This is a genomic window from Streptomyces sp. SA15, from assembly GCF_002291145.1.
Taxonomy (GTDB): domain Bacteria; phylum Actinomycetota; class Actinomycetes; order Streptomycetales; family Streptomycetaceae; genus Streptomyces.
On sequence record NZ_NTGE01000084.1, the window covers coordinates 39,224 to 131,442 of the forward strand.

The window sequence follows — 92,219 nt, forward strand, 5'->3', positions numbered from 1 at the left end:
CGCCGGGCTCGGACGGCGAGCCGGCCCGCCCCGCGGCCGCCGGCCCCCAGGCGCGCCGCCCGCAGAAGCCCTCCGCCTACCGCCTCCAGCCCTTGACCGGATACGGCCCGCCCCGGACCACGCCCGGCCGGACCCTCGTCCGGCGCGAGCCGTTCCTGCGCGTGTCCGGACGCGGCCGCACCATGGTGCTGACCTTCGACGACGGACCGGACCCCCGCTACACCCCGGACATCCTGGACACCCTCGCGCAGTACGACGTCCGCGCGATGTTCTTCGTGTGCGGGGAGATGGTGGTCGACAACAAGGAACTGCTGGCCCGGATGGCCGACGAGGGACATGTCGTCGGCAACCACACCTGGTCCCACCCGATGCTGCCCCGCCTGAAGCGCCGGCAGATCCGCTCGCAGATGGAACGTACCTGCGACGTCATCGAGGAGGCGTACGGCGAGCGGCCCCTGTGGTTCCGAGCGCCCTACGGCGCCTGGAACCGAGCCGTATTCCAACTGGGCGCCGAGCTCGGCATGGAACCGCTGGCCTGGACGGTCGACACCCTCGACTGGACCACTCCCGGCATCCGGACCATCGTCGGCCGGGTGGAGAACGGCGCCGCCCCCGGCGTCGTGGTGCTCTCGCACGACGCCGGGGGCGACCGCACCCAGAGTGTCCGGGCGCTGCGCGCCTATCTGCCGCACCTGCTGGATTCCGGCTACCACATCACCGTCCCGCGACGGCAGTTCACCTGACCGGTCTTCGCCCGCCCGGGGGAGGGAAACGCTCAGTGGACCTCGACCAGGCGGGCGAAAACGACGACGTTCCCGTCGTAGCCGTTCTGCTTGGAGAAACCGCCCCCGCAGGTGATGATCCGCAATTCGGGGGATCCCTTGGAACCGTAGACACGGTTACCGGGGAAGTTGTTCTTCGCGAAGACCTCGATTCCGTAGATCTCGAAAACGGCCGTCTTTCCGTCCCTCCGCGCGACCTCGGCGCGATTTCCCTTCTTCAGGGCTCCGAGTCCGTAGAACACGGCGGGGCCCTGAGTGTTGTCGACGTGACCCACCACGACGGCGGTGCCCTTCTCGCCGGGGGAGACCGCGCCGGTGAACCAGCCGGCCAGGTTCGGGTCCTCCGGCGGCGGCGCGCCGACCCAGCCGTCCGCGTCCAGACCGACCGGCGTGATCGGCGCGTCGACCTGGATCGACGGGATCCTGACCCGGTCGGGCTCGGAGTACGGCAGCGGATCGGGGACCCCGAGGAAGGTGCCGCCGGACGAGGTGCGGCTGTCGGCGGCAGCCGCCGACGCGGGCTGCGGGGGCCCCACGTCGAATTCCCCCGAACCATTCCGAATGAGCGCGAGGCCGGTCAGCAGAACAAGCGCTATCACGCCCCAAGGGGCGCGCTTCTTGCGCCGCTCCTCCTCTTCGGCCAGATCGGCCAGCTCGGACGCAGACATTCGACTTCCCCTCTCGACACGGCCGTCGCCGTGTCATTCGCGCATACGAGAACGCTAAGTCCCGCGCGCGAAACCGGCGACGGGGCAGACGCGAACGGGTGGCCCGCGCGCCCGGTGGTGCGCCATCCGAGTTGCCGCGCACGGGAATTTTCTGACGGTCCGTGACCTGCGGTGATATCCGATTGTGCGCTTTTCGGGCGGCGTGTCCTCTCACCAGGACGGACCATCGCCGAAATGCGGGCCGGTGCAGGGCGTCTGAGGGTTTTTCCGGGAGGCGCTTTCTCGCCGATCGACCGGGGACGGTTCCCGGGGCGTCTTCCGCGGAGGATCACATGCGTAACTCTCGTGCCCTGGTGGCCGCCGGTGCCGCGGTCGCCGCCCTCGGGCTCGCCGCGCCCGCGGCCGTCGCTCTGGACGGCATGCCCGCCAACCCGAGCAACATCGTCGCCCTGCCCAGCGTCATCGCCCGCGGCGACCAGCTGACCATCACGGTCGACGGCTGCCCGCGAGGCGGCACCGCGACCTCCAACGCGTTCTCACCGACGAGGCTCACGCCCATCCACGGCGCCACGGGCACCGCGAAGGGCACCGCGACGATCAACAGCAACGCCAACCCCGGCTCCTACGACATCACCGTCACCTGCGACAGCAGGACCCTGACCCGTCCGGCCGCCTTCACCGTCATCGGTGGCGTCCGCGGCGGCATCGGCGGCGGCAGCTCCAGCGGGGCGACTCCCACCGACATCGCCATCGGCAGCGGGCTCGTGGCCGCGGCCGTCATCGGCGGCGGCGTGTTCTGGATGCGCCGCCGGTCCGAGAAGCGGATCTGACGGTCCGAACAGTGGTTCCGGCCGCCCCCTTCGGAGACTGAACGCACGTGGCACAGGCTTCGCCCCGGATCCCTTCAGGGATCCGGGGCGAAGCCTGTGGGCGGTGCGCTCAGGCGCCGTCCTGGTCGGGGTGGCGGCGGGAGATGCGGTACGCCGCCCCGAGCGACCCGGCGACGAGCGCGGCCCCGAGGCCGATCTCCTGCAGGTCGAACCCGGCGACGCTGCCGCCCCCGCCTGCCTGCACGCCCCGCTGCGGCGTCACCGGCTTGTGTGCGGGGTGGTCCCGGCCGCCGCCGGCGATGGTGAGCTCGGCGTTCTGCCAGAAGGTGCCGCAGTGGAACGTCACCTGGTAGACGGCGCCCGGCTTCGCGTCCCAGTAGACCGTGGCCGTGGCCGTGGTCCGTCCCCTGGGGATGGCGACGTCGTCGAAGACGCCCGAGGTGACGAACACGCCCTGCTCGCAGCCGGTCGCGCGCAGGGTCACCTGTCCGCCGGCCGCGATGGTCGTGGGCAGGACACTGACCCGGAAGCCCGAGCTGACGCTGCTCGCGTGGGCGGCTGGGGCGGTGAGGGTGAGGGCACTGACGCCCAGCAGTGCGGCCGAAGCGACGCCTATCACGCGCATGGTGGTTCCTCCGGGTCCCCGAGGAGCAGCTGCGGACCTCTTCCGCTCGCGTCGGAAATGCACCTCGATGACCAAAACGCTAGGAACGTGCGTGCGTCCGCGCGATCGCAGTCGCGCGAATGGGGCAAGGGTGTGGGCCGCTCAGGGGGGGGTGCGTTCCGGCGGCCGGGGGACGGCGACGCGGCGACGAGCGTCCCCCGGCGGTCTCTCTGAGGACCTGGCAGCGGCCTGGCGGCCCCATGGCCTGCCCCGGTGGATCGCCGTCAGTCCTTGATCCCCGGGAAGAGGCTCAGGAACGGGTCCGCCGACGCGGTGACCCCGCGGCTGTAGGGCGCGTCGAAGTCCCAGATCAGGAAGAGCAGGAAGGCGATCAGCGCGGAGAACAGGCCCGCGAGGACCAGTTCGCGCGTCGTACGCCGGATCTGCAGCGCGAAGATCATCCCGATGGTGACCGCGCCGCCGACGAGCAGCCCGAACCACACCACACCCGGCATGGTGGGTTCGGCCGAGTCCGCCCGGGCATTGCGTGCCTGGTCCGCGGCGGCCATCTGGTCGAGGACCGGCTGGTAGGCCTGGGCCTCGAAGTCCGACTTCGGCTGGTAGTCGGTGACGTCCGCGCGGACCTGGGCGAGGAGCTCGGTGCCCCGCTCGGTGACATGGCCGTCGTCCGCCATCGCCTGCCACTCGGTGCTGACGACGTGTCCGACATAGGCGTTGACATCGTCCCGAATGCGGTCGCGTACGTCGTCCGGGTAGACCCGCACCCGCTCCGAGATCTCGTGCAACGCCTGCGCCTCCGCCTGGACGTGGTCCTGGGCGACGCTGCGCGCCTCCCAGACGCCCGCGATGGCCAGACCGAGGACGATGGCGTACACCACGCCGATCCACATCGTCATGTACTCGATGACGTCCGGCGTCTCGCTGGGATCCTCGTCCTCGGGCGCCGTGCGGTGCCGTACGAGGGTGATGACGACCACCACGGCACAGGCGGCCAGCATCGCGAGGGTGAGAACAAGCCATTCCGGCAAGGGATGCCTCCAGGATCAAGCGCTGATCGAGTGCTAGCGCGGCCGCAGCGCGGCTACGGCGGCCACCGCGGGTGCGGTGATGAGCAGGACATAGGTGACGGGCGAGGTGGCGCCGTGTGACGGCCGCTTGCGGCGGCTCGGCGCCTGGTACCGCGGATAACTCACCGGAGTGACGGAAGGGCGCGGGGTGGGCTCGGCCGACGGCGTCGGTGTGGGGGTCGGAGTGGGGGCCGGGCTCGGCGTGGGGGTCGCAGGCGGGGTCGGTCGCGGGCGGGGTGGCGCCGGTTGCGGTGCCGGTGGTGGCGGTGGGGGAGGCGGCGGTGGCTTGGGCGTCGGCGTCGGCGTGGGCGTCGGTTTCGGCTTCGGCGGCGGATCCGGAGCCGGGTCCGGTGTGGGCGTGGGCGTCGGTGGCGTGGGGGTCGGTGTCGGCGTGGGCTTCGGGCACGCCGGGGGAGTCGGCCAGGTGAGGCTTCCGGCGACCGCCACCGCATCGGTGCCGCCCGGACCGGTCGAGGCGTAGGCGCAGGCGTCGGCCACGGCGACGCCGGCCGGGGCGCCGACGAGCATCCACGTCAGCGTCAGCAGGGCCAACATCCTTACGGCCGGGGCGGATTGGGTCGGTTCGGGTCGATGCACGACGAAGATCATGGGGCCTGGCGTACGGCCGCACGTGCGAGCTGGAGGAGATTGCCCCGAAGGAGGGACAGCCGGCGGTCGACGGTTTGATCACGGGGCGCTCGCACGTCCAAAGACACGCACGGGTGTGCGAAGCGGGGCGGGAGCCACAGGTTCCGGAAAGAAATGTGCGCGGTGGTTGAACACAACCGCGGCTCCCATGCGTACCCATGGTCGTGCGGCGGCGCAGAAGGGCGCTGCAACACCCTTTGGATTATGGGGAGTTGACGATGAAGACCTCCTGGCGGAGCGCCTCACTCGTGGCAAGCGCTGCGGCGGTTCTGGCGCTGACGACGGCGTGCGGTCAGGAAAGCGCCCCGTCCACGGGCAGCCAGAACGTGGGCGCGACGGCCGCGGCCGGCGACTATGGAAGCGCTGGTGCGGGCCTCGGCAGCACCGGTTCCGGTGCCAGCCCGCAGGCGGGGCAGAGCAGCCCCGCGACCCAGACCTCCACGGCGGGCGAGCTGTCCGTGTCCACCAACGCGGAACTGGGCGAGGTGCTGACGGACAGCGCCGGTCTGACCCTCTACCGCTTCGACGAGGACACCGCGGAGCCGCCGAAGTCGAACTGCGACGGCGACTGTGCCACGGCCTGGCCTCCGGTCCCCGCGGACGACGCCTCGGCCGGCGAGGGCGTCGACGAGGCGCTGCTCGGCGAGGTCACCCGCGCGGACGGCACCAAGCAGTTGACCATCGGCGGTTGGCCGGCCTACCGCTACGCGAAGGACACCAAGGCCGGCGACGTCACCGGCCAAGGCGTGGGCGGCAAGTGGTACGCGCTGGCCGCCGACGGCAAGAAGGCCAAGCAGGGCGGCGGCGCCGCCGCCGAGGACCTGCCCGGGCTGTCCACCCGTAACGACCCCAAGCTCGGCGAGATCGTGATCGACAAGAACGGTCACACGGTCTACCGGTTCATGAAGGACACGCAGTGGCCGATGTCCACCGCGTGCACCGGCGACTGCCTGGAGAAGTGGCCCGTCGTCGCGCCGGTCGACGAGAAGGACACCAAGGGCATCGATCTGCAGGGATCCACCCCCAACCAGGGCTACGTCGTCTTCGACCGCCCCGACGGCATCAAGCAGCAGTCCATCGACTGCATCCCGATCTACACCTTCGCCGGTGACAAGAAGCCCGGCGACACCAACGGCCAGGGCGTCGCCGGCACATGGTTCGCGATCCGGCCCGACGGAAAGCCGGTCGGAGCGTCCGAGTAAGCCCGGCGCGTCCGATCCACCGGTCCGCCCCCTCCGCGCCGCACGGAGGGGGCGGACCGGTTTGCCGTCATTCACCGCGACTCCCCGCGAACCGACTCCCGTTCCGGAACGCTCCGCAGTGCCGCGCCTACGTTTCGTAGAGGCCGCGGAGGAACATCGATGCGGCACGTGCCGCAGGCAGTGACCGGGAACGGATGGTCAATTTCCGTTTCTGCTCGCTCCTTTGCCGGGCGATCAGTAGCCTCTGCTCGAACACCGGATCGCCTACGCCTTGGAGAGATAGATGGAGCGTCCCGCCTGGGCCCCCCGAAGCATCGACATCTCGGTGCCTAGCGTTTCGCGCATCTACGACTACTACCTGGGCGGTTCGCACAACTTCGAGGTCGACCGGGAAGCGGCCCGCAGGGCCATGGAGTTCATGCCGGGACTCCCCAAGGTCATGCAGGCCAACCGGGCGTTCCTGCACCGCGCGGTGCGCTTCGCCGCAGGTGAGGGCATCACGCAGTTCCTGGACATCGGTTCCGGCATCCCGACCTTCGGCAACGTCCACGAGGTGGCTCAGACGGCCCGCCCCGGCGCGCACGTGGTGTACGTCGACCACGACCCGGTGGCCGTGGCCCACAGCCAGGCGGTTCTCGCGGGCAACGAGGACGCGGACGTCGTGGCCGCCGACCTCCGCAAGCCCCAGGAGATCCTCGCCAGCCCCGAAGTACAGCGCCTGATCGACCTGAACCGGCCAGTCGCCCTGCTTCTCGTTGCCATACTGCACTTCGTGGAAGACGCGGACGACCCGTACGGAGCGGTGGCCGACTTGCGCGACGCGCTCGCGCCCGGAAGCCTGCTCGTCCTCACGCATGCCTCGTACGAGGGAATCCCACTGCCACCGGAGCGGGCCGAGGGCGCGGTGGACGTATACAAGGACATTCGCAACCCGCTGATCATGCGCTCGCGCGACGAGATCGCGCGGTTCTTCGAGGGGTACGACATGGTGGAACCGGGACTGGTGCCGATGCCGCGCTGGCGGCCGGACACGGCGCCGGAGGACGAGGATCCGTATGCCTTCTCCGGTTTCGCGGGCGTGGGGCGTACGGCGTGAGCGCGGAACCGGACGGGCCCAAGGACAGACTGCGGCGGTTCGCGACGATCTGGAGCCGGGCGGTCTTCCCGGTCACCTCGACGTCCGCGACCCGGCCCGAATTCGAGAAACAACTGCTGCCGCTGGCCCACCGGTTGAGTGAGGCGCTGAGGGCCAGGGCCTTCGACGCGAACGAGGCCAGGGCGGTGGGCGCCGCCCTCGTCGCCGCGCACTGCACCGACCCGGAGGCGCTCAGCCGGACGCTGGACTGCGTGGACGCCTATCTCGTGCTCTACTGCGGCGAGGACAGCTCGGACGCAGCGCAGGAGGACCTGCGGGCGCGTGCCGCGCGGTTGCAGCACTCCATGGCCGCCGGGTTCGCCCAGGCGCTGCGCGAGCGGACGCTGGCCGAGCAGGAGGCCATCGCGCAGGCGGCGTTGCGGGCGCAGGGCCTGGTCGCGCAGGCGCTGCACGCGAGCGAGGCCCGCTTCCGCGCGGTCTTCGAGGGCGCGGCCATAGGCATTGGCATGGCCGACCTGGAAGGCAACATCCTCCAGGTCAACGGCGCGCTGCTGCGCATGTTCGGTGTCTCCGAGCAGACGATGCGCAGCCGCAACGTCAGGGAGTGGAGGCACCCCGAGGACGCCTCCCACACCTGGAAGCTCTACGAGGAGCTCGTGCGCGGCGAGCGCGAGCACTACCACATGGAGAAGGCGTTCTACCGCCCTGACGGAACGGTCCTGTGGACCAATCTGACGGTCTCCCTGCTGCGTGACGCCGACGGCAACCCGCAGTACCAGCTCGCCCTCATGGAGGACACCACCGAGCGCCGGCTGCTCAACCTCCGGCTGCGCTACGAGGCCACGCACGACGCGCTCACCGGCCTGCCCAACCGGACCTTCTTCTTCGAACGCCTGGAGAAGGCGCTGGGCGCCGGAGAAGGCCAGCGCTTCGGCCTGTGCTATCTGGACCTCGACGGCTTCAAGACCATCAACGACAGCCTCGGCCACGCGGCCGGGGACCGGCTGCTCGTGGAGGTCGCCGACCGGCTGCAGTCCTGCGCGACCGCGCCCGGCGAGATGGTCGCCCGGCTCGGCGGCGACGAGTTCGTGGCGCTGACCACCGGCCCCGAGACCGAGCGCCAGGTCGACGAGCTCGCCGCCCGCATCATGAACGTGCTGCTCGCCCCCGTCAGCATCGACGGCCGTGAGCTGACCGTGCGCGGCAGCATCGGCATCGTCGAGGGCCCGGCGGGGGAGCGCAGCCCGGCGGAGGTGCTGCGCAGCGCCGACATCACCATGTACCGGGCCAAGTCGGCGGGCGGCAACCGCTTCGAGCTGGCCGACCCGGAGGCCGACGCCCGCGCCATCACCCGGCATGGGCTGACCACCGCCCTGCCGACCGCCCTGGACCGGGGCGAGTTCTTCATCGAGTACCAGCCGCTGGTCCACCTCGGCGACGGCAGCGTGCGCGGTGCCGAGGCCCTGGTGCGCTGGCTGCACCCGCAGCACGGTGTGCTCGGCCCCGACCAGTTCATCCCGCTCGCCGAACACACCGGTCTGATCGTTCCGCTGGGCCGCTGGGTCCTGGAGCAGTCGGTGCGCCAGGCACGCGACTGGCGGGAACAGCATGCCGACGCCGGCCCGCTGCGCATCAACGTGAACCTCTCGCCCTGCCAGCTCACCCATCCCGGCCTGGTCCAGGACACCGTCGACATCCTGGAGCGCACGGGCGTCGCCCCCGACGCGCTGTGCCTGGAGGTCACCGAGTCGGCGCTGATCGGCGCCGACGACGACCTGCTCAAGCCGCTGCGCCGCCTCGCCGAGATGGGCGTCGACATCGCCCTGGACGACTTCGGCACGGGCTACTCCAACCTCGCCAACCTGCGCCGGCTGCCGGTGAGCATCCTCAAGCTGGACCGCTCCTTCACCCAGAGCATGCAGCAGTTCCCGGCCGACCCCGTCGACCTCAAGATCGTCGAAGGGATCGTTTCTCTCGCCCACAGCCTGAACCTCGCGGTGACGGTGGAGGGCGTGGAGACCGGGGCTCAGGCCGAGCAACTGCGCATACTGGGCTGCGACACGGCCCAGGGCTGGTACTACGCCCGCCCGGGCCCACCGGACCGGCTGCATGAGCTGGCGCTGGTGGACGCGACGGGCTGAACGGGCGCTTTTCGTACGGGAGTTCAGCCCGCCTGCCGCTCCCGTACGGCGTCAGGGCTTCTACGGCGCGGACCAGCGGAGCCCACCCGAGTCGGCGCCCACCGGCTTCCGCCGGTGGTGCGCGGAGGTGCTCAGGCCGGCCTTCCTGGGCTGAGCTCAGCGCTCCAGCAACATCCGCTGGAGTTCCCGGGCCGCCCTGGGCGGTGCCACATCGCTGCGGTGAGCCAGCGCGATCGTGCGGTGCAGTCCGGGCCGGGCCAGCGGGGTCACCCGTAGCCCGCGCCCGGACCGGGCCGCCACCATCCGCGGGACGACGGCCACGCCCAGCCCCGCCCGCACGAACCCCAGCACCGCGTCCATCTCCCCGCCCTCCACCGCGAAGTCCGGCTCGAAGCCCTCGGCGCGGCACGCGGCCACGGTCAGTTCCCGCAGGTCGTAGCCGTGCCGGAACATCACCAGGCGTTCGCCCTCGAGATCGGCGACCCGCACCGTACGCTGCCCGTGCCCCGGCCTGGTGGCGTCCGGCGAGGAGACCACGACGAGGTCCTCGCGCAGCAGCTCCACCGTGGTGAGCGCGGGGGAGGGCGTAGGCAGCGGGAGGACGACCAGCGCCAGGTCGAGGGCGCCGCGGGCGAGTTCCCGTACGAGATCGTGGGAGCCGCCCTCCTCGATCAGCAGCCGGATGCCCGGATAGCGGTCGTGGAAGGCGCGCAGCACGTCCGGCAGCAGACCCGTGCACAGACTCGGCGTCGCGCCCAGCCGGACCCGGCCGCTGCGCAGCTGCACCAGCTCCTGCACCTCGTGCCGGGCGGTGTCCGCGTCGGCGAGGATGCGCCGGGCCAGCGGCAGCAGCGCCTCACCCGCGTCGGTGAGCGTGATGTTGCCCCGGGCCCGCTGGAACAGGTCCGCCCCGAGCTCCCGCTCCAGCGCCTTGATCTGCTGCGACAGCGAGGGCTGGGCGACATGGACCAGCTCGGCGGCCCGGGTGAAGTGCCGGGTCTCGGCGACGGCCACGAAGTACTGGAGCTGCTGGAACTGCATGGCTCCTACGATAGCCGTAGCCTATGGAATCAAGCCGTACCATGTCTTGGACCGATCGGGCTGCCCGGGCCTAGCGTCAGTGACATGGCACTGGCAACGCGGACGGACCGAGGACCGTCCATGGCACGCACCGTGTGGGACTCGTCCGTCGGCAAGAAGACCGTGATGGCGGTCAGCGGTCTGATCATGCTGCTGTACCTGGTCGCCCACATGATCGGAAACCTGAAGATCTTCTTCGGGTCGGGCGAGTTCAACCACTACGCGCACTGGCTGCGCACCGTCGGCGAGCCGTTCATGCACTACGAGTGGACGCTGTGGCTCGTCCGGATCGTGCTGGTGGTCGCCGTGGTCGCCCACGCCGTCTCCGCGTACCAGCTCAGCCGCCGCGACATCAAGGCACGCCCCAGCAAGTACGTCCACAAGAAGCCGCGGGCGAGCTACGCGACGCGCACCATGCGCTGGGGCGGGATCATCCTCGGCCTGTTCATCGTCTGGCACATCCTGGACCTGACCACCGGCACGGTGCACCCCGGCTTCCAGCCCGGCCACCCGTACCAGAACGTCGTGGACACCTTCTCCACCTGGTACGGAAACGTGATCTACATCGTGGCGATGCTCGCCCTCGGCCTGCACATCCGGCACGGCTTCTGGAGCGCCGCCCAGACCCTCGGCGTCGGCAGCCGCACCCGCGACCGCGCCCTGAAGACCGTCGCCAACGTACTCGCGCTGCTGCTCACGGCCGGCTTCATCGCCGTCCCCGTGGGCGTCATGACCGGAGTGGTGAGCTGAAGATGACCTCCTCCACCGCATACACGGATTACGCGACCGGCGAGCCGGTCGTCGACACCAAAGCGCCGACCGGCCCGATCAACGAGCGCTGGGACAAGCGCCGGTTCGAGGCCAAGCTGGTCAACCCGGCCAACCGGCGCAAGCACACGGTGATCGTGGTGGGGACCGGCCTCGCCGGCGGCTCCGCCGGCGCCACCCTCGCCGAACAGGGCTACCACGTCGTCCAGTTCTGCTACCAGGACTCCCCGCGCCGCGCCCACTCGATCGCCGCGCAGGGCGGCATCAACGCGGCCAAGAACTACCGCAACGACGGGGACTCGATCCACCGGCTGTTCTACGACACCGTCAAGGGCGGGGACTTCAGGGCGCGGGAGTCGAACGTCCACCGGCTGGCGCAGATCTCGGTGGAGATCATCGACCAGTGCGTGGCGCAGGGCGTGCCCTTCGCCCGCGAGTACGGCGGCCTGCTCGACACCCGCTCCTTCGGCGGCGTCCAGGTGTCGCGGACCTTCTACGCTCGTGGCCAGACGGGCCAGCAACTACTCCTTGGCGCCTACCAGGCGCTGTCCCGGCAGATCGCGGCCGGGAACGTGGAGATGCACCCGCGGACCGAGATGCTGGACCTGATCGTTGTGGACGGACGGGCGCGGGGGATCGTGGCGCGGGATCTCATCACAGGGCGCATCGACACCTACTTCGCGGACGCCGTCGTACTGGCGAGCGGCGGCTACGGCAACGTCTTCTACCTGTCGACGAACGCCATGAACTCCAACGCCACCGCCATCTGGCGGGCGCACCGGCGCGGCGCCTACTTTGCCAACCCCTGCTTCACCCAGATCCACCCCACCTGCATCCCGCGCACCGGCGAGCACCAGTCCAAGCTCACCCTGATGAGCGAGTCGCTGCGCAACGACGGCCGGATCTGGGTGCCCAAGGCCAAGGGCGACGACCGCCCGCCGAACAAGATCCCCGAGGACGAGCGCGACTACTACCTGGAGCGCATCTATCCCTCCTTCGGCAACCTCGTCCCCCGTGACATCGCCTCCCGCGCCGCGAAGAACGTCTGCGACGAGGGCAGGGGCGTCGGCCCCGGCGGCCAGGGCGTCTACCTCGACTTCGCGGACGCCATCAAGCGCATGGGCCGTAAGGCGGTCAAGGCCAAGTACGGCAACCTCTTCGACATGTACCAGCGGATCACCGACGAGGATCCGTACGAGGTGCCGATGCGGATCTACCCGGCGGTGCACTACACGATGGGCGGCCTCTGGGTCGACTACGACCTGCAGACCACCGTCCCTGGCCTGTTCGCGATCGGCGAGGCCAACTTCTCCGACCACGGCGCGAACCGGCTCGGCGCCTCCGCCCTGATGCAGGGCCTGGCCGACGGCTACTTCGTGCTGCCGGCCACCATCAACGACTACCTCGCCCGCAACCCCCACCACGACGCGATCGACGCCGAACACCCCGTCGTACAGGAGGTGCTGGCCGAGACCGAGGACCGGCTGAACCTGCTGCTGGCCGTCGACGGCGACCGCACGCCCGACTCCTTCCACCGTGAAGTCGGCGAACTCATGTGGGAGTTCTGCGGCATGGCCCGCACCGACAGCGGACTGCGCAAGGCGCTGGAGCGCATCCCGCAGATCCGCGAGGAGTTCTGGCGGCGGATCAAGGTCCCGGGCACCGGCGAGGAGTTCAACCAGTCATTGGAGAAGGCCAACCGCGTCGTCGACTATCTGGAGCTCGCCGAGCTGATGTGCCTCGACGCGCTGCACCGCAGCGAGTCCTGCGGCGGCCACTTCCGCGAGGAGTCCCAGACTCCCGACGGCGAGGCCGCCCGCAGGGACGAGGAGTTCGCGTACGCGGCCGCCTGGGAGTTCACGGGCACCGGTGACGCTCCGGTCCTGCACAAGGAAGACCTCGTCTTCGAGTACGTCCACCCCACTCAGCGGAGCTACGCATGAAGCTCACCCTGCGCGTCTGGCGGCAGAAGAACGCCGACGCCGACGGCGCCATGTCCACGTACGAGGTGGACGGGATCTCCTCCGACATGTCCTTCCTGGAGATGCTGGACACCCTCAACGAGGAGCTCATCCTCAAGGGCGAGGACCCGGTCGCCTTCGACCACGACTGCCGCGAGGGCATCTGCGGCGCGTGTTCGCTCGTCATCAACGGCGACCCGCACGGGCCCGAGCGGACCACGACCTGCCAGCTGCACATGCGGTCCTTCAAGGACGGCGACACGATCGACATCGAGCCGTGGCGGGCGTCGGCGTTCCCGGTGATCAAGGACCTGGTGGTGGACCGGTCGGCGTTCGACCGGATCATCCAGGCCGGCGGTTACATCACCGCGCCCACCGGTTCCGCGCCGGAGGCGCATGCGACGCCGGTGCCGAAACCGGACGCCGACTTCGCGTTCGAGCACGCGGAGTGCATCGGGTGCGGGGCGTGTGTGGCCGCCTGTCCCAACGGGGCGGCGATGCTGTTCACCTCCGCCAAGATCAACCATCTGAACGTGCTTCCGCAGGGCGCGCCCGAGCGCGAGACCCGCGTGCTGGACATGGTCGCGCAGATGGACGAGGAGGGGTTCGGCGGCTGCACCCTCACCGGGGAGTGCGCCACGGCATGCCCCAAGGGCATCCCACTGGTGTCCATCACGGGCATGAACAAGGAATGGCTGCGGGCGACCCGCAAGGTGGCCGGGCGCTAGACGCCCCAGCTCACAGAACGTTCGCCGACAAGGTGCGGACGGGCGGGGCCGGAAGTGGTGCTCACCCCCGGCCCCGCCAGGCACCCCTGGCATTCAACAACCCCACACCGTGTCTCTCTTCGTGGGTCACGCGCCGGTCAGCCGGCATCGGAAGAACTGAGGCGGCGGCACCGCTCGCCGCCCTCGGCCCGTGACCTGGAGAGAGCCATGACCGGCGTTTCCACGCTCGACCGTCCCCCGCAGTCGACGGCACCCACCCGCTACACCGTCACCCTCGCCCGCACCGAAGCCGACGTGCGTGCCGCGCAGCGGCTGCGGCACGAGGTCTTCGCCGGGGAGATGGGCGCCCTGCTGTCCACCCCGCAGCCCGGGCTCGACGTCGACGCCTTCGACGCGTACTGCGACCACCTGCTCGTGCGCGACACCGTGACCGGCCAGGTCGTCGGGACCTACCGGCTGCTGCCGCCCGAGCGGGCCGCCGTCGCCGGACGCCTGTACTCGGAGGGCGAGTTCGACCTCGCCCCGCTCGACCCGATCCGCCCGGGGCTCGTCGAGGTCGGCCGCTCCTGCGTCCACCCCGACCACCGGGACGGCGCGGTCATCGGACTGATCTGGGCCGGCATCGCCCGCTACATGGTGGACGGCGGTCACGAGTGGCTCGCCGGCTGCTGCTCGATCCCCCTGGCCGACGGCGGCGCCGTCGCGACGGCCACCTGGGACCGGGTGCGGGACAAGTACCTGGCCCCCGAGGAGTACCGCGTACGGCCGCTGCTGCCGTGGGTGCCGAACGACGACACGCCCGCTGCCCGCACCGAACTCCCGGCCCTGTTGCGCGGCTACCTCCGCCTCGGCGCCTGGGTCTGCGCGGAGCCCGCCCACGACCCGGACTTCGGGGTCGCCGACCTGTACGTGCTGCTGTCGATGCGCCGGGTCAACCCGCGCTATCTGCGGCACTTCCTCTCCCTCGTCCCGGCCTGATGAGCGTCTGGCTGCCCGGCGCGCCCTGCACCCCGAGGGCGTGCGTGGAGGCGAGGGCATCCGCCACGGCCGTACCGCGTGCCGTGCTGCGGCTGGCGGCGGTCGCGGCCCTGGTGCTCGCCGGGGTCGTGCTGACGCCGCTCGGCGGGAGGATCCCCGCCGGGCCGGTGAAGCGGTGGTGCCGGTGGATCGTACGGGCCGCAGGGGTCCAGGTCCGTATCACCGGCGCCACCGCGCCCGCCGGAGGGCTGCTGCTGGTCGCCAACCACATCTCCTGGATGGACATCCCGCTGCTCGCCGCCGTCCGCCCGGCCCGGATGCTCGCCAAGTCCGAGATCCGGCGGTGGCCCGTGGCGGGACCGCTGGCCGCGCGGGGCGGGGTCCTGTTCATCGACCGTGACCGGCTGCGCGCGCTGCCCGGCACGGTCGCCCGGATCGCGGACGTCCTGCGCTCCGGGCAGGCGGTCGCGGTCTTCCCGGAGGGCAGCACCTGGTGCGGCCGCGCCCAGGGGCACTTCCGCCGGGCCGTCTTCCAGGCCGCGCTCGACGCCCAAGTCCCCGTGCAGCCGGTGCACATCCGCTACCGGCTCGCCGGGGGAGCGGCCAGCACCGCGCCCGCCTTCGTCGGCGAGGACTCCCTGCTCGCCTCGATGTGGCGGGTGGTCTCGGCGCGCGGACTGGTGGCCGAGGTCGAGGTCCGGGACGTCATCCCGCCGGGCCGCCACCTCGACCGCCGCGCACTCGCCCGGGCCGCGCAGCCGGGGACGACGGCCGAGCTGGACTGGACCCACGCCGCGCTGGTCGCTTAGAAGGCCTGTCCGGCGGAGCGTGGGGGAGGAGTGCAAGGCCCCGTCTGCTCCATGATCCGTCGGCAGGCCTTAGGAAGCGAAGATCCCGGCGAGCCGCCGGTAGGAGTCCAGCAGGGCCCTGCGGTCGTAGGTGCTGGTGGTGACGAGGAGTTCCTGCGCCCCCGTCTCCTTCAGCAGCGTCTCCAGCTCGTGCGTGACCTGGTCCTCGGTGCCGGCGATGTGTCCGGCGAGTCCGGACTCGTAGAAGCCGCGTTCCTTGCCGGTCATCGGCAGGGTCTCGACGCGCTCGGCGGGCGGCAGGGGCGGGAAGGTGCCGTGCGTGCGCGAGTACGCCATGGACCAGGCCTCCGGGACCAGCAGCCGCCGGGCCTCGTCGGGCGTGGCGGCCACCGCGACGGTGCCGGAGATGACGACGTACGGCTCGCGCGCCCAGGGGGAGGGGCGGAAGTGCGCGCGGTAGTGGTCGATGCCGCGCTGCATCTTCTCCCGGCTCCTGAGGTCCCCGATCACCATCGGCAGGCCCGCCCGGGCCGCGATGGCGGCGCCCTCACCCATGGCCAGCACGAACGGCGGCACGGTCAGGCCCTCGGCGGGGCGCGCGTGCACGCCGGTCGGGGACGTTCCCCGGAACCAGCCGAGCAGTTCGTCGAGCTGCGCCGCGAAGTCCTCGGCGTCGCCCTTGTCGCGCCCCAGGGCCTTGCGCACCCCGTCCGTGAAGCCCACCGACCGGCCCAGCCCCATGTCGATCCGTCCGGGGAAGAGGGACTCCAGCACTCCGAACTGCTCGGCCACGATCAGAGGTTGGTGGTTGGGCAGCATCACGCCGCCGGTGCCGACCCGGATCGTCCGTGTCGCCGCGGCCACGGCGGCCGCCAGCACGGTCGGCGCGGAACCGGCGACCCCGGGCACACCGTGGTGCTCCGACACCCACAACCGGTGGTACCCGAGCCCCTCCAACTCCTGTGCCAGCCGCACGGTGTCGCGCAGCGCCTCGGCGTTCGTACGGCCCTCGCGGGTGCGGGAACGGTCGAGGACGGAGAAGCGGGTGGTGGCGATCACGGAACTCACATGAGGTTCAACGCCTGGCGGGCGGTGACATTCCCCGCCGACCGCCGACCGCCGACCGCCGACCGCCGACCGCCGACCGCCGACCGCCGACCGCCGACCGCCGCCGGAAAACCGCGTGACCGCGATCCCGCACGTCACCAACAATGGAGCCCGCTGCACGGCGGCCGCCGAGCGTCCCCCACCGGAAAGATCATCCCGCACCGGAAAGGCGGCCGACTGTGACCATCCCGACCGTCCCGAACCTCCTGCTGTCCGGCATCGTCGGCTCGACCGCGTACGGGCTCGCCCACGCGGGCTCCGACGTCGACCGCCTCGGTCTGTTCGCCGCGCCCACCACCGACCTGCACGGACTGCGCGGCCCGAAGGAGTCCCACGTGACCAGGGCGCCGGACCGCACCCTGCACGAGGCCGCGAAGTGGTGCCGGCTCGCCCTCGGCGGCAATCCGACCGCCATGGAGCTGGTGTGGCTGCCGGCCGACCTGTACGAGGTGCGCACACCGCTGGGCGAGGAGCTGATCGGCATCCGTACGGCGTTCCTGTCCGCCCAGCGCGTGCGGGACGCCTACCTCGGCTACGCCACCCAGCAGTTCCGGCGCCTGGAAGCCCGCGGCGACGGCTCGTTCTCCGCGGACACCCGTAAGCGGACCGCGAAGCACGCCCGGCACCTGAAGCGGCTGTGCCACCAGGGCCTTCAGCTGTACGCCACCGGGCAACTGGAGATCCGGGTCGAGAACCCCGAGGAGTACCACGCCTTCGGCGAGCGCGTCGCCGCCGACCCCTCGGCCGCGCTGCCCCTGCTCAGGCACTACGAGGCAGCCTTCGACGAGACCCGTACGGTGCTGCCGGACCAGCCCGACGAGGCGGCGGTGGAGGCGTGGCTGCACAGGGTCCGCGGCCACTTCTACACCCCGGAGACCTCCGCGGTGTGCTCGTGCTCGCAGGTCTCGTCGATGCCGTAGGTGTCCCAGGCGGGGAACGGGTCGGCCGCGGGGGCGGTTTCGTCCGGACGCATGAGGCAGTCGCCGAGCGCCGACCGGAGGGCCTCCGCGTCCAACTGCGTACCGATGGAGACCAGTTCCTGCGCGTACGGGGCGTCGGGGTCACGGGCGGCGGACGGCTCGAAGCGGGCCACCGCACCGGCCTGCGACCACAGTCCCGTCACGTTCGGACGGCTGGCCAGGGTGAAGAACCCCTTGGAGCGCAGGATTCGCCCGTACCCGCCGCCGTCCAGCTCCTCGGTGACGAACGCCCACAACCGGCCGGGGTGGAAGGGGAGTTCGGAGCGGAAGACGGTGGAGGAGACTCCGTACTCCTCCGTCTCCGGGACATGGTCGCCGTTGAGCTCCCGCACCCAGCCCGGGGCCTGCTGGGCACGCTCCAGGTCGAACAGCCCGGTGCCCAGCACCTCCCGGAGATCCACCGTTCCGTGGACGGCCGGGACGATCCGGGCGACGGGGTTGAGACGGCCGAGCGTCGCGCGCAGGCGGGCGGCCGCATCCTCGTCGACCAGGTCCAGCTTGTTGAGCACCAGGACGTCGGCGAACTCGATCTGGTCGACGAGCAGATCGCTGACCGTGCGCTCGTCGTCCTCGTACTGGTCCAGGCCGCGCTCGGTCAGCTCGTCGCCGCTGTCCAGCTCCGTGAGGAAGTTGGCGGCGTCCACGACCGTGACCATCGTGTCCAGGCGGGCGACGTCGTCGAGGGTGGCGCCGTCGTCGCGGGCGAAGGCGAAGGTGGCGGCCACCGGCATGGGCTCGGAGATGCCGGACGACTCGATGAGCAGGTGGTCGAAGCGGCCCTCGCGGGCCAGCCGGCCGACCTCCTCCAGCAGATCGTCGCGCAGGGTGCAGCAGATGCACCCGTTGGTCATCTCGACCAGGCGTTCCTCGGTCCGGGACAGGGCCGCCTCACCGCCGCGGACCAGCGCCGCGTCGATGTTGACCTCGCTCATGTCGTTGACGATGACGGCGACGCGCAGCCCCTCGCGATTGGCGAGCACATGATTGAGCAGCGTCGTCTTGCCCGCCCCCAGGAACCCGGAGAGCACGGTGACGGGCAGTCGGTCGTACGTCATCCGCTCAGCCCTCGGGCCGCAGCAGCCCGCGCTCGTACGCCTTGACCAGGTTCTGCGGTACGAGGTGACGCACGCCGTCGATCGTGACGGGTACGAGCGTGGGCGTGGCGGCTTTCCACTGCGCGCGGCGGTGACGGGTGTTGCTGCGGGACATCTTCCGCTTGGGGACGGCCATGGCGTTCCTCCTCGGTGGGCGAGCACCGAGGACGCTACCTGAAAATGGATCCCATTAACAATTCCGGCCCATCAACACTTCCGGGGAGTCGGCTCCGTGGAGTCGGCGGGCGCCCGCCGACTCCACGGGGGTCCCTCACTCCTCCGAGGCGGCGCCCACGAGCATCCGTTCCTCGAACTCCGCGAAGGTGGTGCTCTCCTGCGCGGCGTTCTCCTGGCGGGAGCTCAGCACGGTGCCGAGCCAGCCGAGGAGGAAGCCGGCCGGGATGGAGACGATCCCGGGGTTCTGCAGGGGGAACCAGGCGAAGTCGGACTCCGGGTAGATCGAGGCCGGGGCGGACGAGACGACCGGGGAGAACACGACGAGCAGGACGGAGCAGATCAGGCCGCCGTAGAGGCTGAGCAGCGCGCCCTGGGCCGTGAACCGCCGCCAGAACAGGGTGTACACGATCGTCGGCAGGATCGCCGACGCCGCGATGGCGAACGCGAGGAAGGCCAGCGTCGCGGTGTTGGCCCCCCAGGCGACGAGGGCGAGGAGCATGCCGAGGATGCCGATGACGGCGCCGGACAGCCGGGCGACGGTCAGCTCCTCCGTCTCGCTCGCCCGGCCCTTGCGGATCACCTCGGCGTACAGGTCGTGGGCGAGGGAGGAGGCGGCGGCCAGGGTGAGGCCGACCGCCACGGCGAGCAGGGTCACGTACGCCAGACAGGTCAGCAGCGCGGTGAGGACGCTGCCGCCGAGCTCGTGGGCGAGAAGCAGGACGGAGGCGTTGCCGGTGCGGTCCGTGCTCTCGATGGTGTCCCGGCCGACGATGGCGGTCGCGCCGAGGCCGACGATGCCGGCCGCGAAGCAGACCGCGCCGACCAGGCCTATGGCCCACAGGACGGAGGAGCGCAGCACACTGACCTCGCGCGGGGCGAGCAGCCGCATCAGTACGTGGGGGAGTGCGGCGAGCCCGAGCACGATGGCCAGTTCCAGGCTGAAGAAGTCCAGCTTGTTGGTGGCGCTGCCGCCGTAGCGCAACCCGGGTTCGAGGAACTGCAGCCCGGATCCGCTGCGTGCGGCGGCGGCGCTGAGCAGGGCGTTGGGGTTCCAGTCGTAGTGGTGGAGCACCCAGCCCGCGGTGAACAGGACCCCCGCTATCAGCATCACGGCCTTGATGATCTGGATGACCGTGGCGCCGGGCATACCGCCGAGGGAGGCGTACAGGATGACGAAGGTGCCGATCACGACCACGCACAACGTGCGTGTGGTGGCGCTCGGTTCGCCGGTGAACTGCGTCAACAGGGCGATGCCACCGATGAGTTGGGCGACCAGGTAGAGCGTCGTGATGGTCAGGATGCACACGGCCAGCGCGACCCGCACCGGACGCTGCTGGCGGGGCAGGCGCAGCGCGACCGTGTCGCCCAGCGTGAACTTGCCCGTGCGGTGCAGGGGTTCGGCGATCAGCAGCATCACCATCATCCAGGCGACGGTGGTGCCGCCGAGGTACATCAGCCCGTCGTACCCGGTCAGGGCCACCAGTCCGGTACTGCCCAGCAGGGTGGCGGCGGAGAGGTAGTCGCCGCACATGGCGAGGCCGTTGCGCAGCGGCGACATGGTGCGGTTGCCGAGGTAGAACTCGCTGATCTCGTCACGCTGAGGGGCTGTCAGCAGTGCCGTGAACAGCGTGATCACGACCACGGACAGGAACAGCACGAACGTCAGCTGCAGACTGCGGTCGTCGATGGCGGCGGCCGCGGTCGAACCCATGGTCACCACGTGCGGAACCCCCTCGGGCTGGTGTTGTAGGGGGTCTGCGCGGCCGTGTCGGGACGGGCGGTCTCGTTGCGGTGACGCTGCGCCCGGAGGCGGTGGGCGAGCGGGTCGACCTTGGTGCGCATGTGCCGGACGTAGTACCACGCGGTCACGCCCATCACGGCGAACTGCCCGAGGCCGAGGGCGAGCCCGAGCGTGAGGTGGCCGAGCAGGGGCTGGTTCATCACTCCGGGCGCGAAACTCGACAGCAGCACGTACAGCAGGAATCCGCCAACGGACAGGACCGTGGCCCGGATCCCGAACCGACGGTGTGTGCGCCGAAGTGAGTGGAATTCGGGATCGTCCGATATGCGACGTGAATTCACAGGTTCGGCGTGCGGCGTCTGATAGGTGAATGAGTTGTCGGGCCACGGCGAGTAATCGGGCACAGATGCACCTTCATTTCTGTTGCATGTCCCCCACTCGACCGCTGCTGGGCCGTCGGTCGTCCAGCTCCTGGGGATGGTGAAGGCGCGCCGGACGGGGCGGTGGGGTGCGGGTTGTGTGGGGGATTCGTGAATCCGAAATCCCTGCTTTTCGGATTCGCCTTGATCTTTGCGGGCTCCGTGTGGTGAACCCTGAAACCTCGTCAATGGTGATGGCGGGGCCGAAAGCGGAGTATGTCAGCGGGATGCTTGAGCTATCAACAGCGAAGGCGAATTGGGGTGTGCCCATGGCGCATTCGCGCCCCCTCGATATGCCAGAGGCATCGCGCAACCTGCGGAAGAGAGGCGGAGGGAACAAGGGCGCAGGCCATGCGTTCGGCCGGGCTGTCTCATTCGCGCCGGGTCCGGGACCCGCCGGTCAGCCGGTGACGTCCTAGGGTGGCGGTGTGACCGACAGCAGCAGGCGACCGCTCGCCGTGTTCGACCTGGACAACACCCTGGCCGATACGGCCCACCGGCAGCGGTTCCTGGAGCGCAAGCCGCGGGACTGGGACGCCTTCTTCGCCGCCGCGCCGCAGGATCCGCCGATCGCCGAGGGCATCGCGCTGGCGCGTCGGAGCGCTGAGGAGTGCGAGGTCGTCTACCTCACCGGGCGGCCCGAGCGCTGCCGTCGCGACACGCTCGACTGGCTCGCCGCACAGGGGCTGCCCGAGGGGCGCGTGTACATGCGGCGCGACAACGACCGCAGGCCCGCCCGGCGCACCAAGCTGGAGACCCTCCGCGTGCTCGCCCGCACCCGCGATATCCGCGTCCTGGTGGACGACGACGAGCTGGTGTGCGAGGACGCCGAACGGGCGGGATTCACCGTCGTACGGGCGCGCTGGACGGCCCAGTCCGCCGCGCTGAAGGTGGCACAGGAGCGCGAGGGGCGGACCTGAGACCCCGGCGGGGTGCCGGGGCCTCAGGACGCGGGCCTCAGGAACAGGATGACGCGGCCGTCAGTCCGCCTCCTCCAGGCGGAAGCCGACCTTCAGGCCGACCTGCCAGTGCGCGATCTCGCCGTTCTCGATCTGGCCCCGCACCTGGGTCACCTCAAACCAGTCCAGGTGCCGCAGGGTCTGCGAGGCGCGGCTGATGCCGTTGCGGACGGCCTGGTCGACGCCCTCGGGCGAGGTGCCGACGATCTCCGTGACCCGGTAGGTGTGGTTCGACATGCGGGGCTCCTCTCCGCGGTGACGGCGGCGTCGCCTGTGTCGGGCGCGTCACTCCACGGTGCCCCAAGCGGCGGCCGCGCGCGAGACGGACCACCGCCGGCCGTCACCGCGCCACGCTCAGCGACAGCGCGAAACGGCCCTCGCCGTCCGTCCACCAGTGGGCCAGTTCGAGACCCGCCGCGGACAGTTCGGCGCGCACACCCTCCTTCCGGAACTTCGCCGACACCTCGGTGCGCATCTCCTCGCCCGCCGCGAAGTCGACCGCAAGGTCGAGCGCGGGAATCTTCACGGTCTGCGCGGTACGGGAGCGCAGCCGCATCTCGATCCACTCGTGCTCCGCGTCCCAGAGGGCCACGTGGTCGAAGGCGTCGAGGTCGAAGTCGGAGCCCAGCTCGCGGTTGACGACCGACAGGACGTTCTTGTTGAACGCGGCCGTCACCCCGGCCGCGTCGTCGTACGCCCTGACCAGCACGCTCTCGTCCTTGACCAGATCCGTGCCCAGCAGCAGGGCGTCGCCGGGGGAGAGCAGGGCGCGCAGGGAGGCGAGGAACGCGGCGCGTTCGACGGGCAGCAGGTTGCCGATCGTGCCGCCGAGGAACGCCAGCAGCCGGGGCCCGGGCGTCTGAGGCAGCGTGAGCCGCGCGGTGAAGTCGGCGATGAGGGCGTGCACCTCGAGCCCCGGTCGCTCGGCGGCCAGCGCCTGCCCGGCCTGGGTGAGCGCGCTCTCGCTGACGTCGACCGGGACGTACGTGTGCAGGTCGGCGAGGGCGTCGATGAGGTGGCGCGTCTTCTCCGAGGAACCCGAGCCCAGCTCGACGAGGGTTCGGGCACGGGTCGCCGCGGCGATCTCGTCGTTGCGGGCGACGAGGATCTCCCGTTCGGCGCGGGTCGGGTAGTACTCGGGCAGCTCGGTGATCTGTTCGAACAGCTCGCTGCCGTGGGCGTCGTAGAACCACTTCGGCGGCAGCGTCTTGGGGTTGTGGGTCAGGCCCTGGAGGACGTCGGCGCGCAGGGCGGCCTCCGTGGCGTCCTCGGGCAGGGTGCGGGTGAGAAGGAACGGGCTCACGTACGGGGCTCCTTCGGTGGTGCGGTGGCCGAGGCGGTGCTCGGTTCCTTGAGCGGGGTGAGCAGCACGTCCGTACGGCTCGCCGCGAACAGCGTGCGGTCGGGAACTTCCTGCCAGTGCGGGTCGTCGTCGTAGGGCTCGGAGGCCACGACCGTGCGGCGGCCGGGCTCCGAGAGGTACCAGAGGGTGTCGCCCCAGGCGGTCGCGGTGATCGTCTCGCCGTTGGTCAGCAGCAGGTTGAGCCGGGAACCCGGGGCCGCCGCGGCGACCTCCAGGACCGAATCGGCCAGCGCCTGCCCCTCCTCGTCCCCGCCGCGCAGCCGGGCGAGCACCAGGGCCCATACGAGGGCCGAGTCGTTGCGTGCCTCCAGCGACAGCAGGTCGGCGGCGGGCAGCGTCCGGGTGAGGGGCGCGAGGGAGTCCGGCCAGCCCGCGACCGCGCCGTTGTGGCTGAACAGCCAGGTGTCCGCCGCGTACGGCGCCGCCGCGGCCTCCGCGTCGGCGCCCGCCAGGGTCGCGTCCCGTACGGCGGCCAGCACGGCCCCCGAGCGGACGACCCGGGCCAGATCGGCGAGCGACTGGTCCGCCCAGATGGGCCCGGCCCGACGGTACCGCGCCGGAACGGGATCCGCCTCGGCATACCAACCCACCCCGAAACCATCGGCGTTGACCGTCCCGTACCGCTGGCGCCGGGGCGCCCACGACTGGCGGTACAGACTGTGCGGCGGCTCGATCAGGATCCGGCCGAGCGCCTCCGCCGGGCCCAGGTAGGCCAGATGACGGCACATCAGACCGCTCCGGAGCGGGCCGTGCGGAACCCGGAGAAGATCTGCCGCCGGATCGGATAGTCCCAGTTGCGGAACGTGCCCCGGCAGGCCACCGCGTCCACGGCGAACGAACCGCCGCGCAGCACCTTGTGATCGGGACCGAAGAACACCTCCGAGTACTCCTTGTACGGGAACGCCTGGAACCCCGGATACGGCAGGAAGTCGCTCGCCGTCCACTCCCACACGTCGCCGATCAACTGCCGTACCCCGAGCGGGGATTCACCCTCCGGATAGCTCCCTGCCGGAGCAGGACGCAGGTGGCGCTGACCCAGGTTGGCGTGTTCGGGCGCCGGGTCGGCGTCGCCCCACGGGTAGCGCGTCGAGCGGTCGCCGGCCGGGTCGTACCGTGCCGCCTTCTCCCACTCGGCCTCCGTGGGCAGCCGGCGCCCGGCCCAGCGGGCGTAGGCGTCGGCCTCGTACCAGCACACGTGCAGCACCGGCTCGTCCGGCGGCACCACCTCGGTGACGCCGAAGCGGCGCCGCAGCCACTGCTTGCCGTCGCGGCGCCAGTACAGCGGGGCGTGGATGGAGTGCCCGCGGATGTGGGCCCAGCCGGCCGGCGTCCACCAGCGCTCGTCGTCGTAGCCGCCGTCCTCGATGAACGCCTGGTAGGCGCCGTTCGTCACCGGTGTCGTGTCGATGTAGAACGGCGGCACCTCGCGCCGGTGCGCCGGGCGTTCGTTGTCCAGCGCCCACGGCTCGGTCGAGGTCCCCATCGTGAACGGGCCGCCGGGGACGAGGACTTCGGCCGGGCCGGTGAACAGTGGCGCCGGTTCCGGGTCGGGGGCGGTCAGGGCCTGAGGGCCCTTACGGAGCTGGTGGGTGATCAGCATGGTCTCGTCGTGCTGCTGTTCGTGCTGCGCGATCATCCCGAAGGCGAAACCGGCCTCCGTGAGCCGCGTCCCGTGGAACGCGGTGCGTTCCAGCACGTCCATCACCCGGCCGCGTACGTCCGCCGCGTACAGGCGGGCCTCCGCGGGCGGCAGCAGAGGCAGGGTGGGGCGCTCGGAGCGGGGGTGCTCGAAGGCGTCGTACAGGCTGTCGATCTCGGGCCGTATCGCCTCCTGGCCGGCGACGGCCCGCAGCAGCCACTGCTCCTCCTGGTTGCCGATGTGCGCGAGGTCCCACACCAGCGGCGACATCAGCGGGGAGTGCTGGGCGGTCAGGTCGGGCTCCTCCACGCAGCTGGTCAGCAGCGTGGTGCGCTCCCGGGCGGTGATCAGGGTGGTCAGGGCCCGGTCGCGGAACGCTTCGGCGTCCAGGCCGGTGTCCGTGTCGCGGGCGGGATCGGTGTCGAGGGCGGGATCGGTCATGTGCGGATGTCCTTCCCGTGGGCGCGACGGTGCGTGCCGCGCAGGCGGTCGAGCAGGTCGTCGGCGGGGCAGCGGCCGGGTATGACGTAGCGGTCGCGGTACGCCCTTACGGCGTCCGTGACCTCGGTGGTGGCGCCGAGCCGGGGCAGGGCCTCCAGGGCCGCCGCGAAACAGGCGACGGCCGCCTCGTGCAGCTCGGGGTCGGCCAGGCCGTTGCGGGCCGCGTCGAGCCACAGGGGGTTGTGCGGGGCGGGCAGAGACAGGGCCCGCTCGGCGAGGGGCTTCACGACCCGGTAGGCGGTCTCGGCCGCCTCGGGGTCGTCGAAGAGGGCCGACGTGACCGCGAGCGGCACGATCCACCCGTCCTCGCCGGGCTGGGCGTCGATCATGCGCAGTTCGAGATGGCCGCGCGGTCTCACCGGCGGGAAGAGCGTCGTGACGTGGTAGTCGAGATCCTCCCTGGTGGGAGGCCTGGGGGCGCGCGATCTGGTCCACTCCCGGAAGGTCAGGCCTTCGGGCACGTCCCACGGGCCGCCGTCCCGCCGTACGCACATCACCGGGGCGTCCAGGACGTGCCGGGCCCAGGCCTCGCGCGGGTCCGTGTCCGGTGGCGGAGCGCCCGCGCGGCCGGCGCCGATCTGCATCCACAGCAGCTGCCGGGTGGAGAGCCAGCCGGTGGGCTCGGATCCGGCGAGGGGAGAGTTGGCGAACGCGGCCACCAGGACCGCGCCCAGCTGGTGCGCCAGCCGCCAGCGCCGTCCGAGCCCGAGCGGGCCCGGCTCCTCGTGGCCGGCGTCCAGACACACCTGCACCGAGGCCGAGGCGCACATCATGGCGCGGCCGGCCGGGCCGGTGCGGTCGAGACAGGTCTCCATGGCGTCGTAGCGCGGTTCGCGCAGGAACCGGCGGGGCGGGTGCCAGGGTTCGTGGCCGATGCCGACGAGACCGAGATCGTCCTGGGCCAGAGCCTTACGGACGGCGTCCAGATCGGCTGAGACGGTACCGATGCACTCCATCAGGGAGGCGGCGGGCGGCGAGCTGAGCTCCAGCTGGCCGCCGGGTTCGACGGTGAGCGCCGACCTCAGGGGCACGGTCCGCAGCGCGGCGTAGGCCGCTTCGAGTCGTTCGGGTGTCACGGGGAGCTGCGGCGCCCGCAGCTCGTGGATGAGCCATTCCACCTCGACCCCGAGCCTGCGGGGCGGGCCGGTCTTGAAGCAGATGCCCCGTACCAGGGCCTCCACCTCGGCTTCACTGATGGCCGTACGGGGCGCCGTACAGCCACTTGTCGAATCGGACATGTAGGGATCCTCCTGAGATTCCACCATGTCGCCGGTCCGGGGTCCGGTGGGCCGGACCGGCACAACTCGTCCCACCCAAGACCCTTCTGCTCATCCGCACAAGGGGGCACATCGTCGCAATCGGGACCGGGAAACTCTGTTGCGTCGCATGACCAGAATCGCTCACGATGCGTTCATGAGCACGACGGGGGAGGCCGCGCGCCGCGCGGTCGTGGCGTCCACGGGGGTGGCGCCATGAGCGCGCGCCTGCGTGGCGTCGCACAGCGGACGGAGCAGATCGTGGAGGCGGGGGCCTATCGCGCGCCGGACGGCCGCGAGGTGTCCGTGTCCGTGGCGGTCGAGGCGGCCCGGGACGGCACACGGATGTACGGGCCGGGTCCGGTGGAGGTCCCGCCGTTCGCTCCCGTGGACACGTCGGTCGAGGTCACGGGCGAGAGCAGCCTGGAAGCCGCCCGTCGGATCGCCCGACCGGTGGCCGTCCTGAACTTCGCCTCGGCCCGCAACCCGGGTGGCGGATACCTGGGCGGCGCCCAGGCCCAGGAGGAGGCCCTGTGCCGGGCCTCCGCGTGGAGCGTCAGCTCCAGCGGTGACGGGCTTGGGCGCGTCCAGCCGTGACTGCGCTTGGGCCGCGTCAGCTCCAGCCGTGACGGCACTTCGGTCGCGTCAGTTCCAGCCGTGACGGCGCTTGGGCCGCGTCAGCTCCAGCCGTAGCGTTCCCGAAGCCGGTGCCGGACCAGGTTGAACCGCATCCGGTCCAGGGCGCACGCCTCCCGGCGCATGCCGGCCTCGTGCAGCCGCAGTACCCGGTCCACGTCGACCCACGAGTCCCGCCCCGACCGGTCCCAGGGCCCGTTCCCGATCGGCACCCACTCCCGGTCGCCGTCGTGGCGCTTGCTCGACAGCTGCACGGCGAGGAAGGTGCCGCCGGCCTCGCGGGCGACGACGAGCACGGGGCGGTCCTTGCCCCGGCCGTCGTTCTCCTCGAAGGGGACCCAGGTCCAGACGATCTCGCCGGGATCCGGGTCCCCGTCGTGCGCGGGCGAGTACTCCGTGCGCACCCGGCCCACCTCACGGGGGTCGGCCTCGGTGGTGGCGGAGGGGCCGGACCGGCCGGGCACGTTCTCATCGGCTTCTTCGGTAAACACAGTCACGGACGCAACGTTAGAGCCCGTGGCTCGGCCCCCGCTCGGCTCACCCCCCGTCCTTCTCCACCGGCACTTTCTGCGCGGGAGGCGTCACGACCCCGCCGAGGGGCGAATTCCCGTTCGTGGCCTGCCCGTTCTGGTTCATCGACGCGAGCAGCTGACGGGCCAGGCCCAGCCCCGTCCCGCCCATGGTGAGCGCCTTGGCGAGCATGTCCGCCATGCCGTCGGCGCCGTTGAGCACCACCATGTTGTCGACGCTGCCGAACGCGGAAGCGCCGGCCTTCACGATCTCCGGCCAGTTCTCGGCGAGTTGCTGGGCGACGACGGCCTCCTGGTTCTCGGCGAGGGCGGCGGCCCGCGCCTTGATGGTCTCCGCCTCCGCGAGACCCTGGGCCTTGGTCGCCTCGGCCTCCGCGAGACCCCTGGCCTGGGCCGCGGCGGCCTCGGCCTCACCGGTGGCCCGGGTCGCCGCGGCCATGGCCGTACCCCGGGTCTTGGTCGCCTCGGCCTCGGCGCCCGCGGCCGTCTTGACCCGGGTCGCCTCGGCCGCGGCCGCCAGCTCCGTCTCCTTCGCCTTGGCCTCGGCCGCCGAGATCCGCGCGTCGCGCTCGGCCTCGGCCAGCGTGCGCTTCTCGTAGGCCTGCGCGTCCGCGGGCTTGCGGACGTCTGCCTGGAGTTGCTGCTCACGCCGGTGGGCTTCCAGCTCGGCGACCCGCGTCTCCTGGACGACGACCTCCTGCCGGGCCGCGGCGTCGGCGAGCGGACCGGCCTGCCGGGCCTTCGCACCCGCCTTGTCGCGCTCGGCCTGATAGCCGGCCTGGAGGATCTCGCTGTCCCGGGTCGCCTCCGCCATCCGCGCGAACGACTGCTGCTCGGCCTCGGTGGCCAGCCGGTTCGCCTCCGCCTGCGCGATCCGCGCGTCCCGCTGGACCGCCGCCGCGTGCGGCATCGCCAGGTTCTGGATGTACCCGGTCGGGTCCTCGATCTCGTGGATCTGCAACGAGTCCACGATCAGGCCCAGCTTCTCCATCTCCGTACCGCAGGCCGCCCGGGTCTGCCCGGTGAGCTTCTCCCGGTCGCGGATCATGTCCTCGACCGTCAACCCGCCCACGATGGACCGCAGATGACCGGCGAAGACGTTGTGCACCCGCTCCGCCATCAGCTTCTGCTGGTCGAGGAAACGGCGAGCCGCGTTGGCGATCGACACGAAGTCGTCGCCCACCTTGAAGATGACCACGCCCCGCACCTTGAGCGGAATGCCCTGGTGGGTCACGCAGTCCACATGCAGTTCGGTCTCGTTCAGATCGAGCGACAGCTTGCGCACCGCCTGCACACCGGGCAGCACCAGCGTGCCGCGCCCGGTGACGATGCGGAACCCCATCCCTTCCTCGAGGCCCTCCGTCCGGTGCTTGGAACCGGAGATGATGAGTGCCTCGTTGGGTTCGGCGACCCGCCACATCAACTTGAACAGACCGATCACGACGAGAACGGCGAGAAGGGCCGCTCCCGCAACGACGCCGACAACCATCGGCATACGCCCCCTTTGCATGGTGCCCTTTCGGCACCGAACGAAGGGAGTGTGCGCCCGGGCGACGCCCGGGTACAGACGCGGGCCGATCCTTGTCGAAACCTTGACACAAACAGCTCTCACCTGCGGCGCAGCGGGCTCAACTGTCGTACGCCGCCTGGACGTAGACCGTTCTCGGCGGCAGGTACTCCACGACCATCACCACCGTGCCCCGCTCGATGCGGTCAGTGCCGGAGGCGGGGTAGGCGAGGAAGTGCTCGGCGCCACCACGCACACGGACGATCACCTCGCCGACCAGTCCGGGCCCGATCGTCCCGGTGACCCGTCCCATGAGCCCGACCATCGACGCGTCGTCCATGGGCACAGGGTAAGGGGTCCTTGCACTATGAGCGCGCGACCCGGGCTGGCATAGTGCAAGGACCCCTAAGGGCCGAACGCCTTGTCCGAACGCCCTTATGCAGCGGGGGAATCCGAGGCGACCGGCTGCGGCCATGCCTCGTGCCAGCGCAGCTCCGCCTCCAACTGGGCGGCCAGACAGACGAGCAGCGGCTCGCTGTTCGCCGGCCCGAGGAGCTGGGCGCCGACCGGCAGCCCGCCGGCGACGAAACCGGCGGGGACATTGACGCCCGGCCAGCCCAGCACGTTCCACGGCCAGGCGTAGGGGCAGGCGGCGATCATCGCGCGGTCCGTGGCGAAGCCGTTGAGATGCAGCAGCGCGCCGATGCGCGGCGGGGGAGCGGCCGTCGTCGGCGCGAGGATCGCGTCGTACGTCTCGAAGAACACGCCGATACGGCGTTGCAGGGCCGCCTCGGCGCGCCGGGCCGCCCGCAGCGGGGCGCCGCCGAGCAGTTCGCCCAGCCGGGCGGCCTCGCGGGTGCGGCGGTCGAGGAGCGCGGGGAAGGGCGTCTCGCGGACCCGCTCGGCGATCCCGGCGGTGGCGCGCGGCACGAAGGTCAGCCCGATCTGGCCGTACGGTGGATCGGCCTCGACGACCGTATGCCCCAAGTCGCTGAGTTTCTCGGCGAGTTGGACGACCTGGGCTCGTACCTCCGGCTGGAGTCGGGCGGGCACGGCGGTGAACGGCGGCTTAAGGGCGAGCGCGATGCGCAGTCGGCCGGGGTCACGGCCCACCGCCTCCGAGGCGTTCACGGCCGGCGGCCGGTGCGGGTCGAGCTCGTGGTTGCCGCTCGCCGCGTCCAGGAGCAGGGCCGCGTCGGCGACCGTGCGGGCGAGGGTGCCGTTGACCGTGATGCCCTGGAAGGACTCGCCGCGCGGCCAGGTCGAGATCCGGCCGCGCTGTGGCTTGATGCCGATGAGATGGGTCCAGGAGGCCGGGATCCGCACCGACCCGGCTCCGTCCGAGCCGAGCGCGGCGGGCACGAGACCGGCGGCGACCGCGGCGGCCGAGCCGCCGGACGAGCCGCCCGGGGTGTGCTCGGGGCTCCACGGATTGCGGGTCGCGCCGAAGGCCGGCCCCTCGGTGAAGGGCCACTGCCCGAACTCGCAGGTGTTGGTCTTGCCGATGATCACGGCTCCGGCCGCGCGCAGCCGCCGTACCGCCTCGCCGTCCTCGGCGACCGGCGGGAACTCACCCTGACAGCCGAACGCGGTCGGCTCGCCCGCCACGTCCATGTCGTCCTTGACGGCCACCGGCACTCCGAGGAGCGGCTTTCGCATCCCGGCGGCCAGTTCCTCGTCCGCCGCCTCCGCCTCGGCGAGCGCCGCCTCGGCCCGTACGATCCGGAAGGCGTTCAGGGAGCCTTGCGTGGCCTCGATCCGCGCCAGGGCCCGCTCCACGAGCGCCTGGGAGGTCAGCTCCCCGTCGGCCAGGGCACGGGCGGACTCAGCGAGGCCTGCGGAACGGTCTGGCGTCATGCGGTCCACCTCCGGAAAACGCGTTGTCTACCGAACGGTAACGTCCGGGAGGGCCCGGTGGAACGACCCTGGCGGGACTGGAACTCCGGCAGCGGACTCGGCCGGCCGCCACAGCCTTTCCACAGGGCCTGCAAGGTCCTGCTCAAACCATTGACGCACTGTTGCCCCAGCTCTACCTTCTGACCGACTTTCCGAACCTAGTTCGGAATTTCGAACACGCTGCGCATGTGAGCCGCATGAGATCGCGCCGCAAGAAGCCGTAAGAGTCCGAGGGAGAGCCGCCCGTGACCACCAGACCCCCCACGCCGCCACCGTCCCGCCGCACCCTGCTGCGCGGGCTGGCCGCCCTGCCGGCCTCGGCCGTCCTGCTGGGCGAGATGCCCGGCCTGCTCGGCACGGCCCTGGCCGCCGCCCCGCCGAGCGGCTCCGCCACCCGCTACACCATCGTGCCGTTCCTCAACAGCAACGACGGCACCGTGAACGTCTACCAGTCCGACGACGCCACCGACTTCCGGCTCGCCAAGTCGTCGGCCTACACCCCGCCCAGCAACCGCATCCGCGACGCGAGCATCCTCAAGCACACGAACGGCTACTACTACATCACCTACACCACGCACACCTGGCAGGACCCGAGCACCACGATCGGCTTCGCCCGCAGCACCGACCGGGTCAACTGGACCTTCCTGTACGACTACACGGTTCCGATCGCCAACCTGTCCCGGGCGTGGGCGCCGGAGTGGTTCGTCGACAGCGACGGCAGCGTGAACGTCATCGTGTCCTGCTCGACGACGAACGACGAGTGGATCTTCACGCCGTACCTGCTGAGAGCCACCAACTCGGCGCTCACGGCGTGGAGTTCACCGGTGGCCCTCTCCGGCATCGGCGCGAACCACATCGACACGTACATCGTGAAGATCGGCTCCACCTACCACGCCTTCACGAAGAACGAGACGACCAAGTACATCGAGTACGCGACGGCCTCCCGGCTCACCGGCCCCTACACCATCAGCAGGACGGGCAACTGGGCGGGCTGGGGCAGCTACCGCGAGGGCCCGGCGCTGGTGCAGCTCGACAACGGCGGCTGGCGGATCTTCTTCGACGGCTACGGCGACGGCACCTACTACTACAGCGACAGCTACGACACCTTCGCCACCTGGTCGGCCCCGGCCGCCCTGCCCGTCGTCTCCGGCACGGCACGCCACTTCACGGTGATCAAGGAGACGGTCTCCGGCGGCCCGAGCCTGGCGAAGAACGTCACCCGCTCCTTCCGTTCGGCCAACTTCTCCACCCGCTACTGGCAGTCGCAGTCCTCCCTGCTCAACCTCCCCGTGGTGAGCGGCTCCAGCACGACCGCCGAGAAGCAGGCCTCCACCTTCACGGTCGTGGCCGGCCTCGCGGACTCGGGCGGCTACTCCTTCCGGGACACCGCCGGCAACTACCTGCGCCACTGGGACTTCCGCGCCCGCTTCGACGCGAACGACGGCACGACGACGTTCGCCAGGGACGCGACGTTCATCGCCCGCACGGGCACGACGAGCGGTTCGCTCCGCTTCGAGTCGTACAACTATCCCGGGTACTACCTGCGCCACTACAACTACCAGTTGAGGGTGGAGCGGACGAACGGGACGGATCTGTTCCGGCAGGACAGTTCGTTCGTGCCGGTGGCAGCCTGGGCCTGAGCTGGGCCCTTGCTGATCTGGGCAGTGTGCACTGGTTGTGCACTGGGTGGGGCGGCCAAGCCCGGCTGCGGCCCGGGCGTTGAGCATCGGATCGAGCCGTCCTCCACGGGAGGAGTGCACTCCCTGGCGTGAAGGCGGGGGCGGGATGAGCGGCCCGAAGAGGCCGACGGACTCCTCGTGGCGCATACCCCCCAACTCCTGCCAGGATCAGTCGCCGAGATTCTGATGGACGCGGCCGACAACTTCCCCGCCAGAAACTGGGGTGTGCGGGAGTTCGTACGGCGGGTGGCGGATGCCACCGGGGATGACGAGGAGACCGCAGGACCAGCCGTTCCGGGCTGGGCCGGAGGGCAGGACCCGACCTCGTGATCGAGGCGACCCGTTGGGCCGGGAACGCGGCGGTCGTCACCGGCGACCCCGAAAGTCGTCGGTGACTGTGACGGTCGAGACCGGAGCGCTGACCGTCCGGGAGGGAACCGGAGGGCTCAAACCCCTCACCGACGCCGCATGCCCAGGTTGTCGGCTCGGCCCGGTCCATGTCCCAAGGCATCAGCCGACCGGCCCCGGACGTAGTTGCCCTCACCGGTGACGGCGGCGATCTGTGTCCCGCCCGTTCTCTCGAGCCCGATGTGCTCCCGGGCCTGCGTGCCCGCCGCCCAAGGAACCGCTGATGCAGGCACAGGGGTCGCAGCGGTCGTCGTAGTGTCGTGGCGCCGCCCGCGCCCATGTGAGCCGGCCATGGTGGCGCGGACTCCCCATCGCCCGGAACCGGTCCGCCATCACCTGGGAGGCGGAGGTGCCGTAGCCGACCAGCAGGACGTGCGCCGGCTTGCCGCTCCAGGGCGGAGCGCGCAGCCTGGGCGTTGTGACGCTCTCCCACGGCACGCTGGCGCACCGGCTGATCGCCGACCATCTCGTCGACGGGCGGATGGAACCCGGCCAGGAGATCGGCCTGCGGATCGATCAGACGCTCACCCAGGACGCCACCGGCACGCTGGTCATGCAGGAGCTGGAGGCGCTCGGGCTGGACCGGGTCCGTACCGAGGTCAGCGTGCAGTACGTCGACCACAACCTGCTCCAGGCGGACGAGCGCAACGCCGAGGACCACGCCTTCCTGCGCTCCGCCTGCCGCCGCTTCGGGATCTGGTACTCCAAGCCCGGCAACGGCGTCTCCCACCCCACCCACATGCACCGCTTCGGCATCCCCGGCAAGACGCTCGCCGGATCCGACTCCCACACCTGCGCCGCCGGGTCGCTCGGCATGCTCGCGCTCGGCACCGGCGGCCTGGAGGTCGCGCTCGCCATGGCCGGACGGCCCCTGCACGTGACCATGCCGGAGATCTGGGGCATCCGCCTGACCGGCCGACTGCCGGACTGGGTGAGCGCCAAAGACGTGGTGCTGGAGCTGCTGCGGCGCCACGGCGTCAAGGGGGCGGTGAACCGGATCCTGGAGTACCACGGCCCGGGCCTTGAGCAGCTGACCGCCATGGACCGGCACGTCATCGCCAACATGGGCGCCGAACTGGGAGCCACGACGTCCGTCTTCCCTGCCGACGCCGCGGTGCGTGACTTCCTGCGCGCCGAGGACCGCGAGGCCGACTTCCGCGAGCTGGCCGTCGGGCCGGACGCCGTCTACGACCTGACCGACGAGATCGACCTCGCCTCGCTCGAACCGCTCATCGCCCGCCCCACCTCGCCCGGCAACGTCGTGCCGGTGCGCGAGGTGGCGGGCGAGTCCATCGGGCAAGCCGTCATCGGTTCTTCCGCCAACCCCGGGCTGCGTGACTTCGCCGTCGCCGCGGCGATCGTCGCCGGCCGTCAGACCCACCCGGCCGTCAGCTTCGACGTCAACCCGACCTCCCGCGAGATCCTCGCCGACCTGACCAAGATGGGCTCCACCTTCGATCTGATCGCCTCCGGGGCCCGCATCCACCAGGCCGGATGCCTCGGCTGCATCGGCATGGGCCAGGCCCCCGCCCCCGGCCGCAACAGCCTGCGCACCTTCCCGCGCAACTTCCCCGGCCGCTCCGGCACCGAACAGGACGCGGTGTGGCTGTGCTCCCCGGAGACGGCCGCCGTCTGCGCCCTCACAGGCGAGATCACCGACCCCCGCGAGTGGGCGGCCAAGGAGGGCGTGCCCTACCCGCGGCCGCGCCTTCCCGAGCGCGCGTCGGTCAACCGCGCGATGCTCGAGCCGCCGCTGCCGCCCGAGGAGGCCGCCCGGATCGAACTGGAGCGCGGCCCCAACATTTCCGGCCTGCCCGACTTCGACCCGCTGCCCGACCTGCTGGAGGGCCCGGTCCTGCTCAAGTGCGGCGACAACGTCTCCACCGACGAGATCTCACCGGCCGGAGCGAAAGCACTGCCGTACCGATCGAACGTCCCGAAGCTCGCCGAGTTCACCTTCACCCGCATCGACCCGGACTACCCCCGACGCGCCGCCGAACTCGCCACCGACGGCAGGCCCGGCGCGCATGTCGTCATCGGAGGGGAGAACTACGGCCAGGGCTCCTCCCGCGAGCACGCCGCCATCACCCCACGCCACCTGGGGCTGCGTGCCGTCGTCGCCAAGTCCTACGCCCGCATCCACTGGCAGAACCTGAGCAACTTCGGCATCCTGCCCCTGGAGTTCGACGATCCGGGCGACTACGACCGCATCGACATCGGCGACCGGCTACGGCTGGACAACCTCCACACCGCCCTGGCCCCCGGGGCCGAGCCCCACCTGCGGCTGCACAACACCACCAAGGACGAGACCTACCCGGTCCGCCACCACCTCTCCGACGGCCGCCGCCGCACCGTACTCGCCGGAGGAACGATCGCTGCCCTCGCCCGCGAGGAGCAGCACCCGGGAAGTGCGGGCCCAGAGATTCCGGCCACCCCGGCGGACCCAGGGAACCTCAGTCACCACAGCGGCTGACCCGGCCACCGCCCGTGCGTCTGCTCACCCCTCGGGGGCTGCACCGCGTGCGTAGAGCTCGATCAGGCAGCCGGCTGAAGGAGCAGTGCGCGGATGTCGTGCGGAAGTTGCTCCAGCGCCGCCTCCAGTTGACCGGGAGAGACGTGGTCGCGTACGACGGCGGTGACCACGGGAACGATCCGGGGCACGTCTTCGGCAGCGACCTTGGCCTCCTTGACGAACCGGTTCACGTAGCCTTCGCGGCCGTACTTGACGGGTACGGCGCTGGGGTCCCAGCCGTCGTAGTAGGCGCCCCGCAGCAGGTCGGGAAGCTGCGCGGCGAAGTGGGCGGCCACGTCGACGGTGACCCGGTCGCGGAGCGTATGCAGCCAGGCGCGCAACACCCGGTGGGCGAGGTGGCGGTCCTCCGTCCCCAGGGCTTCGCACACCGCTTTCAACCAGATGTTGGCGGTGTGGATGGCGTGCTCGAAGTCGGTTGGATGTGTGGGAGGCATCGGGGTTGCCCTTCCGGTCTTCCGTGGCGCCCATGCGCTTCAGGGATTGCCGTGCCTGGCGGGCGGGCGGTGTTCGGCACTGGGAATGGCCGGCTCGATCGGATGTGGCGAGGGCGCGGGTCGTGGTTACCTGCCCGGTGTCGGTACCCCATGCCCTGCATGAGGGCACGCGGTGGCTTCCCCTTCCTCCCCTGGGTTTCCATGCTGGGACGGACATAACTGGTTGCCAGCATCGTCGGGCTCGCAGGAGGGCGCCGCTTGCTGGTGTCGGCCCTCTCCGCGCGCTTCCGTCCGTGATGCTTCAGTCGCTTCGGTCCATGACACGCGGAAACCCGCAAGGCAGGACATGCGATACCCGCAAGGGGGGCCGAGGAGGTGACGCTGATGTCCGATGCGACGATCACCGATCTTTACGAAGTGACGATGGCCATGTCCTACCTGCGGGAGGGGATGACCAGCCCGGCGACCTTCAGCCTCTTCGTCCGAGACCTGCCTCCTGACCGCGGCTTCCTGGTCGCCGCCGGGCTGGAGTCGGCCCTGGACTATCTGGCGGATCTCCGCATTGGCCCGGAGGACGTCGACGCCTTCGCATCCGCGCTGCACCGGCCGCGGCGGGATCTTCAGCCCCTGCTCGGCCTGGAGTTCACCGGCGACGTGCGCGCGGTGCCGGAGGGGCGGATCGTGCTCGCGGGAGAACCCCTGCTGGAAGTGACCGCGCAGCTTCCGCAGGCGCAACTGGCCGAAACCTACGTGCTCAATCAGCTCAGCCATCAGACGGCGATCGCCTCGAAGGCCGCGCGATGCCACCTCGCGGCGGCGGGACATCCGGTGGTCGACTTCTCCCTGCGGCGGACCCAAGGCCCGCAGGCCGGGTTCCAGGCGGCCCGGCTGGGCGCACTGGCCGGCTTCGCCGGGACCAGCAACGTGGCTGCGGCCACGGCATTGGGCATACCTGCCGTCGGCACGATGGCCCACTCCTTCGTGGAGGCCTTCGCCACCGAGGAAGAGGCGTTCCGCGCCTTCGCACGATCCCACCCCGGCCCGGTGACCTTGCTGGTGGACACCTACGACACCGAGGCGGGCGTGCGCGTCGCGGCGCGCGTCCTCAAGGACCTCGACCGCGGGCCGGGATCCGCCGTACGACTCGACAGCGGCGACCTCGGAGCACTGGCGGCAAAGGCACGCGCCATCCTCGACGGCGTCGGCCTGCCGGACGCACGGATCATCGCCAGTGGCAGTCTCGACGAGTACGCCGTGGACGACCTGGTCCGTTCCGGAGCACCGATCGACACCTACGCGGTCGGCACTCGCTTCGGAGTCTCGGCCGACGCGCCGTACGTGGACTCCGCCTACAAACTGGTGGAGTACGACGGCCGGCCGGTGATGAAGCTCTCCTCGGCGAAGGTGACGGCGCCCGGCCCGAAGCAAGTGTTCCGCCGCCCAGGCTGCGCCGACGTGATCGGTCTCGCCGACGAGCAGCCACCCGAGGACGGCAGGCCGTTGCTGGAGACGGTGATACGGAACGGGCGGCGCACCGGCATCAGGACCACGCTCGACGAGTGCCGGGAGAGACTGGCCGCGGACCTGGCTGAGCTGCCGTCGGCGGCCCGCCGGATCCGAGCCCCCGTAGCCCCCCTCGCGACGACCTCCGAGCGGCTGAACGCACTCGCCTCCCGGGTTCGGCGCCGCATCGGGGAGGAGACGGCAGCCTCCACAACGCGGCCCCCGGACCCAGATCAAAACTCATCCGGATCACATCGGTCCCTACCGAAGTGAGGAGCCGACGATGCCGCATACGGCGGAGTGGAAGGTCCGCCTCCGCCTCGTCGAGGACGACGGAACGATGAAGGCGCACTTGGTGCTCGACACCGGGGGCGCAGCACTCACCGGCCGCGGGGTCGCGCACTGCCGTCCGGCGGACACGAACGGGCCGGAGATCGGCGACGAACTGGCGGCGGGCATGGCCATGCGCGACCTCGCACAACAGCTGGGGAACGCCGCCGAGCGCGACATCGAGCGCTTGGGCGAGGCGGCGACCACCCGCGAGGCCCTCTGATGGCCCGTGTGACCGCCCGCGGCACACCGACTTGCTTGATGTCCTGCGCCGACGGGCGAATCGCGCCCGGTGAGCGGTGCGAACTTGCAGGGACACCTTCCAGTGGCGGGCAGATTGGGCGGGCCGCAAGCACGACGGCCATCGACCTGGCACGCGTGTCAGCCCGACGGCTGAACCCGATTGCCGTCCATGGACGAGGCCGAGGTGAGCCAGTTGATGACCCGGCTGATGTCGCACTGCGTGACGATGCCGACGAGCCGGTCCTCGGACAGCACGAGAGCGCGGCGGGCCGCGCTGGTGTCGACGGAGGGCAGCAGGTCGATCAGCCTGTCGTCTGGGTGGGCGGTCGGGAGGTCGTCCAGGGACACCATCACGGCGGCGACCGTCGTGCGGTCGCGCTCGGACACCGGGACCTGTCCGGCCCGGTTGACACTGATCAGCCCTGTCGGCCGTCCTGCGGCATCGACGACCGGGAAGGCCGAGTGCCGGTAGACCCAGGGCGGGCCGCTGAGGAACTCCCGGATCGTGGTGGCGGCCGGCACCGTCGTGGGATCCGGGGTCATCGCCCGGCGGACCGGCACCGAGCCGAGCAGTTCCCGCATCTTGGCCTGGCCGCCCTCGGCGGTCGCCATGGCGATCATGAACCAGCCGATCAGCATCAGCCACAGGCCGTCGACCGCGGCCCCGGCGAAGGCCAGGTACACCCCGGCGGCGATGAGCAGCCAGCCGAGGACACGGCCGGCAGTGGTGGCGACTTCCGTGGCCCGCAGCCGGCTGCCCGTGCGCCACCACACGAGGGCGCGCAGCAGCCGTCCGCCGTCCAGCGGCGCGGCCGGCAGCGCGTTGAACACCGCCAGCAGGACGTTGATCGCCGCCAGCCAGGCCAGTGCCTCGACCCACAGCCCCGATCCGTACACCTGGCCGAACAGGACGGTCAGCAGCGCGAAGACCACGCCCAGCGCAAGGCTGACCAACGGCCCGATCCCGGCGATGCGCAACTCCGCCGCCGGGCTCGGTGCCTCGCTCTTGAGGCGGGCGGCTCCGCCCAGCAGCCAGAGCGTGATGTCGTCACTGCCCACGCCGTTGCGGCGGGCAACGATGGCGTGGCTCAGCTCATGGACCAGGAGCGACAGCAGGAAGACCACCGCGGTGGCCACTCCCACCACCGCGTACAGCCAGGCAGGACGGTCCGGGTGGGTGTCCGGCAGGCGGCCGGCGGCCAGTCCGACGGCGATCAGGACGAAGATGACCAGGACGCTCCAGTGCACCCCGATGCGGATGCCCGCAAGGCGTCCCAGCGAGAACGTCGCCCCCATGTCAGACACCTCCTGTGCCGACGTACGTGCGCACCCGGAAGGGGCCCGTGCACCCAGCTGGGAGCGGACAGCCGGGGCCGGTCCGCCGCGGTCCGCGGGCACCGGCGGACGACTTCGACACGCGGGTCAACGCCCACGAGCGGGTGCAACAGGCGTGAACAACCCCTATACGTTCGCCTGGACTTGCTGGGCCATGGCCTCCTCCACGTCCCTTCCGGGACAGGCCCCGGCTGGACCTGTGGGCACCAGCGAGTACCCGGGACGGGACCGCCCAAGCGCCCCGGACAGCCCAGTGGCCTCACCCCAAGCACACCGGGCGTCATACGCCCACCGGCCATGTCTGCTCCTCCGGGATCCCCGCGGGCAGGGGGTGCAACGGCGTGAGGGCATGGGTGCGGTCGAGGTAGCAGAAGGCGTCGTAGCGTTGGGCGAGGACGGTGGGGACGTAGTTGCCGACGCGTTCGAACCGCGGCCGGTAGACGACGCCTATCGCGCGGTGACCGCGTTCCTGGTGGAACCACTCGCCCAGGCCGGTGGACGGCGGTCGCTGCAACTGCACATGGGGGAAGACGAACAGGGCCCGCTCGCCGGGCAGCGCACGGTGCAGCAGGTCCTCCAGGCTTCCGGCGTGCGCGGGCGGGACCCCCATGATCCGAGGCGGGTCGCCCCACTCCTCGGCAGCGATCACGGTGCCGGAGTGCGAGCCGAAGCCGACCAGGACCACGCCGTCGCCGATGTGGCGTTCGCGGACCAGCTGGCCGATGTTGACCTCACCGATGTCGGCCATGTCCGTGGCACGCGCGTCCCCGATGTGGGTGTTGTGTGCCCACACCACGGCCTTGGCGTCCAGGCCGTGGTGTTCCATCAGCCGGTCCAGCGTGTCGGCCATGTGGCGGTCGCGGATGTTCCAGGATTCGGGCCCGCTGCCGAGCATGGCCCTGTAGTAGCGTTCGGCGCCGGCCAGCACTTCCGCGTTCTGTCGTGCCGCGAACTCGGCGAGTGAGCCGTCGGACACCGCCGTACGCGCGGCCCGTTGCCGCAGTTCGGTGAGCAGGGAGATCACCTGTGGCTCACAGTCCTGGGGGGTGAGGTGGGTGGCCAGCGCGTAGGACTGCGGATCCTGGGCGTACGGTTCGAAGCAGCGGTACGCCTCCAGGGCGTGGTCCACCCGGTCGGGGTCGTGCTCCCGCAGATGGTCGAGCACCGCGTGCAGTGACTCCCACAGGCTGTAGACGTCCAGCCCGAAGAAGCCGACGCGCCGCTCGTGCGGCAGTTGCTCGTTGTGGCGGCGCAGCCATCGGGTGAAGGCGGCCATGTCGGTGTTGCCCCACATCCACGTCGGCCAGCGCCGGAAGCCGGCCAGCACCTCGGCGGGATCCTCGGGCGCACCGGGCGCGGCGACCACCGCGCAGTGCACGGCCTGGCAGTCCGGCCAGTCGCCCTCGACGGCCACGAAGGAGAAGCCCTTCTCCTCGATGAGCCGGCGCGTCAGCACATCACGGACCCGGTAGTAGTCGGCGGTGCCGTGGGAGGCCTCGCCCAGCAGCACATAGCGGGCGTCGCCGATGCGGTCCAGCAGCGGGTCCAGCGACGTCTGACCGGTCAGGGGCAGCGCCTCGTCCCGGATGCGGAGCAGGTCGGTGTAGGGCACGGCGTGCTTTCCTCCCACAGCGTCCAACATCGGGTCCCCGCCGTGCCGTACATGAAACGTCCGTACCAGGATGAATGCCGCGTCGAGGCCAAAGCGGCGCTAGTACCCGTGGGAGCCGGGACGGGACTCGCCGGTGACGTGCTGGGGCGTATCGGTTCGCGGTCCGAGGAGAAAGCCGCGGCAGCACGCGGTGGCGAGAGCCGGAGGGGGACAGGGAGGAGCTGGGACCTGGAGAACGGGAGGACCGCACAGCTGCGTGACTCAGCGCGCTGGTCGGCCACGCTGAGGTTGGTGATACCCACTGACCTGCCCGTTTGCCCCCGACGGGTGGTTGAGGACGCGGCCCGGTCGGCTGCCGGGGATAGCGCAATCGAAGAACCACTTGCCACCATGTCTGGCCCACGAGGCAACGGGGAACAGGCGAGTTGTGAGTGATCAGCGGCAGTTCACTGCGCTTCCTGCCATCGGCAGCGGAAGCCCACGGCAGCGATCGTGGGCCACTGACATCCGGGACCGATATGTCCAAGCGCGATGGGGCAGCTCGTGGTGGACAACAATGGATGAGTCCCACTGGGTGCCTCTGAGCCGCCTGACCGGCGCCAAGTGGTGGATCGACAACAGGGACAGGCTCAACACCGCACTCGCCGAGCTGACCCCCCTGCCCCCGATGACCGGCGGCACCGAACGGGCCCGGCGCAAGGCGACCAAGATCAGAGCCGAGCTGGTGGGCAAACGGTGGGGCAACCGGATCCCACCCGGTGTGAGGGAGGCTCTGAACAGTCTCACCGACGCCGAATGGTGGATCAGGAACCAGGTGGGCGACGGCCGCCCCATGGCGATCGACCGGGCCCTCGGTGCCGAAGTGCCCGAGTACGACCGGAGGATGATGGGGCTGCCGAAGTACGGTCCTCCCCGACCGAGCCACACGGGCCCGTGCGGGGAACAGCCCGGGTATGCCGCGGCCCGCAAAGCCGCTCGGGACGTGGCGTCGCAGTACGGTGACCTTCGTGCGGGCAAGGAAGGCAGTCTCGGCGGGCTGGGCGGGACCTGCTGCGGCCGGGCGGGCTTTCGTGACGGCGAGAGGGATGGGAAGCGGGAGTGGATCGAAAGGAGAGCCGCCGAGATCCGCGGCGCGTCTCGCTGGATCACCCCCGAGCAGGCGGTATCCGAGGCCAGGTCGGACCTCTCCAGGCTTGAACGAAACCTGTCCGGGTGGGGCTGAGGGGTCCTTGCAGCCACGCCGTCGACCCCGGGTGGGTCCCCACCCGCATGGGCGGTCCCGGCGCATCGGATGACCTGACCGCCGGGCACCGGACCCAGGTGCGGCTGGCCACCCACCACGACGTGACCCCGAGCAGCGGCGGCTACTGGTACCACCGGCAGACCCAGACACCACACCCCGCAGCGCAAGACGAAGAGTTCCAGGCCCACTTGATCCAAGTCCTGGAGAGCCACACAGGCGTCCCGCTCGACTGACCGTGACCCGCGTTCCCACCTCGAGCACGGCAGGGCTGGGGCGGCTCTCCTCGCCGCGCTCCAGGCGGTCGTAGTAGTCGATGCGGCGGCGCCGAGCCGGGTAGGTTCCTGCGTGCGCGCCGCACCCGGACCAGCCCCGGCCAGGTAGGCCTCAAGGTGGGCACCGGCCTGAGGCGATCTGTGCCGGGACCCCTCCCGGAGGCAGGGCCGGACGATGGGGGTCGCGGGGGTGGTGACGTGAGGGGGACGGACTGATGCTCCACAAGCGACGGTATGCATGCACTCGACCCGCAGGAGTGCCCGACTCCGTCGGCCAGGATGCCAGGCGGGCCGGGCGCGTAGACCCGCTCCGCCGCAACGAATGCGGGGACAACTCATGACCGTGCACCGACGGTATGCCGTCGCCGTGTCCGCCGTGATGACAGCAGCCGTGGCGCTGTCTGCCTGCGGGGGCGGAAACGACGACGAAGGCCGCAAGCCGCCCCGCGAGTCCTCCTCGGCCTCCTCGACGGCGACGCCGACAGACTCGGCGCCGTCGTCCGGAGCCGACGCCGCTCGCGATCCCGCCACCCCCTCGGACATGTTCTGGACCTACAGGGCCGTCTACGGTCCGGCCGGCTCACCGGCGTGCGACGGCGTCCCCTGGGACGACGCCGTGTGCGGCGAGGACCTCACTGCGGCCGGAAAAACGGCCGACGCCATTGCCCGGCACATCGACAAGGAGTTTCCCGGCGGCCAGTACGCCGACACAAGGGACTCCGCGGACCAGGTCGTGCGGACGGTCAACTCCATCCGGAAACTGGGCTGCTACAAGATGGGCGCAAAGCAGCCCAGGAGCGACCCGGCCAAACTGCGGGAGTTGTGCCCCACGCTCAGCACCGTCGCCTCCCTGTCATGGCTCGGCTTCACGAGCAGCGTGGACACCTTCTGACACGCCGTCCGTGACCGCGCAGCTCACTCCTCGCGTGCGGTGCTGCCGAGCCGTGAGGCGTGGGAGGCGCTGTGGCCGGGCTGGCGTCCCGGTGGCGACGAACCTCGCGTCGGGGAAGGCGTCGGCGATGACTTCGGCGCCGAGTCGGTAGAGGGCCGCCAGGGCGCCGACCTCTCTCGCCGGTGACGAGGGTGGCGGTCTTGTTCTTGCTGCCGGCGGGGAAGTCGAGGTCGAGGACCTTGAACGAGAGGGCGCTCATGGGGGCTCCTGGGAGGCGGGGCGTCGGCTGCCCGACCTGCTCACAGTCCACGGCGAGCAGGCACGAAAAGCCGGTGTGGGACGTCCACGCCACGCAACGATATCTGACTCGTCAGATAATTCGGTCCGAGTCGGGCCGGTGTCGCCCCGACAGGCCGCTCAGGGCAGAAGTGGCAGCGAGTCACGGGCCGAGTGGCTGAGGATCCGCAGGTCCTCCGCGACCGCTTCCGGTGGGAGGCAGGCAGGGGCTCCAGGACGTACCGCTTGATGTTCTCGACGTGGAGCCGGGAGACGCGCACGGCGGTCTCCTCACCGAGTGGTGTCAGCCGCACCAGTCGGCCTCGCCGGTCGTCCGGATCCGTGACACGCTCGAACCTCCGTACGTTCGTCACGCCGGAACCTACCGTGTCCGAGCAATGTTCAGGAGGTGTGGGGGAGGCGTTGGGCGGGAATGACGCCGAGGCGGCCCGCCTGGTAGTCCTCGAACGCCTGTTGGACCTCTTCGGGGGTGTTCATCACGAACGGGCCGTACTGGACGACGGGTTCGCGGATGGGGCGGCCGCCCAGTACGAAGAGCTCCAGCTTGGGAGAGCGGGACTCCTGCACGCGGTCGGCGGCCAGGCGCAGTGCGTCGCCCGCGCCGAGGACGGCGAGCCGGCCCTCCAGGATGGGGTGGGCTTCGCTGCCGACCGTTCCGTGGCCCGCCAGGGCGTAGACCAGGGCGTTGTCAGCGGGGTCCCACGGCAGGTCGACCCGGGCGCCGGGCTCGATGGTGAGGTGGGCGACGGTGATCGGGGTGTGGGTGATGCCCGGGCCGGTGTGTCCGGCGATGTCGCCGGCTATCACGCGGATCAGCGCGCCGCCGTCGGGGGTGGTGACCAGTCCGGCGTGCTTGCCGCGGATGTCCTGATAGCGGGGCGGGCTCATCTTCTTGGCGCGGGGCAGGTTGACCCACAACTGCACGCCGTGGAAGACCCCGCCGCTCCTGACGAGCCGCTCCGGCGGCTTCTCGATGTGCAGGATTCCGGCCCCCGCGGTCATCCACTGGGTGTCGCCGTCGGTGATCTCTCCACCACCGCCGTTGGAGTCCTGGTGTTCCACGGCGCCGTCGATGATGTAGGTGACGGTCTCGAAGCCGCGGTGCGGATGCCACGGGGTGCCCGTGGCCTCTCCCGGCGCCTGCTCGACCTCGCCCATGTGGTCCATGTGCACGAACGGATCGAGCTCCGGCAACGGGACCCCGGCGAAGGCACGGCGCACCGGGAATCCCTCACCCTCGAAGCCGTGCTGCGCTGTTGTCAGGCGGCGGACGGGCCGGTAGACCGTGCCGGCCGGGTCCAGCTCCGGCAGGCGCGGCAGGACCAGTACGTCGTCCACGGTGATGGCAGGCATGTGTTTCTCTCCTCTGTTCCGGTAGCCGGCGGAAGGCGTGCGACTTGCCGTCAGAAGGCGTGCGGCCCGAACCGCCCCCAGGCCACGAAGACGGACAGGGCGAGCAGGACCACGTTCACGACGACCGACTGGGCTTCCCCACGCCGGCTGTGTGTGATCGCGGCGCCGAACATCGTCAGTGCCAGGCCGGACGCGGCCAGCGGAACCAGATCGGGGACGACATCCACCGCCGCGGGCAGAATCAGCCCGATCGCGGCGAGAACCTCCAGGAGGCCGATCGTCTTGATCAGCCCGGGCGAGAAGTCCTCGGCCCAGCCCATGGACGGTGAGGCGAGAAGCTTCTCCTTCGGCTGGGCGAGCTTTGCAGCGCCGGCAGCGAGGAAGACCAGAGCGAGCAGGGCCGCGACAGCCCACAAGGCGACGTTCACAGATACCTCTTGTGATCGGGTTGTGCGGGCCTGCCTCGCGGTGTCCCACAGCGATGATTGATGCGTCACCTAAATTAGAAGAAGGTGGATGACGTGTCAACTGGTCAGGTGATCAAGGCTGTGCGTGACGGCGCCTCCGCCGCGACCGGCACAGGACGGTGCCCAGTAACGGCAGGGGATGGATTCGGCGCCCGCGGTCACCCTCGGGAGGGTGACGTGCGCGAGGACGGTCACCGCACTCACTGTTCCACTCATCGATGGCTGGACACGGAACTGGGAGAGGCGCGTTCGTGATCACCGCCTCGGCGGCGCGGTGGGTGATCGGCTCGGACGGGCTCGGCGCGACGGAATAGAGACGTTCGGCAGCGTGTTGCGGGGCTGTAGTTGATGTGTCAATAAATGGAAGGCTGAGGACGATGCAGTTCGGGATCTTCACCGTCGGTGATGTGACCACCGATCCGACCACGGGGCGCACGCCCAGCGAGTCCGAGCGGATCAAGGCGATGGTCGCCATTGCGCAGAAGGCCGAGGAGGTGGGGCTGGACGTGTTCGCGACCGGCGAGCACCACAACCCGCCGTTCGTGCCGTCCTCGCCGACGACGATGCTGGGCTGGATCGCCGCGCGGACCGAGAAGCTGATCCTCTCCACAGCGACCACACTGATCACGACGAACGACCCGGTGAAGATCGCCGAGGACTACGCGATGCTGCAACACCTGGCCGACGGTCGCGTGGACCTGGTGATGGGCCGCGGCAACACCGGCCCGGTCTATCCGTGGTTCGGCAAGGACATCCGCGAGGGCATCAACCTCGCCATCGAGAACTACGCGCTGCTGCGAAAGGTGTGGCGGGAGGACGTGGTCGACTGGGAGGGGAAGTTCCGTACGCCGTTGCAGGGCTTCACCTCCACGCCGCGGCCGCTGGACGGCGTACCGCCGTTCGTCTGGCACGGCTCCATCCGCTCGCCGGAGATCGCCGAGCAGGCGGCGTACTACGGCGACGGCTTCTTCGCCAACAACATCTTCTGGCCCAAGGAGCACTTCCAGCGTCTGATCAAGCTGTACCGGGAGCGGTACGCGCACTACGGCCACGGCAGCCCCGAGCAGGCGATCGTCGGCCTCGGCGGGCACGTCTACATGCGCCGCAGGTCCCAGGACGCCATCCGGGAGTTCCGCCCGTTCTTCGACCACTCACCGGTGATGGGCGGCGGGATCTCCATGGAGGAGTACATGGAGCAGACCCCGCTGACCGTCGGGACCCCCGAGCAGGTCATCGAGAAGACGCTCACCTTCCGCGAGCACTTCGGCGACTACCAGCGCCAGCTGTTCGTCGTGGACGGCGGCGGGGTCCCGCAGAAGGCCGTGCTGGAGCAGATCGACATGCTCGGCGAGGAGGTCGTGCCCGTCCTGCGGAAGGAGTTCGCCAAGGGGCGGCCGGCGAACGTGCCCGACGCCCCCACCCACGCGTCCCTGCTCGCCGCCCGCGACACCGAGCGTGCACCGGCCGCGGATCCGGTGGCCTGACGGCGGCCGGCCCCATGCCGGTCAGTGTGACGGCACGTACCGAGCGCAAGGCAACCGGGAAGGACGTACTGATGAGCGACAACTTCAACGACTACCGGGCGAACGGCCAGGTCGCGCCCGACCGTTGGGCAAGCGCCCTGCACCTGTTCGACGACGGCGCCGGGGTTCCGCACGAGGAGACCACCGTCGAACGCTGGGAGCGGGCCCAGCTGCTCTTCGAGGCCAAGGACTACATCGGCGCAGCCCGGCTGCTCGCCGCCGTCGTCGAGGAGGCCCCGGAGCAGACCGGCCCCCGGCTGCTGCTGGCCCGCGCCTACTACCATTCCGCACAACTGCGGCGTGCCGAGGAGCAGTTGCGCAAGGTCATCGACCGCGACCCGGTGGAGCACTACGCCCACCTGATGCTGGGCCGCACCCTGGAACGTCAGGGGCGGCACGAGGAGGCGGGGCCCTGGCTACGCATGGCCGCCGCGTTCGCGGGCGAGTTTCCGGACGACGATCGATTTTGACCCGTCAACGGTGACGTCGAACAGCCGCTGACGCGGGTCGAGGAGACCCGCGTCGGCGTCACCCCGCATCAGGCCGGATCATGGGCCGGGGCGGGTGAGGTGGTCGACTGGTCTGCCTGTGCGTCCGGCTCATGGCGAGCAAGGTGGTGGAAGAGGCTGCCCGGCCACCAGAACCAGCGGCCCAGGTCCAGACGAGGGCCGGGACCAGGACCGTACGGACGAGGAAGGTGTCCAGCAGGACGCCGATGCCGACGAGGACGCCCATCCGCGCCATGGTGACCAGGGGCAGTCCGGCGAAGACGGCGAAGTCCGTGGCGAGGACGATGCCCGCGGAGGTGATGACGCCTCCGGTGCTGGTCAGTCGGTCGGAGAGATCAGGAAAGGACGGATGGGGGACGTCTCAGGGGCGGGTCAGCGGCGGAAGGCGAGCAGCAGCAGGAGGATGACCGCGGACGTGGCCGTCCAGACGCCCAGCAGGGTGAGGGCGGCCCACCACCAGGCGGTGCTCGTCAGGCCGATGAGGAGGCCGAAGGCCAAGGCCCCGTTCACCCATCCGCCCAGGGAGACGGCGTAGTTGACCGGCTCGGGAAAGTCCAGATGATCCACGGCCTCGGAGATGCCGTGGCCGGTGGCGAGAACGGCGTAGAAGGACGCGAAGACGGCCGGCACCGCGAGCAGTTCGTTCCACTCGGCCCACGCCACAGGCAGGCCCTTGGTGAAAAACCCGGCGCAGCCGAACACCGACGCGCTGACCACGCAGCCGAAGCCGTTGCGGGCCCGGTCGCCCTTGCCGCCCATCGCCATGACGGAGGCCGGGGCCACTGCGGCGAGCAGGGGCAGTGCCAGGAGCCAGCCGGTCCCCAGCGGTGTCAGCGAGCGGAGCAGCAGCCAGCTCACGCCGGCCGTCACCAGAAGGAGCGCCGACCAGGTCACGCCGGGCCGCGCGGAACGGCCCAGCGGCGCGGGCGGGCAGCCGGGTGCGGTCGGCAGGGCGGCCAGACGCCGGCGCACGACCTTGGCGTCCCTCGGTCGGCGCTCCGGCTGCCAGGCGAGGAGGGCGAGGACCAGTTCGTCCCACCCCTCCGGCAGGTCGGGGCGGAGCGCGCTCGGCGGTGCCGGCGGGTCTGTCGCGCTCCAGGGGTCGGGGCCGTCGGGAAACGGCTGCCGCCCCGTCAGCAACTCGTACAGCATGCACCCCAGTGCGTACAGATCGCTTCGATCGCCGGAGACGTGCGAGTCCCCGGACACAGCCACGACCTGCTCCAGGGCCTGCTCCGGAGCCACGTACGCAAGCGCATCGGCGGGCTCGCTCGTGCGCAGGCCGGGCATCAGGCGGGTGGACCAGGCGATCTTGAAGTCCAGCACGACGGAATGGCCGTCCTCGTCGATCATCACGTTGGACGGCTTCAGATGTTCGTGCATCAGGCCCCGCTCCAGCGCCCGGCAGATCTCCTGCCCCCACCGGGCGATCTCCTCCAGCCCCGGCCGCCGCTCGGCCGACACCCGCTCCAGGGACCGGCCGCGCACCTCCTCCATCACGACATACAGCACCGTACGGCCGTCCAGCTCCTCGCCCCCGGAGTCGTAGACCGCCACGATGTGCGGGTGGGGCCCCAGCTTGGCGGCGTCCCGCGCGTCCCGCTGGAACGACTTGGTCCACCAGCGCGCGTTTCGCCGGTCCTCCCGGTGCTCCCCGGGGCGTATGGGCACCGCCCCGGTCAGCGTCTTGACCGCGACATAGCGAGCAAGCTCCTCATCCCACGCCCGCCACACGGTCTTCGGCCCCTCGCCCCCGATCCGCTCCTCCAGCCGGTACCGCCCACCCAGCAGCGTTGCGCGCATGTCCCGTCCCCTTCGGCGTCGTCGTCGGTCAGGGCACGACACACGCATCCTCGCCGGGCACCGGCGGGACCCCTCCCATGCCGAGTCGGCGGGCCCACTGTCGGGTCACCGCATTGGTGATCTTGACGGGAGATGCCGCGAAGATCATTCCCACGAGTCCGGAGATCATGTACCGGACAGCCCCTAGGATGGCTGGCCGCAGTACTTGTATGCGTGCAGAGTTGCGTTCACCGCAGGGAGAATGCCCATGGGCACCAAAGGGGCAGCAGGTACACCGTCCGACAGCGGGGTCTTGGACGGCCGGTCGGCCGGCCCCATGGTGGCGCGCTTGGTGCTGGGCACGCGGTTACGCAGGCTGCGGGAGGAGCGGCACATCTCCCGAGAGGCCGCGGGACGCGTCATCCGCGCCTCCCGGTCGAAGATCAGCCGACTGGAGGGCGGCCGCCATGGGTTCAAACCGCGTGACGTGGCCGATCTGCTCACTCTCTACGGAGTCACGGACGAGGCCGAGCGCGCCACCTTGCTGACCTTGGCCGACCAGGCCAACACCCCCGCCTGGTGGCAGTACTACAACGACGTGGTGCCCGCGTGGATGCAGGCCTACCTCGGGGCAGAACAGGCAGCGAGTCTCATCCGCTGCTTCGAGGTGCAACGTGTTCCCGGCTTACTGCAGACCGCCGACTATGCGCGTGCCTCCGTCCGGCTCGCCCACCCAGGCGCTGGTGCGGAGGAGATCGACCGGCGAGTCGCGTTGCGGATGACACGCCAGCGGATCCTGCACCGCCGGCCGGCGGCTCAGCTCTGGGCCGTGATCGACGAGGCGGCGCTGCGTCGCCCGGTGGGCGGCATCGGCACGATGCGCGCCCAGCTCAGGCATCTCATCGAGATCTGCCGACTCCCGCAGGTCACTGTCCAGATCATGCCGTTCCTCGCCGGCGGCCACGCCGCGGAAAGCGGTCCGGTCACCATCCTGCGCCTGCCCGGCGGTCAGTTGCCCGACATGGTCTACCTCGAACAGCTCGCCACGGCCCTCTATCCCGACAAGCCGGCCGAGATCGAGTGCTACTGGGATGTCATGAACCGCCTGGTGGTCGAAGCGGAATCACCGGACGAGACTCCGACGATCCTCCATCGCATCCTCCAGGAGACCTGATCCGGGACGTGGGCCCGACGGTCGGCGGGTTTCAGCGCTTGAGGGCGACACCGCCGTACTGGTGCACCTCCGCGGGCAGGCCCAAGGCCTCGGTGTCAGGACGCCAGCGCGAGCACGACGCCACGCCCGGTTCCAGCAGTTCCAGACCGTCGAAGTAGCCAGCGATCTGCTCGGGGCTGCGGAGGATGTACGGGATCGAGCCGCCCTCGTTGTACTGCTCGATGGCCTTGACGTAGGACTCACTGGTGTTGGTGCTGTCGTACTGCACGAGGTAGCTGCCGGAGGGCAGGGCATCCACCAGCTGCCGCACGATCGAGCGCGCCTCGTCGTAGTCCTCGATGTGACCCAGGATGCCCATCAGCATGAGAGCGACGGGCTGGTCGAAGTTCAGCGTCTTCGCGGCTTCCCGCACGATGGTGCTCGGCTCGCGCAGGTCGGCGTCGACATAGTTGGTGACACCTTCGGGGGTGCTGGTGAGCAGCGCGCGGGCGTGGGCCAGCACCAACGGATCGTTGTCGACGTAGACGATCCGGCATTCGGGGGCCACCCGCTGGGCGATCTCGTGGGTGTTGTCCACATTGGGCAGCCCGGTGCCTATGTCCAGGAACTGCCGGATGCCCTCCTCGGCGGCCAGATGACGTACGGCGCGGGCGAGGAAGTACCGTGCGGCACGGGCTCCGGTCTCGATACCGGGGAAGATCTCGCGGAACGCGTCACCGGCGACACGGTCGACCTCGTAGTTGTCCTTCCCCCCTAGCCAGTAGTTCCAGATCCGGGCCGACTGCGGCACCGAGGTGTCGATCTTGGAGAGGGCTTCCTGCTCGGAATTCGCTGCCTCATCAGTCATGGACGCTCCTGCCTGCGCGTAGTGAGAACCACAAAAAGTCGAACACCAGTCGTGGACGCCCACGTTATTCCCCCCGGCCCGACTCATGTGAATCGCCGGCCCCAACCTGCCCTTGTTCGGCTGGCAGTTGGCTTGTTCGGCTCCATCAGCGCCCCGTCAGTGTCGCGCCGTTCAGTGTGAAGAACGTGCGTCAGGGCTGTGTCAAAGGTGGAGGCGCCGCCGTTAGAGACGCGTCAACGGCGGTCGATTCCGGTCACGGAGAGGGTTCCCTCTATCCGTCCGCTCCTCTTTCGAACCTCTCCTAGGAGTTCGCGATGGCCGATCTGGCCTTCGTCGTCACCACGGTCGCGGTCTTCGCGCTGGTGGCCCTCGTCGCCAAGGGGGTGACGAAGCTGTGACCGCCGAGGCTGCATCCAATCTTGAAATGGGCGTCGGCCTGGTCGTGGCCGTCGCCCTGCTGGGCTATCTGATCCTCGCCCTGATCTTCCCGGAGAGGTTCTGACTGTGACATCGGCTGCTTCCGCAGCGGGCGGCATGGGTCCCGTACTCGCCGGCGTGCTTCAGCTGCTGGCCCTGATCGGCGCGCTGGCGCTCGCCTACATACCCCTCGGCACCTACATGGCCAAGGTCTACTCCTCCGACCGGCACTGGCGGGTCGAGAAGTGGATCTACAAGGGCATCGGTGCCAACCCGGACACCGAGATGCGCTGGCCGGCGTATCTGCGCGGGCTGCTGGCCTTCTCCGTGGCCGGCGTGCTCTTCCTGTACCTGCTGCAACGGCTCCAGGGAGTCCTGCCCCTGTCGCTCGGCTTCAAGTCGATCGGCCCTGACCAGGCCTTCAACACCGCCGCGTCCTTCGTCACGAACACCAACTGGCAGTCGTACTACGGCGAACAGGCCATGGGCCACGTCGTGCAGACGGCCGGTCTCGCCGTGCAGAACTTCGTCTCCGCGGCCGTCGGCATCGCCGTCGCGGTGGCTCTCGTACGGGGGTTCGCGCGGTCACGGACCGGTGAGCTGGGCAACTTCTGGGCCGACATGGTGCGGGGTGTCGTACGGATCCTGCTGCCTGGTGCCTTCGTCGCCGCGATCGTACTGGTCGCCTGCGGTGTGATCCAGAACTTCTCCGGGATCCACGAAGTGGGTCAGTTCATGGGTGGGCAGCAGCAGTGGAACGGCGGGGCGGTCGCCTCGCAGGAGGCCATCAAGGAGTTCGGTACGAACGGCGGCGGCTACTTCAACGCCAACTCCGCCCATCCGTTCGAGAACCCGACCCCCTTCACCAACCTCTTCGAGATCTTCCTGCTGCTGGTGATCCCGTTCTCACTGACCCGGACCTTCGGTGTCATGGTCGGCTCCGTCAAGCAGGGCTACGCCATCCTCGCCACGATGGCCACCATCTGGGTCGGTTTCGTCGCCCTGATGATGTGGACGGAGTTCGCCCATCACGGCCCGGCGCTGCAGATCGCGGGCGGTGCGATGGAGGGCAAGGAGGTCCGCTTTGGCGTCGGCTCCTCGTCGATCTTCGCGGTGTCCACCACGCTGACCTCGACCGGCGCGGTGGACTCCTTCCACTCGTCGTTCACCGGCCTCGGCGGCGGGATCACCATGCTCGGCATGATGCTGGGCGAGATCGCGCCCGGCGGTGTCGGCTCCGGTCTCTACGGCATGCTGGTCATGGCGATCATCGCGGTCTTCATCGCCGGCCTGATGGTCGGCCGTACACCTGAGTACCTGGGCAAGAAGATCGGCACCCGCGAGATCAAGCTGGCCGCCTGCTACATCCTCATCACACCGGCGCTGGTGCTGGTCTTCACCGCCCTCGCGATGGCCCTGCCCACCCCGGCACACTCGATGACCAACAGCGGCGCGCACGGGTTCTCCGAGATCCTGTACGCCTACACGTCCGGCGCCAACAACAACGGCTCGGCCTTCGCCGGTCTGAACGCGGACACGCAGTGGTTCAACACCACGATCGGGCTGGCCATGCTGCTCGGCCGCTTCCTGCCGATGGTGTTCGTGCTGGCGCTGGCCGGCTCGCTCGCCGAGCAGAAGCCGGTCCCGGCCACCGCGGGCACCCTGCGGACCGAGAAGCCGCTGTTCACCGGCCTGTTGGTGGGCGTGATCCTGATCATCACCGGTCTGACCTACTTCCCGGCCCTGGCGCTGGGCCCGCTCGCCGAAGGGCTGGCGGCATGACCACCGACACGCAGAACCAAGAGGACTCCATGTCCACAGCCACTCCGACCCGGGCGCCGCACAGCGACGTACCCACCGGGCAGAAGTCCGCCGAGGTCCGCGTCGGCGCCGGCCTCTTCGACCCCAAGCAGCTCGTCAAGTCGCTGCCGGACGCCTTCCGCAAGCTGGACCCGCGGGTGATGGTCAAGTCACCCGTGATGTTCGTGGTGCTCGTCGGCTCGGTGCTGACCACCGTGTTCTCCTTCAAGGACCCGGGCGACTGGTTCGGCTGGGCGATCAGCGCCTGGCTGTGGCTGACCGTGATCTTCGCCAACCTGGCGGAGGCGGTCGCCGAGGGCCGCGGCAAGGCGCAGGCGGACACCCTGCGCAAGGCCAAGACCGACACCGTGGCGCGCCGGCTCGTCGGCGACCGCGAAGAGCGAGTCCCGGGTACCGAGTTGAAGATCGGCGATCTGGTCGTCTGCGAGGCCGGCGACATCATCCCCGGCGACGGTGACGTCGTCGAAGGCGTCGCCTCGGTCGACGAGTCGGCGATCACCGGTGAGTCGGCGCCGGTCATCCGCGAGTCCGGCGGCGACCGTTCGGCGGTCACCGGCGGTACGAAGGTGCTGTCCGACCGGATCGTCGTCAAGGTCACGACGAAGCCGGGGGAGACCTTCATCGACCGGATGATCAGCCTCGTCGAGGGCGCGGCGCGGCAGAAGACGCCGAACGAGATCGCGCTGAACATCCTGCTGGCCTCGCTGACCATCGTGTTCCTGCTGGCGGTGGCGACCCTGCCGCCGTTCGCTGACTACGCGGGCACGCATCTCACGCTGGTCGTGCTGGTGGCCCTCCTTGTCTGCCTCATCCCGACCACGATCGGCGCGCTGCTGTCGGCGATCGGCATCGCGGGCATGGACCGGCTGGTGCAGCGCAATGTGCTGGCCATGTCGGGGCGGGCGGTCGAAGCGGCAGGCGATGTGTCGACGCTGCTGCTCGACAAGACCGGCACCATCACCCTCGGTAACCGGCAGGCGGCCGAGTTCGTGCCGGTGCGCGGCGCGACGGAGGCCGAGGTCGCCGACGCGGCTCAGCTGTCGTCGCTGGCCGACCAGACGCCCGAGGGCCGCTCCATCGTCGTACTGGCGAAGGAGAAGTACGGCCTGCGTGAGCGGCATCAGGGCGAGTTGGCCGGCGCCGAGTGGATCGCCTTCACCGCGCAGACGCGCATGTCGGGCGTGGACGTCGACGGCCGCAAGATCCGCAAGGGCGCCGCCGGTTCCGTCGTCGCCTGGGTCCAGGAGCAGGGTGGTGAAGTCGCCGAGGACGCACAGGAGTTGACGGAAAGGATCTCCGAGGCGGGCGGTACGCCCCTGCTGGTGGCCCTCGAAGACACCGGCGGGGCAAGGGTGTTGGGCGTCATCCACCTCAAGGACGTCGTCAAGGAGGGCATGCGCGAGCGGTTCGACGAACTGCGCCGCATGGGCATCAAGACCGTCATGATCACGGGCGACAACCCGCTGACGGCGAAGGCGATCGCCGAGGAGGCCGGTGTCGACGACTTCCTCGCCGAGGCCACGCCCGAGGACAAGATGGCGCTGATCAAGCGTGAGCAGGCGGGCGGCAAGCTGGTCGCGATGACCGGCGACGGTACGAACGACGCGCCCGCGCTGGCCCAGGCGGACGTCGGCGTGGCGATGAACACGGGTACGTCGGCCGCCAAGGAGGCCGGCAACATGGTCGACCTCGACTCCAACCCGACGAAGCTCATCGAGATCGTGGAGATCGGCAAGCAACTCCTCATCACGAGGGGCGCGTTGACGACGTTCTCCATCGCCAACGACGTGGCGAAGTACTTCGCGATCATCCCGGCGCTGTTCGCCGCGGTCTACCCGGGCCTGGACAAGCTGAACATCATGCGGCTGTCCTCGCCCGACTCCGCGATCCTCTCGGCGGTCATCTTCAACGCGATCATCATCATCGCGCTGGTGCCGCTGGCCCTGCGGGGCGTGCGGTACCGCCCGGTGAGCGCGGACAAGATGCTCCGCCGGAACCTCGGGATCTACGGTCTCGGCGGCCTGATCGCGCCGTTCATCGGCATCAAGATCATCGACCTGCTCATCTCTCTGATCCCCGGGATCGGGTGAAGGACCATGAACAACTCCGTTGTGAACACCGCCCGGTTGCTGAGCGCCGGCCTACGGGCACTGCTCGTGTTGACCGTGCTCACAGGCATCCTGTATCCGCTGGCCGTCACAGGTGTGGCCCAAGCGCTCTTCGGCAACAAGGCGAACGGCTCGGAGGTCAAGGCCGAGGGCAAGGTCGTCGGTTCCTCGCTGATCGGTCAACAGGACTACAGCCTGGACTACTTCCAGCCCCGGCCCGCCAATGGCCTCGGTGAGAACCCGGTCAACACCCAGTACAAGCTGATCCTCTCCGGCGCCACGAACCGCTCCGCCGACAACCCCGAGCTCATCAAGTGGGTGAAGGAGGCGAAGGCCAAGGTCGTCAAGGAGAACTCCACGGCCGACTACAAGGTGAGGCCCTCCGAGGTCCCCGCCGACGCGGTCACCTCCTCCGGCTCGGGCCTGGACCCGAACATCTCCCCGGCGTACGCCGAACTCCAGGTCCACCGGGTCGCCGAGCGCAACGACCTGTCCGTCACGCAGGTCGAGAAGCTCGTCGAGGACCACATCCAAGGCCGCACCCTCGGCTTCATGGGCGAGCCCCGGGTGAACCTCCTCGAACTCAACGTCGCGCTCAAGGAACTCGCGGCGAAGAGCTGATGGCGTTACCCGACCCACGAGGCAGCCGGCGGCCCGGAGCACACTCCACGTCCGCCGGCTCCCGCCGCCGGCAAGCCGGTGGTGATCTCTTCGGCCCCGCGCACGACAGGAAAGGCGCACACCGATGACTCGGGTGCTGGTCGTGGAAGACGACCCCCAGCTCGTACGAGCCCTCGTGATCAACCTGCAGGCCCGCCACTACGGAGTGGACGCGGTGCCCGACGGCGCCACCGCGCTCCGCCTCGCCGCCGCACGCCGGCCGGATGTCGTGCTGCTCGACCTGGGCCTGCCCGACATGGACGGGGTCGACGTCATCATGGGCCTGCGCGGCTGGACCCGCGTACCGGTCCTCGTCCTGTCCGCGCGCCGCGCCTCGGACGAGAAGGTCGCCGCCCTCGACGCGGGCGCCGACGACTACATCACCAAACCGTTCAGCATGGACGAACTCATGGCCCGGCTGCGGGCCGCCGTCCGCCGCACCGAGGACGTGCCGCTCGCTCCCGAGACAACCCTGGTCGAGACGGACGACTTCACCATCGACCTCCTCGCCAAGAAGGCCTCCCGCGCGGGCCACGACATCCGGCTCACCCCGACCGAATGGCACCTGCTGGAGATCCTGGTCACCAATCCGGGCCGCCTGGTCACCCAGAAGCAGCTCCTGCACGAGGTGTGGGGAGTCACCCAGGGCAACAAGACCAACTACCTGCGGGTGTACATGGCCCAGCTCCGCCGCAAACTCGAGGCGGATCCTTCCCACCCCCGCCATCTGATCACCGAGCCCGGCATGGGCTACCGCTTCGAGGGATGACATGACACGCGGAAAGCTCCGGATCTACCTCGGCGCGGCACCGGGCGTCGGCAAGACGTATGCGATGCCGTCCGAGGCGCATCGCTGGTACGACGTCTCGGTCTGCGGGGCGGACGCTGACCGGCTCCCGTCCGGCCCGCCGGAAAAGTGATGGTTGTGCAAAACGTTTTGCATGCCTAGCTTGTGCGCCATGAGCGAGACAGCGCCCGCCGCGTCGGGCGGCCTTGTGGTGACCGGATGCGACGTGCTGCGCGTTCCGGTGGACGGCGAGTGCGAGATCCTCGCCGCGCACGACATCGTCGTCGCGGACGGCCGTATCCAGGAGGTACGGCCGACCGGCACCGCGCGTCCGGACGACGCCGCCGAGGTGATCGACGGCCGGGGCCTGATCGCCGTACCGGGCCTGGTCAACGCGCACACGCACAGCCCGATGGTGCTGATGCGCGGCGCGGCCGAGGACGTGCCGGTCGAGGGCTGGTTCAACGACCGCGTATGGCCGATGGAGAGCAACCTCACCCCCGCCGACGTACGCGCCGGCGCCCTGCTGGCCTGTGCCGAGATGATCCGCTCCGGGGTCACCACCTTCGCCGACCACTACTTCTTCCCCGAGCAGATCGCAGAGGCGGTCGCCGGTACCGGGCTGCGGGCCGACATCGCGCCCACCTACTTCAGCAGCCACGGCCAGGAGGCACGGGAAGCCACCGTGCACTTCGCGGAGACCTGGCACGGTGCGGCCGAGGGCCGAGTCACCGTCTCGCTCGGGCCGCACGCCCCGTACACCGTCGACGACACGGACCTGAGGTCCCTGTCCGGACATGCCCGGCGGCTCGGACTGCGCCTGCACATCCACGCCGCCGAGCACCTGGAACAGACCGAGTCGAGCCTCGAGCGGCGCGGCAGCACACCGATCCGTGTGCTGTACGAGACCGGGGTCCTGGAGGCGGGTGCCCTCATCGCCCACGGCTGCGGCATCGTCGAGCAGGACCTGCCCCTGTTGGCCGAGCACGCCGAACGGACCGCCGTGGCCTGCTGTCCCAAGGTCTACCTCAAGCACGCGCTGTCCCCGCTCACCCCCGTCCGGGAGTTGCTCGACGCCGGAGTGACGGTCGCGGTCGGCACTGACGGCGCCGCCGGACACAACACGCTCGACATCTGGGAGGCGCTCCGGCTGGTCGCCCTGACCCAGAAGCAGGCGGTGCGGGACGCCACCTGGATGACCGTCTCCGACACCCTGCGCCTGGCGACGCGCGGCGGGGCCCGCGCCCTCGGCCTGGCCGACCGGATCGGGGCGCTGGAGCCGGGCCTGCGCGCCGACATCGTCCTGACCGACCTGTCCGGCCTGCACTGCCGCCCGTTGCACGATCCGCGCGCGGCTCTCGTCTACAGCGCACGCGCCAGTGATGTCCGTACGGTGATCGTCGACGGCCGTGTCCTGATGCGCGACGGCCGGCTGCTCACCGTGGACGAGTCCGCTCTCCTCGAGGAGGCCGACGCCCGCGTGGCCCGGATCCTCGACACCTCCCACGGAAGAGCGGTGCAGCACTATGACCCGTGAGCCGTACGGGAGCGGCACCACCGGCGATCGCCCGGCGGTGCGCAGGCCCGCCTCCATCAAGGACGTGGCCGCCGCCGCGGGGGTCAGCCCCACCACCGTCTCCCACGTCCTCAGCGGCAACCGGCCGGTCAACGAGGAGACCGCCGCCCGCGTCCGCGGCGTCGTCAACCGGCTCGGCTACGTCCCGGCCTCGCTGGCCCGCAGCCTCCAGGCCGGCTCCACCTCCGTCATCGGCCTGCTCATCCCCGACATCAGCAACACCTTCTTCGCCGAACTCGCCAAGGGCGCCGAGGACGCCGCCCACGACCTGGGCTACGGCCTGATCCTGTGCAACACCGAGTTCGACGCCGACCGCGAGGACCGCTACCTCGGCATGATCCGCAGCCGGTTCATCGACGGCATGGTGTACGCCTCGGGGTCCCCGCCGTCGCGCCGGCGGCTGGAGGCCCTGATGGGCAAGTTCCCCATCGCGCTCGCCGACGAGGAGGTCGAGGGCCTCGAAGGCGCCCTCATCGCCACCGCCGACCACGAGGCGGGCGGCCGCCTGGTCGGCGAGCACCTGCGGGGACTCGGCCACCGCCGGGCGCTGATGCTGACCGGTCCGCGCGCGCTGAGGAGCAGCGCCGCCCGCGCGTCCGGCTTCGTACGGGCTTTCCGCGGCCACGTCGTCGAACGCGTCGGCGACTTCAAGGAGGCCTCCGGCCACCGCCTCGTCGCCCAACTCCTGGGGGACGGCGACCTGGACTGCACGGCCGTCTTCGCGGCCAACGACCTGATGGCCTTCGGCGCCCTCACCGCCCTCAAAGAGGCCGGACTCTCGGTCCCCGCGGACGTCTCCGTGGTCGGCTTCGACGACATCCGGGCCGCCTCCCAGATCAGCCCGCCCCTGACCACCGTCCACCAGCCCGCCTACGACGTGGGCCGCACCGCCACCGCACAACTCCTCCAGTACGTCTGCCGGGGCGAGGTCCCACCGGCCTCCCGGCACACCCTCCCCGTCGAACTCAAGGTGCGCGGCAGTACGGCCCCGCCCGCCCACTGAGCCCCTCCCACCTGCCGCACCGGGCGCGGTGCCGCGCTGCCCCGATGCCCGAATCCCCGTCCAGGAAAGGCGATTCACCATGCCCAGAGTCCTCGTCGTCGGCGAGTCCTGGTTCACGTACACGGTCCACCAGAAGGGCTTCGACGCCTTCCACACCTCCGAGTACACCGAGGGAGGCGGCGTCTTCCTCCAGGCGCTGCGCTCGCGCGGCCACGAGGTGACGTACGTCCCCGCGCACGAGATCCCCACCCGGGTCCCGGACTCCGCCGACGGTTTCGACGCCTACGACGTCGTGGTCATCAGCGACGTCGGCGCCAACAGCTTCCAACTGCCGCCGCAGACCTTCGGCGCGTCCGTTCCCTGCGCCGACCGTTCCGAGCTGGTGCGGGCCTTCGTCGAGCGGGGCGGCGGGGTGCTGATGATCGGCGGCTATCTGACCTTCAGCGGCATCGACGGCCGCGCACGCTGGGGGCGCACACCGCTGGCCGAGGCCCTGCCGGTGGTGATGGCCGACCGGGACGACCGGGTCGAGCTCCCGGCCGGTGCCGTGCCCGAAGCGGTGTCCGACCACGCGGTCGTACGAGGGCTGGAGCGGCACTGGCCCGCGCTGCTCGGCCTCAACGAGGTCGCCGTACGGCCGGAGGCGTCGCTGCTGGCCGAGTGCGCCGGGCATCCGCTGCTCGTCGTCGGCGGGCACGGCGCGGGCCGGTCGGCGGCGTTCACCTCCGATGTGGCGCCGCACTGGGCCCCGCCGCCGTTCCTGGCCTGGGACGGATACGCGCAGCTGTGGGACCGGCTGGTGCGCTGGCTCGCCGGTGTCTGAATTTCTCCCTGCGGAAATCAAACAGAAACCGGGCGGCGTAGCCAAATCGTTTTGCACTTCCTACTGTCAACGCAATCACTCACCCCATACCGGCCAATGCGCATGATCAGGAGACGGACGATGAGACACGGAAAAGGCGCCGCGGTCGCGGCAGTGGCGGGAATGCTCGTACTCGCCGCATGTGGAGGATCGGACGGGGATTCCGGTACGACGGGATCCTCCGGCAAGCCCCGCATCAAACTGGTGGTCAATGGCGGCCTCGGCGACAAGTCGTTCTTCGACTCCGCCTACGCGGGACTGAAGCGGGCCGAGAAGGATCTCGGCTACGAACTGAAGGTGGTCGAACTCGGCTCCGACCGCACCAAGTGGGAGCCCGGCTTCGAGGACGCCGCCGCGGCCGGCGACTACGACATCCTCGCCGCCGGCACCTTCGAGGTCACCGACTACATCGGCGAACTCGCCCCGCAGTACCCGGACAAGAAGTTCTGGGTCTTCGACGCCCCGGTGGACTACAGCGGCAAGAACGGCACCTGTTCCGACAAGTGCGAGAACGTCTACTCCGTGACCTTCAAGCAGAACGAGGGCGGATATCTCGCCGGATTCCTCGCCGAGAAGCTGGTCGCCGGAAAAGCGCTGAAGGGCGCCGAATCCCTCAAGAAGGTCGGCGTCATGGGCGGCGTGAAGACCCCGCTCATCGAGGACTTCGTCGTCGGATTCAAGGCCGGTTTCACGGCGGCCGGCGGTAGCGGCTCCGATGTGCTCGTGCAGTACGTGGGCGGCGACAAGCCCTTCGGCGACCCGGCCAGGGGCAAGGAGATCTCCACCGCGATGTACGGCCAGGGCGCCGCCCTGGTCTGGCCGGTCGCCGGGCTCTCCGGGCTCGGCACCTTCGAGTCCGCGGTCGCCGCCCAGCGCTACACCTTCGGCGTCGACTCCGACCAGTACCAGACCCTCACCGACCAGGCACAGAAGAACACCGTGGTCACCTCCATCCTCAAAAACGTCGGCAACGCGCTCTACAAGGCGGCGCAGGACGACCAGAAGGACTCCCTGAAGTACGGCGCCGTCTCCACGGTCGGCCTCTCCGAGGACGCGGTGGGCTACGTGAACGACGACCACTTCGCGCAGCTCGTACCGGCGAAGATCCGTACCGAACTCGAGGCGGCCGCCGGCAGGGTGAAGTCCGGCTCCGTCAAGGTCCCCAGCGCCCTGTAGCCGAACCATCCGAACCATCCGAACCATCCGAACCAGCCGAAATGGTCCCGACGATGAACGAGTCATGGCACAAGGCCGGTCCGGCCGTCGCCGCCCGCGCGGTGACCAAGACCTATGGCAACGGTGTGCGTGCGGTCCGCGGTGTGGACCTGGAGGTCCCGCCGGGTGAGATCCGGGCGGTGGTGGGCGAGAACGGCGCGGGCAAGTCCACGCTGATGAAGCTCTTCTACGGGCTCGAACAGCCGAGTTCGGGCGAGATCCTGATCGGCGGACGCCCCCGCGTGCTGCGCGGCCCGGCCTCGGCGATCGGGCTCGGCGTGGGCATGGTGCACCAGAACCTGATGCTGGTGCCGTCCTTCACGATCGCCCAGAACGTCGTCCTCGGCGTCGAGCCGGGCCGCCGCGGCCTCGTCGACACCAAGGCGGCCGTCGAGACCACGGCCCGGCTCGCCGAGGAGTCCGGACTCGCCGTCGACCCCAGGGCCCGCGTCGAGGAGGTGTCGGTCGGCATGCGCCAGCGCACCGAGATCCTCAAGGCGCTCCACCGCAGGGCGAAGGTGCTGATCCTCGACGAACCGACCGCCGTCCTCACCCCGCAGGAGACCGAGGATCTCTTCGCCGCCGTACGACGGCTGCGCGACGGCGGGATGACCGTGCTGTTCATCTCCCACAAGCTGCGTGAAGTACGCGAGATCAGCGACACCGTGAGTGTGATGCGGGCCGGTTCGCTGGTCGGAACCGTCGCCACCGCCGACGCCACCGAGCATTCGCTCGCCGCGATGATGGTCGGCCGGGACCTCACCCTCGACGTGGACCGCGCTCCCGCCCGTCCCACGGACGTCACCCTGCGCGTACGGAACCTGCGTTACACGGCGCCCACCGGACAGTCCCTGCACGACCTCGCCTTCGACGTCGCCGCAGGGGAGATCGTCGGCGTGGCCGGCATCGAGGGCAACGGACAGAGCGAACTCGCCGAGATCCTCGCCGGGTTGCGCCGCCTGACCGCGGGCACCATTCATGTCGGCGGCACCGACACGGCCGGCCTCGACGTCGCGGGCCACCGCCGCGCGGGCATCGGCTACGTACCGGAGGACCGGCTGCACAACGGCACGGCCCTGGACGAGTCGATCGCCGACAACCTCGTCGTCGACCGGCACGACCGCCCGCCCCTCGCCCGACGCGGCGTCCTGCACCCGGGGGCCGTGCGCGCCCACGCCCAACAGCTGATCGACGACTACGCGATCCGCACCCCCGACCCGGCCGTCCCGGTCCGCGCCCTCTCCGGCGGCAACATGCAGAAAGTGATCGTCGCCCGTGAACTCTCCGCCGGGCCAAGGCTGTTGATCGCCTCCCACGTCACCCGCGGAGTGGACATCGGCGCCATGCGATTCATGTACGAGCGGCTGGTCGCCGCCCGGGACGCGGGCGCCGCCGTCCTGCTGATCTCGGCCGACCTCACCGAACTCCTCGCCCTCTCCGACCGGTTGCTCGTCCTCAAGGACGGCCGCCTGGTCGCCCGGTTCGACGACACCCAAGGCCTCACCGAGAAGCGGGTCGGGCTCTACATGCTCGGCGTCGAACACCACCTCCGGGAGCACCTCACGGCAGGCCTCGACGACTCCGGAGAGACGCCCACCTCATGACCACCACCCTCATCGAGAGCGAGGACCGCCGCGCATACCGCGCGACCCGGCGCCGCGACCTCGCCGTCGACCTCAGCATGACCCTGGCCACCGTCCTGGCCGCCCTCGTCATCGGCTTCCTCGTGATACTCGCCACCGGGAAGAACCCGACAGCGGCGTACGAAGCCCTGCTCACCGGACCGCTGGAACGCTCCTTCCGGGTCGGCCGCTGGCTGGAGGACGCCACCACGCTCACGCTGCTCGGCCTGTCGGTGGCCATCCCCTTCCGGGCCCGCCAGATCAGCCTGGGCGCCGAAAGCCAGGTCTACGCCGGGGCGTTGGCGGCCGCGGCCGTCGCGATCTTCCTGCCGCTGCCGCCGGTGGTCGCCGTCGTCGTCCCGCTCGCGGCGGCGGCCGCGGCGGGAGCCGGCATGGGCTTCGTGCCCGGTGCCATGAAGGCACGCCTGGGCGCCAACGAGATCGTGGCCACGCTCATGCTCAACGCCATCGCCGTACGCGTCTACGACTACCTGGTCAACGGCCCCCTGAGACAGTCCGGCAGCAGCGCGGTGCACTCCGAGCGCATCCGTCCGGACTCCGCGCTCACCCCGCTGACCGAGTGGTTCGGCATCCCGCTGGGCCGGGCCAACATCGGCCTCGGCCTGATGCTGCTCACCGCCGTCGCGCTGTGGCTGCTCCTGACCCGCACCCCGCTCGGCTACCGCATCCGCATGACCGGCGCCAACCCGGACTTCGCCGACTACGGCGGCATCCGCGTGCCCCGCACCATCGAGTGGAGCTTCGTCATCGGCGGCGCCGTCGCGGGCCTCGCCGGAGCCCACCTCGTCCAGGGCGTCTACGGCCGCCTCGAACCGGGCCTCGCCGGAAGCCTCGCCTTCGAGGGGATCGTGGTGGCCCTGCTCGCCCGGAACAACCCGCTGGTCGTCGTGGTCGCCGGCCTCTTCTACTCCTACCTGCGCGCCGGGGGCGACATCATGGAACAGCAGACCGACGTCGGCACGGAGATCGTCGTCGTGATCCAGGCGGTCATCGTCCTGCTGGTCACCGCCCAGGCCCTGCCGGACCTGCTGAAGAGGCGCCTCACCCGCAAGCAGGTGGAGGCCCGATGAGTTCCGTCCTCGACGTCGTCCTCAGCAGCGCCTTCCTGGCCGCCGTGCTGCGGGTCGCCACCCCGTACCTGCTCGCCGCCTTCGGCGGACTGGTCGCCGAACGCGCCGGCATCAGCAACATCGCCCTGGAGGGCCAGATGCTGGGGGCGGCCTGCACCGGCGCGCTGGTCGCCGGATACAGCGGCTCCGTCGCCCTCGGCGCCCTGTGCGGCATCGCCGTGGCGACACTGCTGGGGCTGCTGCTCGCCGCACTGCGGCTGGAACTCGGAGCCGACGCGATCATCGCGGGCATCGGCCTCAACCTCCTCGCCTCCGGCGCCACGGCCTACGCCGTCTACACCCTCCTGGAAGACAAGGGCGGCACCTCCGGCCTCGACAGCGGCACCCTGCCGACGGTCCCCCTGCCCGGTGTCGAGAGCATCCCGGTGCTAGGGGACGTGCTCAGCGGGCAGAACACGGTCACGTGGCTGGCCTTCCTGGCCGCCCCGTTCGTCGCCTGGCTGTTCTACCGCACCCGCTTCGGCTTCCACCTGCGCGCGGTCGGCGAGATGCCGGACGCCGCCGCGTCGGTGGGTATCCCGGTCCGGCGCGTCCAGTACGCCGGCCTCGCCCTCAGCGGCGCGCTCGCCGGCCTCGCCGGGGTCTTCCTCAGCATGGGCTACGTCTCCTTCTTCGTACGGGACATGACGGCCGGCCGCGGCTTCATCGCCCTCGCCGCGGTCTTCCTCGGGGGTCTGCGCCCCTGGGGCGTCTTCCTCGCCGCCCTCGGTTTCGGCGCGGCGGAGGCCCTGGCCGTACAACTCGGCACGCTCGACGTGCCGCCCCAGCTGGTCTCGACGATTCCCTACGCCATGACGCTCGTCGCCCTCGCGCTGTACGCGTGGCGCCGCAAACGCCGGGGCGCGGGAGAGGTCACGGTCGCCTCCCTCTGACCCACCCACCGCACACCCTCCAACGTTCGGCCATCACCCGGAAGGACAGGACACCCATGCCCCGACACAGACAGCGAGCCCCCCGCGGACGTGCGGTCCTCGGCACCCTCACCACGGCCGCCCTCCTCGGCAGCCAAGCCCTGACACACGCGTACGCGGCCGAACCGGACCCGGAACCGGCCCGGGCCCAGAGGACACAGCACGGCCTGACGCTGCTGGACACCCTCGCCGTCCCCGCCGGAACCACGGAGTTCGGCATGCCGTTCGGCGGACTGTCCGGCATCGACTACGACCCGGAATCCGGCGAGTACGCCGTGATCAGCGACGACCGCTCGGAGAACGGCAAGGCCCGCTTCTACACGCTCCGACTACCGCTGGACGGTGCCGCCTTCGCCGGTGACGAGCCCACTCCCGACGGGCTGACCGTGCTCGCCGACACCACCGGCGAACCCTTCACCGCCAAGGCGGTCGACCCCGAGGCCATCCGCTGGACCCCGGGCGGCGAGAGCCTGCTGTGGACCAGCGAGGGCGCCTCTAACTCGGGACAGCCCGCCTTCGTCCGGGAAACGTTCGCCTCGGGCGCCTACCTGCGGGAACTGCCCCTGCCCACGGCGTACACCCCGGTCAAATCCGCCTCCGGCACGCTCGCCGCTGGAGTCCGCAACAACCAGGCCCTGGAAGGGCTGACCCTCTCACCGGACGGCGACAAGGTCGTCACGATCACCGAGAACGCCCTGGTCCAGGACGGCCCCGCGGCCAGTCTCACGGCCAAGAGCCCCTCCCGGGTGCTGGTGACGGACCGCCGGACGGCCCGGACGGAGGCCGAGTACGTCTACGAGGTCGACCCGATCTCGGACGCGCCCACCGCACCGCTGCCCCCGCCCGTCAACACGTACGCGGCGGACAGGGGCGTCTCCGAGATCCTGGCGGTCAACGAGACCGACCACCTCGTCGTCGAGCGCTCCTTCGCCTCCGGCGTCGGCTTCGCCATCCGTCTGTACTGGACCAGCACGCTCGGCGCCACCGACGTCAGCGGCAAGGACGCGCTGTCCGGCACGGAGAAGCCGATGCGGAAGAAACTGCTGTACGACTTCACCCTCTCCGGGACCGACGCCGACAACGTCGAGGGCATGGCCTGGGGACCGACCCTGCCCGACGGTTCCCGCTCCCTCGTCCTCGTCTCCGACGACAACTTCGGCTTCAACGGCGGCGTCACCAAGTTCCACCTGCTGTCCGTCCGCAGCGGCCTGCTCGGCACCCACGCCACCTGTCCCTAGGCCGCGTCGCGCCACACCTTCACGTCCAAGGTGACGGACGTCGTCCCGGACGAGTCCCGAAGTGTCACGAGCCCTACGTGCCCCGTCCCGCTGATGACGCACATCTGCTGGCCGACGGTGAGGTCCTTGACCCAGATGTAGCTCTTGTAGCCGGTCGCCGCCCTGCACACGTCCAGGCTCCCTTGCCGGCCCACCGGCAGCAGGGCGAGGGAGCTGCCGGAATCGGTGCCGGGGGCGAGGACCGCGCCCGAGGAGTAGACGGCGTACGTCAGATCCTCGTCGGAGGTCCCGGTGTCCGCCTTGGCCCGCACCGGGCTGTCCGCCAGGTACAGGTCATGGCTCTTGGTCATCCGGATCCCGGAGTACGTCACCGGGACAGGGGCCGTCGGGGCCGCGGGCTTGCCGGCCGCGGCGGTCGGGGGAGCCGAGGTCGCGGGCCGGGCGGGTGTCGGGGGCTCCGAAGGGCTCGGCGGCAGAGCCGCCTTGGTGGGCTTGGGCTTCTTCGAGGGGGTGGCGGACGGGGAGCCCGACGTCGACGGCGACGCCTCGGCCGAAGCGGGCGACCGCGACGCGGCCACCTTCTGCGCCCGGCCGTCGCTCTTTTGCTCGTCCCCCGGAACGAACAGCAGCGTGGCGCCCGCCCCACAGGCGACGAGCACGACAGCGGCTGCCGACAACACCCAGGCCCGGCGCCTGCGGCCCTTGCCGTCCGAGGCCACCGGGGAGGTCTGCGCGGCGGCCGGCTCCTGCGGCTGCGGCCAGGGGGACGGAGCGTACGCACCCGGCGCGGCCCCGGGCCCCATCACGAACGGTCCGGGCATCGCGGCATGGGACGGCGAGGTGGGGGAGTACGACGTCGGAGGACCGAATGCGCCGTAACCGACCGACCCGGAACCGGCGGCCCCGGAACCGGCACCGCTCGCGGGCCCGAAGCCACCGGAACTCGCGGGATCGAAGGCTCCGGAGCTCGCGGGCCCGAAACCGCCGGAGGCATGGCCGCCCGCGGCCGTCCCCGCCCGGGCCTGATCGGCTCCTTCGGCCCGGGCCGTGATCCCCGCCGCCAGCGCGCCCGGCAGCCACGCCCCGAACGTGAACCGGGCCACGTCACCGCGGCTCGCCTGGATCGTCTGAACGGTGCGGATGACCTCCTCGACGGAAGGCCGCTCGGTGGCGGGCTTGCGCAGACACCGGGCCACCAACTCCCGTATCTCGTCCGGCACACGGCCGAGGTCGGGCTCCTCGTGCACCACTCGGTAGAGCACCGCGTGCGGATCCCCTTCCCCGAACGCGGCGCCGCCCGTCGCGGCGAACACGGCGGTCTGCCCCAGCGCGAACACGTCGGCCGAGGAGGAGGCCTCCCCGCCGAGTGCCTGCTCCGGCGCCATATAGGCGACCGTGCCGAGGGCTGTGCCGCTCTGTGTCACCGACGTGGCGTCCGCGGCCCGCGCGACACCGAAGTCGATGACCCGGGGGCCGTCGGCGGCGAGCAGCACGTTGGACGGCTTCAGATCCCGGTGCACGATGCCCTCGCGGTGCACCGCCTGCAGGGCCTCCGCGACACCGGCGATCAGCCGCAGCACGGTGTCGACGGGCAGCGGGCCGTGGTCGCGCACGGCGTCGGAGAGGGACGGCCCCGGCACATAGGCGGTGGCACACCACGGCATGGATCCCTCGGTGTCGCTGTCCACGACCGGAGCCGTGTAGAGCCCGTGCACCCGGCTCGCGGCGGCCACCTCGGCGCGGAACCGCTTCCGGAACTCGGCGTTCTCGGCCAGCTCCGGCCGGATCACCTTGACCGCGACGGCCCGTCCGCCCGGCGTGTGGGAGAGATAGACCCGTCCCATACCGCCGGACCCGAGCCGCGCCACCAGCCGGTAGCCGCCGACGACCCGCGGATCGCCGTCCTCCAGTGGCTGGAAACTCCCCACATCGGGCCCACCGTTGCTCAACACGCCGCACTCCACCCCGTGATCCGCTCTGTGGTGCCCCATTGCATCACGGGTCCCTCGTGTCCGGCCCGCGCCTCCGGCCTGAACAGTCATCGGCCTTCACCCCTACCCCTGGTCGTACGCCTGGTGCGGCGGTGCAGATGTGCGGCCGGCCCGGCGGCGAGAAAACCCCGGGACGGTCCGAGGAGGCCGCTGTTAACGTGGAACGCATGGAGGTCATCACCCGCACCAACACCGCAGCCGCGCGAGCGACCAGCTCGCCGGCTGCCGACGCCTGACCTCACCCCCTCTTCCCCGGCGGCCGGAAACGGACCGCCGGCCCGTTGTTGGACTCCTGTCGCAGCCTGCTCCCGCGGTTCTTTCCGGTCGCCCGTGACCCGAAGGAACACCGCCATGAACACCATGAACACCGACGAGACGGTGCGCACGTTCACCGACTTCTTCCGCGAGCGCGGGCACCGGCTCATCACCGGAAGCACGCTCCTGCCGCCCCCCTCGGACCCGGTGCTGTTCACCACCTCCGGCATGCACCCGCTCACGCCCTACCTGCTGGGCCGCCCCCATCCCGAGGGGCGGCGCCTGGTCAACGTCCAGCGCTGCCTGCGCACCACCGATCTCGACGAGATCGGCGACTCCACTCACCTGACGGTGTTCGAGATGCTCGGCTCGTGGTCGCTGGGCGACTACGGCCATGCGCAGAGCCTTCGTTGGGGATACGAGCTGCTGCGCGATGGATTCGGCATCCCGCAGGGGCGGATGTACGCCACGGTCTTCGGCGGGGACGACCAGGTCGGCCCCGACACCGAATCGCTGTGCACCTGGCGCGAGTTGGGCCTGCCCGTGGAGCTGACCCGGGAGGAGAACTGGTGGGACAACGGCCCCGTCGGCCCGTGCGGCCCCGATTCGGAGATCTTCGTGTGGACCGGCGACAGCGGCACCCCGCCTCAGGGCAGCCCCACCACCGACCCGCGGTGGGTCGAGGTGTGGAACCACGTGCTCATGCGCTACCACCGCCACGAGAACGGCAGCCTCGAACCCCTCCACCGGCCCGGCATCGACACCGGCATGGGACTGGAGCGGCTCGTGACCGTCCTGCAGGGCCGCACCTCGGTCTACGAGACCGACCTGTTCGAACCGTGGACGACACTGCTCTCGTCGCTGTGGGACCTCGACGAGCCGTCGATGCGGCTCGTCTGCGACCACCTGCGCTCGAGCATCGTCGTCCTCGGTGACGGAGTACGGCCGTCCAACACCGGACGCGGTTACGTACTGCGCCGGTTGACCCGCCGGCTCCTCACCACGCTGTGGCGCGACGATCCGTCCCGCACTCTGTCCGACCTGCCTGTGGAGCTCCTCGAGGGCACGCTGGACCACTTCCGCCAGACCGGCGGATCCAGCCCTGTCCGCGAGGTGCTCCTCGACGAGGAGCGGCGGTTCGGCACGCTCCTGGAACGAGGGCGTCGCGTGCTCTCCCGGCCGGAGTTCCAAGGACCGCTGGACGAAGGGGACTACGCCTACCTCCATGACACCCACGGCCTGCCCCGGGACCTCGTCGCCGGTCTCCTCCGTACACGACGTGTCGTTCAGCGGTAGGTGATGGCCGAGGTGCTGTAGCGGCAGCTCGTGCCGTCCGGGCCGCTGCCCAGTACGGTCGGTTCCTCGCCGCCGCTGTTGCCCCGGAAACGCTCGCACACGGTGATGCTGCCGGCGCCGCCCGTGATCGTCACGCCCGAGATCACGGCGGTGTCTCCGTAGTTGGCGTTGATCCCGGCCAGGACCTTGCCCGGGCTGCTCGCCCGCACGTCGCTGATCACGACATGGCGCGCGTACTGGGTGTCGCAGTTGCCGCAGGAGCGGTAGAGCTTGCCGAAGTCGGAGACCTGGAAGTGCCTGATGGTCAGCGTGCCGGCACCGTTGTGCTGGAAGACCTTGTCGTCGGCCTTCCGCGCACCCCCGCCGTCGACCAGGTACGTGGCCGAGGCGGACGTGCCCTTGAAGGTGGCCGCGTCCTCGCCGACGTCCTCCCACCACACGTTCCGCAGCGTGCAACTGCCCAGGCAGTGCACGCCGTCGGCGGCCGGGGCGCCGAGGACGACGTTCTGCAGCACGGCACCGTCGGCGAGTTCGAACAGCGGCCCCTGGTCCTCGCCCTGGCTGTCGGTGCCGAGGCCGCCGGAGCCGTGGAAGCGTTTCAGGCCGCCGTCGAAGCTGCCGGTGACCTCGATGGTCGAGGTCACCGGCCGGTCGGCGGTGGAGGTCGGCCAGGCGCCGAACGCGGCGGCGCGGGGGGCCGGGGCGGAGGTCCGCGACGCGGTGGGGGTCCGCTTCTTCGCGGGCTTCGTCGTCGAGGCGGAGACCGACGGCGAGGCGGACGACGACGCCGACACGGATGCGGAGGGCGACGGGTGCGAGGCGTACGGCCTTGGTGACGCGGACGCCCCGGCGGCGGGGCCGGACCCCGAACCCGAGCCCGACACGAGGACTCCGGCGGCGACCACGCCTCCGGCGAGCACAGCCGCCGCCACGGCGATCAGGGCAACACGTCGACGGCGGTCGGCCGTTCTGCCTCGCCGGTGGCGCGGGGTTGTTCTTCTCTTGCTCACGTCGTCCTCTTCGCGAAAGCCCGGGTTTCCCCTCTGTCGCCACCGGACGCACAAAGGTTGCCCCGCGCGCGGAACAAGTTGCGCCTTGCTCCGGTGGGCCCGACGGTCTCGCTCAGGGGTAAGCGCTCAGGAGACGTGCCGACGGCCGTGCGATAACAGTTTTCGGCCGTGCGTCGATTGTCAGTGGGCCGTGCTACCCAGGTGACGACAGGAAGGTAGCCCGATGCTGATCGAAACCAACGCGCCGCTGGCCCGCGCCGCCGTCGAGGCGATCCATTCCGGCAACGTGCCGGCGCTCAAAGACCTGCTGACCGCCCATCCGCGCCTGGCCACCGCAAGGCTGGGCAACACGAAGATCACCCGCACCCTGCTGCACGTCGTCACCGACTGGCCCGGCCACTACCCGGGCGGCCCGCAGACGGTGACCGCCCTCGTCGCCGCGGGAGCGGACGTGAACGCACGCTTCACCGGCCCGCACACCGAAACCCCGCTGCACTGGGCGGCGAGCAACGACGACGTGCCGGTCCTGGACACCCTCCTCGACCTCGGCGCGGACATCGAGGCCCCCGGCGCGGTCATCAGCGGCGGCACACCGATCGCCGACGCCGTGGCCTTCGGCCAGTGGAACGCCGCCCGCCGCCTGCTCGAACGCGGCGCGCACACCACCCTGTGGCAGGCCGCCGCCCTGGGCCTGGCCGACCGTGTCGCCGCCTGCTTCGCGCCCGGCACCCCACCGCCGGGCCCGGCAGAGATCACCAGTGCGCTCTGGTGCGCCTGTCACGGCGGGCAGCGGGAGATGGCCGCCTACCTGCTGGAACGCGGCGGCGACATCAACTGGATCGGCTACGACGAACTCACCCCGCTGGATGCCGCCCACCGCTCCGGCCACCCCGCCGTGGTCGCCTTGCTGCGTGAGCGGGGCGGGCGGTCCGCCAAGGACCTCGCCTGAGCGGCAAGATCCGAGTCGGAAACGCCGTCGGGCTACTCCTGTGCGTGCCGGATGGCGTCCAGCACGATGTGGGCGATGTGGTCGTCGGTGAGCTCGTACTGGATCTCGCGGGCCTGGCGGCGGGTCGTCACGATGCGGGAGTTGCGCAGGACCCGAAGGTGCTGGGAGACCAGCGGCTGACTCACCCCGAGGGCGGCGACCAGTTCGTGGACGTACTTTCCGCCCTGGGACAACTCGCGCACGATGCCGAGGCGAACGGGCGACGCCAACGCCTTCAGCAGATCACTCGCGGACCGCAGGTCGCGTAGGGGTTCGTCCGCAGAGGCTGCCGAAGGCGTCGGTGTCGTCGAGGAAGGGGGATTTGTTGCCACATGCATACATTAGCATGTGGCAACGATTTTCAGTGGTCGTCCCAGTGGCCCTCGTGGGGGGCGTGGCGGTGGCCGTCGTGCAGGTAGTCCACATGGCCCTCGTGCGGCACGGCGACGTGACCGCAGCCCTCGCCGTGCTGGTGGTCGTGTCCCTCGTGGGCGGCGTGGCCTGCGTTCACGCACTCGTCGACATGGCCGTCGTGGACGCGGTGGATGTGGCCGTCGTGGGCGTAGTCGGTGTGGTCGCCGTGCGGGAAGGCGACGTGGCCGCAGTCCTGGCCGTGGGTGTGCGTGTGGTCGTCGTGTACGCGGTGTTCGGTGGGGGTCGTCATGCCGTGCTCCTGCTGTCGCTCTCGGGTTGCCTGCGGTTGGTGCTCCGCGGGCCGTGCATGCCGACATTAACATATGGCAATCCGCGCATGTGTCTCGCGGGTGTACCGACCGCGCGCCGAAGCCGCCCCGTCGGCTCAGCGTCGTGCACCTGCGGAGCGCGAACCAGGACGTTGACGCGAAACGTACGCGAAGCGCCCATCAGGAGGACACTGGAAGCGTCTGTCGGTACTCACTAGGGGGTGTCGGCCGATGGCTGCGTCACAGTGTCGAAAGGTGCGGCTGTGGCGGTGGCGGCGGAACCCGCTCCGGCGGCGCTGCGACCTCCTCGAGGCGTGGATCGTGCTCGCCGCGTGGGTGCTCGCCCTGGTCGGCGGCCTGTTCGTGGGCCTCGTGACGGCCGCTGGGGTCGAGTCGGCTGCCGAGCGGCAGCGGGCGCAGAGCCGTGAGGTGTCGGCCGTGCTCGTCGAGGACGCGGAGGACGGGGTGTCCTCGCGGGCGCCGGCCGACTACCGGGTGTGGGCCACGGTGCGCTGGACCGCGCCGGACGGGCGTACGTACACGGACGAAGCCAGGGTGCTGCCCAAGACTCCGGCCGGACGCACGGTGACCGTCTGGACGGACGGCAAGGGAAACATCACGGCCGAGCCCCTCACCGAGGGGGAGGCCCGGCTGCACGCGGTCTCGGGTGGCGTGCTGGCGGCGATGGGCGTGGGCGGCGTGGTGCTGTGCTCCGCCTGGGTGCTGCGCGTGAGGCTGGATCAGCGGCGTCTGGCGCAGTGGGGGGCGGAGTGGGAGCGGATCGACACGCACCGGGGGTGGAGGACGGGGTAAAGGCCGACTCCGCCGTCCGGCCCAGCTCTGCCTACCCTGGAGGTGTGGCTCGTTCCAACGATGAGGTCGCCGCGCTGTTCCAGGAATACGCGGACCTGATCTCGATCACCGGAGGAGACGCGTACAGGGCGCGTGTCTACGAGAAGGCTGCCCGCTCGATCGGCGGCCACCACGCCGATGTGTCCACCCTCGACGTCAAGGGCCTGCAGGAGATCCCCAACGTCGGCAAGTCGATCGCCGAGAAGATCCTCGAGTACTTCGGCAACGGCAGCGTGTCCGCGGTCGAGGAACTGCGGGCGAAAATCCCCGCGGGTGTCCGACGGCTGACGGCCATCCCCACGCTCGGCCCGAAGAAGGCCTGCGTGCTCTACGAGGAGCTGGGCATCTCCTCGGTCGAGGAACTGGCCGACGCCATCCACGAGGAACGGCTGCGCGACCTGAAGGGCTTCGGCCCGAAGACCGAGGAGAACATCCTTCACGGCATCGATCTCCTCCAGTCCTCCGGGGACCGCGTCCTGCTCGACGCCGCCATGGACCTCGCCGACGACATCGTCGCCGAGCTGTCCCGGGTGACCGGCTGCCGACGGTGCACCTACGCCGGGTCGCTCCGCCGCTTCCGCGAGACGATCGGCGACATCGACGTACTCGCAGCGGCCGGGAGGTCGGCGTCGCTGATGCGGGCCTTCACCGAGCTGCCGTACGTCTCGGAGGTCATCGCGCACGGCGAGAAGAAGACGTCGATCCGCACCACCAAGGGCCTCTCCGTCGACCTGCGCGTCGTCCCACCGGACTCCTGGGGAGCGGCGCTGCAGTACTTCACGGGGAGCAAGGCGCACAACATCCGCACCCGCGAGCTGGCCGTGCATCAGGGGCTGAAGCTGTCCGAGTACGGGCTGTTCGACGCCGAGAGCGGGGAGAAGATCGTCTCCGAGACGGAGGAGGACGTCTATGCCCGGCTCGGCCTGCCGTGGATCCCGCCGACCCTGCGCGAGGACCGCGGCGAGATCGAGGCCGGCCTCCGCGGCGAGCTGCCGGACCTCGTGACGGAGGCGGACATCCGCGGCGACCTGCACACGCACACCGACCTCACCGACGGCCTCGTCCCGCTGGAGGAGATGGTCCGGGCGGCCGCGGAGCGCGGATACGCCTACTACGCGATCACCGATCACGGGCCGGACATGTACATGCAGCGCATGACCGACGAGCGGATGCTGGCCCAGCGCGAACACGTGCGCGAACTCGACGGCACGTACGGCGAACGCGGCGGCATGCGGCTGCTGCACGGCGCGGAGCTGAACATCGGCCCCGACGGCGACGTGGACTGGCCCGAGGAATTCCTGGCCGGCTTCGACCTGTGCGTGGCCTCGGTGCACTCGCACTTCAACCAGGGGCGCGAGGCGCTGACCCGCCGGATCGTGCGGGCCTGCGAGAACCCGTACGTCAACATCATCGGCCACCCCACCACCCGCATCCTCGGCAAACGGCCGGGCATCGACGCCGATCTCGACGCGGTCTTCGCCGCCTGCGCGCGCACCGGCACGGCCCTGGAGATCAACGCCCACCCGGACCGGCTCGACCTGCGCGACGAGGACATCCTGCGGGCCCGACGGCACGGGGTGAAGTTCGCCGTCGACAGCGACGCCCACTCCGTCCTCCACCTCGCCAACATGCGCTACGGCGTCGGCACGGCGCAGCGGGGCTGGCTCACCAAGGACGACGTGATCAACACCTGGCCCCGGACGCGACTGCTCCGCTTCCTCGGCAAGGGGCGGGCGCGGCGGCACGCCGCGGTGTGAGCGCGCCGGAGGATCCAGGACCTGGAGGTTGCCATGACCAGGCGGATACGTGACGTGATGTCGCCCGGCACGGCGGCGGTGGAGCCCATGACCACGGTGGCGCGCGCCGCCCGCCTGATGCGGGAGCGGGACATCGGCGACGTCCTGGTGACCTACGACTGCGACCTGTTCGGCGTGCTCACCGACCGCGACATCGTGGTCCGGGCCGTCGCCGAGGGCCACGACCCCGCCGTCACACCGGTCGGCACGGTGTGCACACGCCCGCCCGTGGTGACGCTGACGCCGGACGACACCACCGATCACGCGGTCGAGCTGATGCGGCGGTACGCCGTGCGTCGGCTGCCGGTCGTCGAACACGGCGGCTGCCCGGTCGGCATCGTCAGCCTCGGCGACCTCGCCACCACCGAGGACCCGCACTCCGCCCTGGCGGACATCAGCAAGGCCGTGCCGAACCACTGAGCCGGCCGGCGTCGGGGGTCAGCGTTGGTACAGCCCCACAAGCGTGCCGCTGGCGAGCTGCTGTTTCTCGACGGCCCCGTGCACCTCGTCGGCGCTGGGAGCGTCGGGCACGACGCACGGTTCCGCGAGGGCGTAGAGGCGGAAGAAGTAGCGATGCGCCTCGTCCCCCGGCGGTGGATGCGGTCCGCCCCAGCCGCGTTCGCCGTAGCCGTTGACGAGTTCGGTGCCGCCGGGCGGGCACCGGCCCGGCTCGACGCCGTCGCTGTGCGGATCGATGCCGACCACGATCCAGTGCACGAAGGTGCCCGACGGCGCGTCGGGGTCTTCGCAGAGCAGCACCAGTTCGGCCGTGTCGTCCGGGGCGCCGCTCCACGTCAGGGGCGGGGAGACGTTCTCGCCCTCGTACGCGTACTCGCGTGCGATGAAGGAGTGATCGTTGAACGCGCTGCTTTTGAGGTCCATATCAGCCATGTGATCCGGAGTACCCCGGTCGGGGTCGGGTACGCGGCGGAAGAGACCCGTAGCAATCCGGGGCAATCCACAGCAATCCACATCACTGACGTATCGCGGAAGAAGATGAGGCAGATGATCTCCCAGCCGGTGACGGTGCCCGCCGACGGCACGGAGCTGGCGGGCGACCTCGCTGTGCCGACATCCGCGCGAGGAGTGGTGCTGTTCGCGCACGGCAGCGGCAGTTCCCGGCACAGCCCCCGTAACCGTGCGGTCGCCGCCGAACTGCGCACCGCCGGACTCGGCACCCTGCTGATCGACCTGCTCACGGCAGGGGAGGAGCGGCGTGACGTGTCGACGGGCGAGCATCGCTTCGACATCCCCCTCCTGGCCCGCCGCCTAGTGGCCGCGATCGACTGGCTCGAGGTCCAGTCCGCCACCAGGGATCTGCCCGTCGCCCTGTTCGGGGCGAGCACCGGCGCGGGCGCGGCCCTGACCGCCGCCGCGGAGCGGCCCGACCGGGTGCTGACCGTTGTGTCGCGGGGCGGACGGCCCGACCTGGCCGGGGACGACGCCCTGGCCGCCGTACGGGCGCCGGTGCTGCTGATCGTCGGCGGCCGGGACCAGGAGGTGCTGCGGCTCAATCAGGAGGCCGCCCGCAGGCTGCACGCCCCGCACACCCTGCACGTCGTGCCCGGCGCCACGCACCTGTTCGAGGAGCCCGGTGCGCTGGAACAGGTCGCCGACACCGCACGGCGGTGGTGCGACGACCGTCTGAAGGCCGCGGCCGAGTTATCGACCGCAGCGGGAGGGGCACGTCGGGGCCGTATCCCGAGGGCTCACTCCCGTGTGTGAAAGGAGTGGCAGCCGCGATGCAGTTCCGTGACCGAACGCAGGCCGGTCGGCGACTGGCCGAACAACTGCGGAACCGGCAGGAGGAGGGCGCCTTGCCGGACCCCGTCGTCCTCGCCCTTCCCCGGGGCGGCGTGGCCGTGGCCCAGGAGGTGGCCCGGGCGCTGAACGCCCCGCTCGACGTCCTCGTCGTACGGAAGATCGGTGCCCCGTTCCAGCCGGAGCTCGCCGTGGGCGCGATCGCCGTCGACGGCGAGCCCATGTTCGACGAGTATGCCCTCGACCGGCTGGGTCTCAGCGAGGCCGCGCTCGCCAGGACGGTCGAGCGGGAACGCGCGGAGCTCCGGCGTCGTGAGCAGCGCTACCGGCAGGGCCGCCCCGCCCTCGACCTGCGGGGACGTACCGTGATCGTCGTCGACGACGGGCTGGCGACCGGCTCCACGGCCCTTGCCGCGGTGCGCTCCGTACGGCGCCGGGAGCCCGGGCGGATCGTGCTGGCCGTGCCGGTGTGTTCGCCGGAGGCGGCCGACCTGCTGAGCGGCGAGTCCGACGAGGTGGTGTGCCTGTACCAGCCGGCCGCCTTCATGGCCGTCGGCCTCTGGTACGAGGATTTCGATCAGCTGTCGGACGAGGACGTGCTCGCCGCGCTGCACACGGGCGCGGAGGGCTGAGCCCTTCAGGCGTCGCGGTCTTCGTCAACGCTCAACAAAGTGACAGGGACACGGCAACCTTGGCGGCCTTGGCGGCGGCCGGTGGGTGGAATCCCGTCCCCCACCAAGGGAGTTCAGCATGCGCACCTTATTCGCGCGCCTGGTCGCCGTCCTCGCCGCGCTGGCCGCGCTGGTCGCGGGGCCCGGCCTGGCGGCGTCCCCGGCGCAGGCCGTCGACGAGTGGAACCCGCCCGCCAGCCTGGTCCAGCCGCTGAACGAGGTCTGGAGCCACGTCGAGTCGACCTACCCGGACCTCTACGGCTTCCGGAACTACGGCTGGGACCAGATCATGGCCAACAAGGGCAGCGTCAACTACTGCGTCCGCTGGGAGTCGGACGCGCCGGTCAGCGCCGACCTGCGCGACCGGATCCACGCCGCGCTGAAGAAGCAGTTCGGCAAGTGGACGGCGGCCATGGTGGAGGGCGGCAAGGGGCACAACGCCTGGCCGTACACCAATGTGCCGGTCAACATCGTCGGCTGGGCGGTCAAGAACCGCTCCACCTTGCAGTGGACCGACAAGTCCGTCGACATCTACGCCGGAAACCTCGACGGCGGCGGCGCCCCGCAGTGCGCGCCGGACTGCGGCCGCTTCTTCCACCAGGACGGCAACTACTCGAAGTGCCCGGGCGGCGCGGCCCGCCACTACGACCAGTCGCTGTGGCTGACGAAGGGATTCCAGGGCGGCGCCGGCGGCGACTGGGGACAGCGGGTCGGCCAGGAGTACTTCACCGGCGCGCTGAACCAGGAGAACATCCACATCTACCTGCACGAAGTGGGCCACACCTTCGGCCTCGACGACTTCTACGACTGGACTCCGACGGGCCAGTGCTGCTTCCTGATGAAGGCGGGCAGCGCTGTCCAGATCACGGAGTTCGACAAGTGGATGTTCCGTGATTTCTGGCGCCATCTGAAGAGCCGCTACGGCCTCTGACGCTCCGTCAAGTCGCCCCGCCGACAAGGCGATCCGGTCCATGAGTGCCGGACCTCGCGGCGGGGCGCAACGAGTGGGGAACGGGGTGTGACGAAGTGGCGAGTTTTTAAGTCAGTTGCTTGACTTCATTCCTGCGGGATCGCTTGGCTGGGGGCAGAGCGCCCCACCCCCCACAGGAGGCCATCGTGAGCGACGTGCGCATCGAGCAGCCGCTGGACTATCCCCTTCCCGTTCCCGCCGCACTGGAGCCGCCGCCGGAGTGGGCCCAACTGCGGCAGCAGTGCCCGGTGGCCCGGGTGAAGCTGCCCAGCGGGGACGAGGCGGCCCTCATCACCCGGTACGAGGACGTCCGCAACGTGCTGGCCGACCCGCGGTTCACCCGCGAACTGAACGCACCCGGGGCGGCCCGGATCATCGACACCGAGTCAGGCGGACTGTTCAACAGCCCCATCGCGCGCACCCTCGCCGCCGAGGGGCACGAGCGGTGGCGCAGGATGGTCGGCAAGTGGTTCACGGCCAAGCGCATGGCCGCCCTGCGGCCCGGCATGGAGGCGACGGCCGACCGGCTCATCGACGGGATGCTGGCGGCCGGGCAGCCCGCGGACCTCGTCACGCACCTGGCGTTCCCGCTGCCCGTGTGGGTGATCTGCGACATGCTCGGCGCCCCGGAGAGCGACCGGGAGATGTTCGCGCACTGGTCCGACGTCACTCTGACCCTGACCGAGTACACCGAGGCGGAGATCAACGCGGCCCAGGAAGAGTTCGCCGCCTACCTGACCGACCTCGTCGACAGCAAACGCGGCCGGCCCGGGGAGGACCTGATCGGCCGGCTGATGGTCGCCGCCGACGCCGAGGGCCGGCCGATGTCCGACGCAGGCCTGAGCGCCACCGCCCAGGCGCTGCTGGTCGCCGGGCACGAGACCACCGCCGGCATGATCGCGAAGATGGTGGCCATGCTGCTGGCCGACCGGCGGCACTGGGAGCGGCTGCTCGCCGACCGGTCGCTGGTCCGCACGGCCGTGGAGGAGATCCTCCGCTTCGACCCCAACGGCGGCTTCGGACTCCCGCGGTTCCTGCACGAGGACGCCGAGGTCTCCAGCGGCGTCCTGCCCTCCGGCACCACCGTGGTGTGCAGCATGGCCGCGGCCAACCGGGACGACAGCGCCTTCGAGGCCGCCGACGAACTGGACCTGGGCCGCAGCCCGAACCCGCACATCGCCTTCGGCTCCGGCGCGCACTCCTGCCTCGGGCAGCCCCTGGCCCGTACCGAACTGCAGGTCGTGCTCGACGCCCTGCTGCGCCGCCTGCCCACCCTCGACCTGGCCGTGGGCGCCGACGAACTGCGCCGGGTCGAAGGACTCGCCGTCGGCCGGCTGCACGAGCTGCCCGTGCGGTGGTGACGTCCCCGCGTGCCGCGCCCTCATCCCCCAACGCTGCCAGGTCGAGGAGACACGGCAATGAAGATCGCCGTTGACGAAGTGAAGTGCTGCGGCGCTGGTCAGTGCGTGATGGTCGCACCGGAGGTGTTCGACCAGCGCGACGAGGACGGCGTCGTCATCCTGCTGGAGGCGGAGCCACCGGCGGAACTCCACACGGCCGTACAGGAAGCGGCGAGCGTCTGCCCCGCCGCCGCGATCGAGCTCGACCGGACCGGCTGAGCCGACCCTCCGCACCGAGGAGAGCGCGTGGCGACGGCCGCCCCCGTCGCCAGGCGCTCAACTCGATCTCGTACCGACCATTGACGCGAGCCCAGTGCCCTGTCACTGTCCTGACTACGTAGTCAACCGTCGCTTCCCGAGGCCTGCTCTCGGTGCGTGGTGACTGCGTCGTCGATGTCGACACCTGGGAGAGCACATGGCGACCACCAGAGCCGAGGGGACTCCGGGCGGTTCCGGGCGCCGGCGGCGCGGGCCCGGGATGACGGAGGTCGCGCGGGCCGCCGGCGTCTCGCAGAAGACGGTCTCGCGTGTCGTCAACGGCGAACCGCACGTCAGCCCGGAGGTGCGCGACCGCGTGCTCCGGGTCATCCGCGAACTGGACTACCGTCCGAACAACGCGGCCCGCGCCCTGCTCCTGGGCCGCTACCGGCGGATCGGCGTCGTCTCGCTGGGCACCGCCCTGTATGGCCCCTCGACGCTGCTCATCGCCCTGGAACGGGCGATGCAGCGGGCGGGATACTCCTTCGCCCTGGCCGGCACCCTGGAGGGCCAGCCCGCCTCGGTCGCCGTGGAGGCGCTGCTGGAGCAGGGCGTGGACGGGATCGTGCTGTCCGAGCCGATCGACGACGGCACGCCGCTGAGAGTCAGCGGGGATGTGCCGGTGGTCAGCCTCGGCGAGGGCGTGGAGATCACCCACGGACTGGGCGCCGTCGTCGGCGCCGACGGGGTCGCCGCCGCCCGGACGGCCACCGAGCATCTGCTCTCGCTGGGCCACCGCACCGTCTGGCACATCCCCGGCCCGCACGACTGGTGGGCCGCCCGCGACCGGACCCGCGGCTGGCGCGAGGCGCTCGCCGCCGCCGGCGCCCCCGAGCCGCCCTTGCCGGTCGAGGGCGACTGGAGTCCGGCCTCCGGATACGCGGCCGGCCGGCAACTGGCCGGGCTCTGCGACGTCACCGCCGTGTTCGCCGCCAACGACGACATGGCGCTCGGCGCACTGAGGGCGTTCGCCGAGGCGGGCCTGTCCGTCCCCGGCGACATCAGCGTCGTCGGCTACGACGACATCCCCGCCGCCGCCTACCTCTCACCGCCCCTGACCACCGTCCGACAGAACTTCACGGCCGTCGCCGAGCGAGCCGTGGACGTGCTGATCGCCCTGATCGAGGGCCGTCCCGCCCCGGCCGAACAGGCCGAGCAGGCAGCCGAGTTGACCGTACGGTCCTCCACCGGGCCGGTACGCGACCCGGTCCCACCCCCGCGCTGACCCCACCGAACCGAACCCCACCCACCCCTTTCGTACCGCTGAACCGTCGGCGGCACGGCCCGCGGCACCCGCCGCAGGCCCGGTCCGCCCTGCCCGCGTGCGCCGCCCGGGACGGCCGCCGCACGCGCTCCCCGTAGCCGCACCGCGTGAGGAGTCACGTGTGTACACCCCATCCCACCTCCCTCGCCGCGCCCTCCTGCGCGGCACCCTCGGCCTCGGCGTGACCGCCGCACTGGCCGCCTGCGGAGGCGAAAGCACCACCGCCCGCACCTCCGGGGACGTGACCCTGTCCCTGTGGACCCACGACCCCGGATACGAGGCCTTCTTCCGCAAGGGCATCCCGGAGGCCGACCGGCTCACCGACTTCCGCTACCACCTGAGGATCACCCGCGCCGGCCCGGCCGACCTGGTCACCAAACTGCTCGCCCAGGCGGTCGCCGGACGCGGCACACCCGACATGGTCGGCTTCGAGATCAGCAGCTTCCCGCGCCTGCTGCGCGGCGACATCGCGCCGCGCCTGCTGCACGACCTCACCCCCGACATCGCCGCCGTCCCCGGACTCCAGGACGACCTGCTTCCCGCCCGCCTCGCCCCCTTCGGCAAGGACGGCGCGATCTACGCCCTCGACTCCGACACCCCGATGGTCGTCTACTACTACCGCGACGACCTGTTCACGCGGTGGGACATCCCCAAGACCACCCCCACCTGGGAGGAGTTCGCCGAACTCGGCGCCCGCGTGCACAAGGACCACGGCGCCTCGCTGTGCGTCGTCTCCACCCTGGGCAGCGACCCCGCCCAGGTCGTGCAGTCCTACCAGATGCTTCTCTACCAGCGCGGCGGCGCCTTCTTCGACGCCGACGGGACGCTGACGCTGGACTCGGCGGAGGCCGAGGAGGCGCTGCGCTTCCTGTGCGAGGGGCTGCGCACCGGTTTCGTCATCGACATCTCCGACTACTACGGGGCGGCGATGCAGACCGCCCTGAAGACGAACAAGGTCATCGGCCTGCCCATGGCGATCTGGTACAAGAACTACGGCCTGGTCGCCAACGTGCCCGAGCAGAAGGGGAAGTGGCGGGTCCGGGCCCTTCCCCGGTTCGCGAAGGGTGGTGGCGTGACCGCCGCGCTGGGCGGCACCGGCTTCGGAGTCATCAAGGACAAGGCCAACTCCAAGGCGGCCACCGACTTCCTGCTGAACACCTGGCTCACTCACGAGGGCCAGGTCCGCCGCTTCACCGAGACCGGCTATCTGCCCACGCGCCGTTCCGTGTACGAGGATCCCGGGCTCAACGCCACGAAGGACGACTTCTGCGGCGGTCAGCAACTCTTCCGCCTCTACCGGGCGCTGCTGCCGGACGTGCCGCCCTTCCACCAGAGCCCCGACCAGTCGATTCTCTTCGACGTCCTGGCCGGCAACCTCCTGCGCGCCTACCGCGGCGACCTCACCCCGCGCCAGGCGCTGAAGCAGACCGCAGCCGACTACCGCGACCAGGCCGGCCGCTAGGAGGACCCCATGACCACCGCCATCGCGGGCCCGGCCCGCACAGCCGACGAGGGCACGGGCCCCGCCGACACCGCTCACCGCGCGCGGAGGCCCTGGGCGCCGTACCTCTTCATCTCGCCCTTCTATCTCCTCTACGTCCTGTTCATGCTGGTCCCGGTCGGGGTGTCGCTCTGGCTGAGCCTGACCGAATGGGTCGGGCTCGGCACCCCGCACTGGGTGGGCCTGCGCAACTACCGCCTCCTGCTGACCGACATCAGCTTCCACCGGGCTCTCGGCAACACCGCCGTCTTCGCGCTCGTCGCGGTCTGTGTCGTCGTCCCGCTGGCCCTGCTGATCGCCCAGGCCCTCAACACCCGCGGCCTGCGCGCCCGCGACCTGTGGCGCACCGCCTACTTCGTGCCGATCGTCGTCTCCCCGATCCTCGTCGCGCTCATCTTCGGCCTGCTCTTCGACCGGCAGTTCGGCCTCATCAACTCGGTGCTGCGGGCCCTGTTCGGCACCGGCGGCGTCGACTGGCTCGGCGACCCCAGCCTGGCCAAGGTGAGCATCGCCCTGGTGATGCTGTGGCGCTGGACCGGCTACCTCACCGTCTTCTTCCTCGCCGGACTCCAGAACGTGCCGAGGGAGCTGTACGAGGCCGCCGCGATCGACGGCGCCGGACGCCTGCGCGTCTTCACCACCGTCACCCTCCCGGCGCTGAAGCCGGTGACGGCGTTCGTCGTCGTCACGTCCTTCATCGGCGCGGCCCAGATCTTCGAGGAGCCCTACCTGCTGACCGGCGGCGGACCGGCCGAGTCCACCCTCTCGGTGACCATGTTCATCTACCGGGCCGCCTTCCAGCGCCAGCAGTTCGGGTACGCGGCCGCCGCGGCCGTGGTGTTGTTCGTCCTCGTCTTCGGTCTCAGCCAGCTCTTCAACCGTCTCCTCGGCATCGGGAGGGCCACCTCATGACGCGTACACGTGTGCCTCTCTACGGCGTACTGGTCCTGCTGCTCCTGGCCTTCCTCGCCCCGCTGCTGTGGGCGCTGAGCGGCTCGTTGAAGCCGCGCGGCGACATCTTCACCTACCCGCCGCAGCCGATCCCCGACCCGTTCACCCTCGACAACTACCAGCGCCTGTTCTCCGGGCAGCCGTTCTGGCGCTGGTTCCTGATGAGCACGGTGGTCGCCCTCGTCGCCACCACCGTGTCCGTCTTCGTCTGCGCGCTGGCCGGCTACGGCTTCGCCAAGTTCCGCTTCGCCGGCAAACGGCTGCTGTTCGGCGTGATGTTCAGCTCGCTGTCCATCCCGTTCGCGGTGATCCTCGTGCCGCTGTTCGTGATCCTGGTCAAGACCGGCCTGGGCAGCCCGTGGTTCGCGCTGATCGTGCCCTGGGTGGCGCCCGCGTTCGGGATCTTCATGATGCAGCAGTACATCGTGCAGTCCGTCCCGGACTCCGTGCTGGAGGCCGCCCGCATCGACGGGGCGAGCGAGTTCGGCATCTTCCGGACCATCGTGCTGCCCCTGCTGCGGCCCTCGCTGGGCGCGCTCGCCGTGTGGCAGTTCCTGCAGAGCTACAACAGCTTCCTGTGGCCGCTGGTGCTGGTCTCCGACAGCTCCCAGTACACCCTTCCGCTCGGCCTGCAGACCCTGTTCGTGTCGGAACAGCGGCAGTACGACCTCGTGCTCGCCGGAGCCGTCATCGCCGTCGTCCCCGCCGTCGCCCTGTTCGTCCTGCTGCGCAAGCAGCTCCTCGAAGGCCTGTCCACGGGTGCGGTCAAGGGCTGACGATCACACAACCACCGTAGAGGAGAAGGATGTTCCAGCTTCCTCGCCGAGTCCTGTTCGGCGCCGCCTACTACCACGAGTACCAGCCGTACGACCGCCTGAAGGACGACCTCGACCAGATGGCCGAGGCCCGCTTCACCGTCATCCGGGTCGGCGAGTCGGTGTGGTCGACCTGGGAGCCTACGAGCGGCCGCTTCGACCTCGACTGGCTGCAGCCGGTCCTGGACGGGGCGCACGAGCGGGGCATCTCGGTGATCCTCGGCACACCGACGTACGCGGTGCCGCCGTGGCTGTCCCGGCAGTACCCGGAGATCGCGGGGGAGGGGCGCACCGGTGAGCGCATCGGCTGGGGCGCCCGGCAGGAGGTCGACATCACCCACCCCGCGTTCCGCTTCCACGCCGAGCGGATCATCCGGAAGATCGTCGCCCGGTACGCCGACCACCCCGCCGTGATCGGCTACCAGGTCGACAACGAGCCGGGCCTCCACCTCCTCCACAACCACGGCGTGTTCCAGCGCTTCACCGACGAACTGCGCGCGCGGTACGGGGACGTGGAGACCCTCAACCGCGAATGGGGCCTGGTCTACTGGTCGCACCGCCTGTCCACCTGGGCCGACCTGTGGACCCCGGACGGCAACGTACAGCCGCAGTACGACCTGGCCTGGCGGCGCTTCCAGGCGAAGCTGGTCACCGAGTTCATCGCCTGGCAGGCGGACATCGTGCGCGAGTACGCCCGCCCCGGCCAGTTCGTCACCACCTGCATCTCCTACGACCGCCCGGGCGTCGAGGACGACAAGCTGACCGAGCGGCTCGACGTCACGGCGGGCAACCCGTACTACACGATGCAGAACGCCCTGGAACTGCCCGACCGGGGTGGGTCCGGCCAGGACTGGACGACCAACGGCACCTGGGCGCTGTACCGCAGCGCCGACCGCATGTACTCCTCCCGCCAGGAACCCTTCCTCGTGACGGAGACCAACGCGCAGGCCATCAGCTACCCGTGGAACAACCGCCCGGCCTACGACGGCCAGTGGCGCCAGGCCGCCTGGGCGCTGATCTCCCGGGGCGCCTCGATGATCGAGTACTGGCACTGGCACACCCTGCACTTCGGCGCGGAGACCTACTGGGGCGGCATCCTCCCGCACAACGGCCGCCCGGGCCGCGTGTACCGCGAACTCGCGGCGCTGGGGCAGGAGTTGGAGAAGGCAGGCGACCTGGTGGCGTCCCTGACCCCCGACGCCGACGTCGCCTTCCTCTACGACGGCCCCAGCAAGTGGGCGCTCCAGGCCCAGCCGCCACTGGCCACCGCCGACGGAGGCGCGGACGGGCGCTCGTACGAGAGGATCTTCGACGCCTTCTACCGGGGCGCATTCGACGCCGGCCGCCAGGCGCGCATCCTCCACCCCGGCCGGCTGCCGGACAGCGGCCTGCCGCCCGTGCTGGTCGTCCCCGGCTTCTACGCGGCCGACGACGAGACCCTCGACCGGCTGAGGACCTACGCCGAGGCGGGCGGCCACCTGGTGCTGGGCCCGCGTACGGCGTACGGCGACACCGAGGCCAGGGCCCGCACCGACGCGCAGCCCGCGCGTCTGGCCGAGGCGGCCGGCGTGACGTACGACGAGTTCAGCAACCTGAGCGGGCCGCTGACCGTGACCGGTACGGCCGCCCTGCCGCTCCCGCCCGAGGCCCGTGCCCTGCACTGGGTCGACGGCCTCCAGCCGCAAGGCGCCGAGGAGCTGGCGGCGTACCAGCACCCGCACTTCGGCCGCTGGCCCGCCGCCACCACGCACCGGCACGGCGCCGGACGGATCACCTACGTCGGCACCGTCCCCGATCCCGCCTTCGCCCGCGCCCTTCTGGAGTGGGCCACCCCGGCCGACGCCTGGCGCCCGACCCACCCGAGCGTCACCGCTACCGCGGCCACCGCCCGGGACGGCCGCCGCGTCCGGTTCCTGCACAACTGGTCCTGGGAGCCGGTGACGGTGCCCGTTCCGGCGGCCGTACGGGACGTGCTGTCGGATGCCACGTACGCCGACGAGGTTCCCCTGGGTGCCTGGGACGTCAAGGTCCTCGCGGAGGAACGGTCCTAGCCGACGAGCGTCTGGGTGCCGAGGACGGCGAGCAGTTCCAGTCGCTCGGCATCCTCGGTGCCGGGTCCGGCCCCCTGGCATCCCCGACCATGACAGAAGAGGGTGGTGGGCAGCGGTCAGATCACCACGGCGGCGCGCAGCGCCTCGATGTCGTCGTCGCTGCGGCCGAGTTCCGCGAGGATCGCCTCGGTGTGCTCGCCGACCGCCGGTACGGGGTCCATCCGGGCGGACAGCCCCGCGAGCTCGGCCGGCGGAAGCAGCGCCTCGACCATGGCGCCGCCGGGCACGCCCACCTCGCGCCAGCGGTCGCGGGCGGCCAGGACCGGATGGTCGAGGAACGCGGCGATGTCGTTCACGCCCGCGCACGCGATGCCGATGCCCTCCAGGTCCTCGAGGATCTCCTCGGCGTCGGCGTGGGCGACACGTTCGGCGACGACGGCATTGAGTTCCTCGCGGTGGGCGACGCGGTCGGAACCGGTGGCGAAGCGCGGGTCGTCGGCCAGTTCCGGGCGGCCGAGGAAGCGGGTGCACAGGGCGACCCACTCGCGCTCGTTCTGGATGGAGAACAGCACGTCCTTGCCGTCCGCGGCCGTGTAGGCGCCGTACGGCGCGATGGTCGCGTGCTGGGTGCCCAGGCGCGCGGGCTGGGTGCCGCCGTACCGCGTGTAGTAGGCGGGCTGGCCCATCCACTCCGCCAGCGCCTCGAACAGGGACACTTCCACCGGGTGCGACATGCCGGTGGTGGCCCGCGTGTACAGGGCCGTGAGGACACCGCTGTAGGCGTACATCCCCGCGGCGATGTCGGCGACGGAGATCCCGACCCGGGCCGACTCCTCGGCGGTTCCGGTCAGCGACACCAGGCCGGTCTGGCACTGCACCAGCAGGTCGTACGACTTGCGGTCGGCCCACGGGCCGGACGTGCCGTATCCGGAGATCGTGCACGGAATCAGCCGCGGGTACCGCTCGGCGAGGACGTCGACGCCGAGGCCGAGCCGGTCCGCCGCTCCCGGCGCGAGGTTCTGGACGAACACGTCGGCGCCGCCCAGGAGTTGGTGCAGGATCTCGCGGCCCCGCGGGTCCTTGAGGTCCAGCGTGAGGGACTCCTTGGACCGGTTGAGCCAGACGAAATAGCTGGAGTGGCCGTGGACGGTCGTGTCGTAACGGCGTGCGAAGTCCCCGTCGCCCGGCCGCTCCACCTTGATCACCCGGGCGCCGAGGTCGGCGAGCTGTCGGGTGGCGTAGGGAGCGGCCACGGCCTGCTCCAGGCTGACCACCGTGATCCCAGACAGGGGCAGCTGGAGCTGCGGAGCGCTCATGCGGCCCATTTGTACGGCCGGATCCGCGAGGCTGTCAACGCCGACCCTGGGCCTCTCACCTGTGCTTTCCGCGGCCCAGGGCTTCGAAGGCCGCTTCGGCCGTGCACGTGCGGGTCAGCGCTGTACGGCGGCCGGCACGCTTGCGGACGCATCGCAAGCATCGGGCGCCTCGGCCGTCCCGGACTTCGCCACCACCCGCCCGGCGGCCGACCGCCGGCGGCGGTCGAGGGACGCCGCGAGAAAGGACAGCAGCAGCGCGGTGCCGGCGAGGAGCGCGCCTACCCAGTTGGGAGACGTGTAGCCGAGGTCGGCGGCGATGACGAGGCCGCCGAGCCAGGAGGCCAGCGCGTTGCCGAGGTTGAAGGCGCCGATGTTCGCGGCTGAGGCCAGCGTGGGGGCCGCCGAGGCCTGGTCGAGCACCCACTTCTGCAGCGGCGGCACGGTCGCGAAGCCCAGTGCGCCGATCAGCGTGAGGGTGATCGCGGCGAGCACCTTGTCGTGGGCGGTGGCCGTGAACAGCAGCAGGGCCAGGGACAGCGCTGCCAGGGCGGTCAAGAGCATGGGCATCAGGGCGCGGTCGGCGAACCGGCCGCCCACCAGGTTGCCCAGGAACATGCCGGCGCCGAAAAGGACCAGCAGCCAGGTGACCGCCCCGGTGGAGTAACCGGCGACCTCGGTCATCATCGGCGTGATGTAGGTGATCGCGGCGAACACACCGCCGTAACCGAGCACCGTCATCGCCATCGCGAGCCAGACCTGGACGTTGCGGAAGGCGGCGAACTCGGCGCGGACGTCCGCGGCCTCGGGCCGGCCCGCCTCGGGCACGAGCCCGGCCACGCCGAGGAGTCCGACGATGCCGAGCGCGGCGACGAGGGTGAAGGTGACGCGCCAGCCCGCGGCCTGGCCGATGTAGGTGCCCAGCGGGACACCGACGACGTTGGCGACGGTCAGACCCATGAACATCAGCGAGATGGCAGAGGCCTTCTTCTGCGGGGCGACCAGGTCGGCGGCGACCACGGAGCCGATGCCGAAGAACGCGCCGTGGGCGAGCGAGGCGACGACGCGGCCGACGAGCATCACGCCGAACGACGGGGCGAACGCGGACACCGTGTTGCCGAGGACGAACAGGCCCATGAGGAACATGAGCATCTTCTTGCGGGAGACCTTGGTGCCCAGGACGGTCAGCAGGGGCGCGCCGAGGACGACGCCGAGGGCATAGCCGGAGACGAGCCAGCCGGCGGTGGGGATGGACACGCCGAAGTCGTCGGCGACCTCGGGCAGAACGCCCATGATCACGAATTCGGTGGTGCCGATCCCGAAGGCCCCGATGGCGAGGGCCAGGAGCGCGAGGGGCATGGTGGGTGCCTTCCATGCGGTTGCGTGCGATGTTTACGAGCGGAGACAATAATTGCGCACGCGGGTTAATGCAAACGCGTGTGGTCGAACGCAACCACGACTTCGTGAGCGAGCTGGGCGGGGAGCCCGTGACGTACGGCGACGGGCTCGTCGACCGGATCCGCGCGCTGGCCCCGGGTGGCGTCGACGCGGCGCTCGACTTCGTCGGCGGCGAGGCGGTGGACGTCTCGCGGCAGGTCCTGAAGAGTCCCGAGCGGGTGGCGTCCATCGTCGACGTGGCCGCGGTGGAGAAGGGCGGCCACCATGTGTGGGTGCGCCCCGACCCGGCCGGTCTGACGGCGCTCGCCGAGCTGGCCGACCAGGGCAAGCTGTCCGTGCACATCGACCGGGCGCTGCCGCTGGCCGAGGCCGCGGAGGCCTTGCGCATCAGCCGGGACGGACACGCGCGCGGCAAGCTGGTGCTGACGGTCGGCGAGCGCTGAGACTCACGCCGGCCTGCCGGCGCCCTTGGCGCGGGGCCTCAGGCGGGGACGCGCAGGGTCTCCACGGCTCGCACCAGCGGGGCGAGCTCGGGATTGAGGGCGGCCTCGTCGAGCGCCTCGCGCAGGGCGGCCTCGTTCGTGGGGCGGGCCTCCTCCAGCAGCTCGAGGCCCGCCTCGGTGACGTCGGTGTAGATGCCGCGGCGGTCCGTGGGGCACAGATAGCGGGACAGCAGCCCGCGGTCCTCGAGGCGGGTCACCAGGCGGGTGGTCGCGCTCTGGCTCAGGACGACCGCGTCGGCGACCTGCTTCATCTGCAGATGCCCGCCCACTCCGTCGTGCTGGCGGCTGAGCACGTCCAGCAGGGAGTACTCGCGCACGCTCAGGCCGTGCCCCGCCTGCAGAGCGCGCTCGATGCGGGCCTCGATCTTCCCGTGCAGCAGGGAGAGGGCGCACCAGCCTTGAGCGAGGGCGGTGAGTGCGGGGTCTGTCGCGGTCATGGGCCTGTCCTCCGTCCCGAGGTGACTGCCCTCCAGGATAGGGCATTCTTGAAATTTCCAGCGGGCGCGCTTATGCCGCGCATGCAAGTATATGCGAGGCTTCGAGGCCCCTCGGAAATCTCGTGACCGAGGCAGGCGTGCCCCGGTATCGTCCGGTGCCCGATCGGCCGCATCGGCGGCCGGACCAGAACGGAGAGCGATTCCCATGACCGGCCGGCGAGCCACCACGACCCTCTGGCGCCCCACCGGCCCGAAGGAGCTGGACCTGGTCCGCGAGCTGAACTGGCGAGCCTGGCCGCCGCGGCTGCCCGAGCAGCCGATCTTCTATCCGGTCCTCGACGAGGACTACGCGGTCCGGATCGCCCGGGACTGGAACGTCAAGCACGACGGTGCCGGCTTCGTCACCCGCTTCGAGGTCGACGCGGAGTTCCTGAGCCGGTATCCCGTCCAGCAGGCGGGCGGGCGGACGATCCTCGAACTGTGGGTGCCGGCCGAGGACCTCGACGAGTTCAACGCCCACATCGTCGGCGAGATCCAGGTCGTGCACGAGTTCCGCTGACGACTGACCGCTGCGGTCGGCGCAGCTATGTCAGCGCCAAGTTCCGCATGGTCAGGGCCAGTTGCAGTCTGAGCCGGCCCTGGGGCGTGCGCACCGGCCAGCCGAGCAGGTGCTCGGCGTGGGCCAGGCGGTCCTGGAGCGTGGAGTGGTGCACGTTGATCTCGACGGCAGCCGCGCGCAGGCTCGCCGTCGACGCCACGGCGTGCAGGGTGGACAGCAGCCAGGGCGCGGCCGCGGCGGCCGCTTCGAGGTCGCGGACGTCGGGCGGCGGTTCGGCGCCGGGTACGACGAGGTCGGCCAGCAGGGCGACGCCGCCGAGTTCCTCGGCGTGCACCACGCGCCGGCCGGGGTCCTGCGCGGGCGGACGTCGGGCGGCGGTTCGGCGCCGGGTACGACGAGGTCGGCCAGCAGGGCGACGCCGCCGAGTTCCTCGGCGTGCACCACGCGCCGGCCGGGGTCCTGCGCGGTGCCCTCCGCGGTGAACCGCAGGGCGGTGCGGGC

At 70.7% G+C, this 92,219-nt stretch carries 88 protein-coding genes and 7 pseudogenes; 57 read left to right on the top strand and 38 right to left on the bottom strand.

From position 1 onward, the window contains the following. On the top strand, positions 1 to 743 hold a 743-nt coding region (locus CLM62_RS15615; protein WP_257003860.1), incomplete at its 5' end, for a polysaccharide deacetylase family protein. 32 nt (positions 744 to 775) lie between these two features. Here the strand turns inward: CLM62_RS15615 and CLM62_RS15620 are convergent. After that, entirely contained in the window at positions 776 to 1,450 is a 675-nt protein-coding gene (locus CLM62_RS15620) for a class F sortase (RefSeq protein WP_095750472.1), read from the bottom strand. A gap of 332 nt (positions 1,451 to 1,782) precedes the next feature. Here CLM62_RS15620 and CLM62_RS15625 point away from each other — a divergent pair, with 332 nt between their 5' ends. Further along, a complete protein-coding gene (locus CLM62_RS15625) occupies positions 1,783 to 2,280 on the top strand; it encodes a hypothetical protein (protein ID WP_095750473.1) in 498 nt (165 codons plus the stop codon). Positions 2,281 to 2,389: 109 nt separating this feature from the next. Here the strand turns inward: CLM62_RS15625 and CLM62_RS15630 are convergent, their stop codons facing one another. The 3 genes from CLM62_RS15630 to CLM62_RS51500 all read right to left on the bottom strand — a co-directional run bounded on the left by CLM62_RS15630 (position 2,390) and on the right by CLM62_RS51500 (position 4,098). Continuing rightward, entirely contained in the window at positions 2,390 to 2,905 is a 516-nt protein-coding gene (locus CLM62_RS15630; RefSeq protein WP_095750474.1) for a hypothetical protein, read from the bottom strand. Between the two features lie 263 nt (positions 2,906 to 3,168). After that, complete coding sequence (locus CLM62_RS15635) at positions 3,169 to 3,933, bottom strand: DUF4239 domain-containing protein (protein ID WP_095750475.1); 765 nt, start codon at positions 3,931 to 3,933, stop codon at positions 3,169 to 3,171. 33 nt (positions 3,934 to 3,966) lie between these two features. Then, entirely contained in the window at positions 3,967 to 4,098 is a 132-nt protein-coding gene (locus CLM62_RS51500; protein WP_257003861.1) for a hypothetical protein, read from the bottom strand. A gap of 160 nt (positions 4,099 to 4,258) precedes the next feature. Between CLM62_RS51500 and CLM62_RS50750 the strand changes: the two genes are divergently transcribed. From CLM62_RS50750 to CLM62_RS15655, 4 genes are all read left to right on the top strand, one after another. Next, positions 4,259 to 4,453, top strand: a complete 195-nt coding sequence (locus CLM62_RS50750; protein ID WP_218835597.1) for a hypothetical protein — start codon at positions 4,259 to 4,261, stop codon at positions 4,451 to 4,453. 385 nt (positions 4,454 to 4,838) lie between these two features. Next, complete coding sequence (locus tag CLM62_RS15645) at positions 4,839 to 5,822, top strand: SCO0930 family lipoprotein (protein WP_095750477.1); 984 nt, start codon at positions 4,839 to 4,841, stop codon at positions 5,820 to 5,822. A 283-nt stretch (positions 5,823 to 6,105) separates the two neighbouring features. After that, entirely contained in the window at positions 6,106 to 6,918 is an 813-nt protein-coding gene (locus CLM62_RS15650; protein ID WP_095750478.1) for an SAM-dependent methyltransferase, read from the top strand. Next, positions 6,915 to 9,059 carry a bifunctional diguanylate cyclase/phosphodiesterase gene (locus CLM62_RS15655; RefSeq protein WP_095750479.1) on the top strand — a complete coding sequence of 715 codons (2,145 nt, stop codon included), beginning with the start codon at positions 6,915 to 6,917 and terminating at the stop codon, positions 9,057 to 9,059. The genes CLM62_RS15650 and CLM62_RS15655 overlap by 4 nt, the downstream gene beginning before the upstream one ends. Before the next feature lie 156 nt (positions 9,060 to 9,215). On the opposite strand, the gene CLM62_RS15660 is transcribed toward CLM62_RS15655, so the two are convergent. Then, a complete protein-coding gene (locus CLM62_RS15660; RefSeq protein WP_095750480.1) occupies positions 9,216 to 10,100 on the bottom strand; it encodes a LysR family transcriptional regulator in 885 nt (294 codons plus the stop codon). A 120-nt stretch (positions 10,101 to 10,220) separates the two neighbouring features. Between CLM62_RS15660 and CLM62_RS15665 the strand changes: the two genes are divergently transcribed. From CLM62_RS15665 to CLM62_RS15685, 5 genes are all read left to right on the top strand, one after another. Continuing rightward, positions 10,221 to 10,889: a succinate dehydrogenase gene (locus CLM62_RS15665; RefSeq protein ID WP_095750481.1), complete on the top strand. Its 669-nt coding sequence runs from the start codon at positions 10,221 to 10,223 to the stop codon at positions 10,887 to 10,889. 2 nt (positions 10,890 to 10,891) lie between these two features. After that, the gene (locus CLM62_RS15670; protein WP_095750482.1) at positions 10,892 to 12,850 is read left to right on the top strand and encodes a fumarate reductase/succinate dehydrogenase flavoprotein subunit; all 1,959 of its coding nucleotides are present in this window, start codon (positions 10,892 to 10,894) and stop codon (positions 12,848 to 12,850) included. Then, positions 12,847 to 13,596 carry a succinate dehydrogenase/fumarate reductase iron-sulfur subunit gene (locus tag CLM62_RS15675; protein WP_095750483.1) on the top strand — a complete coding sequence of 250 codons (750 nt, stop codon included), beginning with the start codon at positions 12,847 to 12,849 and terminating at the stop codon, positions 13,594 to 13,596. Before CLM62_RS15670 ends, CLM62_RS15675 begins: the two co-directional genes overlap by 4 nt. Before the next feature lie 207 nt (positions 13,597 to 13,803). Further along, positions 13,804 to 14,574 (top strand): GNAT family N-acetyltransferase, encoded by a 771-nt coding sequence (locus tag CLM62_RS15680; RefSeq protein WP_095750484.1) that lies wholly within the window; start codon positions 13,804 to 13,806, stop codon positions 14,572 to 14,574. Continuing rightward, entirely contained in the window at positions 14,574 to 15,383 is an 810-nt protein-coding gene (locus tag CLM62_RS15685) for a 1-acyl-sn-glycerol-3-phosphate acyltransferase (RefSeq protein ID WP_095750485.1), read from the top strand. The genes CLM62_RS15680 and CLM62_RS15685 overlap by 1 nt, the downstream gene beginning before the upstream one ends. 69 nt (positions 15,384 to 15,452) lie before the next feature. Here the strand turns inward: CLM62_RS15685 and CLM62_RS15690 are convergent, their stop codons facing one another. Then, positions 15,453 to 16,451, bottom strand: coding sequence for an LLM class flavin-dependent oxidoreductase (locus tag CLM62_RS15690; protein ID WP_095750486.1), 999 nt, complete (start codon positions 16,449 to 16,451; stop codon positions 15,453 to 15,455). Positions 16,452 to 16,669: 218 nt separating this feature from the next. Between CLM62_RS15690 and CLM62_RS15700 the strand changes: the two genes are divergently transcribed. Next, positions 16,670 to 17,410 carry a nucleotidyltransferase domain-containing protein gene (locus CLM62_RS15700; RefSeq protein WP_257003862.1) on the top strand — a complete coding sequence of 247 codons (741 nt, stop codon included), beginning with the start codon at positions 16,670 to 16,672 and terminating at the stop codon, positions 17,408 to 17,410. On the opposite strand, the gene CLM62_RS15705 is transcribed toward CLM62_RS15700, so the two are convergent. The 4 genes from CLM62_RS15705 to CLM62_RS15720 form a co-directional block, all read right to left on the bottom strand. Beyond that, a complete protein-coding gene (locus CLM62_RS15705) occupies positions 17,353 to 18,525 on the bottom strand; it encodes a GTP-binding protein (RefSeq protein WP_095750489.1) in 1,173 nt (390 codons plus the stop codon). The genes CLM62_RS15700 and CLM62_RS15705 overlap by 58 nt on opposite strands. 4 nt (positions 18,526 to 18,529) lie before the next feature. Then, positions 18,530 to 18,700 (bottom strand): 50S ribosomal protein L32, encoded by a 171-nt coding sequence (gene rpmF / locus CLM62_RS15710; protein WP_095750490.1) that lies wholly within the window; start codon positions 18,698 to 18,700, stop codon positions 18,530 to 18,532. A gap of 135 nt (positions 18,701 to 18,835) precedes the next feature. Next, complete coding sequence (locus tag CLM62_RS15715; RefSeq protein WP_095750491.1) at positions 18,836 to 20,452, bottom strand: cation acetate symporter; 1,617 nt, start codon at positions 20,450 to 20,452, stop codon at positions 18,836 to 18,838. A gap of 2 nt (positions 20,453 to 20,454) precedes the next feature. Further along, positions 20,455 to 20,808, bottom strand: a complete 354-nt coding sequence (locus CLM62_RS15720) for a DUF485 domain-containing protein (protein ID WP_373559147.1) — start codon at positions 20,806 to 20,808, stop codon at positions 20,455 to 20,457. Positions 20,809 to 21,329: 521 nt separating this feature from the next. Here CLM62_RS15720 and CLM62_RS15725 point away from each other — a divergent pair. Further along, positions 21,330 to 21,821 carry a hypothetical protein gene (locus tag CLM62_RS15725; protein ID WP_095750493.1) on the top strand — a complete coding sequence of 164 codons (492 nt, stop codon included), beginning with the start codon at positions 21,330 to 21,332 and terminating at the stop codon, positions 21,819 to 21,821. Between the two features lie 60 nt (positions 21,822 to 21,881). Here the strand turns inward: CLM62_RS15725 and CLM62_RS15730 are convergent, their stop codons facing one another. From CLM62_RS15730 to egtA, 5 genes are all read right to left on the bottom strand, one after another. Continuing rightward, positions 21,882 to 22,097: a dodecin gene (locus tag CLM62_RS15730; RefSeq protein WP_095750494.1), complete on the bottom strand. Its 216-nt coding sequence runs from the start codon at positions 22,095 to 22,097 to the stop codon at positions 21,882 to 21,884. Between the two features lie 103 nt (positions 22,098 to 22,200). Beyond that, positions 22,201 to 23,163, bottom strand: coding sequence for an L-histidine N(alpha)-methyltransferase (gene egtD / locus CLM62_RS15735; protein ID WP_095750495.1), 963 nt, complete (start codon positions 23,161 to 23,163; stop codon positions 22,201 to 22,203). After that, positions 23,160 to 23,951 (bottom strand): ergothioneine biosynthesis protein EgtC, encoded by a 792-nt coding sequence (gene egtC / locus CLM62_RS15740; RefSeq protein ID WP_095750496.1) that lies wholly within the window; start codon positions 23,949 to 23,951, stop codon positions 23,160 to 23,162. The genes egtD and egtC overlap by 4 nt, the downstream gene beginning before the upstream one ends. Beyond that, on the bottom strand, positions 23,951 to 25,303 hold the full coding sequence (gene egtB / locus CLM62_RS15745) for an ergothioneine biosynthesis protein EgtB (protein WP_095750497.1): 1,353 nt from the start codon (positions 25,301 to 25,303) through the stop codon (positions 23,951 to 23,953). The genes egtC and egtB overlap by 1 nt, the downstream gene beginning before the upstream one ends. Beyond that, a complete protein-coding gene (gene egtA / locus CLM62_RS15750; protein WP_095750553.1) occupies positions 25,300 to 26,601 on the bottom strand; it encodes an ergothioneine biosynthesis glutamate--cysteine ligase EgtA in 1,302 nt (433 codons plus the stop codon). The genes egtB and egtA overlap by 4 nt, the downstream gene beginning before the upstream one ends. 234 nt (positions 26,602 to 26,835) lie before the next feature. Between egtA and CLM62_RS50055 the strand changes: the two are divergent. Beyond that, positions 26,836 to 27,168, top strand: a pseudogene (locus CLM62_RS50055) (TIGR02452 family protein); the annotation flags it as partial. Between the two features lie 128 nt (positions 27,169 to 27,296). Here the strand turns inward: CLM62_RS50055 and CLM62_RS15760 are convergent. The 4 genes from CLM62_RS15760 to CLM62_RS15775 form a co-directional block, all read right to left on the bottom strand. Then, positions 27,297 to 27,752 carry a type II toxin-antitoxin system PemK/MazF family toxin gene (locus CLM62_RS15760; RefSeq protein WP_095750498.1) on the bottom strand — a complete coding sequence of 152 codons (456 nt, stop codon included), beginning with the start codon at positions 27,750 to 27,752 and terminating at the stop codon, positions 27,297 to 27,299. Between the two features lie 40 nt (positions 27,753 to 27,792). Next, entirely contained in the window at positions 27,793 to 29,280 is a 1,488-nt protein-coding gene (locus CLM62_RS15765) for a flotillin family protein (protein ID WP_095750499.1), read from the bottom strand. Positions 29,281 to 29,413: 133 nt separating this feature from the next. After that, on the bottom strand, positions 29,414 to 29,632 hold the full coding sequence (locus CLM62_RS15770) for a hypothetical protein (RefSeq protein ID WP_030044637.1): 219 nt from the start codon (positions 29,630 to 29,632) through the stop codon (positions 29,414 to 29,416). A gap of 95 nt (positions 29,633 to 29,727) precedes the next feature. Continuing rightward, positions 29,728 to 31,149, bottom strand: coding sequence for an amidase (locus tag CLM62_RS15775; RefSeq protein WP_095750500.1), 1,422 nt, complete (start codon positions 31,147 to 31,149; stop codon positions 29,728 to 29,730). 284 nt (positions 31,150 to 31,433) lie between these two features. Between CLM62_RS15775 and CLM62_RS15780 the strand changes: the two genes are divergently transcribed. The 3 genes from CLM62_RS15780 (at position 31,434) to CLM62_RS15785 (ending at position 35,748) form a co-directional block, all read left to right on the top strand. Then, positions 31,434 to 32,828, top strand: coding sequence for a glycoside hydrolase family 43 protein (locus tag CLM62_RS15780; RefSeq protein ID WP_095750501.1), 1,395 nt, complete (start codon positions 31,434 to 31,436; stop codon positions 32,826 to 32,828). 177 nt (positions 32,829 to 33,005) lie between these two features. Next, on the top strand, positions 33,006 to 33,197 hold the full coding sequence (locus CLM62_RS49340) for a hypothetical protein (protein ID WP_143659084.1): 192 nt from the start codon (positions 33,006 to 33,008) through the stop codon (positions 33,195 to 33,197). A gap of 496 nt (positions 33,198 to 33,693) precedes the next feature. Further along, complete coding sequence (locus tag CLM62_RS15785) at positions 33,694 to 35,748, top strand: aconitate hydratase (RefSeq protein ID WP_257003864.1); 2,055 nt, start codon at positions 33,694 to 33,696, stop codon at positions 35,746 to 35,748. A gap of 62 nt (positions 35,749 to 35,810) precedes the next feature. Here CLM62_RS15785 and CLM62_RS15790 read toward each other — a convergent pair whose 3' ends face one another. Beyond that, on the bottom strand, positions 35,811 to 36,242 hold the full coding sequence (locus CLM62_RS15790) for a DUF2267 domain-containing protein (RefSeq protein ID WP_095750502.1): 432 nt from the start codon (positions 36,240 to 36,242) through the stop codon (positions 35,811 to 35,813). Positions 36,243 to 36,626: 384 nt separating this feature from the next. Here CLM62_RS15790 and CLM62_RS15795 point away from each other — a divergent pair, with 384 nt between their 5' ends. Beyond that, a complete protein-coding gene (locus CLM62_RS15795; RefSeq protein WP_095750503.1) occupies positions 36,627 to 38,018 on the top strand; it encodes a nicotinate phosphoribosyltransferase in 1,392 nt (463 codons plus the stop codon). Positions 38,019 to 38,028: 10 nt separating this feature from the next. Beyond that, a complete protein-coding gene (locus CLM62_RS15800) occupies positions 38,029 to 38,298 on the top strand; it encodes a dsRBD fold-containing protein (protein WP_095750504.1) in 270 nt (89 codons plus the stop codon). A gap of 158 nt (positions 38,299 to 38,456) precedes the next feature. On the opposite strand, the gene CLM62_RS15805 is transcribed toward CLM62_RS15800, so the two are convergent. Both CLM62_RS15805 and CLM62_RS15810 read right to left on the bottom strand, forming a co-directional pair. Further along, entirely contained in the window at positions 38,457 to 39,614 is a 1,158-nt protein-coding gene (locus tag CLM62_RS15805; protein ID WP_095750505.1) for a site-2 protease family protein, read from the bottom strand. A gap of 319 nt (positions 39,615 to 39,933) precedes the next feature. Further along, positions 39,934 to 41,265: an erythromycin esterase family protein gene (locus CLM62_RS15810; protein ID WP_257003865.1), complete on the bottom strand. Its 1,332-nt coding sequence runs from the start codon at positions 41,263 to 41,265 to the stop codon at positions 39,934 to 39,936. Between the two features lie 556 nt (positions 41,266 to 41,821). Between CLM62_RS15810 and CLM62_RS15815 the strand changes: the two genes are divergently transcribed. From CLM62_RS15815 to CLM62_RS15825, 4 genes and pseudogenes are all read left to right on the top strand, one after another. Then, positions 41,822 to 42,487: a hypothetical protein gene (locus CLM62_RS15815; protein ID WP_095750507.1), complete on the top strand. Its 666-nt coding sequence runs from the start codon at positions 41,822 to 41,824 to the stop codon at positions 42,485 to 42,487. Positions 42,488 to 42,534: 47 nt separating this feature from the next. Next, positions 42,535 to 42,741, top strand: coding sequence for a hypothetical protein (locus CLM62_RS15820; RefSeq protein ID WP_257003866.1), 207 nt, complete (start codon positions 42,535 to 42,537; stop codon positions 42,739 to 42,741). A gap of 75 nt (positions 42,742 to 42,816) precedes the next feature. Continuing rightward, positions 42,817 to 42,930: pseudogene (locus CLM62_RS53050) on the top strand (transcriptional regulator); the annotation flags it as partial. A 187-nt stretch (positions 42,931 to 43,117) separates the two neighbouring features. After that, entirely contained in the window at positions 43,118 to 43,672 is a 555-nt protein-coding gene (locus CLM62_RS15825; protein WP_095750508.1) for a hypothetical protein, read from the top strand. A 175-nt stretch (positions 43,673 to 43,847) separates the two neighbouring features. Here CLM62_RS15825 and CLM62_RS53055 read toward each other — a convergent pair. The 4 genes and pseudogenes from CLM62_RS53055 to CLM62_RS15845 form a co-directional block, all read right to left on the bottom strand. After that, positions 43,848 to 43,931, bottom strand: a pseudogene (locus tag CLM62_RS53055) (MBL fold metallo-hydrolase); the annotation flags it as partial. Positions 43,932 to 44,089: 158 nt separating this feature from the next. Beyond that, positions 44,090 to 44,298, bottom strand: a pseudogene (locus CLM62_RS51505) (MarR family transcriptional regulator); the annotation flags it as partial. A gap of 52 nt (positions 44,299 to 44,350) precedes the next feature. Then, positions 44,351 to 45,322, bottom strand: coding sequence for a pirin family protein (locus tag CLM62_RS15840; protein WP_095750509.1), 972 nt, complete (start codon positions 45,320 to 45,322; stop codon positions 44,351 to 44,353). A gap of 50 nt (positions 45,323 to 45,372) precedes the next feature. Further along, on the bottom strand, positions 45,373 to 45,750 hold the full coding sequence (locus CLM62_RS15845) for a DoxX family protein (protein ID WP_095750510.1): 378 nt from the start codon (positions 45,748 to 45,750) through the stop codon (positions 45,373 to 45,375). Between the two features lie 416 nt (positions 45,751 to 46,166). On the opposite strand from CLM62_RS15845, the gene CLM62_RS15850 reads away from it, so the two are divergent. Together CLM62_RS15850 and CLM62_RS15855 are read left to right on the top strand one after the other, a co-directional pair. Next, positions 46,167 to 47,273 carry an LLM class flavin-dependent oxidoreductase gene (locus tag CLM62_RS15850; RefSeq protein WP_095750511.1) on the top strand — a complete coding sequence of 369 codons (1,107 nt, stop codon included), beginning with the start codon at positions 46,167 to 46,169 and terminating at the stop codon, positions 47,271 to 47,273. Positions 47,274 to 47,344: 71 nt separating this feature from the next. Next, complete coding sequence (locus CLM62_RS15855) at positions 47,345 to 47,782, top strand: M48 family metallopeptidase (RefSeq protein ID WP_095750555.1); 438 nt, start codon at positions 47,345 to 47,347, stop codon at positions 47,780 to 47,782. Positions 47,783 to 47,850: 68 nt separating this feature from the next. Here CLM62_RS15855 and CLM62_RS15860 read toward each other — a convergent pair. Together CLM62_RS15860 and CLM62_RS15865 are read right to left on the bottom strand one after the other, a co-directional pair. Then, positions 47,851 to 48,143: pseudogene (locus CLM62_RS15860) on the bottom strand (MMPL family transporter); the annotation flags it as partial. Between the two features lie 50 nt (positions 48,144 to 48,193). After that, positions 48,194 to 49,624 carry a serine/threonine-protein kinase gene (locus CLM62_RS15865; RefSeq protein ID WP_179382110.1) on the bottom strand — a complete coding sequence of 477 codons (1,431 nt, stop codon included), beginning with the start codon at positions 49,622 to 49,624 and terminating at the stop codon, positions 48,194 to 48,196. Between the two features lie 247 nt (positions 49,625 to 49,871). Here CLM62_RS15865 and CLM62_RS15870 point away from each other — a divergent pair, with 247 nt between their 5' ends. Then, positions 49,872 to 50,777: a helix-turn-helix transcriptional regulator gene (locus CLM62_RS15870; RefSeq protein WP_179382111.1), complete on the top strand. Its 906-nt coding sequence runs from the start codon at positions 49,872 to 49,874 to the stop codon at positions 50,775 to 50,777. A 31-nt stretch (positions 50,778 to 50,808) separates the two neighbouring features. On the opposite strand, the gene CLM62_RS15875 is transcribed toward CLM62_RS15870, so the two are convergent. Beyond that, positions 50,809 to 51,624, bottom strand: a complete 816-nt coding sequence (locus CLM62_RS15875; protein ID WP_095750513.1) for an SAM-dependent methyltransferase — start codon at positions 51,622 to 51,624, stop codon at positions 50,809 to 50,811. Positions 51,625 to 52,048: 424 nt separating this feature from the next. On the opposite strand from CLM62_RS15875, the gene kdpF reads away from it, so the two are divergent. From kdpF to CLM62_RS15945, 14 genes and pseudogenes are all read left to right on the top strand, one after another. Continuing rightward, complete coding sequence (gene kdpF / locus CLM62_RS15880) at positions 52,049 to 52,126, top strand: K(+)-transporting ATPase subunit F (protein WP_107483795.1); 78 nt, start codon at positions 52,049 to 52,051, stop codon at positions 52,124 to 52,126. Between the two features lie 32 nt (positions 52,127 to 52,158). Continuing rightward, positions 52,159 to 53,823: a potassium-transporting ATPase subunit KdpA gene (gene kdpA, locus CLM62_RS15885; RefSeq protein WP_095750515.1), complete on the top strand. Its 1,665-nt coding sequence runs from the start codon at positions 52,159 to 52,161 to the stop codon at positions 53,821 to 53,823. Then, positions 53,820 to 55,952, top strand: coding sequence for a potassium-transporting ATPase subunit KdpB (gene kdpB, locus CLM62_RS15890; protein ID WP_179382112.1), 2,133 nt, complete (start codon positions 53,820 to 53,822; stop codon positions 55,950 to 55,952). The genes kdpA and kdpB overlap by 4 nt, the downstream gene beginning before the upstream one ends. A 6-nt stretch (positions 55,953 to 55,958) precedes the next feature. Next, on the top strand, positions 55,959 to 56,591 hold the full coding sequence (locus tag CLM62_RS15895; RefSeq protein ID WP_095750516.1) for a potassium-transporting ATPase subunit C: 633 nt from the start codon (positions 55,959 to 55,961) through the stop codon (positions 56,589 to 56,591). Between the two features lie 124 nt (positions 56,592 to 56,715). Continuing rightward, on the top strand, positions 56,716 to 57,399 hold the full coding sequence (locus CLM62_RS15900) for a response regulator (protein WP_095750517.1): 684 nt from the start codon (positions 56,716 to 56,718) through the stop codon (positions 57,397 to 57,399). 1 nt (position 57,400) lies between these two features. Further along, positions 57,401 to 57,484: pseudogene (locus CLM62_RS53060) on the top strand (hypothetical protein); the annotation flags it as partial. Positions 57,485 to 57,589: 105 nt separating this feature from the next. Continuing rightward, entirely contained in the window at positions 57,590 to 58,954 is a 1,365-nt protein-coding gene (locus CLM62_RS15910; protein ID WP_095750519.1) for an amidohydrolase, read from the top strand. Continuing rightward, on the top strand, positions 58,944 to 59,996 hold the full coding sequence (locus tag CLM62_RS15915) for a LacI family DNA-binding transcriptional regulator (RefSeq protein WP_095750520.1): 1,053 nt from the start codon (positions 58,944 to 58,946) through the stop codon (positions 59,994 to 59,996). The genes CLM62_RS15910 and CLM62_RS15915 overlap by 11 nt, the downstream gene beginning before the upstream one ends. A 79-nt stretch (positions 59,997 to 60,075) precedes the next feature. Then, positions 60,076 to 60,819 carry a glutamine amidotransferase gene (locus CLM62_RS15920; RefSeq protein ID WP_095750521.1) on the top strand — a complete coding sequence of 248 codons (744 nt, stop codon included), beginning with the start codon at positions 60,076 to 60,078 and terminating at the stop codon, positions 60,817 to 60,819. Between the two features lie 120 nt (positions 60,820 to 60,939). Then, positions 60,940 to 62,034, top strand: a complete 1,095-nt coding sequence (locus tag CLM62_RS15925; RefSeq protein ID WP_095750522.1) for a BMP family protein — start codon at positions 60,940 to 60,942, stop codon at positions 62,032 to 62,034. Positions 62,035 to 62,087: 53 nt separating this feature from the next. Next, complete coding sequence (locus CLM62_RS15930) at positions 62,088 to 63,677, top strand: ABC transporter ATP-binding protein (RefSeq protein ID WP_257003867.1); 1,590 nt, start codon at positions 62,088 to 62,090, stop codon at positions 63,675 to 63,677. Beyond that, positions 63,674 to 64,786 (top strand): ABC transporter permease, encoded by a 1,113-nt coding sequence (locus CLM62_RS15935; protein WP_095750524.1) that lies wholly within the window; start codon positions 63,674 to 63,676, stop codon positions 64,784 to 64,786. The genes CLM62_RS15930 and CLM62_RS15935 overlap by 4 nt, the downstream gene beginning before the upstream one ends. Further along, positions 64,783 to 65,718, top strand: a complete 936-nt coding sequence (locus CLM62_RS15940; RefSeq protein ID WP_095750525.1) for an ABC transporter permease — start codon at positions 64,783 to 64,785, stop codon at positions 65,716 to 65,718. Before CLM62_RS15935 ends, CLM62_RS15940 begins: the two co-directional genes overlap by 4 nt. 56 nt (positions 65,719 to 65,774) lie before the next feature. Next, positions 65,775 to 66,995, top strand: a complete 1,221-nt coding sequence (locus CLM62_RS15945; RefSeq protein ID WP_095750526.1) for an esterase-like activity of phytase family protein — start codon at positions 65,775 to 65,777, stop codon at positions 66,993 to 66,995. On the opposite strand, the gene CLM62_RS15950 is transcribed toward CLM62_RS15945, so the two are convergent. Next, entirely contained in the window at positions 66,992 to 68,947 is a 1,956-nt protein-coding gene (locus tag CLM62_RS15950) for a serine/threonine-protein kinase (protein ID WP_257003868.1), read from the bottom strand. The two genes, CLM62_RS15945 and CLM62_RS15950, sit on opposite strands and share 4 nt — an antisense overlap. Before the next feature lie 399 nt (positions 68,948 to 69,346). Here CLM62_RS15950 and CLM62_RS15955 point away from each other — a divergent pair, with 399 nt between their 5' ends. Next, on the top strand, positions 69,347 to 70,537 hold the full coding sequence (locus CLM62_RS15955; protein WP_095750558.1) for an alanine--tRNA ligase-related protein: 1,191 nt from the start codon (positions 69,347 to 69,349) through the stop codon (positions 70,535 to 70,537). Here CLM62_RS15955 and CLM62_RS15960 read toward each other — a convergent pair. After that, positions 70,528 to 71,469: a pectate lyase gene (locus tag CLM62_RS15960; protein ID WP_095750528.1), complete on the bottom strand. Its 942-nt coding sequence runs from the start codon at positions 71,467 to 71,469 to the stop codon at positions 70,528 to 70,530. The two genes, CLM62_RS15955 and CLM62_RS15960, sit on opposite strands and share 10 nt — an antisense overlap. Before the next feature lie 301 nt (positions 71,470 to 71,770). Here CLM62_RS15960 and CLM62_RS15965 point away from each other — a divergent pair, with 301 nt between their 5' ends. Then, a complete protein-coding gene (locus CLM62_RS15965) occupies positions 71,771 to 72,496 on the top strand; it encodes an ankyrin repeat domain-containing protein (protein ID WP_095750529.1) in 726 nt (241 codons plus the stop codon). A 32-nt stretch (positions 72,497 to 72,528) separates the two neighbouring features. Here CLM62_RS15965 and CLM62_RS15970 read toward each other — a convergent pair whose 3' ends face one another. Both CLM62_RS15970 and CLM62_RS15975 read right to left on the bottom strand, forming a co-directional pair. Continuing rightward, positions 72,529 to 72,873, bottom strand: a complete 345-nt coding sequence (locus CLM62_RS15970) for a helix-turn-helix transcriptional regulator (protein WP_095750530.1) — start codon at positions 72,871 to 72,873, stop codon at positions 72,529 to 72,531. Positions 72,874 to 72,896: 23 nt separating this feature from the next. Next, positions 72,897 to 73,199, bottom strand: coding sequence for a hypothetical protein (locus tag CLM62_RS15975; RefSeq protein WP_095750531.1), 303 nt, complete (start codon positions 73,197 to 73,199; stop codon positions 72,897 to 72,899). Positions 73,200 to 73,473: 274 nt separating this feature from the next. Between CLM62_RS15975 and CLM62_RS15980 the strand changes: the two genes are divergently transcribed. Genes CLM62_RS15980 through CLM62_RS15990 form a run of 3 tightly spaced genes read left to right on the top strand, consistent with a single transcriptional unit; the run spans position 73,474 to position 76,286 of the window. Further along, entirely contained in the window at positions 73,474 to 74,031 is a 558-nt protein-coding gene (locus CLM62_RS15980; RefSeq protein WP_257003869.1) for a hypothetical protein, read from the top strand. 44 nt (positions 74,032 to 74,075) lie between these two features. Continuing rightward, complete coding sequence (gene polX / locus CLM62_RS15985) at positions 74,076 to 75,827, top strand: DNA polymerase/3'-5' exonuclease PolX (protein WP_095750533.1); 1,752 nt, start codon at positions 74,076 to 74,078, stop codon at positions 75,825 to 75,827. A gap of 33 nt (positions 75,828 to 75,860) precedes the next feature. After that, entirely contained in the window at positions 75,861 to 76,286 is a 426-nt protein-coding gene (locus CLM62_RS15990; RefSeq protein WP_095750534.1) for a CBS domain-containing protein, read from the top strand. 18 nt (positions 76,287 to 76,304) lie between these two features. On the opposite strand, the gene CLM62_RS15995 is transcribed toward CLM62_RS15990, so the two are convergent. Beyond that, positions 76,305 to 76,757, bottom strand: a complete 453-nt coding sequence (locus CLM62_RS15995; protein WP_095750535.1) for a YbhB/YbcL family Raf kinase inhibitor-like protein — start codon at positions 76,755 to 76,757, stop codon at positions 76,305 to 76,307. A 114-nt stretch (positions 76,758 to 76,871) separates the two neighbouring features. Here CLM62_RS15995 and CLM62_RS16000 point away from each other — a divergent pair, with 114 nt between their 5' ends. The 10 genes from CLM62_RS16000 (at position 76,872) to CLM62_RS16045 (ending at position 87,508) form a co-directional block, all read left to right on the top strand. Next, on the top strand, positions 76,872 to 77,591 hold the full coding sequence (locus CLM62_RS16000) for a dienelactone hydrolase family protein (protein ID WP_095750536.1): 720 nt from the start codon (positions 76,872 to 76,874) through the stop codon (positions 77,589 to 77,591). A 17-nt stretch (positions 77,592 to 77,608) separates the two neighbouring features. Then, positions 77,609 to 78,259: a phosphoribosyltransferase gene (locus tag CLM62_RS16005; RefSeq protein ID WP_095750537.1), complete on the top strand. Its 651-nt coding sequence runs from the start codon at positions 77,609 to 77,611 to the stop codon at positions 78,257 to 78,259. 118 nt (positions 78,260 to 78,377) lie between these two features. Beyond that, a complete protein-coding gene (locus CLM62_RS16010) occupies positions 78,378 to 79,229 on the top strand; it encodes a hypothetical protein (protein ID WP_095750538.1) in 852 nt (283 codons plus the stop codon). Between the two features lie 185 nt (positions 79,230 to 79,414). Next, positions 79,415 to 80,629: a cytochrome P450 gene (locus CLM62_RS16015; protein ID WP_095750539.1), complete on the top strand. Its 1,215-nt coding sequence runs from the start codon at positions 79,415 to 79,417 to the stop codon at positions 80,627 to 80,629. 57 nt (positions 80,630 to 80,686) lie between these two features. Further along, complete coding sequence (locus CLM62_RS16020) at positions 80,687 to 80,887, top strand: ferredoxin (protein WP_095750540.1); 201 nt, start codon at positions 80,687 to 80,689, stop codon at positions 80,885 to 80,887. Positions 80,888 to 81,083: 196 nt separating this feature from the next. After that, on the top strand, positions 81,084 to 82,151 hold the full coding sequence (locus CLM62_RS16025) for a LacI family DNA-binding transcriptional regulator (RefSeq protein WP_107483794.1): 1,068 nt from the start codon (positions 81,084 to 81,086) through the stop codon (positions 82,149 to 82,151). Between the two features lie 160 nt (positions 82,152 to 82,311). After that, on the top strand, positions 82,312 to 83,652 hold the full coding sequence (locus tag CLM62_RS16030) for an ABC transporter substrate-binding protein (RefSeq protein ID WP_095750542.1): 1,341 nt from the start codon (positions 82,312 to 82,314) through the stop codon (positions 83,650 to 83,652). 9 nt (positions 83,653 to 83,661) lie between these two features. Next, on the top strand, positions 83,662 to 84,603 hold the full coding sequence (locus tag CLM62_RS16035) for a carbohydrate ABC transporter permease (protein ID WP_095750543.1): 942 nt from the start codon (positions 83,662 to 83,664) through the stop codon (positions 84,601 to 84,603). Beyond that, on the top strand, positions 84,600 to 85,418 hold the full coding sequence (locus CLM62_RS16040; protein ID WP_095750544.1) for a carbohydrate ABC transporter permease: 819 nt from the start codon (positions 84,600 to 84,602) through the stop codon (positions 85,416 to 85,418). Before CLM62_RS16035 ends, CLM62_RS16040 begins: the two co-directional genes overlap by 4 nt. 29 nt (positions 85,419 to 85,447) lie before the next feature. After that, positions 85,448 to 87,508, top strand: a complete 2,061-nt coding sequence (locus CLM62_RS16045; protein ID WP_095750545.1) for a beta-galactosidase — start codon at positions 85,448 to 85,450, stop codon at positions 87,506 to 87,508. A gap of 116 nt (positions 87,509 to 87,624) precedes the next feature. On the opposite strand, the gene CLM62_RS16050 is transcribed toward CLM62_RS16045, so the two are convergent. Both CLM62_RS16050 and CLM62_RS16055 read right to left on the bottom strand, forming a co-directional pair. Next, positions 87,625 to 88,824 carry a CaiB/BaiF CoA-transferase family protein gene (locus CLM62_RS16050; RefSeq protein ID WP_095750559.1) on the bottom strand — a complete coding sequence of 400 codons (1,200 nt, stop codon included), beginning with the start codon at positions 88,822 to 88,824 and terminating at the stop codon, positions 87,625 to 87,627. Positions 88,825 to 88,938: 114 nt separating this feature from the next. Beyond that, positions 88,939 to 90,180, bottom strand: coding sequence for an MFS transporter (locus CLM62_RS16055; protein ID WP_095750546.1), 1,242 nt, complete (start codon positions 90,178 to 90,180; stop codon positions 88,939 to 88,941). An 86-nt stretch (positions 90,181 to 90,266) separates the two neighbouring features. Here CLM62_RS16055 and CLM62_RS16060 point away from each other — a divergent pair. Continuing rightward, positions 90,267 to 90,662: pseudogene (locus CLM62_RS16060) on the top strand (zinc-binding dehydrogenase); the annotation flags it as partial. 38 nt (positions 90,663 to 90,700) lie between these two features. On the opposite strand, the gene CLM62_RS16065 reads toward CLM62_RS16060, so the two are convergent. Next, positions 90,701 to 91,159 carry a MarR family winged helix-turn-helix transcriptional regulator gene (locus CLM62_RS16065; RefSeq protein ID WP_095750548.1) on the bottom strand — a complete coding sequence of 153 codons (459 nt, stop codon included), beginning with the start codon at positions 91,157 to 91,159 and terminating at the stop codon, positions 90,701 to 90,703. A gap of 205 nt (positions 91,160 to 91,364) precedes the next feature. Here CLM62_RS16065 and CLM62_RS16070 point away from each other — a divergent pair, with 205 nt between their 5' ends. Further along, positions 91,365 to 91,718, top strand: a complete 354-nt coding sequence (locus tag CLM62_RS16070) for a hypothetical protein (protein WP_095750549.1) — start codon at positions 91,365 to 91,367, stop codon at positions 91,716 to 91,718. A 25-nt stretch (positions 91,719 to 91,743) separates the two neighbouring features. On the opposite strand, the gene CLM62_RS16075 is transcribed toward CLM62_RS16070, so the two are convergent. Beyond that, positions 91,744 to 92,219 (bottom strand): helix-turn-helix domain-containing protein (locus CLM62_RS16075; protein WP_218835598.1); only part of this gene is annotated, 476 nt, incomplete at its 5' end.

Excerpts from the sequence above, each read along its gene's own strand:
- CLM62_RS15620 (WP_095750472.1), bottom strand. The coding sequence starts at position 1,450 with ATGTCTGCGTCCGAGCTGGCCGATCTGGCCGAAGAGGAGGAGCGGCGC.
- CLM62_RS15625 (WP_095750473.1), top strand. The coding sequence starts at position 1,783 with ATGCGTAACTCTCGTGCCCTGGTGGCCGCCGGTGCCGCGGTCGCCGCC.
- CLM62_RS15630 (WP_095750474.1), bottom strand. The coding sequence starts at position 2,905 with ATGCGCGTGATAGGCGTCGCTTCGGCCGCACTGCTGGGCGTCAGTGCC.
- CLM62_RS15645 (WP_095750477.1), top strand. The coding sequence starts at position 4,839 with ATGAAGACCTCCTGGCGGAGCGCCTCACTCGTGGCAAGCGCTGCGGCG.
- CLM62_RS15650 (WP_095750478.1), top strand. The coding sequence starts at position 6,106 with ATGGAGCGTCCCGCCTGGGCCCCCCGAAGCATCGACATCTCGGTGCCT.
- CLM62_RS15660 (WP_095750480.1), bottom strand. The coding sequence starts at position 10,100 with ATGCAGTTCCAGCAGCTCCAGTACTTCGTGGCCGTCGCCGAGACCCGG.
- CLM62_RS15665 (WP_095750481.1), top strand. The coding sequence starts at position 10,221 with ATGGCACGCACCGTGTGGGACTCGTCCGTCGGCAAGAAGACCGTGATG.
- CLM62_RS15670 (WP_095750482.1), top strand. The coding sequence starts at position 10,892 with ATGACCTCCTCCACCGCATACACGGATTACGCGACCGGCGAGCCGGTC.
- CLM62_RS15675 (WP_095750483.1), top strand. The coding sequence starts at position 12,847 with ATGAAGCTCACCCTGCGCGTCTGGCGGCAGAAGAACGCCGACGCCGAC.
- CLM62_RS15680 (WP_095750484.1), top strand. The coding sequence starts at position 13,804 with ATGACCGGCGTTTCCACGCTCGACCGTCCCCCGCAGTCGACGGCACCC.
- CLM62_RS15685 (WP_095750485.1), top strand. The coding sequence starts at position 14,574 with ATGAGCGTCTGGCTGCCCGGCGCGCCCTGCACCCCGAGGGCGTGCGTG.
- CLM62_RS15705 (WP_095750489.1), bottom strand. The coding sequence starts at position 18,525 with ATGACGTACGACCGACTGCCCGTCACCGTGCTCTCCGGGTTCCTGGGG.
- rpmF (WP_095750490.1), bottom strand. The coding sequence starts at position 18,700 with ATGGCCGTCCCCAAGCGGAAGATGTCCCGCAGCAACACCCGTCACCGC.
- CLM62_RS15715 (WP_095750491.1), bottom strand. The coding sequence starts at position 20,452 with ATGGGTTCGACCGCGGCCGCCGCCATCGACGACCGCAGTCTGCAGCTG.
- CLM62_RS15730 (WP_095750494.1), bottom strand. The coding sequence starts at position 22,097 with ATGTCGAACCACACCTACCGGGTCACGGAGATCGTCGGCACCTCGCCC.
- egtC (WP_095750496.1), bottom strand. The coding sequence starts at position 23,951 with ATGTGCCGTCATCTGGCCTACCTGGGCCCGGCGGAGGCGCTCGGCCGG.
- egtB (WP_095750497.1), bottom strand. The coding sequence starts at position 25,303 with ATGACCGATCCCGCCCTCGACACCGATCCCGCCCGCGACACGGACACC.
- egtA (WP_095750553.1), bottom strand. The coding sequence starts at position 26,601 with ATGTCCGATTCGACAAGTGGCTGTACGGCGCCCCGTACGGCCATCAGT.
- CLM62_RS15765 (WP_095750499.1), bottom strand. The coding sequence starts at position 29,280 with ATGCCGATGGTTGTCGGCGTCGTTGCGGGAGCGGCCCTTCTCGCCGTT.
- CLM62_RS15770 (WP_030044637.1), bottom strand. The coding sequence starts at position 29,632 with ATGGACGACGCGTCGATGGTCGGGCTCATGGGACGGGTCACCGGGACG.
- CLM62_RS15775 (WP_095750500.1), bottom strand. The coding sequence starts at position 31,149 with ATGACGCCAGACCGTTCCGCAGGCCTCGCTGAGTCCGCCCGTGCCCTG.
- CLM62_RS15790 (WP_095750502.1), bottom strand. The coding sequence starts at position 36,242 with ATGCCTCCCACACATCCAACCGACTTCGAGCACGCCATCCACACCGCC.
- CLM62_RS15795 (WP_095750503.1), top strand. The coding sequence starts at position 36,627 with ATGTCCGATGCGACGATCACCGATCTTTACGAAGTGACGATGGCCATG.
- CLM62_RS15800 (WP_095750504.1), top strand. The coding sequence starts at position 38,029 with ATGCCGCATACGGCGGAGTGGAAGGTCCGCCTCCGCCTCGTCGAGGAC.
- CLM62_RS15805 (WP_095750505.1), bottom strand. The coding sequence starts at position 39,614 with ATGGGGGCGACGTTCTCGCTGGGACGCCTTGCGGGCATCCGCATCGGG.
- CLM62_RS15815 (WP_095750507.1), top strand. The coding sequence starts at position 41,822 with ATGGATGAGTCCCACTGGGTGCCTCTGAGCCGCCTGACCGGCGCCAAG.
- CLM62_RS15820 (WP_257003866.1), top strand. The coding sequence starts at position 42,535 with ATGGGCGGTCCCGGCGCATCGGATGACCTGACCGCCGGGCACCGGACC.
- CLM62_RS15825 (WP_095750508.1), top strand. The coding sequence starts at position 43,118 with ATGACCGTGCACCGACGGTATGCCGTCGCCGTGTCCGCCGTGATGACA.
- CLM62_RS15840 (WP_095750509.1), bottom strand. The coding sequence starts at position 45,322 with ATGCCTGCCATCACCGTGGACGACGTACTGGTCCTGCCGCGCCTGCCG.
- CLM62_RS15850 (WP_095750511.1), top strand. The coding sequence starts at position 46,167 with ATGCAGTTCGGGATCTTCACCGTCGGTGATGTGACCACCGATCCGACC.
- CLM62_RS15855 (WP_095750555.1), top strand. The coding sequence starts at position 47,345 with ATGAGCGACAACTTCAACGACTACCGGGCGAACGGCCAGGTCGCGCCC.
- CLM62_RS15865 (WP_179382110.1), bottom strand. The coding sequence starts at position 49,624 with ATGCGCGCAACGCTGCTGGGTGGGCGGTACCGGCTGGAGGAGCGGATC.
- CLM62_RS15870 (WP_179382111.1), top strand. The coding sequence starts at position 49,872 with ATGGGCACCAAAGGGGCAGCAGGTACACCGTCCGACAGCGGGGTCTTG.
- CLM62_RS15875 (WP_095750513.1), bottom strand. The coding sequence starts at position 51,624 with ATGACTGATGAGGCAGCGAATTCCGAGCAGGAAGCCCTCTCCAAGATC.
- kdpF (WP_107483795.1), top strand. The coding sequence starts at position 52,049 with ATGGGCGTCGGCCTGGTCGTGGCCGTCGCCCTGCTGGGCTATCTGATC.
- kdpA (WP_095750515.1), top strand. The coding sequence starts at position 52,159 with ATGGGTCCCGTACTCGCCGGCGTGCTTCAGCTGCTGGCCCTGATCGGC.
- kdpB (WP_179382112.1), top strand. The coding sequence starts at position 53,820 with ATGACCACCGACACGCAGAACCAAGAGGACTCCATGTCCACAGCCACT.
- CLM62_RS15895 (WP_095750516.1), top strand. The coding sequence starts at position 55,959 with ATGAACAACTCCGTTGTGAACACCGCCCGGTTGCTGAGCGCCGGCCTA.
- CLM62_RS15900 (WP_095750517.1), top strand. The coding sequence starts at position 56,716 with ATGACTCGGGTGCTGGTCGTGGAAGACGACCCCCAGCTCGTACGAGCC.
- CLM62_RS15910 (WP_095750519.1), top strand. The coding sequence starts at position 57,590 with ATGAGCGAGACAGCGCCCGCCGCGTCGGGCGGCCTTGTGGTGACCGGA.
- CLM62_RS15915 (WP_095750520.1), top strand. The coding sequence starts at position 58,944 with ATGACCCGTGAGCCGTACGGGAGCGGCACCACCGGCGATCGCCCGGCG.
- CLM62_RS15920 (WP_095750521.1), top strand. The coding sequence starts at position 60,076 with ATGCCCAGAGTCCTCGTCGTCGGCGAGTCCTGGTTCACGTACACGGTC.
- CLM62_RS15925 (WP_095750522.1), top strand. The coding sequence starts at position 60,940 with ATGAGACACGGAAAAGGCGCCGCGGTCGCGGCAGTGGCGGGAATGCTC.
- CLM62_RS15930 (WP_257003867.1), top strand. The coding sequence starts at position 62,088 with ATGAACGAGTCATGGCACAAGGCCGGTCCGGCCGTCGCCGCCCGCGCG.
- CLM62_RS15935 (WP_095750524.1), top strand. The coding sequence starts at position 63,674 with ATGACCACCACCCTCATCGAGAGCGAGGACCGCCGCGCATACCGCGCG.
- CLM62_RS15940 (WP_095750525.1), top strand. The coding sequence starts at position 64,783 with ATGAGTTCCGTCCTCGACGTCGTCCTCAGCAGCGCCTTCCTGGCCGCC.
- CLM62_RS15945 (WP_095750526.1), top strand. The coding sequence starts at position 65,775 with ATGCCCCGACACAGACAGCGAGCCCCCCGCGGACGTGCGGTCCTCGGC.
- CLM62_RS15955 (WP_095750558.1), top strand. The coding sequence starts at position 69,347 with ATGAACACCGACGAGACGGTGCGCACGTTCACCGACTTCTTCCGCGAG.
- CLM62_RS15965 (WP_095750529.1), top strand. The coding sequence starts at position 71,771 with ATGCTGATCGAAACCAACGCGCCGCTGGCCCGCGCCGCCGTCGAGGCG.
- CLM62_RS15970 (WP_095750530.1), bottom strand. The coding sequence starts at position 72,873 with ATGCATGTGGCAACAAATCCCCCTTCCTCGACGACACCGACGCCTTCG.
- CLM62_RS15975 (WP_095750531.1), bottom strand. The coding sequence starts at position 73,199 with ATGACGACCCCCACCGAACACCGCGTACACGACGACCACACGCACACC.
- CLM62_RS15990 (WP_095750534.1), top strand. The coding sequence starts at position 75,861 with ATGACCAGGCGGATACGTGACGTGATGTCGCCCGGCACGGCGGCGGTG.
- CLM62_RS15995 (WP_095750535.1), bottom strand. The coding sequence starts at position 76,757 with ATGGCTGATATGGACCTCAAAAGCAGCGCGTTCAACGATCACTCCTTC.
- CLM62_RS16000 (WP_095750536.1), top strand. The coding sequence starts at position 76,872 with ATGATCTCCCAGCCGGTGACGGTGCCCGCCGACGGCACGGAGCTGGCG.
- CLM62_RS16005 (WP_095750537.1), top strand. The coding sequence starts at position 77,609 with ATGCAGTTCCGTGACCGAACGCAGGCCGGTCGGCGACTGGCCGAACAA.
- CLM62_RS16010 (WP_095750538.1), top strand. The coding sequence starts at position 78,378 with ATGCGCACCTTATTCGCGCGCCTGGTCGCCGTCCTCGCCGCGCTGGCC.
- CLM62_RS16020 (WP_095750540.1), top strand. The coding sequence starts at position 80,687 with ATGAAGATCGCCGTTGACGAAGTGAAGTGCTGCGGCGCTGGTCAGTGC.
- CLM62_RS16025 (WP_107483794.1), top strand. The coding sequence starts at position 81,084 with ATGGCGACCACCAGAGCCGAGGGGACTCCGGGCGGTTCCGGGCGCCGG.
- CLM62_RS16035 (WP_095750543.1), top strand. The coding sequence starts at position 83,662 with ATGACCACCGCCATCGCGGGCCCGGCCCGCACAGCCGACGAGGGCACG.
- CLM62_RS16040 (WP_095750544.1), top strand. The coding sequence starts at position 84,600 with ATGACGCGTACACGTGTGCCTCTCTACGGCGTACTGGTCCTGCTGCTC.
- CLM62_RS16045 (WP_095750545.1), top strand. The coding sequence starts at position 85,448 with ATGTTCCAGCTTCCTCGCCGAGTCCTGTTCGGCGCCGCCTACTACCAC.
- CLM62_RS16050 (WP_095750559.1), bottom strand. The coding sequence starts at position 88,824 with ATGAGCGCTCCGCAGCTCCAGCTGCCCCTGTCTGGGATCACGGTGGTC.
- CLM62_RS16055 (WP_095750546.1), bottom strand. The coding sequence starts at position 90,180 with ATGCCCCTCGCGCTCCTGGCCCTCGCCATCGGGGCCTTCGGGATCGGC.
- CLM62_RS16065 (WP_095750548.1), bottom strand. The coding sequence starts at position 91,159 with ATGACCGCGACAGACCCCGCACTCACCGCCCTCGCTCAAGGCTGGTGC.
- CLM62_RS16070 (WP_095750549.1), top strand. The coding sequence starts at position 91,365 with ATGACCGGCCGGCGAGCCACCACGACCCTCTGGCGCCCCACCGGCCCG.